This window comes from Prevotella communis (genome assembly GCF_022024175.1).
Classification (GTDB): Bacteria; Bacteroidota; Bacteroidia; order Bacteroidales; family Bacteroidaceae; genus Prevotella; species Prevotella communis.
Window position 1 is genome coordinate 1787818 of the sequence record NZ_CP091794.1, and the last position, 115343, is coordinate 1903160.

88 protein-coding genes (2 of these 88 only partly in view) are annotated in these 115343 nt (G+C 49.4%); 38 read left to right on the forward strand and 50 right to left on the reverse strand.

The genetic code is table 11. From position 1 onward, the window contains the following. The 3 genes from htpG to L6466_RS07415 form a co-directional block, all read left to right on the forward strand. A protein-coding gene (htpG, locus tag L6466_RS07405; RefSeq protein ID WP_091818543.1) for a molecular chaperone HtpG crosses the window boundary here: on the forward strand, nucleotides 1-1445 show its 3' portion. It extends 610 nt beyond the left edge of the window; the window shows 1445 of its 2055 coding nt (coding positions 611-2055); its start codon lies beyond the left edge, outside the window; its stop codon occupies nucleotides 1443-1445. Between the two features lie 159 nt (nucleotides 1446-1604). Next, on the forward strand, nucleotides 1605-2306 hold the full coding sequence (locus L6466_RS07410; protein ID WP_027450376.1) for an iron-sulfur cluster assembly scaffold protein: 702 nt from the start codon (nucleotides 1605-1607) through the stop codon (nucleotides 2304-2306). Nucleotides 2307-2320: 14 nt separating this feature from the next. After that, a complete protein-coding gene (locus tag L6466_RS07415; protein ID WP_091818544.1) occupies nucleotides 2321-3334 on the forward strand; it encodes a GGGtGRT protein in 1014 nt (337 codons plus the stop codon). An 88-nt stretch (nucleotides 3335-3422) separates the two neighbouring features. Here L6466_RS07415 and L6466_RS07420 read toward each other — a convergent pair whose 3' ends face one another. From L6466_RS07420 to L6466_RS07440, 5 genes are read right to left on the reverse strand one after another with little or no spacing between them, the layout of a single operon-like run. After that, nucleotides 3423-5717, reverse strand: coding sequence for a pectate lyase family protein (locus L6466_RS07420; RefSeq protein WP_237803315.1), 2295 nt, complete (start codon nucleotides 5715-5717; stop codon nucleotides 3423-3425). Between the two features lie 16 nt (nucleotides 5718-5733). After that, nucleotides 5734-6171 carry a T9SS type A sorting domain-containing protein gene (locus L6466_RS07425; RefSeq protein WP_237803314.1) on the reverse strand — a complete coding sequence of 146 codons (438 nt, stop codon included), beginning with the start codon at nucleotides 6169-6171 and terminating at the stop codon, nucleotides 5734-5736. 32 nt (nucleotides 6172-6203) lie between these two features. Next, the gene (locus L6466_RS07430; RefSeq protein ID WP_237803313.1) at nucleotides 6204-7688 is read right to left on the reverse strand and encodes a DUF5687 family protein; all 1485 of its coding nucleotides are present in this window, start codon (nucleotides 7686-7688) and stop codon (nucleotides 6204-6206) included. Between the two features lies 1 nt (nucleotide 7689). Next, on the reverse strand, nucleotides 7690-8298 hold the full coding sequence (gene lolA1, locus L6466_RS07435; protein ID WP_237803312.1) for an outer membrane lipoprotein periplasmic chaperone LolA1: 609 nt from the start codon (nucleotides 8296-8298) through the stop codon (nucleotides 7690-7692). A gap of 22 nt (nucleotides 8299-8320) precedes the next feature. Then, the gene (locus tag L6466_RS07440; protein ID WP_237803310.1) at nucleotides 8321-10816 is read right to left on the reverse strand and encodes an FtsK/SpoIIIE family DNA translocase; all 2496 of its coding nucleotides are present in this window, start codon (nucleotides 10814-10816) and stop codon (nucleotides 8321-8323) included. Between the two features lie 107 nt (nucleotides 10817-10923). Between L6466_RS07440 and L6466_RS07445 the strand changes: the two genes are divergently transcribed. The 3 genes from L6466_RS07445 to tilS are packed head-to-tail and all read left to right on the forward strand — an operon-like array spanning nucleotide 10924 to nucleotide 14024. Further along, entirely contained in the window at nucleotides 10924-11577 is a 654-nt protein-coding gene (locus tag L6466_RS07445) for a 3'-5' exonuclease (protein WP_091818600.1), read from the forward strand. Further along, nucleotides 11549-12718, forward strand: coding sequence for a class I SAM-dependent rRNA methyltransferase (locus L6466_RS07450; protein ID WP_237803308.1), 1170 nt, complete (start codon nucleotides 11549-11551; stop codon nucleotides 12716-12718). The genes L6466_RS07445 and L6466_RS07450 overlap by 29 nt, the downstream gene beginning before the upstream one ends. Then, the gene (gene tilS / locus L6466_RS07455) at nucleotides 12708-14024 is read left to right on the forward strand and encodes a tRNA lysidine(34) synthetase TilS (protein WP_237803306.1); all 1317 of its coding nucleotides are present in this window, start codon (nucleotides 12708-12710) and stop codon (nucleotides 14022-14024) included. The genes L6466_RS07450 and tilS overlap by 11 nt, the downstream gene beginning before the upstream one ends. A 19-nt stretch (nucleotides 14025-14043) precedes the next feature. Here tilS and L6466_RS07460 read toward each other — a convergent pair whose 3' ends face one another. The 4 genes from L6466_RS07460 to ligA are packed head-to-tail and all read right to left on the reverse strand — an operon-like array spanning nucleotide 14044 to nucleotide 18357. Then, complete coding sequence (locus L6466_RS07460) at nucleotides 14044-14961, reverse strand: DMT family transporter (protein WP_091854676.1); 918 nt, start codon at nucleotides 14959-14961, stop codon at nucleotides 14044-14046. Between the two features lie 2 nt (nucleotides 14962-14963). Further along, nucleotides 14964-15692 (reverse strand): tRNA pseudouridine(38-40) synthase TruA, encoded by a 729-nt coding sequence (gene truA, locus L6466_RS07465; RefSeq protein WP_091818553.1) that lies wholly within the window; start codon nucleotides 15690-15692, stop codon nucleotides 14964-14966. Continuing rightward, entirely contained in the window at nucleotides 15689-16363 is a 675-nt protein-coding gene (locus tag L6466_RS07470) for a B3/B4 domain-containing protein (RefSeq protein ID WP_091818554.1), read from the reverse strand. Before L6466_RS07470 ends, truA begins: the two co-directional genes overlap by 4 nt. Then, entirely contained in the window at nucleotides 16360-18357 is a 1998-nt protein-coding gene (gene ligA / locus L6466_RS07475) for an NAD-dependent DNA ligase LigA (RefSeq protein ID WP_237796609.1), read from the reverse strand. The genes L6466_RS07470 and ligA overlap by 4 nt, the downstream gene beginning before the upstream one ends. A 105-nt stretch (nucleotides 18358-18462) precedes the next feature. Here ligA and L6466_RS07480 point away from each other — a divergent pair, with 105 nt between their 5' ends. After that, nucleotides 18463-19062, forward strand: coding sequence for a hypothetical protein (locus L6466_RS07480; RefSeq protein WP_237803304.1), 600 nt, complete (start codon nucleotides 18463-18465; stop codon nucleotides 19060-19062). 14 nt (nucleotides 19063-19076) lie between these two features. Continuing rightward, a complete protein-coding gene (gene trmD / locus L6466_RS07485; RefSeq protein WP_091818557.1) occupies nucleotides 19077-19754 on the forward strand; it encodes a tRNA (guanosine(37)-N1)-methyltransferase TrmD in 678 nt (225 codons plus the stop codon). Nucleotides 19755-19849: 95 nt separating this feature from the next. Here trmD and rplI read toward each other — a convergent pair whose 3' ends face one another. The 18 genes from rplI to L6466_RS07575 all read right to left on the reverse strand — a co-directional run bounded on the left by rplI (nucleotide 19850) and on the right by L6466_RS07575 (nucleotide 37925). Further along, nucleotides 19850-20368 carry a 50S ribosomal protein L9 gene (rplI, locus tag L6466_RS07490; RefSeq protein ID WP_091818558.1) on the reverse strand — a complete coding sequence of 173 codons (519 nt, stop codon included), beginning with the start codon at nucleotides 20366-20368 and terminating at the stop codon, nucleotides 19850-19852. Between the two features lie 18 nt (nucleotides 20369-20386). Continuing rightward, nucleotides 20387-20653: a 30S ribosomal protein S18 gene (gene rpsR / locus L6466_RS07495; RefSeq protein WP_013064765.1), complete on the reverse strand. Its 267-nt coding sequence runs from the start codon at nucleotides 20651-20653 to the stop codon at nucleotides 20387-20389. 3 nt (nucleotides 20654-20656) lie between these two features. Beyond that, complete coding sequence (rpsF, locus tag L6466_RS07500; RefSeq protein ID WP_091818559.1) at nucleotides 20657-21001, reverse strand: 30S ribosomal protein S6; 345 nt, start codon at nucleotides 20999-21001, stop codon at nucleotides 20657-20659. Nucleotides 21002-21130: 129 nt separating this feature from the next. After that, nucleotides 21131-23059 (reverse strand): NAD(+) synthase, encoded by a 1929-nt coding sequence (locus L6466_RS07505; RefSeq protein ID WP_237803302.1) that lies wholly within the window; start codon nucleotides 23057-23059, stop codon nucleotides 21131-21133. Nucleotides 23060-23070: 11 nt separating this feature from the next. Beyond that, the gene (locus L6466_RS07510) at nucleotides 23071-24324 is read right to left on the reverse strand and encodes an S-adenosylmethionine:tRNA ribosyltransferase-isomerase (protein ID WP_091854671.1); all 1254 of its coding nucleotides are present in this window, start codon (nucleotides 24322-24324) and stop codon (nucleotides 23071-23073) included. Nucleotides 24325-24333: 9 nt separating this feature from the next. Continuing rightward, nucleotides 24334-25029 carry a phosphatase PAP2 family protein gene (locus tag L6466_RS07515; RefSeq protein ID WP_091854669.1) on the reverse strand — a complete coding sequence of 232 codons (696 nt, stop codon included), beginning with the start codon at nucleotides 25027-25029 and terminating at the stop codon, nucleotides 24334-24336. A gap of 26 nt (nucleotides 25030-25055) precedes the next feature. Beyond that, nucleotides 25056-27620, reverse strand: coding sequence for a BatD family protein (locus L6466_RS07520; RefSeq protein WP_237803301.1), 2565 nt, complete (start codon nucleotides 27618-27620; stop codon nucleotides 25056-25058). Between the two features lie 85 nt (nucleotides 27621-27705). After that, the gene (locus tag L6466_RS07525) at nucleotides 27706-28422 is read right to left on the reverse strand and encodes a tetratricopeptide repeat protein (RefSeq protein ID WP_091818563.1); all 717 of its coding nucleotides are present in this window, start codon (nucleotides 28420-28422) and stop codon (nucleotides 27706-27708) included. After that, entirely contained in the window at nucleotides 28422-29438 is a 1017-nt protein-coding gene (locus tag L6466_RS07530) for a vWA domain-containing protein (protein WP_237796603.1), read from the reverse strand. Before L6466_RS07530 ends, L6466_RS07525 begins: the two co-directional genes overlap by 1 nt. Continuing rightward, entirely contained in the window at nucleotides 29438-30454 is a 1017-nt protein-coding gene (locus L6466_RS07535) for a vWA domain-containing protein (protein ID WP_091854667.1), read from the reverse strand. Before L6466_RS07535 ends, L6466_RS07530 begins: the two co-directional genes overlap by 1 nt. A gap of 12 nt (nucleotides 30455-30466) precedes the next feature. Beyond that, nucleotides 30467-31534 carry a BatD family protein gene (locus L6466_RS07540; protein WP_237803300.1) on the reverse strand — a complete coding sequence of 356 codons (1068 nt, stop codon included), beginning with the start codon at nucleotides 31532-31534 and terminating at the stop codon, nucleotides 30467-30469. A 1-nt stretch (nucleotide 31535) separates the two neighbouring features. Beyond that, complete coding sequence (locus L6466_RS07545; protein ID WP_237803555.1) at nucleotides 31536-32405, reverse strand: DUF58 domain-containing protein; 870 nt, start codon at nucleotides 32403-32405, stop codon at nucleotides 31536-31538. A 52-nt stretch (nucleotides 32406-32457) separates the two neighbouring features. Further along, complete coding sequence (locus tag L6466_RS07550; RefSeq protein WP_091818567.1) at nucleotides 32458-33453, reverse strand: AAA family ATPase; 996 nt, start codon at nucleotides 33451-33453, stop codon at nucleotides 32458-32460. A gap of 2 nt (nucleotides 33454-33455) precedes the next feature. Continuing rightward, nucleotides 33456-34610 (reverse strand): HU family DNA-binding protein, encoded by a 1155-nt coding sequence (locus L6466_RS07555; RefSeq protein ID WP_237803299.1) that lies wholly within the window; start codon nucleotides 34608-34610, stop codon nucleotides 33456-33458. Next, a complete protein-coding gene (locus L6466_RS07560; protein ID WP_091854661.1) occupies nucleotides 34610-34897 on the reverse strand; it encodes an HU family DNA-binding protein in 288 nt (95 codons plus the stop codon). The genes L6466_RS07555 and L6466_RS07560 overlap by 1 nt, the downstream gene beginning before the upstream one ends. A gap of 14 nt (nucleotides 34898-34911) precedes the next feature. Then, nucleotides 34912-36219 carry a 30S ribosomal protein S12 methylthiotransferase RimO gene (rimO, locus tag L6466_RS07565; RefSeq protein WP_091818570.1) on the reverse strand — a complete coding sequence of 436 codons (1308 nt, stop codon included), beginning with the start codon at nucleotides 36217-36219 and terminating at the stop codon, nucleotides 34912-34914. 12 nt (nucleotides 36220-36231) lie between these two features. Further along, on the reverse strand, nucleotides 36232-37188 hold the full coding sequence (gene ftsY / locus L6466_RS07570; protein ID WP_091818571.1) for a signal recognition particle-docking protein FtsY: 957 nt from the start codon (nucleotides 37186-37188) through the stop codon (nucleotides 36232-36234). A 266-nt stretch (nucleotides 37189-37454) separates the two neighbouring features. Continuing rightward, nucleotides 37455-37925, reverse strand: a complete 471-nt coding sequence (locus L6466_RS07575) for an Lrp/AsnC family transcriptional regulator (RefSeq protein ID WP_091818572.1) — start codon at nucleotides 37923-37925, stop codon at nucleotides 37455-37457. Between the two features lie 151 nt (nucleotides 37926-38076). Between L6466_RS07575 and L6466_RS07580 the strand changes: the two genes are divergently transcribed. Further along, nucleotides 38077-39162 (forward strand): 5-methyltetrahydropteroyltriglutamate--homocysteine S-methyltransferase, encoded by a 1086-nt coding sequence (locus L6466_RS07580; protein WP_237803298.1) that lies wholly within the window; start codon nucleotides 38077-38079, stop codon nucleotides 39160-39162. Between the two features lie 54 nt (nucleotides 39163-39216). On the opposite strand, the gene L6466_RS07585 is transcribed toward L6466_RS07580, so the two are convergent. Continuing rightward, nucleotides 39217-39612 (reverse strand): PaaI family thioesterase, encoded by a 396-nt coding sequence (locus L6466_RS07585; protein WP_091818579.1) that lies wholly within the window; start codon nucleotides 39610-39612, stop codon nucleotides 39217-39219. 68 nt (nucleotides 39613-39680) lie between these two features. Further along, nucleotides 39681-39971: a helix-turn-helix domain-containing protein gene (locus tag L6466_RS07590; protein WP_091818604.1), complete on the reverse strand. Its 291-nt coding sequence runs from the start codon at nucleotides 39969-39971 to the stop codon at nucleotides 39681-39683. Nucleotides 39972-41059: 1088 nt separating this feature from the next. Between L6466_RS07590 and L6466_RS07595 the strand changes: the two genes are divergently transcribed. Beyond that, nucleotides 41060-41602: a hypothetical protein gene (locus L6466_RS07595; protein ID WP_237803297.1), complete on the forward strand. Its 543-nt coding sequence runs from the start codon at nucleotides 41060-41062 to the stop codon at nucleotides 41600-41602. 13 nt (nucleotides 41603-41615) lie between these two features. After that, the gene (locus L6466_RS07600) at nucleotides 41616-41924 is read left to right on the forward strand and encodes a helix-turn-helix domain-containing protein (protein ID WP_091819317.1); all 309 of its coding nucleotides are present in this window, start codon (nucleotides 41616-41618) and stop codon (nucleotides 41922-41924) included. 370 nt (nucleotides 41925-42294) lie between these two features. Here L6466_RS07600 and L6466_RS07605 read toward each other — a convergent pair whose 3' ends face one another. The 7 genes from L6466_RS07605 to L6466_RS07635 all read right to left on the reverse strand — a co-directional run bounded on the left by L6466_RS07605 (nucleotide 42295) and on the right by L6466_RS07635 (nucleotide 57544). Further along, on the reverse strand, nucleotides 42295-45495 hold the full coding sequence (locus tag L6466_RS07605) for a DEAD/DEAH box helicase family protein (RefSeq protein WP_237803296.1): 3201 nt from the start codon (nucleotides 45493-45495) through the stop codon (nucleotides 42295-42297). Nucleotides 45496-45498: 3 nt separating this feature from the next. Beyond that, nucleotides 45499-48567, reverse strand: coding sequence for a DNA methyltransferase (locus L6466_RS07610; RefSeq protein ID WP_237803295.1), 3069 nt, complete (start codon nucleotides 48565-48567; stop codon nucleotides 45499-45501). 12 nt (nucleotides 48568-48579) lie between these two features. Further along, nucleotides 48580-51423, reverse strand: a complete 2844-nt coding sequence (locus tag L6466_RS07615) for an SNF2-related protein (protein ID WP_237803294.1) — start codon at nucleotides 51421-51423, stop codon at nucleotides 48580-48582. 595 nt (nucleotides 51424-52018) lie between these two features. After that, nucleotides 52019-52648 carry a hypothetical protein gene (locus tag L6466_RS07620; RefSeq protein ID WP_237812908.1) on the reverse strand — a complete coding sequence of 210 codons (630 nt, stop codon included), beginning with the start codon at nucleotides 52646-52648 and terminating at the stop codon, nucleotides 52019-52021. Between the two features lie 215 nt (nucleotides 52649-52863). Next, nucleotides 52864-53178 carry a nucleotidyltransferase domain-containing protein gene (locus L6466_RS07625; RefSeq protein WP_237803292.1) on the reverse strand — a complete coding sequence of 105 codons (315 nt, stop codon included), beginning with the start codon at nucleotides 53176-53178 and terminating at the stop codon, nucleotides 52864-52866. Between the two features lie 571 nt (nucleotides 53179-53749). Continuing rightward, entirely contained in the window at nucleotides 53750-53914 is a 165-nt protein-coding gene (locus L6466_RS07630; protein WP_237803290.1) for a hypothetical protein, read from the reverse strand. A 30-nt stretch (nucleotides 53915-53944) separates the two neighbouring features. Beyond that, on the reverse strand, nucleotides 53945-57544 hold the full coding sequence (locus L6466_RS07635; protein ID WP_237803289.1) for an InlB B-repeat-containing protein: 3600 nt from the start codon (nucleotides 57542-57544) through the stop codon (nucleotides 53945-53947). A 454-nt stretch (nucleotides 57545-57998) separates the two neighbouring features. Between L6466_RS07635 and L6466_RS07640 the strand changes: the two genes are divergently transcribed. The 4 genes from L6466_RS07640 (at nucleotide 57999) to L6466_RS07655 (ending at nucleotide 66851) form a co-directional block, all read left to right on the forward strand. Next, nucleotides 57999-58871: a sigma-70 family RNA polymerase sigma factor gene (locus L6466_RS07640; protein ID WP_091818583.1), complete on the forward strand. Its 873-nt coding sequence runs from the start codon at nucleotides 57999-58001 to the stop codon at nucleotides 58869-58871. Between the two features lie 89 nt (nucleotides 58872-58960). Further along, on the forward strand, nucleotides 58961-61036 hold the full coding sequence (locus L6466_RS07645; RefSeq protein WP_237803287.1) for a DUF5686 family protein: 2076 nt from the start codon (nucleotides 58961-58963) through the stop codon (nucleotides 61034-61036). Next, nucleotides 61030-64143, forward strand: coding sequence for a UvrD-helicase domain-containing protein (locus tag L6466_RS07650; protein WP_237803286.1), 3114 nt, complete (start codon nucleotides 61030-61032; stop codon nucleotides 64141-64143). The genes L6466_RS07645 and L6466_RS07650 overlap by 7 nt, the downstream gene beginning before the upstream one ends. Continuing rightward, complete coding sequence (locus L6466_RS07655; protein WP_237803285.1) at nucleotides 64140-66851, forward strand: PD-(D/E)XK nuclease family protein; 2712 nt, start codon at nucleotides 64140-64142, stop codon at nucleotides 66849-66851. Before L6466_RS07650 ends, L6466_RS07655 begins: the two co-directional genes overlap by 4 nt. On the opposite strand, the gene L6466_RS07660 is transcribed toward L6466_RS07655, so the two are convergent. Further along, nucleotides 66830-68902, reverse strand: coding sequence for a TonB-dependent receptor plug domain-containing protein (locus L6466_RS07660; protein WP_237803284.1), 2073 nt, complete (start codon nucleotides 68900-68902; stop codon nucleotides 66830-66832). The genes L6466_RS07655 and L6466_RS07660 overlap by 22 nt on opposite strands. Nucleotides 68903-69030: 128 nt before the next feature. On the opposite strand from L6466_RS07660, the gene L6466_RS07665 reads away from it, so the two are divergent. From L6466_RS07665 to L6466_RS07710, 10 genes are read left to right on the forward strand one after another with little or no spacing between them, the layout of a single operon-like run. Continuing rightward, entirely contained in the window at nucleotides 69031-69381 is a 351-nt protein-coding gene (locus L6466_RS07665) for an NADH-quinone oxidoreductase subunit A (protein WP_091818588.1), read from the forward strand. Beyond that, nucleotides 69372-70076, forward strand: a complete 705-nt coding sequence (locus tag L6466_RS07670; RefSeq protein ID WP_091818589.1) for an NADH-quinone oxidoreductase subunit B — start codon at nucleotides 69372-69374, stop codon at nucleotides 70074-70076. The genes L6466_RS07665 and L6466_RS07670 overlap by 10 nt, the downstream gene beginning before the upstream one ends. Then, nucleotides 70073-71638: an NADH-quinone oxidoreductase subunit D-related protein gene (locus L6466_RS07675; protein WP_091818590.1), complete on the forward strand. Its 1566-nt coding sequence runs from the start codon at nucleotides 70073-70075 to the stop codon at nucleotides 71636-71638. The genes L6466_RS07670 and L6466_RS07675 overlap by 4 nt, the downstream gene beginning before the upstream one ends. A 17-nt stretch (nucleotides 71639-71655) precedes the next feature. Beyond that, nucleotides 71656-72744 (forward strand): NADH-quinone oxidoreductase subunit NuoH, encoded by a 1089-nt coding sequence (gene nuoH / locus L6466_RS07680; protein ID WP_237803554.1) that lies wholly within the window; start codon nucleotides 71656-71658, stop codon nucleotides 72742-72744. 11 nt (nucleotides 72745-72755) lie between these two features. After that, nucleotides 72756-73301, forward strand: a complete 546-nt coding sequence (locus L6466_RS07685) for a NuoI/complex I 23 kDa subunit family protein (protein WP_091818591.1) — start codon at nucleotides 72756-72758, stop codon at nucleotides 73299-73301. Between the two features lie 8 nt (nucleotides 73302-73309). After that, entirely contained in the window at nucleotides 73310-73819 is a 510-nt protein-coding gene (locus L6466_RS07690; protein ID WP_091818592.1) for an NADH-quinone oxidoreductase subunit J family protein, read from the forward strand. Nucleotides 73820-73822: 3 nt separating this feature from the next. After that, nucleotides 73823-74131 carry an NADH-quinone oxidoreductase subunit NuoK gene (nuoK, locus tag L6466_RS07695; RefSeq protein ID WP_091818593.1) on the forward strand — a complete coding sequence of 103 codons (309 nt, stop codon included), beginning with the start codon at nucleotides 73823-73825 and terminating at the stop codon, nucleotides 74129-74131. A gap of 9 nt (nucleotides 74132-74140) precedes the next feature. Further along, nucleotides 74141-76132 carry an NADH-quinone oxidoreductase subunit L gene (nuoL, locus tag L6466_RS07700; RefSeq protein ID WP_237803283.1) on the forward strand — a complete coding sequence of 664 codons (1992 nt, stop codon included), beginning with the start codon at nucleotides 74141-74143 and terminating at the stop codon, nucleotides 76130-76132. Nucleotides 76133-76172: 40 nt separating this feature from the next. Next, nucleotides 76173-77681, forward strand: a complete 1509-nt coding sequence (locus tag L6466_RS07705; protein WP_091818595.1) for a complex I subunit 4 family protein — start codon at nucleotides 76173-76175, stop codon at nucleotides 77679-77681. Nucleotides 77682-77694: 13 nt separating this feature from the next. Beyond that, nucleotides 77695-79137, forward strand: a complete 1443-nt coding sequence (locus tag L6466_RS07710) for an NADH-quinone oxidoreductase subunit N (protein ID WP_091818596.1) — start codon at nucleotides 77695-77697, stop codon at nucleotides 79135-79137. A gap of 87 nt (nucleotides 79138-79224) precedes the next feature. On the opposite strand, the gene L6466_RS07715 is transcribed toward L6466_RS07710, so the two are convergent. Beyond that, nucleotides 79225-80259, reverse strand: a complete 1035-nt coding sequence (locus L6466_RS07715) for a pectate lyase family protein (protein ID WP_176756911.1) — start codon at nucleotides 80257-80259, stop codon at nucleotides 79225-79227. 278 nt (nucleotides 80260-80537) lie between these two features. After that, on the reverse strand, nucleotides 80538-83540 hold the full coding sequence (locus L6466_RS07720) for a TonB-dependent receptor (protein ID WP_237803280.1): 3003 nt from the start codon (nucleotides 83538-83540) through the stop codon (nucleotides 80538-80540). 178 nt (nucleotides 83541-83718) lie between these two features. On the opposite strand from L6466_RS07720, the gene dnaB reads away from it, so the two are divergent. From dnaB to L6466_RS07760, 8 genes are all read left to right on the forward strand, one after another. Further along, entirely contained in the window at nucleotides 83719-85275 is a 1557-nt protein-coding gene (gene dnaB, locus L6466_RS07725) for a replicative DNA helicase (RefSeq protein ID WP_091819245.1), read from the forward strand. A gap of 91 nt (nucleotides 85276-85366) precedes the next feature. Beyond that, nucleotides 85367-86338, forward strand: a complete 972-nt coding sequence (locus L6466_RS07730; RefSeq protein WP_091819244.1) for a PhoH family protein — start codon at nucleotides 85367-85369, stop codon at nucleotides 86336-86338. After that, the gene (locus tag L6466_RS07735) at nucleotides 86316-87263 is read left to right on the forward strand and encodes a phosphoribosylaminoimidazolesuccinocarboxamide synthase (protein ID WP_091819243.1); all 948 of its coding nucleotides are present in this window, start codon (nucleotides 86316-86318) and stop codon (nucleotides 87261-87263) included. The genes L6466_RS07730 and L6466_RS07735 overlap by 23 nt, the downstream gene beginning before the upstream one ends. Continuing rightward, nucleotides 87263-87994 carry a bifunctional demethylmenaquinone methyltransferase/2-methoxy-6-polyprenyl-1,4-benzoquinol methylase UbiE gene (gene ubiE, locus L6466_RS07740; protein WP_091851790.1) on the forward strand — a complete coding sequence of 244 codons (732 nt, stop codon included), beginning with the start codon at nucleotides 87263-87265 and terminating at the stop codon, nucleotides 87992-87994. Before L6466_RS07735 ends, ubiE begins: the two co-directional genes overlap by 1 nt. A gap of 12 nt (nucleotides 87995-88006) precedes the next feature. Beyond that, nucleotides 88007-88756 (forward strand): shikimate dehydrogenase family protein, encoded by a 750-nt coding sequence (locus L6466_RS07745; RefSeq protein ID WP_091819241.1) that lies wholly within the window; start codon nucleotides 88007-88009, stop codon nucleotides 88754-88756. Nucleotides 88757-88767: 11 nt separating this feature from the next. Next, the gene (locus tag L6466_RS07750; protein ID WP_091819240.1) at nucleotides 88768-90033 is read left to right on the forward strand and encodes a TPM domain-containing protein; all 1266 of its coding nucleotides are present in this window, start codon (nucleotides 88768-88770) and stop codon (nucleotides 90031-90033) included. Nucleotides 90034-90074: 41 nt separating this feature from the next. Beyond that, nucleotides 90075-90650, forward strand: a complete 576-nt coding sequence (locus tag L6466_RS07755; protein ID WP_091851794.1) for a LemA family protein — start codon at nucleotides 90075-90077, stop codon at nucleotides 90648-90650. 62 nt (nucleotides 90651-90712) lie between these two features. After that, nucleotides 90713-91861, forward strand: a complete 1149-nt coding sequence (locus L6466_RS07760; protein WP_091819249.1) for an AIR synthase-related protein — start codon at nucleotides 90713-90715, stop codon at nucleotides 91859-91861. 88 nt (nucleotides 91862-91949) lie between these two features. On the opposite strand, the gene ettA is transcribed toward L6466_RS07760, so the two are convergent. From ettA to L6466_RS07785, 5 genes are all read right to left on the reverse strand, one after another. Beyond that, complete coding sequence (ettA, locus tag L6466_RS07765; protein WP_091819238.1) at nucleotides 91950-93647, reverse strand: energy-dependent translational throttle protein EttA; 1698 nt, start codon at nucleotides 93645-93647, stop codon at nucleotides 91950-91952. Between the two features lie 32 nt (nucleotides 93648-93679). Further along, on the reverse strand, nucleotides 93680-95314 hold the full coding sequence (locus tag L6466_RS07770; RefSeq protein ID WP_091819237.1) for a dipeptidase: 1635 nt from the start codon (nucleotides 95312-95314) through the stop codon (nucleotides 93680-93682). Nucleotides 95315-95317: 3 nt separating this feature from the next. Then, on the reverse strand, nucleotides 95318-96193 hold the full coding sequence (gene nadC / locus L6466_RS07775) for a carboxylating nicotinate-nucleotide diphosphorylase (protein ID WP_237796583.1): 876 nt from the start codon (nucleotides 96191-96193) through the stop codon (nucleotides 95318-95320). An 18-nt stretch (nucleotides 96194-96211) separates the two neighbouring features. Then, a complete protein-coding gene (locus L6466_RS07780; RefSeq protein ID WP_091819235.1) occupies nucleotides 96212-96712 on the reverse strand; it encodes an outer membrane beta-barrel protein in 501 nt (166 codons plus the stop codon). A gap of 73 nt (nucleotides 96713-96785) precedes the next feature. Continuing rightward, nucleotides 96786-98153 (reverse strand): carbon starvation CstA family protein, encoded by a 1368-nt coding sequence (locus L6466_RS07785; protein WP_237803278.1) that lies wholly within the window; start codon nucleotides 98151-98153, stop codon nucleotides 96786-96788. A 109-nt stretch (nucleotides 98154-98262) separates the two neighbouring features. On the opposite strand from L6466_RS07785, the gene L6466_RS07790 reads away from it, so the two are divergent. From L6466_RS07790 to L6466_RS07805, 4 genes are all read left to right on the forward strand, one after another. Continuing rightward, a complete protein-coding gene (locus tag L6466_RS07790; RefSeq protein ID WP_237803277.1) occupies nucleotides 98263-99873 on the forward strand; it encodes a glycoside hydrolase family 10-like protein in 1611 nt (536 codons plus the stop codon). 128 nt (nucleotides 99874-100001) lie between these two features. Continuing rightward, a complete protein-coding gene (carB, locus tag L6466_RS07795; protein WP_237803276.1) occupies nucleotides 100002-103265 on the forward strand; it encodes a carbamoyl-phosphate synthase (glutamine-hydrolyzing) large subunit in 3264 nt (1087 codons plus the stop codon). 320 nt (nucleotides 103266-103585) lie between these two features. Further along, on the forward strand, nucleotides 103586-104644 hold the full coding sequence (gene pheS / locus L6466_RS07800; protein ID WP_091851808.1) for a phenylalanine--tRNA ligase subunit alpha: 1059 nt from the start codon (nucleotides 103586-103588) through the stop codon (nucleotides 104642-104644). A gap of 33 nt (nucleotides 104645-104677) precedes the next feature. Further along, nucleotides 104678-106120, forward strand: coding sequence for a tagaturonate reductase (locus L6466_RS07805; RefSeq protein ID WP_237803275.1), 1443 nt, complete (start codon nucleotides 104678-104680; stop codon nucleotides 106118-106120). A 71-nt stretch (nucleotides 106121-106191) separates the two neighbouring features. Here the strand turns inward: L6466_RS07805 and nqrF are convergent, their stop codons facing one another. The 6 genes from nqrF to L6466_RS07835 are packed head-to-tail and all read right to left on the reverse strand — an operon-like array spanning nucleotide 106192 to nucleotide 111810. Then, a complete protein-coding gene (gene nqrF, locus L6466_RS07810) occupies nucleotides 106192-107454 on the reverse strand; it encodes an NADH:ubiquinone reductase (Na(+)-transporting) subunit F (protein WP_091851815.1) in 1263 nt (420 codons plus the stop codon). A gap of 14 nt (nucleotides 107455-107468) precedes the next feature. Next, nucleotides 107469-108092, reverse strand: a complete 624-nt coding sequence (gene nqrE, locus L6466_RS07815; RefSeq protein ID WP_091819228.1) for an NADH:ubiquinone reductase (Na(+)-transporting) subunit E — start codon at nucleotides 108090-108092, stop codon at nucleotides 107469-107471. Between the two features lie 3 nt (nucleotides 108093-108095). Continuing rightward, nucleotides 108096-108704, reverse strand: coding sequence for an NADH:ubiquinone reductase (Na(+)-transporting) subunit D (locus L6466_RS07820; RefSeq protein WP_091819227.1), 609 nt, complete (start codon nucleotides 108702-108704; stop codon nucleotides 108096-108098). Nucleotides 108705-108710: 6 nt separating this feature from the next. Beyond that, nucleotides 108711-109316, reverse strand: a complete 606-nt coding sequence (locus tag L6466_RS07825) for an FMN-binding protein (protein WP_237803553.1) — start codon at nucleotides 109314-109316, stop codon at nucleotides 108711-108713. A 2-nt stretch (nucleotides 109317-109318) separates the two neighbouring features. After that, nucleotides 109319-110461 carry an NADH:ubiquinone reductase (Na(+)-transporting) subunit B gene (locus L6466_RS07830; RefSeq protein WP_237803274.1) on the reverse strand — a complete coding sequence of 381 codons (1143 nt, stop codon included), beginning with the start codon at nucleotides 110459-110461 and terminating at the stop codon, nucleotides 109319-109321. A 5-nt stretch (nucleotides 110462-110466) separates the two neighbouring features. Beyond that, nucleotides 110467-111810 carry a Na(+)-translocating NADH-quinone reductase subunit A gene (locus tag L6466_RS07835; protein ID WP_091851821.1) on the reverse strand — a complete coding sequence of 448 codons (1344 nt, stop codon included), beginning with the start codon at nucleotides 111808-111810 and terminating at the stop codon, nucleotides 110467-110469. Nucleotides 111811-111977: 167 nt separating this feature from the next. On the opposite strand from L6466_RS07835, the gene L6466_RS07840 reads away from it, so the two are divergent. Further along, a protein-coding gene (locus L6466_RS07840; RefSeq protein WP_237803273.1) for a translocation/assembly module TamB domain-containing protein crosses the window boundary here: on the forward strand, nucleotides 111978-115343 show its 5' portion. 990 nt of this gene lie beyond the right edge of the window; 3366 of the gene's 4356 nt are visible here — the first part of the coding sequence; its start codon is at nucleotides 111978-111980; its stop codon lies off the right edge, out of view.

Genomic DNA, 115343 nt, shown 5'->3' on the forward strand with positions numbered 1-115343 from the left:
AGAAGACTGAGTGGAAAGACGGCAAACAGGTAGAGACAGCCGAGGATAACATTATTAATAATGTGGAGCCGCTGTGGACGAAGACTCCCTCTACGCTGAAGGATGAGGACTACAAGTCGTTCTACCGTACCCTCTACCCCATGCACGATGAACCTCTGTTCTGGATTCACCTGAACGTGGACTATCCATTTAACCTTACGGGTATTCTTTACTTCCCACGCATCAAGAACTCGCTGGAACTGCAGAAGAACAAGATTCAGCTCTACTGCAACCAAGTGTTCGTGACCGATCAGGTAGAGGGTATCGTACCTGAGTTCCTGACCCTACTTCATGGTGTTATCGACTCACCCGACATTCCTCTGAACGTGTCTCGTTCTTACCTCCAGAGCGACCGTGAGGTCAAGAAGATCTCTACCTATATCACCAAGAAGGTATCTGACCGACTGAAGGCTATCTTCAATGAGGACCGCAAGGCCTATGAGGAGAAATGGGACGACCTGAAGCTCTTCATCAACTACGGTATCCTGACCGAGGAGAATTTCTATGACCGTGCCAAGGACTTCTCACTCTTCAAGGATACAGAGGGCAAATACTTCACATTCGACGAGTACAAGACGCTCATCGAGGCTGCCCAGAAGGATAAGGACGGCAATCTGGTTTACCTCTATGCTACAAACAAGGACGACCAGTACTCTTATATCAAGGCTGCCCAGGACAAGGGCTACTCTGTGCTGCTCTTCGACGGACAGCTTGACGTACCCTGTATCCAGACCCTGGAGCAGAAGTTCGAGAAGAGCCATTTCACACGTGTAGACTCTGACACCGTAGATCACCTCATCCAGAAGGAAGACAAGCCCAAGACAGACCTGAGTGACACAGAGCGTGACAATCTGTCAGCCATGTTCCAGACTCAGATGCCTAAACTCGACAAGGCTGAGTTTATCGTTGAGGTGAACGCCCTGGGCAGCGAACAGCGTCCTGTTGTCATCACACAAAACGAGTGGATGCGCCGTATGAAGGAGATGAGCCGTTATCAGAGTGGCATGGGCTTCTACGGACAGATGCCCGACACATTCAACATCGTGCTGAATAGTGATCACGCCCTGATTAAGCGTGTACTTGGCGATGCTCAGGCCCAACTGGGTGAAGAGCTCAAGCCCATCGAGGGTGAAATCAAGGGACAGGAGGCTCGTCTGGCTGCGCTGAACCAGCAGACAGAGGGTAAGAAGCCTGAGGAAATCTCACAGGAAATCAAGGACGACAAGGCCAATACCCAGAAGGCTATCGACGAACAGAAAGAGAAGAAGGAAGGCGTGCTTCGCGGCTTTGCTGAGAAGAACGACGTCATCCATCAGCTCATCGACCTGGCCCTGCTCCAGAACGGTATGCTTAAGGGCGAAGCACTCGATAAGTTCCTGCAGCGTAGCGTTGAACTTATCAAGTAGAGATTACAAAATTACACTTCATAACAAGGGGACGGATATAAATCCGCCCCTTTTCTGTTTTACATAACAATTTTTTTCTACTCATTTTTAGGTATTCTCATTGAAAATTCGTAACTTTGCAGCCACGAAATTAATTTCACTATTTTAAAATAGGTAACAATGATTTATTCTAAGGAAGTTGAAAACATGTGCGTTGTGGCCAAAGGCCCCAACCACGGTCCTGCTCCCATCCCCGAAGAGGGCAAGTGGATTCAGGCCAAAGAGATCAAGGACATTTCGGGCTATACCCATGGTATTGGCTGGTGCGCTCCTCAGCAGGGTGCCTGCAAACTGAGCCTGAACGTAAAGGACGGCGTTATTCAGGAGGCTCTCGTTGAGACTATTGGTTGCACGGGTATGACTCACTCTGCAGCTATGGCTTCTGAGATTCTGCCTGGTAAGACCATTCTCGAGGCTCTGAACACCGACCTCGTTTGTGACGCTATCAACACCGCTATGCGCGAGCTGTTCCTGCAGATCGTTTACGGACGTACACAGAGTGCTTTCTCTGAGGGCGGTCTGGTTATCGGTGCTGGTTTGGAAGACCTGGGTAAGGGTCTGCGCTCACAGACTGGTACACTCTATGGCACCGTTGCCAAGGGTACCCGTTATCTGGAGCTCACCGAGGGTTACATCACCAAGCAGTTCCTGGATAAGGACAATCAGGTTTGCGGTTACGAGTACGTACACCTGGGCAAGATGATGGAAGCTATCAAGGACGGCATGGACGCCAACGAGGCTGTGAAGAAGTTCACAGGTTCTTATGGTCGTACAACTGCTGAGCAGGGAATTGTTAAGGCTATTGACCCACGTAAAGAGTAAGGAGGACAGAAATTATGATTAGAAAAGTATCATTCGAGAGCTACGAGCGTCGCATCAACCAGGTGCTGGCTGCTCTGAAGGAGAACGGCATCAATAGCATTGAAGAGGCTAACGAGATTTGCGAGAAGGCTGGCGTTGATCCCTATCAGATGTGTGAAGAGACCCAGCGTATCTGCTTCGAGAACGCTAAATGGGCATATGTTTGCGGTGCTGCCATCGCTATCAAGAAGGGCGTAAAGAGCGCTGCCGAGGCTGCTGAGGCTATCGGTATCGGTCTGCAGAGCTTCTGTATCCCCGGTTCTGTTGCTGACGACCGTAAGGTTGGTCTGGGTCACGGTAACCTGGCTGCCCGTCTGCTCCGCGAGGAGACCGAGTGCTTCGCATTCCTGGCTGGTCACGAGTCATTCGCTGCTGCCGAGGGTGCTATCAAGATTGCCGAGAAGGCTAACAAGGTGCGTAAAAAGCCCCTCCGCGTTATCCTGAACGGTCTTGGTAAGGACGCTGCTATGATCATCAGCCGTATCAACGGTTTCACATACGTACAGACTCAGTTCGACTACTACACTGGTGAGGTGAAGGTCGTTAAGGAAGTTCCTTATTCTGACGGTCCCCGCGCTAAGGTAAAGTGCTACGGTGCTGACGACGTTCGTGAGGGTGTTGCTATCCTGTGGAAGGAGAACGTTGACGTATCAATTACGGGTAACTCTACCAACCCCACTCGTTTCCAGCACCCCGTTGCTGGTACCTACAAGAAGGAGCGCGTGCTCGCTGGCAAGCCCTACTTCTCAGTAGCTTCAGGTGGTGGTACCGGTCGTACTCTGCACCCCGATAACATGGCTGCAGGTCCTGCTTCATACGGTATGACCGATACTATGGGTCGTATGCACTCAGACGCTCAGTTTGCAGGTTCTTCTTCTGTTCCTGCACACGTAGAGATGATGGGCTTCCTGGGTATTGGTAACAACCCCATGGTAGGTGCTACCGTTTCTATCGCAGTAGAGATTGACCTCGCCCTGAACAAGAAGTAATTCCTACATTACTTGTATATAAAAAGACGGACGTGATAGTTTTCACGTCCGTCTTTCATTTATATACGTCGTTATCCTACAGATAATCTTATTGATGATTAACTTCCACCAGTTTAATCATCATCACGAGTGACTCGGCACTACCCTTGAGTATCGTGTAGGTTGTACCAGATGTCAGGGCGATGGGCTGTAACTCATAGTAGGCACCAGCAGTATTCTCGGTACCACTAACGGTGGTCTTCACGTCGTTGAGTTTGACGTCACGTCCTGACTTTGCCGTAGCCAGGACAAGAATCATGTTGTAATCCTTCTGAGGGGTGAAGCAGATGGCGCCCTTACTGTCGAGTTTAACACCTTTCTTCAGATAAGTACCGTCATAGGTTATCTTACCATCGCCATAAGCGGTGGTAGAACTGACGGTGAACATCGAATTTGAAGGCGACCCGTCAAAAGTACAGATGATGTTACCTTCCTGAGGTTCCGGATCGGGCGTCGGATCGGGTGTGGGGTCAGGGTCGGCCGTAACAGCACCCATGTCACCATAAATTTTCACCAACGAACTGCTATAGGCTTCGAGTTTATTCGAGAGGTCAAGGATGACATCGTAGTTCGCATCCTCCGTCGCATTATTAAAGGTATACTGGAAGTCACCATGTTCACAGCGGCCTGCACCATACCAACCAGTAACAACAGCAGGCACATCCTGAGTGTCTGTAGGCGTGTAGGTATAGAAATCAGCATCGGTATCAAAGTTATTATAGCCCGTACCTCCCTGAAGGGTAACGACTTCCGCAGGCACCTGGTCACCACGGTTCTCCACTACATAGGCATCAAAATGCTTACTGTAAGTTGTATGCCCAGACACATAAGGCTCGAAACTCTTCTGACCGGTCATAAAATTATCGTAGGCCTTGATGATACCACCGTCTTCACTGGAGAATGTGCCTTTCGTATCAGCAGCCGAACCAACGCCATTATGGATGTCAGACCCCTGTTTGGAAATCAGCATGGGATATTTGCAGTTGCGGAAGTAATTCTTCTCCACAAAGATACATGAGCCGGTGGTTGCACCAACGCCATACTTCGCATTACCATCGAAATAGTTGTTGTACACATGCAGATGTTTCGACTTACGTACACGCGGATGACGAGAGTCGGAGTGGTCGTACCAGTTATGGCGATAGGTCACGTAATCCACCTCATCACCATTCGAGTTGAGGTTACACTTACCGCTGTCCCAGAAATGGTTGTCGCTAACCGTGCAATAGAACGTACCCTTTACATCGAAAGAGCCATCGCCCTTAGCCTTGTCGCCACCATGATTCCTGCCATAGAAAATGTCAAGGTTGTGTCCCCATACATGTTCATTATCCGTATCAAAACTGATGCCATCCTCTTCATGCATCATCACGCCGAGATTTCGCAGTTCCACATATCTGCAGGCACGTACCAGGACACCGAAGCCGTGAAAAGTAGCATCGGAACCGACGCCCTCAATAGTGAGGTTCATATTCTGTCCTTTGCCTTTCACCTGCAAACCGATACTGCTGCTACCCAGCGTAGGCATATCGTCCATCTTCAGCAAACCGATGATACGGATGGCCAACGGACGCGTCTCAACACCTTTTTCATAAGCCTGGATGATACTCTGGATACCGGTACGCGTCTCATATTTATTACTTCCGACCTGCATCTCGAGGGTTACCGTCTTGGCATTCGCCTTACTGACATAGAGCACACGTGCATCAGACTTCAGCGTACCATCATTATTGTAGGCACCGATACCTGCCGTTGCCTGATGATGCGCATAACCATCACGGTTGTAATTCCTGACCACAAGTCCGGAAACCACATTAGCACCAGCCTCTACCTCCGTATCATCAATAACAGGTACCACCTTCAAGGCATACTCACCAGCTTTCAGGCCCATGGCATCAGCACGGTTATAGGTGCCGTAACTACGGATTAGCTGGTCATCAATACGGGTAAAATCAGCATACTTTCCTCCCTTCACATAGACATGATAAGTAGTGGCGCCGGCATAATCGGCAAATTTCACGAAAGCCGATTCCAGCCATCCTTGTGCATCGACAATCTGAACACCTTGCGCATTCGAGAGTTTCTTGGTAAAGACGATACCCGACACGGAACCATTGAAGACATCTGTCCCTGTCCCCAAATTCACGGTGATGCATCCTGTAGCCTGATCCAGGTCTATAGCCGACACATCCGTCGTATTATAGTATTTCTTGTCGCCCGATGTCTGAATAATCTGCGCCTGATTCACATTGAAATCCCGTGCCACGGCATGCGTGACAACATCCTGGGCCTGTGCTCCTACCATTGAGAGAAGAGCACATACAGAAAGAAGGAATTTTTTCATCTTGATACTTGTTAGGTTAGCGCTTGATGAATTTCACGACCTGCTTGCCGGCTTTCATCAGATAGACACCCTTCTTCAGGGATGTCATCTTGAGAATGGTCAAATCCTCGGAAGCATGCGTTGTGAGCACCTGTTTGCCATCAGCATTATAGATGAGGATCTCTGTTCCAGGTTCAAGTCCCTCGATAGAGAATGTCTTGTTGACGGCATTCCTGATAGTGCCGATAGCAGTAAGGTCTTCAGGCGTGAACGATAGTATGACGTTTTCCATATCAGCCGTTTGTGCGGTCTGGTCGCTAAACGTCAGAACGACATTATCGCCCTCGAAGGTGATACGGGCAACCACCTTCTCCACCTTCTCACCATTAATCACCAACGTCTGCACATTCCCGGCCTGTGCCGTGAAGGCAACAGACAGCAGACAAGCCATAGTAAATAGTTTTAGTTTTTTCATTTGTTTTTATTCAGTTAGTTATTGGAGTCTATTTATCGGGAGGCATGGAAACCTTCCATATTCTCATATTTCCGTTTCATCAAACGGATATAGATATGACGGAGCCATAACGGATGAGCCAGGGTCAGTATCAGTCCTACGGTTCCCAGCACCAAGTAGGCCGTGGTCTCATTGAACAGCAGCACCAGAACAGCCACCAGCACCAGGGGTGAGAACATGGCAAACATCTGGATAATCATCTGTACACCATTCTCTATATTATTCTTTCCCGTGATTTTCTGGTTCAGGGGAATCGTCTGCTTGTTGTATACAGCCAACTGAAACAACGTGAAATAAAGTAATCCGCTGGACAGCAACAGATAGGCCACCATCATCAGCATCGAGAATTTGCCTGCGACGACTGCCGGTAACATCAGCAGCATTGGCACTATGAGGATAGCCACATGGAAATAATACTTTGCCTTGAGCAGGGAGAGTATATTCTCTTTATGGGTCATCAGAAGGTCGATATAGTTACCCTCCGGTCCCATGATTTTCACCAACGTGGTCATACCATAGAGGCCAAAGCAATAGAAGCACCAGAAGTTGAGCATCATCTTGCCATCATAGATAGATGTATAAGAGATGAGTAATGTCAGGACGATAATCAGCGCCAGACTCATGATGACACGTGAACGGATAGCCTTATTACGGAAGATAGACTTGAGTTCCAGTTTCAGATACTCACCGGTCTGTCCGAAGCGCTCCAGGAAGGTGTACTGATAGACCTTCTTCATGGCAGCCTCCTTCTTGTCCAACTTCATAATCTCTTCACGCACATAACGGAACTGCATCCAACGGTTGAGCATGAACAGACCCGAGAGCAGTACGGCACAGAAGAGGAAGAAATACCAGGTTGAAGTGAAATCGCAGAGGAAATCTATCTGTTTGTCCATCCACTTCTCATTGATAGCAATCGGCAACCAGAAACCGCCATATACCAGGACAGGCAGCACCCACCACAGGATAGAACGGGCTGTCAACGTGCGTACGATGAGATAGAACTGACTATTGGCAAGTGTCAATAAGATGCCACAAAGAATAATCAACAGAGCTGTAGCAAATGAGGCACCGCCACAAAGCACGATGAAAGCGTATGGCAGATAGAGCGCCAGCCACACCCAGTTGTAGCCAGCCAGAAGCGTGTTCACCAGGAATGTCTCAATCACAGAGTGAAACGGCATGGGTTGCAGCAGGTAGGGCTTCACCATCATGGCAGGCGTCTGCTGAACGGCAAAACGCGAACCGAAATCGATAGCCAGCCACAGGGGCGACATGGCCAGGACCATCGTGAACATACGTGCCTCGCTGGCCGGCATGGCCAACATAGTGCCCAGGAATATCAGGTAGATAGTCATCATACCTGCGCCAAGATACATCATGACCTTGGCAACAACATTCTGGTCGAAGGCCGGATTACGACGCAGGGCAAGACTATTCTGCTTACGCAGCAGCAGGAGAAGGCGTAGGCGATTCATATTATCTCAGGTCAATGACCTCGGCAGAGGGGAAATCCTTGGAATTGAAACGGAACTCGGAATCAGGCAGTTTTGAAGTCACCAGATTACTAATCACAAAAGTGGTCCACTTCTGCTTCTGCAACAGTTTCACCTCTGTAGGATGATACGTCTTCTTGTCTACGGTAATAAACATCTCCCTGACACGACGGCTCTGATCCTTAGCCGTGAGATGCACCTTGTACGACTTATCCGTCTGGGTCATGGTGTACTTGAATCCCTTCTTATACATATTCACGAAGTTATAGGGATTGAGCACCTGAAGCTGCGACTCTGAGGGATTTGCCACATTGACCTCTTCAGTCTTTGACATATAGGTCCAGAGTGTCTTTCCGTCAAACCACATCGTTGCGACTGGTGTGGTGGCATGAAACATCTTTCCCTTAACGGCAATCTTTCCGCTGGCATCGCCATATTGGGCACTTGTCATGGAGAAATCAGCTTTCACGCCCTCGCGTGCACTCACCTTTGCCGCACATTTATCAAGCACCTCCTTGGCGCTCTGTGCCTGTACGCTACTAACTGTAAAAAGACTGAATACTATTGATAATGCTAATATATACTTTTTCATATCCTGAACAATTTTTAGTTATTTATCTTAAAGAACTCAATAGATTCTCGAGGCTCATATCATCCTGAATCAATACCTCACGCGGCTTGGAACCATGAGCAGCACCTACGATACCGGCTTTCTCCAACTGGTCCATCAATCGGCCGGCACGGTTATAGCCAATGGCGAACTTACGTTGAATCAGACTGGTAGAACCGCTCTGTTCGTGAACAATCAGACGGGCGGCATCATCAAACATCGGATCCAGATGACTCAGGTCGGCATCATTGCTGCCTGATGACATACCATCACTCTCGCTAACGGGAGGCTCTGGCAACTCATAAGGCTCCAGATAGCCCTGCTGCTGAGCAATAAACTGGTTGATATTATCTACCTCAGGGGTGTCAACAAACGCACATTGCACACGCACTGGATCGTTGCCCTGCAGATACAACATATCACCTCGGCCAATCAACTGCTGGGCACCCATACGGTCGAGGATGGTCTTAGAGTCGATACCCTGACTCACCTTAAAGGCAATACGTGCAGGGAAGTTGGCCTTGATAGTACCCGTAATGATATTCGTCGTAGGACGCTGGGTAGCAATAATCATGTGGATACCTACGGCACGTGCCTTCTGGGCGATACGGGCGATAGGCAACTCAATCTCCTTACCGGCAGTCATGATCAAGTCACCAAACTCATCGATGACCACGACGATATACGGCATATACTTATGTCCCTTCTCAGGATTCAGCTTACGGGCAATGAACTTCTTGTTGTAGTCCTTGATATTTCTCTCGCCTGCTGCCATCAGCAACTCGTAGCGGGCATCCATCTCTACACAGAGGCTCTGCAGCGTGCGGATTACCTTTGACGTATCTGTAATGATGGGCGATGCATTGTCATCGGGGACTTTTGCCAAAAAGTGGTTGGCTATTTTTGCATAGATAGAGAACTCCACCATCTTGGGGTCCACCAGCACAATTTTCATCTCTGCCGGATGCTTCTTATATAATAAAGAGGTGAGGATGGCGTTCAGACCTACTGACTTACCCTGACCAGTAGCACCTGCCACCAGGAGGTGAGGCGCCTTCGCCAGGTCGAACATAAACACCTCATTGGTGATGGTCTTACCCATGGCACAGGGCAACTCCATCGTGGTCTCCTGGAATTTCTTGGAGTTCAGGATGGATTCCATTGACACGATATTGGCTTTCGCATTGGGCACCTCAATACCGATAGTACCTTTGCCAGGGATAGGTGCGATAATACGGATACCCAGAGCCTTCAGACTCAAGGCGATATCATCCTCCAGGTTACGGATCTTAGCGATACGCACACCCTGGGCAGGGGTAATCTCGTACAACGTAATGGTAGGACCTACGGTAGCACGGATAGACGAAATCTCAATGCCGAAATTACGCAGCACCTCAATGATGCGGTTCTTGTTGGCATTCTGCTCATCCATATCGATATAAGGCTTTCCGTCGCTTTCATAAGTCTGCAGGAGGTCGAGCGTTGGATAATGATAATTCTCCAGGTCGCGCTTGGGGTCATAGGGCTCCATATTCTCAAATGCCGTCTCGTTCACGTTCTGTCCGTCGGCTTTCTCTACATCCTCAGCCACTACAATATCCATATCGGTATCATCCTGACCCTTGCTATTGCCGGCAGGCTCCTTGACGTCTGAATCATCGATGACCACAGGCTTTTCATTATAGGCAGGCTCCTGATGGTCAAACACAATCTCTTCTGTCGTGGGGTCGTCAAACACCTCGGGGTCTTCCTCTGTCTGAATCAGGTTCTCGTAAGAACTGGGCTGTTCCCCGTCTTCTTCCTTCGCGGTATTCGTCACAGTAAACTTCACCCTCTCCAGGAATTTCGTGGGATTCAGAATCTTGCGAATCCAGATAATGGTCTGATTGCTCACATAGCCCAGGAAACACAAAGCCACCAAGGCAAGGATGGCAACCAATCCAGGCAAACCAACATAGCGCGAAATGAAATCACCGATATACAAGCCGTGTTCGCCACCCAGACAGAAATGCGACTCGTTGACGATGGGATTTACAAACATGGCAAGAGCCACCGACGACCAAACCGTCAGCAGGGCAATGCAGAAAAACCATTTCAGCAAAGACACTCTGTAGGCGCGCATCAGGGCAAGTGAAAGCATCACCAGGAACAAGGGAATACCGAAGGCAGCCAGGCCGAAACATCTGTTCATGAAGTAATACGACATCCATGCACCTAAGCTACCGATGGCATTCTTGAAGAGTTCGTTCTGGTTCTCCATATCACCAGAACGCAAGTTCTCTATGATACTCTGATCATAAGCTCCTGTAGTAAAAAAGGATACAAACGACCAAGCCATACAGATGGAGATGGCCAATAATATGATGCCGAGAAAGAAATGTACTTTCTCACTCCTTGTAAAATCCAAGATTTTTGAAAAGCCCGTTGCTTCACCCAAGGTTGTAGTATTAGCTTTATTCTGACTTCTTTTAGTCTTTTTCTTGTCTGTATTCCGTGACATTTTCTTTATTATTCGTTAATTCTTTTGCAAAGGTAGAAAATAAATATGAATTAAAGTATAAGATTTATGAAATATTTTGTATTTTTGCACCTCGAAAAGGAAAGAAGATGCTTAAAACAATATACAACAAGTACGATAAGGCATTGATTTCATCGCTTCCCATAGCGCAATTCCAAGGGAAAATCATTGTCGTTCTAACGCCAGGAGAAACAGAAAAAGCTGTGCGTTTCCTATTGTCGCAACCTATACTGGGCTTCGACACAGAGACGCGTCCGTCTTTCAGAAAAGGTCATCAGCATAAAGTTTCCCTCCTGCAGGTGGCCACACCAGACATCTGTTTTCTGTTCAGGCTCAACTATACGGGACTGACAGACTCACTCATCCAGCTCCTGGAAGACGAGAGTGTATTGAAGATTGGTCTCTCGTGGCACGATGACATCAACTCACTCCATAAGCTCAAGGAATTCAAAATGGGCAGATTCATCGACATCCAACATCATGCCAAAGAACTGGGTATCGAGGATTTGAGTCTGCAGAAAATCTATGCCAACCTGTTTGACCAGAAAATCAGCAAACGCCAGCAATTGAGCAACTGGGAAGCCGACATCCTGACAGACAAGCAGAAGTCCTATGCTGCTACCGATGCATGGGCATGCATACAAATATACAACGAGATTATAAGACTCAAAGAGACAAGGGATTACAAACTAATTATTAAAGCAGAAGATAAGAATGAAGCAAGTATATCTGAAAAGGGGTAAAGAAGAAAGTCTGTTACGTTTCCATCCATGGGTTTTCTCAGGTGCCATCCATCATCTTGACGATGGCATTGAGGAGGGCGACGTGGTACGTGTCGTATCAGAAAAGGGCGTTTTCATCGCTGTAGGTCACTATCAGCAAGGCTCTATTTCCGTACGCGTACTCACCTTTAATGATGTAGAAATAGATGACGCTTTCTGGCACTCTCGCATTCAGTCGGCCCTCAACATGCGTCAGGACATCGGGTTGGCCAACAGTAGCAATACCAATGCCTTCCGATTGGTGCATGGTGAAGGTGACTTGCTACCAGGACTGATTATCGACGTCTATGATAAGACCGCCGTGATGCAGGCTCATAGCATTGGCATGCACATGTCGCGCCACGCTATTGCAAAAGCCCTGGCTGAGGTCATGAAGGGTCGTATTGAGAATATCTACTACAAGAGTGAGACCACCCTACCCTTTATGGAGCCCGAGAATGGATTCCTGCTTGGTAATAGTGATGATAACATCGCCATTGAAAACGGCCTGCGTTTCTATGTGGACTGGCTCCGTGGCCAGAAGACCGGTTTCTTCGTGGACCAGCGCGAGAACCGCGCTTTGCTGGAAAAATATGCCAAGGGTAAGCGTGTTCTCAATATGTTCTGCTATACAGGTGGTTTCTCGTTCTACGCCATGCGCGGTGGTGCCCAGCTGGTACACTCTGTCGACAGTTCTGCCAAGGCTTTCGAGCTGACCCGTCGCAATGTAGAACTCAACTTCCCTGGCGACCCACGTCATGAGGCTTTCTGTGAGGATGCCTTCAAGTATTTGGACAGCTCATCACACACTTACGATCTCATTATCCTTGACCCACCAGCTTTTGCAAAGCATCGTGGAGCGCTGCATAATGCTTTGAAGGGATACACCCGTCTGAATGAGAAGGCATTCGAGAAGATTGAGAAAGGTGGCATCCTGTTCACATTCTCCTGCTCTCAGGTGGTCTCCAAGGATCATTTCCGCAATGCCGTATTCACGGCTGCAGCACAGGCCAAGCGCAAGGTGCGCATCCTGCACCAGTTGCACCAGCCTGCTGATCACCCCATCAATATCTACCACCCAGAGGGTGAGTATCTGAAGGGCCTCGTACTCTATGTTGAATAAAGTTAGGCAGTATATCTCCGAACATCGTTTGCTGGATGCAGACAAACGCTATCTGGTGGCCCTCAGTGGTGGCGCCGATAGCGTCTGTCTGCTTCTTGTTTTAAAACAACTGGGTTATCAGGTGGAGGCCGCCCATTGTAATTTCCTGTTGCGTGGCGACGAGAGCCATCGTGACGAAGCCTTTGTCCAGACGCTCTGCAACGAGCACGATATCCCCTTCCATGTCATCCATTTCGACACACGCACTTACGCCCAATTGCATAAGGTCAGCATCGAGATGGCAGCCCGCGACCTGCGTTATCAGTATTTCGAGAATCTCAGACGTGATATTCAGGCAGAGGGTATCTGCGTGGCCCATCACCAGGACGATTCCGTAGAGACCATACTCATGAATCTGATACGTGGAACAGGTATTCACGGACTCTCAGGCATCAAGCCTCGCAATGGTTTTATTCTCCGTCCCCTGCTCTGTGTCAGTCGCAAGGAGATTGAAGCATGGCTGGCCGGGCAACATCTGACTTATGTCACCGACTCCACCAATCTGGAGGCCGATGTGGTACGCAACAAACTGCGTTTGAACGTCATTCCACAACTGCAAGCCATCACGCCGAGTGCCGTCGGCAATATTCTCCAGACGGCCCAACACATTAGCGAGGCTACCACCGTCTATGACCATTATATGCAGGAGGCCATTGGCCGCCTGGTAGATAATGATTCCATCCCTATCGACACTCTGCTTCAGGAGCCATCTCCCGAAAGTATCCTGCACCAGTGGCTCAGTCCCCTCGGCTTCACTTCCGCCTTGATTGAGAACATCTGGCAGTCGGTAGCCACATCACAGTCGGGCGCAGAGTGGTATTCATCCACCCATCAGCTCACCATCTGTCGCGGCAAACTTATCGTGGAACCCAAACAGGCAGAGCGCCCTACCCTACGTATTCCTGAGACTGGAGTATATATCTACGATGACAACACCAAAATACGTTTATCAACGAAAGAAGGTGCCAATATCATCCCAACACCTACTATCGCCTGTCTAGATGCTGAGAAAGTAAAATTTCCTGTTATTTTACGACCTGTTGAAAAAGGTGATCGTTTCACGCCCTATGGCATGAAAGGTTCAAAACTTATCAGCGACTATCTCACCGACCTACATCTCTCCGTCTTCGAGAAACGTCGCACCCTGGTATTATGCCAGTCTGATGGCACCATCCTCTGGCTCGCAGGCTACCGCCCAGATGCCCATTTCTGCGTCACTTCATCTACCCACTCCACCCTTATTATTACACTGGAGATACAAGAATAATTCAAATCTCCAAGAAGCACTAATGACTTCCAATATATAAGAATATCATTCCAAGGAGAACCAATGCCAGGTCAACAGCCTTAGCCTTCAGGTTCTTCTCGCGGAAGAACATCGCCCCACAAAGGAACGACACGATGACCGAACCACGACGTACCATTGACACGATACTGATCATGGCCTCTGGCAAAGAGAGCGAATAGAAATACATGAAGTCGGCCGTGGACAAGAACACGCTGACGCCAATGATAGCCCAGTCCCAGTGGAAAGGCGTTGTCTGATTGTGTTTTGGCCACCACAAGAGCAGTAACATCACCAGCATCATGAAACACTGGTAGATATTATACCACGATTGAACCATCATACGATCCAGTCCTACACCACCCTGACCTGCTGGTGCCATCAGATACTTATCGTACAGGCCGCTGACAGCTCCCAGCGCAGCAGCGCCTACAATCATATATATCCAATGATCATGCTTGAAGTCGATACCTTCCTTCTTTCCGCTACGACTGAGCAACAGGAATGATATGACAGCAAGTGACACACCCACCCATTGCCACACATTCAGTCGCTCGCCAAAGAACAGTAACGCACCTACCAGCACCATCACCGGTCGCGTGGCGTTGATAGGTCCAACGATGGTAAGCGGCAGATGCTTCATACCGAAATAGCCCAGTATCCATGAAGAGAGTACGATAAGTGCTTTCAACACGATAAACTTATGAACCTCCCAACCACCACTGGCCACATGGAAGATGCTGCCATCAAGCATATCCGTCATACCGCTCAATAGGATAAACGGCAGGAATATCAGCGATGAGAACAGCGTGTTAAGAAACAAAATTGGAATGACGGCGTTATCCTTCAATGCCTTTTTCTTCAGGGAATCATAGATACCCAAAAAGGCAGCCGACAAAAATGCTAAGATTAACCACATAATTAATATTTAATATCTACTAGGAAAAGGGCATTGCCCGGCATCGACTCGCCAGCCTCCGTACGGCGTTTGCCCTCTATCACACGACGAAAATCATCTATTGTCATTCTACCCCGGCCAACCTCAATCAACGTACCGACAACGGCACGCACCATATTACGCAGGAATCTGTTGGCCGAAATCTCGAAATACCATGTTGACGGGGATGTCTGATGCCACTCAGCACACGTCACCTTACAGAGCGTAGTCTTCACATCTGCATGACTCTTGCAGAAAGCACCAAAATCTTCATACTCCAGGAGCATCCGTGCTGCCTCGTTCATCTTTTGGAAATCCAGCGGATAATGTAATTCGCAGGAATAATGACGCGCAAAAGGAGACTTTACTGTATGTACATAATAATAATAGGTGCGCGAGGTAGCAGAGAACCGGGCATGCAAGTCATCGCTGACAGGTTCTACTTTCTGCACAGCGATATCCTGTGGCAGCAGTTTGTTCAACTTATATGCCAACTGTTTGCAATCAACAGCAGACTCCGTATCGAAATGAGCCACCATCATCTTGGCATGCACCCCCGCATCCGTACGTCCGGCACCGGTAATCTGTATCTCTTCGCGAAGCAATAGCGACAAGCCCCGCTGCAGTTCACCTTGCACAGAGATACCATTAGGCTGTACCTGCCATCCGTGGAAACGTGTTCCATCGTAACTCAGTGTTATAAAATATCTCATTCCTTCGTACTATAAAGTGTTATGTTACAATCAGAACCTGCAGCATATTTCACAATCAGTTCCTTCAGATATTCCGCATTGGCCATGACACGTTCACGATTACCGTCGTACCCATTGACCAGTACCACCAGGTGGGTCGTCTCCAACGTCATCTTCGTACGCTCATTGTCGCTCGTGGGAGTTCCTACTCCACCCTGAGCATCACGGTATACGGGCAGTCCGGCAATATTAAGCATCCCACGACCGATTCCCTCGTAGGGTTCACCCTCACGACCAATACCAAGTGTCAGCGTGTCACCCACGAACTTATCGGCATCAAAGCCGCCAATGCTGTAACCATAGGCTATCGAAGCCACATTCACCAAGTCCACAAGGGTGTCTATCTGGTAGAGTTCCTTCCCTTGCAACATACGTCGGATCAGTTGCTCACTGGCGGGACGATAACGTGAAGGATCCTTCCCGCATGCCTTGTAAACCCTACGGGTAGCGGCAATAGAAGGAAGTTCCTTAAGCGACTCGGTGGTCAACTCCTGACGACACTTGTCTCCCAGGCGACTGATCTCATCCCATAATTCAGCATGATACGACGTATTCCGTACCTGAGCTTCAACACAAGCACCTACGAATTCAGGACAAACCTGTTCTATTTCTTTTGATACAATAATCTTCATGCCAACATCTCCAGGAATTCATCCTCACTCACAATCCTCACGCCCAACTTCTGGGCTTTCTCCAGCTTCGATGGTCCCATGTTCTCTCCGGCAAGGATGAAAGAGGTCTTACCACTAATCGAACCAACATTCTTACCTCCATTCTGCTCGATAATGAGTTTATACTCATCACGGCTATGATGGGCAAACACACCGCTTATCACGATACTCTGACCTGCCAGCTTATCACTTGCGGGCATCGTCTGCTCTTCCGATAATGCCATCTGCAAACCGTATCCGCGGAGACGTTCTATGATTGTTTGGTTCTCTGGATCATGGAAATAGGAAATGATACTCTTTGCCATCACCTCACCGATACCTTCCACCTCCTGCAGTTCCTCCAGTCCGGCATTCATCAATGCATCCATCGACTTGAAGTGGCGTGCCAGCAAACGAGCCGAGGTCTCACCTACAAAACGGATACCCAGTGCGAAGACAACGCGCTCGAAGGGCACTTCCTTCGATTTCTGTATACCGTTGACGATACGCTGGGCCGATTTCGTACGCGAGCCGTCACCATTAATCTGCTGTACCTCGATATCATACAAGTCAGCAATGTTATGGATAATCCTGCGCTGATAGTATTCATTCACGGTCTCAGGACCAAGAGAATCGATATTCATCGCCTTACGGGCAATGAAATGTTCGATGCGTCCCTTAATCTGCGGCGGACAACCGGCATCGTTGGGACAATACCATGCAGCCTCGCCCTCATAGCGCACCAACGGTGTGCCACATTCCGGACAGCGCTTGATGAACTGTACGGGCTGCGAGATGATAGGACGCTCATCAATGTTCACACCCACAATCTTGGGGATAATCTCACCACCCTTTTCCACATAGACCATATCACCGATGTGGAGGTCGAAACTACGGATAAAATCCTCGTTATTCAGCGTTGCACGCTTCACGACAGTACCTGCCAGCTGTACAGGTTCCATGTTGGCAACAGGCGTCACCGCGCCAGTACGACCTACCTGGTAAGTCACTTCCAGCAGACGCGTGCATTCACGCTCAGCCTTGAATTTATAGGCGATTGCCCAGCGCGGGCTCTTGGCTGTATATCCTAATGAACGTTGCTGTCTTAACGAGTTAACTTTCAGCACAATACCATCCGTAGCAACAGGCAGGTTCTTGCGTTCGGTATCCCAATAGTTAATGAAGTCGATAATCTCTTCTACGGTCTTCACCTTGCGCATACCCTCGGATATCTTGAATCCCCAGTTGCGCGCTGCTTCCAGGTTCTCAAAGTGTCCGTCGGCAGGTAATTCCTCGCCTAGCAAGTAGTAGAGATACGCATCCAGCGAGCGTTGTGCGACAACCCTTGAGTCCAAGCTCTTCAAGGTACCACTGGCCGCATTTCTGGGATTGGCAAAGAGCGGTTCCTCAGCAGCCTCACGTTCAGCATTCAGTCGCTCGAACGAAGCCCACGGCATCAGAATCTCTCCACGAATCTCAAATTCCCTTGGATACCCTTTTCCTGGAAGTATCAGCGGAATGGTGCGAATGGTCTTCACATTCTGCGTCACATCATCACCCTGCACACCATCGCCACGTGTCACGGCCTGCATCAGATGTCCATCGACATAAGTCAACGAGATACTCAGTCCGTCGTATTTCATCTCGCAGCACACTTCGAAATCCTCGCCGGCCAATCCCTTACGCACACTTTCATACCAGTCACGTACGTCCTGCTCATTGTAGGTATTTGCCAGCGAAAGCATCGGATAACGGTGGGCTACCTGACGGAATCCCGTCTGCAAGTCACTGCCCACGCGCTGGGTTGGCGAGTTAGGATCAGCCATTTCAGGATGACGTGCTTCCAAGTCCTGCAACTCATGCATCATCAAATCAAACTCCTGATCACCAATCACCGGCTGATTCAGCACATAATAGCGATAGTTATGCTCATGCAACTCTTGTCGCAGTTGTTCTATTCTTTGTTTTTCGTCCATAGGTTCTTCTTTTCAATCCGCAAAATTACAAAAAATATACCGCTAACAACACAAAACGCGCAAAAAATTTGTATGATTAAAGAAAAAACGGTAAATTTGCAGATTATGAAACCAAATCAAAGAAAAATAAGTACTCAGGATAAGAAAAAACTGATTACATCGGCATGCGTGACATTCATCATTGGCTTTGCCGGTGTGGGCATTATCAGTCTGTTCACCAACACTAACGAGAACGATACCGCACAGGCACAAGCACCTATTGAGACCGTCCAGGAGCCCCAGCCCAAGGAGCAATTCGACGATAGCAAGGTGCAGGAATTCAAGAGCCAGCTGGAAAGCGACAATCTGCTCTACGTCTATGTTGACAACATGTACGAGTGGCTTCAGGACAGTATCAACGCATCCCATTGTGATTCCACCTTTATCAATCTGGTCAATGGCTATCATGATATCGTGACGATGCTGGGCGAAGGAAAACTTGAGGAGGTGATCCAATACCAGAATGAGCATCAGGTGCTCAGCGACAACCATCTGTGGCAGATTCGTGCTGCATACAAAGGCTGGCGTGACGAGTCAGGCGAACACGAATACGATGCCAACAGCAGCAAGGAGGCCAAGGCGCAGTTTGAGCGCGACTACAAGGACATCGTGTCCTTCAATGAGATATACATGATACACGAAGGAAAAACAGAAATAGCAGAGTAAACACACATTTTTATATGCGAATAGACATTATTACCGTACTGCCCGAGATGCTCGAGGGCTTTGTACACGAATCTATATTGGCACGTGCCGAGAAAAAAGGACTGGCCGAAATACGCCTTCATAATCTGCGTGACTATACACTCGACAAATGGCGCCGCGTAGACGACTATCCCTATGGCGGTAGTGCCGGTATGGTGATGCAATGCGAGCCAATTGACCGTTGCATCACAGCCTTGAAAGCAGAACGCGACTACGACGAAGTCATTTTCACCTCACCCGACGGTGAGCGCTTCGACCAACATATGGCCAATGAACTGTCGCTCAAAGGCAACCTTATCATCCTGGCAGGTCATTACAAGGGTATTGACCAGCGCGTGCGCGACCACCTGATTACCCGCGAAATATCTATTGGCGATTTCGTGCTTACGGGTGGAGAACTCGTTGCTGCGATGATTGCCGATGCTGTGGTACGCGTAGTACCAGGCGTCATTGGCGACGAACAAAGTGCCCTCTCCGACTGTTTCCAGGACGACATCCTCGCAGCGCCTATCTACACCCGTCCTGCCGACTATAAAGGCTGGAAAGTGCCCGATATCCTGCTGAGCGGTAACGAAGCAAAGATACGCGACTGGGAAATGGAACAAGCCATGGAGCGTACCAAGCGACTGCGTCCTGACCTGCTGAAAAAATAATCAGATTATTAAAGTTGAAACAATAAAGAATCCCAGCCACCTGACAGTGACTGGGATTTGCGTTGTAATATCAATGATATTGCTTTACAGCGAACTTACTCAGCTACGGGAGCCTCTGCTTCCTGAGCAGGAGCCTCTTCAACAGCAGGAGCTGCTACTTCCTCAGCGGGAGCACCCTCGGCAACAACCTTAACGGGAATCTCAGCGCTTACTTCCTTGTGGAAGCGAACAACAGCAACATAGTCGCCAACCTTCTTAATATCCTTCAGGACGATGATCTTACGATCAACTTCCTTGCCCAGCTTAGCGAGCTCCTCAGCAACGGTCATGTTAGTAACAGAACCATAGAGCTGACCAGTAGCGCTAACCTTAGCAGCGATAGTAAGTGCAACACCCTCGAGAGCGGCAGCCTTCTCTTCAGCGGCAGCCTTCAGAGCAGCCAACTTGTGAGCCTGCTGCTTCAGGTTCTCAGCGAGAATCTTCTTAGCAGAGGGAGAAGCGATAACGGCCTTACCCTGAGGAATCAGGTAGTTACGGCCATAACCCGACTTAACATTTACGATATCGTTCTTGAATCCCAAGCCGATAACATCTTCTTTCAAAATCAATTCCATTCTTGCGTCCTCCTTTGTTTATTTCATCAAATCGGTTACGTAAGGCAGCAATGCAATCTGACGTGCACGCTTAACGGCCTGAGCCACACGGCGCTGGTACTTCAGAGAGGTACCGGTGATGCGACGGGGCAGAATCTTACCCTGCTCGTTCAGGAACTTCTTCAGGAACTCGGGATCTTTGTAGTCGATGTACTTGATACCGCTCTTCTTGAAACGACAGTACTTCTTCTTCTTTGTATCGATAGAAGGAGCAGTCAAATAACGGATTTCACTCTGTTCTGCCATAATTTAAGCCTCCTCTTTTTTACCAAGCTTGCTACGACGCTTCTCAGCATATTCAGCAGCATACTTGTCAAGTTTAACAGTCTGGAAACGGATAACCTTCTCGTCACGACGATAGGCAGTCTCCAATGTCTTAATCACAGCTGGCTCAGCGTTGAATTCGATGAGGAAATAGAAGCCAGAGGTCTTCTTCTCAATCTGGTAAGCCAGTTTCTTCAATCCCCAGGCCTCTTCGTTCACGATCTCAGCGCCTTTGTCGGCGAGAACCTTCTTGAACTTAGCGACCGTTTCCTTTGTCTGTTCGTCAGACAAAACGGGAGTTAAAATGAAAACGGTTTCGTACTTATTCATACGTTTAATTAAAAAGTTAAAATAATATTATTTTGCAAAATGCGGGCGCAAAGGTACGACTTTTTCGTGAATTAACAAAACTTTTCGTACTTTTACGCCCACAATTTAACATATTATATGAGATTTGGGCTATTTTCCCAGTGCTTCACACTCTTTTTGCCATAAAGTACTGAATGCATCACTTGGCATTCGCCAGTCTCCACGGGGTGACAGACTGACACTTCCCACCTTGGGCCCGTCGGGCAGACAAGAGCGTTTGAACTGCTGGTTAAAGAAGCGACGGCAGAACGTCTGCAGCCAATGACAAATGGTGTCATCATCATATTTCCCCTCGAAGGCATGTTGTGCCAGCATGAATATCTTCGAAGGACGGAATCCCCAGCGCAACATATAGTAAAGGAAGAAATCATGAAGCTCATAGGGACCTACGAGGTCTTCCGTCTTCTGCTGGATATTTCCCTGTTCATCGGCAGGTGTCAGTTCTGGCGAGATAGGCGTTTCTATCACATCAATCAGCACATCACGCTGTTCGGCAAATGCGGGCAACTGTGCCAGATAGCGAATCAGATACTGTACCAGCGTCTTGGGAACGCCGCCATTGACGCCATACATAGACATGTGGTCACCATTATACGTACACCAGCCCAAAGCCAGTTCTGAGAGGTCGCCCGTACCGATAACCATACCGCCTACCTGATTGGCTACATCCATTAATATCTGCGTACGCTCGCGCGCCTGCGAGTTCTCATAGGTCACATCATGAACAGCGGCATCATGGCCGATATCCTCAAAATGCTGGGTGACACTCTTGGCAATACTGATTTCCCGCTGGGAGATACCCAGGGAAGTCATCAGACTGACAGCATTATCGTGCGTGCGGTCGGTAGTGCCGAAGCCAGGCATGGTGATACCGATGATACCCTTGCGTGAGAGCCCCAGCTTATCGAAAGCACGTACCACGACGAGCAGTGCCAGCGTAGAGTCGAGACCACCGCTGATACCAATCACCGCCTTGTCGCAATGCGTATGGTGCAACCGGCGACAGAGTCCCATCGTCTGGATATTCAGGATCTCCTCGCACGAAGAAGTCATCTGTCCATCTTCAGGGATAAACGGATGCGGATTGACCGGACGAACCAGTTCGAAGGGACGCGCGTTGACGCTCTTCGCATAGACGACACGTGCCGTAGCACCATCCTGTGCCGTGCGGAACGTCGTGTTATTCTGTCGCTCACCGCGCAGACGCTCCACGTCAATCTGCTGAATCTGCAACTGAGGCTCCAATGAGAAGCGGTCACCCGTAGCCAGCTGTCGTCCATTCTCGAAAATCATAGCGTTACCGCCATACACCACATCCTGCGTGGACTCGCCAAAGCCGCAACTGCTATAGACGTAGCCACACATCATGCGGGCACTCTGCTGAGCCAGCAGTGAACACAGATAGTTGTGCTTGCCCAGCAGTTCATCCGTTGCCGACAGGTTCAGGATGATATCCGCCCCAGCCAGCGCCAGGTTATTACTTGGAGGCAGCGGTGCCCATACATCCTCACAAATCTCAATACCGAAACCAACCCCGTCGCAAGTACGGAAGACGATAGGTTCTGCAGACACATGAATCAGACTGCCAGCCAGATAGATATCCTGCGGCATGAGGTCGGCAGCAGAAGCAAACCAGCGCTTCTCGTAGAACTCACAATAATTGGGCAGATAAGTCTTGGGAACAACACCCAGGATGGTGCCACCCTGTACGACAACGGCACAATTATAAAGCAGTGGACCGATGCGCACAGGCACACCTACCACACTGATGATATCCAGCTTGCGGGTGAAGTCGAGCAACTTGATGATAGCCTCCTCGGCCTTCTCGAGCAACAACTGCTGACGGAACAGATCCTGACAAGTGTAACCCGTGACAGACAGCTCCGGGAACACGATGACCTCAGCACCTTTTCCCTCAGCCTGGGCAATGAGGTTCTCTATCTGTTGAACGTTATAGTCCACATCGGCTACGCGCACACCTGGTATGGCAGCAGCCACTTTGATTAATCCGTACTTCATTGATTTGAGGTTTAAGGAATTATCAACGAACTGTCGCCGTAGCTCAAGAAGCGGAAATCATGAGCAAGGGCGTAGTCGTAAATCTTATGCCAGTCACCCTTTACAAAGGCACTCACCAACAGCAGCAGCGTTGACTGCGGCTGGTGGAAATTCGTGACCAGCATCTTCACTATCTTATATTCATAGCCAGGGGCAATGATAATCTGCGTACTGCTGTGCAGCGATGCCAACCCGTTACGGTCGAGCCAGTCGAGCAAAGCCTGGATAGCAGCACGTGGAGAGACATCCATGGCAGCGGAAGCAGATTCTTCACTCTTCACTCTTCCCTCTTCCCTTTCATACGGTTCCCACTGGTTAACGTGCAACTCATCCTCCTGGATATCAGGATTACGAAGCACCTTCAGGCCCATGTAATACAGGCTCTCCAGCGTACGCACGCTCGTGGTACCCACAGCAATCGCCTGACAGTCGTGCTTCAGCAGTTTCTCGAAAGTCTGACGCTTCACGCAGATATACTCCGTGTGCATCTCGTGACCCTCAATCTCCTCACTCTTCACAGGCTTGAAGGTACCGGCACCCACATGCAGCGTCACCTCCTCACGGTCAATGCCGTGGGCGTCAACCGACTGAAGCACAGCATCCGTGAAATGCAGGCCCGCCGTAGGCGCAGCCACACTACCCTTTATCTTCGAGTAAACCGTCTGGTAGGTTGTCTTGTCACTCTCCTGCGTCTCACGATTCAAGTAAGGCGGGATAGGCAGCTCACCCATCGACTCCAGTATCTCCGCAAAAGACACCGTCTGGTTATCCCATTCAAAGTCTATGCGATGACTCGTGCCGTGCATCTCACCGCGCGTAGCCTTGATCGTCAGTTTTGAGTCACCGACCGACAGTTCCCTGGCCAGTGTTCCCTCCTTCCATTTCTTCAGGTTGCCCACCAGACAGTACCAGGCGCAGTGTCCGCGCGTCTGGAACATCTGTTCGTAGTCGGCAGGGAAAGCCGGTTCCAACAAGAACACCTCGATAAGGGCACCCGTCTCCTTACGGAAATGCAGACGCGCCTGAATCACCCTCGTATTGTTGAAAACCATGAGAGCGCCCTCTGGCAGATGACTGGCCAGATTATAGAAGACGTCCTCTCCCACCTCACCGTGCTTATAGAGTAACAGTTTTGAGTGGTCGCGCTCTGCCAATGGGAATTTCGCAATGCGCTCATCAGGCAGAGGATAATTGTAATCGCTTATATGAATATGTTTTGTATCCATTAATTGTATTTAAATATAAAGTGTATAGCACGACTTCAGGATAGCATAGACGATCGTGAGCAGCAGGATGCAAATCACGATGTCCACGTCAGACTTCTGATAGCCTGTCGCCGTATATTGCGTTGAAACATAAAAATCCTGTGTATTAATCTTTTTGTAGATGTGCTGGTGCAGGAACCACATCCCCGTACCGACGACACCGCCCCAGAGCAGTCCGCAGAGGATGTCACCGGGGAAATGGACGCCCAGATACAGACGTGTCCAACAGTTCAGCAGCGACCACAGTATCATCGCCACCGACAACACCTTGCTCCGTACCAGAAGTGTGAAGAAGATAGCAAGACTGAAGGTGTTGGCAGCATGCGACGAGAAGAAGCCATAGCGCCCGCCGCGATAGCCATTGACCACATCCACCAGCATCGCAATCTCCGGGTCACGGGAAGGACGCCAGCGTGCCACCCAGGGTTTCACGAACAGGTCATTGAGGGAACCGGCCAGGAAGACGCATAATCCTGCACAGCCCAGGACAAGCAACACCTTCTGTACGTTGTCGTTGTTCTTGAGCACCAGGTAAAACAGGCCCAGGTAAAGCGGTATCCACGTGGTGGCCGTCGTCAGTGTCTCGACAAGACCATCAAGGAACAACGAATCACTTCCGTTGAACCAGAGCAGCAACTGTTTGTCTAACTGTATCAATTCTTCCATAATCCTCAATCCTCAAATCTCAAACCTCAAATCACCTCAATCTGCGAAGTCTCTACCCATCCCTGCTTTCCGTCGGGCACACGTACCTCGCGCCAACCGTCCATCGTATCGTCGATGACAGTCACCTTCGTGCCCTCGTGGAGGATAAACAGGTCAGTACCGTTCTGTGCAGGCGTACTCTTCACCGTCACTGCCGACTCCATGATGATGGCGCCGTCACGATGGTCAATCATCTGCTTCTGATGCCAGGCAAAGACATTTCCCATGACAAAGCCCACCAGTAGGAGCAGACCGCCGAAGAAGCCGATCTTACGCAGCCATACAGGTGAACAGAACAGATAGACCAGCATCAGGCAAATGGCGCACATCAGGCAGAACACGGCTACATAAGCCCATCCGTCGACGCTCAGCATGTTGACCACCGAGCGATACCAGGTGGTCAGGAAGAACTCCGACTGCGGCACAATCTTGTCCACCGTCTTGCTGCGGGCCAGCTGCAGGTTGAAACGTATATCCTCATCGCCAGGCGAGAGCAGCAATGCGCGTTCATAGTTCAATACCGCACGCGTGATATTCTCCATACGGTAGTACGAGTTACCCAGATTGTAATACAGTTCTGCACTGGGTCCTACCTTCAACAACTGTTCATACTGCTGAATAGCCTGCTGGTAGTTCTCGTTCACATAACTGCTGTCTGCCTCTGCCTTCGACAGTGCGAAAGCCGATGAAGGCATCAGCATCAGGAGCAGCAGGACAGCCGTAGCCACCCCTTTCTTCGGTTTGCGATTCATACCCTCTTCAATTTTCTCGATGGCAGTCATTGCCGTCTGGTACACCTTATTCATATTACCCTTGGGATCACCGGGCGCGTAGCGTTCAAACTCACACTCATCGATAGCACTCAGGAACTGGTTCACGGCATCGCCATCTACCTGACAGGCCGAGAGACGCTCGCTGATATTCTCGCGCGACAACTGTTCTACGGGGATATTCAGTTTATCGCCTACGTAACCCCACAGACCACGCAGCGCTTCATCATAGAACTCGCCAGGCTTGTTGTCCTTCATCAACTTAGCCGCCTTCTTCAGTCGCTTCGTGGCAATCTTGTTGGCCTTCTTTCCACGCACCTTGCCCAGGTCGGCATTCTCGATGGCACGCTTGCGGAATACGAGGAACAGCATCATGAAGAAGCTCAGCAGAATCACAATCGTCCAGAGGTAACGTTCCGAACCGAAGTAATAATCGCCGTCGGCCTTGATGCTTGCTCCGCCCAACTTGATATGACGGATGTCACTGCCCAGCATCTGGATATCCTCCTGATCCGAGAAGGTCTGTACCTGACTCTCGCCACCTTCACCCTTGGCCACATCGAGGTGATACTCCTCAGATGTCAGCGTCTTATACTGCTTGGCCTGCGTGTCGTAATACACAAACTCCACGGGAGGGATGGTGTACTGTCCCTGATGACGCGGCACGGCCAGGAACTCATAGACCATGCTTCCCTCCAGTCCGCTCATCGTCAGGCGCGACTTATCCGTCGTCTTGGCATCATAGGTATCAAAATCCTTCGGGAAATTCACCACCGGCTGCTTCATCAGCTTCAGGTTACCCGTACCACTGATGGTCACCTTCACCGTGAAGGGGTCGTTGGCCTTCAACGACGTCTTGTCAATCTCCGTCTTCATCGTGAACTTACCTACACCGCCCGAGAAATTGGCCGGACGCGTGGGCAGCGGGTCTACTTCAATCTTGACGCCAGGTGCCTGGATCTGCTTCTTCACCTCCACATAGCCAGAGCCACCGTTGAAGAAAGCCTCAAACGGGTCTATGTTGCGGTTCTGCTGCACCACGACGCCATTGAACGTGATAGGTGGCACCTGCAGTTTACCCGACATCTGCGGGAACATCACATACTGGCTCCACGTCACCGTCTTATAGTTGCGCCCGTTAAACTGCTCTATCTTGAAGCTCTTCTCCTGAGGCAGGGGAATCTCCTGCGTGTGGAAGCCCTTCAGGTCGGGCATTTTTCCCTCCAATTGAGTCAGACTGACCAGCGTATACACCTTGTAGGTCAGCAGCACAGGCTCCTGTTCCACCACACGTTTCTTGGATGCACTCACCCTGATAAACAGGTCAGAACCTGATATCCGCGAACCGGCAGCACGTGTCTCAGGCTGCTGACTGCTGCGACCGCCGTTGGCCTGCGCCGTCCCGCTCACCTGAATCTTCAGCGCGTTAGACGAGATCTGCTTGCCCTCGGCCGTAATCGTGGCGGCAGGAATCGTAAACGTACCATTCTTCAGGGCACATAATATATAGGTATAGGTCACCGTCGACGACTGTGACGTGCGTCCGTTCACCATGCTGAAGCTCGACTGCGTGCTGGTGCTCGGACCCATCAGCACCTCGAAAGCCTCCGACGGAATCTGACCGATACGGAATCCCTTCACATCCTGCGTGTTCACCGTGTAGGTCAGTCGGAACTGCTGGTTCACGGCCACCTGCTGCGGCGCATTGGCAGTCAGCGTCTGCGCCGCCAAGGGGAGAAAGGAGAAATGAGAGATGAGAAATATGATTACTCCTGCAATCATATTCTTTCTCATTGTCCCTTGCTCACTTTTCTTCTGAAAACTATGTCTAATCATATCTTTCATCTGTCATCTATCATCTGTCAGTCTACCAGTTCTTCTCGATTCTGCGACGCTGAGGCTGTTGCTGTGCCTCCTTCATACGTTTCTGCGTCTCCTTCTCACGTTGCATAGCCGCGTTCAACAGCTGTTCGGCATTCTCCTTGCTCATCGGCGGTTCCTGCTGCTGTTGCTGCTGGTCCTGCTTCTTCTGCTTCTTCTGCTGTTGCTGTTGCTGCTGCTTATCCTGCTGGTCCTGCTTATCCTGCTTATCCTGCTGCTGGTTGTTGTTGCCGCCGCCCTGATTCTTCAGCTGACGCTGACACAACACCAGGTTATAGCGCGACTCATCATCATTGGGATTGCAGCGCAGCGCGTTCTTGTAGGCCTCAATAGCCTTACCGAAATCCTTCACGCCCTGATAGGCCACGCCCTCATTATGATAAGCCTTCGCCTTACGCAGCGGATTCGTCTCAGCCTGCGCAGCGCGTTCAAACATCATTGCCATCGTGTCGCAACGTTCCTTCTGCACCAGTTTGTAGTCCTGCGGAAACATCGACGTGGCGAGGTTGTACTGCACGCGCGCATCCGTACTGTCGGCACGGTAGGCCTTCAGGTAGTCCACCTGAGCCTCCTGACGCTTGTCGGCCCTGTAGAGCGCGTTACCCTTACGGATCAGTTTGCGGGCCTGACGGTTATCTGCATACGATGAGACAGATAATGCCGTCAGCAGTAGCAATATAATATAATATCCAGAATGTCTCATTATCGCTTAAAGAGTTTTATTTTCTTGAGTATAGGATTCCTGCGATCCAGGATACATATTTCTATGATTAAGAGCAGCAGGGCAAACGCCGCAGCATACTGGAACTGCTCTGCATAGTCGCTGTAGATGGTGGTCTCACCCTTCTCCAGCTTGTCCAGTTCCTCGTCCAGCAGGCGCTGTGCACTACTGTTGTTGTCCACGTGGATATAGGCGCCGCCACCGGCCTGAGCCACCTCACGGCACATGTCCTCGTTGAGGCACGACATCACCGTGTTGCCCTGGTTGTCAATCATATAGTTACCCGTATCAGGGTCGGGCACTGGTGCACCGTTCGTCGAACCGATACCCAGCACATACACGTTGAAGCCCTGCTCGTGGGCTGCCTTAGCAGCCTCCACGGCATTACCCTCATGGTCCTCACCATCCGTTATCACGATGATGGCCTTGCCCACGTGCTCCTGCTGCGTAAAACTATGACTGGCCATCTCTATGGCACCGGCTATATCCGTGCCCTGGTTCACAATCATCGAGGGGTCGATGGTGCTCAGGAACATCTTCGCCGACACATAGTCGCTGGTGATGGGCAACTGCACAAAGGCGTCACCGGCAAAGACAATCAGTCCTATCTTATCGTTGCTGAAACTCTCCACCAGGTTCTCCACCATCATCTTCGCACGGTCCAGACGTGTAGGAGCCACATCCTCGGCACGCATCGAGTTACTGATATCCAGTGCTATCACCGTCTCTATACCCGAGCGTTTCTCCTGACTGATACCGTTGGCCTGTTGCGGACGTGCCAACATCAGGATGACGAGCACCAGTGCCAGTTCCAGCAGACAGAACTTCACCAGCGGACGCCAGCGCGACACGTCGGGCATCAACTGCTTCATCAGTTTCGGGTCGCCAAACTTACGCAGCCTTTTCTTCTGGTTGAAATATGTGACAAAGCGAATCAGGGCCAGCACAGCCACTGCCACCAACAGCCACAGATATTCAGGGTTTTCAAATCTAAACATTACGGTATCCTCCTAAAGATCGTTATTCTGAGAAGTATCTCCAGCAACAGGGCGCCCAGTGCTATCAGGCCATATTTCTGATAGTCCTCATAGCGGCGGCTGTAGCGCTGCACTTCTATCTTGGATTTCTCCAACTTATCGATTTCGTGATAAATCTCACGCAGTTCCTCTGCATTACGGGCACGGTAGAACTTTCCGTTCGTCGTATTGGCAATATCCGTCAGCGTCTTCGTGTCAATCTCCACCGGCACCTGGATATACTGCACGCCGCCACCTACCGACAACGGATAGCGCGCCGTACCGTTCGTACCCACACCGATAGTATAGACGCGTACGCCCAGGCTCTGGGCTATCTCTGCCGACGTCATGGGCGACAGGTCACCACGGTTGTTACTACCGTCGGTGAGCAGGATCACCACCCTACTCTTCGCCTTCGAGTCCTTCAGTCGGCTCACCGCATTGGCCAGACCCATACCGATAGCCGTACCGTCCTCAATCAGTCCGCGGGCGGCAATATCCGTACGCACGTTGTGCAACAGCGACAGCAGTGAGGCGTGGTCAATCGTCATCGGACACTGCGTAAAGGCCTCACCGGCAAAGATGGTCAGTCCGATGTTATCGTTAGGACGACCGGCGATAAACTCTGCCGCCACCGCCTTTGCAGCCTCCATACGGTTGGTAATGTCACGGGCATCATCACGCAGGTCTTCAGCCAACATAGACGTTGACACGTCCATAGCCAGCATGATGTCGATACCCTCTATATTCTCGTTCTGCATGGAGTCGTGCGTCTGAGGACGCGCCAGCACCACCACCAGCATCGTGAAAGCCAGGATGCGCAGGAAGAGCTGTACGGGCATCAGCATCACCTTCCAACTGCGCCCCGTAAAGCGGAAGGCGTAGGTGTCGGCCATCTGTATCGTAGGCTCGCTCTTCTTCCTGAACATCACATACCACACAATGTAGGGTATGATGAGCAGTAGCAGAAACAGATATTCTTTATTTGCAAATTCCATCACTCAACAGTTTTACAATAACTCATAGATGTAGTACGCGATGGCACCGAAGATAACCACACAGCCGGCAGCGATGACGGCAATCGTGGTCTTCAGCACCAGGCGGCGTTTGCGTGTCTCCTGTTCCTCCTGCGTGTATTGCGGTTTCACAGGCTCCTGACTTACAGGCTGTTCTATCTTCGTCTTGTTGATGAAGTCAACGGCGCTCACCAGGTTGGCATCGTTCTCGTTGATCAGCGTAGAGTACTTGGCAAACTTCACCAGGTCGGCCGTGAGGAAGAGCTGGCGCAATTCTGCGAGCGACTCCTGATCAGCATTCTTCATCAGCTGGTCGATAATCTCGCTGCTGGTCATCTCCATCGCGTTGAAGCCATAGCGCTCCTCTATATACTTACGCAGCGTATCGGTGAGTCGTGTGTAGTACTCCTTCGGGTCTTCCGATGCCACCATCTTGTCGGCCTTAATCTCCTCGATGGCCTTCATGGCCTTCTGGTGAGGCAACAGACGTTTCACGATGCGGATATGGGCAATCACGGGCTTGTTGTCGCGCAAGCGGATATACAGGTAGTACAGCACAGCCAGCAGCACCAGCAGCAGCACGCTCAGCCAGAAAGGCAGGGCCCAGTCGTCGAGCTCCCAGTCAAAGGGATTGTCCTGCACGTCCTTCGGACCGAAGTACTGCTCGTAGTTCGTGGTGTCCACATCTACCGTCAGCACCTTTAGGGCCAACTGATTAGCCGCGTAGTCCTTACCGTCAACCTTCACCGTGAAGGGTGGCAGGTAATAGAGCGTGTCCTGGAAAGACGTCAGCACATAATTCCTGCGGTGACGCACCTGTCCGCCATCCACCTTCTCATCGGGCACCTCCACGAAACCCAGCACCTCGATACCTTCCGGCAGCAAGGCCTCCTTCGGGAACACCACACTGGCATTCTCGTCTGTCGTGGCCGACACCGAGAGCTCCACCTGCTGTCCCACCAGCATCTCCACACTGCTCAGACTGGATTCCACCTTGACCTGAGCCAGCGAGGAAAGGGATGAGAGATAAGAGACGAGAAATATGATTAATACTTTTTTCATGTTATCCTCGTTGTTTAAACAGACCCAGCATCGACTTCACGTAGTCATCGTCGGTAGCAATACTGACGCTGTCCACGTTGCACTTTGCAAAAGTCTCCTTCAGTTCTGCCTGACGGTTCAGCCAGTAGCGGTGATACGTGTCGCGCAGTTTCCTGCTGCTCGTATCCACATACTGCTCGTAGCCCGTCTCGGCATCCACCACCTTCATCAGTCCCACGTCAGGCAGTTCGCAGGCGCGCTTGTCGTACACCTGTATAGCCACCACGTCGTGTTTCCTGTTGGCAATCGTCAGTTGCTGCATGAAGTCCTGACGTGCGTAGAAGTCGCTCAGTATGAACGCCGTACATTTGCGCTTGCTCACACTCGTGAGGAACTCCACCGCCTGTGCCAGGTCCGTACGACGGCTCTCTGCGTGGAAGTCCAGCATCTCGCGAATGATGTACAGGATATGCTTGCGACCCTTCTTTGGTGGGATATATTTTTCTATCTTGTCAGAGAAAAAGATAACGCCGATCTTATCATTGTTCTGGATAGCCGAGAAGGCCAGGGTGGCAGCTATCTCGGTCACCACGTCGCGCTTCAGCTGCTTCTGCGTACCGAAGTCCAGCGAGCCACTCACGTCGATGAGCAGCATCACCGTCAGTTCGCGCTCCTCCTCAAACACCTTCACATAGGGTTTGTTGAAGCGGGCCGTCACGTTCCAGTCGATATCGCGCACATCGTCGCCATACTGGTACTCACGAACCTCCGAGAAGGCCATACCACGACCTTTGAAGGCCGAGTGATACTGGCCTGCAAAGATATTGGCACTCAGTCCGCGCGCCTTGATTTCAATCTTTCTTACCTTTTTTAGTATCTCAGATGTCTCCATCATCTATAGCGGTAGCAAATTATTCACTTTTCACTATACCCTTTTACCTTCCTTAGGGCACTTCTACCTTATTAATAATCTTAGACACGATTTCCTCGCTGGTCACGTTAGATGCCTCGGCCTCGTAGGTCAGTCCGATACGGTGGCGCAGCACGTCGTGAGCCACGGCACGCACATCCTCGGGCACCACGTATCCGCGACGCTTGATGAAGGCGTAGGCGCGTGAAGCCTTGGCCAGGTTGATGCTGGCACGGGGCGAACCGCCAAATGAAATCATGTTCTTCATATCCTTCAGACCGTAGCGGTCGGGGTAACGGGTAGCGAATACGATGTCAGCGATATACTGCTCAATCTTCTCGTCGATATATACCTCGCGCACCACCTCACGGGCTTTCAGGATCTCCTCCTTCGTGGTCACGGGAGTCACCTTGGGCAGACTGCCTGCGATGTTCTCACGGATAATCTGCTTCTCCTCTTCCAGCGTGGGATAGCCGATAACCACCTTCAGCATGAAACGGTCCATCTGTGCCTCGGGCAGCGGATAGGTACCCTCCTGCTCAATAGGGTTCTGCGTAGCCATCACCAGGAATGGCGTGGGCAGGTTGAAGGTCTCGCTGCCAATGGTCACCTGTTTCTCCTGCATGGCTTCCAGCAGTGCACTCTGTACCTTGGCAGGAGCACGGTTTATCTCGTCGGCCAGAACGAAGTTGGCAAACACCGGACCCTGCTTCACCAGGAATTTCTCGTCCTTCTGTGAGTAGATCATCGTACCGGTCACGTCGGCAGGCAACAGGTCGGGGGTAAACTGTATTCTACTGTATTTTGCGTCAATCAGTTGCGACAGTGTCTTGATGGCCAGTGTCTTAGCCAGTCCGGGCACACCTTCCAACAGGATATTGCCGTCGCTCAACAGTCCGATGAGCAGGGAGTCAACCAAGTGTTTCTGTCCAACAATCACACGATCCATACCCGTCACCAGGTTGGTGACGAATGAGCTTTGCTGTTCAATCCGCATGTTCAGTTCGCGGATATCAATATTTTCTGCCATAGTTAATTTTTTTTGTTTGTTTTGTTCTGTCTTAAGAATTTCTTTAGTTTCAGTTTTGGAATCTTCACCTCCTGACCCTCTTTCAGGTCGCTGGTGGTCATATTATTATAAACCTCTATATAACATTCCATCCCTTCGCCCAACGTACGTTTAGCTATACGTTTCATGGTGTCACCGGGACGTACCTTCTCCATGCGGTCTGTACCCACGATGCCATAAGCACCTGTACAAACTCTCACGTCCATTGCGTCGTATTTCTTCCACTCGGGTTCTGGCTCTGGCTGCTTCACCTCGGGTTCGGGCTGCTTCACCTCAGGCTCTTTCACCTTTGCCTCGGGTTTCACCTGCATGGTGTCTACCTTGGCGGTATCCTTCACCTCTACTACAGGTGCTTCCTGTACGGCGGCAGTGTCGGCAGAAGCGTCTTCTGCAAAGAGTTCCTGCATATCCATATGACGGCCGTAGAGATAGCCTCCAGCGAAACTGATGACACAGGCGATAATGGCTATCAGCAGCCACAACCACCAGTAGGAAGCCGACTTTTCCTCTGCTTCCTCTGCCACATCCTCTTCTACAGGAGCGGGGGCTGCCTCAGGCTCGGGCTCGGGCATAGGCTCGGGTTCTGGTTCCGGTTCGGGAACTACAACTGGTTCAGGTTCCGGTTCTGGAACAATCGTTGGTTCTGGCTCCGGCTCGGGAACGACTACAGGCTCGGGCTCCGGCTCAGGAACAATCGTTGGCTCTGGCTCCGGCTCGGGAGTCGGTTCTACAACGGGCTCGGGTGTCTCCTCAGCGATAGTGGGCTCTTCCACCTCGGGCTCATCGTCAAACTCTACGCCGTCGTTAAGCACCACGGTCTCAAACTGCGAGAAGGGCTTGTTCACCAGTTCCTTCATCGCCGCATCGGGCGTAAACGTCAGTTTTTGATGACTGTCGATGGTGACGCGTTCGCCCGTGTTCACGTTGACGCTCTCGCGCGCATCCACGTCAATCACCTTAAACGTGCCCAGTCCCTTGATTTTCACCAGTTTATCATTGTTCACACCGTCCTGGATCGTCTCAACGAAATCCGTCAGGAACTGCTGTGCCTCGCGCTTGCTGATACCAGCTTTCTGAGCCAGCATGTCGGCCAGCTCTGCCATGAATACCTTACCCATTACTCGGCTCCTCCTTTCTTGATCTTATCCTTCCAGGTTGGATTAGGCTTGAAGGCCAGCACCAGTTTTGGTGGCACCAGCATACGCTGTCCGGTGGTGGGGTTCACCATCACACGCTCCAGTTTCTTCTTCACTTCGAAATTGCCGAAATTAGCCATCTGTACGCTGTCGCCCTCCTGAAAACAGTCGCTCATCACTGCTATCAGCGACTCCACCATCTTCTGTGTCTCGGAGGTTTTCTTCTCCGTGCGACCAGCCAGTATGCTTATAAATTCCTTGTTGTTCATCCAATTGTCAATTATCAATTAATCACTTCTCCGTAGAGGTCAAACTCCTCAGAGTCGGTTATCTTCACTTGATATATCTTTCCAATCTCCAGTTTCACGTCCTGACGAATCAGCACCTCGGGATCTACCTCGGGCGAACAGAACTCCGTGCGACCAATGTAGTAGTCGCCCTCCGTGCGGTCTATAATCACGGGCAGCGTCTGCCCCACCTTTTCGGCCTCTATCTCCGCACTGATATTCTGCTGCACGCGCATCAACTTATCCAGTCGGCGCTGCTTCACGTCCTCGGGCACGTCATCCTCGTAGTGGTCGGCAGAATACGTACCGTCTTCCTCGGAATAGGCAAAGGCGCCCATACGCTCAAAGCGCGCCCATTTCACGAAGTCCACCAGCTCCTGGAAGTCCTCGTCGGTCTCGCCGGGGAAGCCCACCATCAGCGTAGTGCGGATATGGATGCCGGGCACCTCACGTCGCATCCGCTCGATGAGTGCCATCGTCTCCGCCTTCGTGGTGTTACGGCGCATACGTGTCAACATATGGTCGCTGATATGCTGCAGGGCGATATCCAGGTAGCGGCACACGTTTTTCTTCTCGCGCATCACATCGAGCAGGCGCCAGGGGAAATGTGTGGGATAGGCGTAATGCAGACGAATCCACTCCACGCCCTCGATATCAGCCATCTGTTCTATGAGTTCGGCAATACGCTGTTCGCCATACAGGTCTATGCCGTAGTAGGTCAGTTCCTGTGCGATGACCTGAAACTCCTTCGTACCCTGACTCACCAGCCAGCGCACCTCGTCCAGGATCTCCTCCATGGGGCGGCTCTGGTGTCTGCCCGTAATCAGCGGGATGGCGCAGTACGCACAGTGGCGGTCACAACCCTCACTAATCTTGATATAGGCGTAGTGTGAAGGGGTAGTCAAGACCCTCTCCCAACCTCTCCCTGCAGGGAGAGGAGTAGATAGTTCTTTCTCTTGAGTGAGTCTTTTTAACAACTCCTTATAATTAAACTTCCCATACCATCCGTCCACTTCAGGAATCTCGGCTTCAAGGTCGGCCAAATAGCGCTCTGAGAGACATCCCATCACATATATTTTTTCCACCTCACCAGCATTCTTGCGAGCCACCTGTTCCAAGATGGTATTAATACTTTCCTCCTTGGCGTCAGCAATAAAACCACAGGTATTCACCACAACGACCTCACCTTGCGGGTCGTCGCTGTCGTGGGTCACATGAATACCATTGGCCTCAAACATGCCCATCAGGTTCTCGCTATCCACCAAGTTCTTAGAACATCCTAAAGAAATAAAGTCAACAGTCATAGCACTTACCCTTTATCCCTTAAACAGACTATCTACAAAATCGCGCTTATTAAATAGCTGCAGGTCTTCCATACCCTCGCCCAGTCCGATGTATTTCACAGGCACCTTCAACTGGTCGCTGATACCGATGACCACACCACCCTTGGCCGTACCGTCCAGTTTGGTGATAGCCAGCGACGTGATCTGCGTCACGGCAGCAAACTGCCTTGCCTGTTCAAAGGCATTCTGACCGGTAGAACCGTCGAGCACCAGCATCACTTCATCAGGTGCCTCGGGCAATACCTTCTTCATCACGTCCTTGATTTTCTTCAGCTCGTTCATCAGGCCCACCTTGTTGTGCAGACGACCGGCAGTATCAATAATCACCACGTCGGCATCATTGGCCTTGGCGCTCTGCAAGGTGTCGAAGGCTACGCTGGCGGGGTCGCTACCCATCTGCTGCTTCACCACGGGCACACCTACGCGCTCGCCCCAGATACACAACTGCTCCACGGCAGCAGCACGGAATGTATCGGCGGCACCCAGATACACCTTCTTGCCGGCCTGCTTAAACTGCCAGGCCAACTTACCTATCGTTGTGGTCTTGCCCACGCCGTTCACGCCAACCACCAGGATGACGTAGGGCTTATGGTCTGCAGGCAAGTCCCAGTTATCATTATCATCTGTGTTGTTCTCAGCCAGCAGCGCCGCAATCTCTTCTCGAAGGATTCCATTCAACTCACTGGTTGATACGTACTTATCGCGAGCCACACGCTCCTCGATACGCTCAATAATCTTCAGCGTGGTATCCACGCCCACATCGCTCGTAATCAGCACTTCCTCCAGGTTGTCGAGTACGTCATCATCGACCTTCGACTTACCTGCCACTGCACGAGCCAGCTTGTCAAACACGGAGGTTTTGGTCTTTTCCAATCCCTTGTCCAGTGTCTCTTCCTTCTTTTTCTTACTAAAAAAATCAAACAATCCCATATTCGAATACGTATTACGAACTGCAAAATTACAAAGAAAAATCCAAAACCTTGCAGCGTCGACAAATTTTTCACTTTTACCTCTTCTCTTTTCACTTTATTTAGTACATTTCACGGATTTTACACCAATTCCACCGATGAAATCGGGCATTTTTACATCTTCCCTCTTACATCATCCCTCTTACATCATCCCTCTTACATCTTCCCTCTTACATCTTCCCTCTTACATCTTACATCTTCCCTCTTACATCATCCATCAGCCCTCCTCTACTTCAGCGGCACACCGTGCGTGTTTTTCACCTCCTTCATCACGAACACGCTGTGGAAATAGCCCACGCTGTCGATATTGCCCAACTTGGTGCGCATAAACTCCTGATACGACTCCATGTCGCGCGTCTGTATCTTCAGCGTGAAGTCATATTCACCACTCGTATTGTAACACTCCGTTATCTCCTCAATGCTCTGGATAGCCTCCATGAAATCGTCCATCAGCACCTGCGAGTGATGCTTCAGGCGCATGTGGCAGAGCACGGTGATGCCATTACCCGCCTTTTTCGCATCAAGGATGGCATGATAGCCCTTGATGAAGCCCTCACGCTCCAGTCGCTTCTGACGGTCGAAGGCTGGCGAGGCCGACAGGTGTACCCTGGCAGCCAGTTCCTTGACGGTAAGCGTAGAGTCGTTTTGCAAGATGCGCAATATCTTGCGGTCGGTGTTGTCCAGTTCGTCGTATGTCATAATTTACCGAATAATATTCTGTTATATCATTGATTCACGGTACAAAGATAGAATATTTTACTGAACTTGCCAAATAAATCACAGAATATCATACCTTTTATCTACTTTTGCACCCGGAAATTCATTAATCACATAAACTTAAATAGCAACAATGAGTAAAGTAATCAAAGGTATCCAGGTTCCACAGCGAGCCGATTTCGTAGGCAGTTTCCTTCGTCCCCAGAACCTGTCAGACAGCACACGCAACCAACTGGTACGCGAGTTGACCGATAAGCAGAAGCAGTTGGGCTATCACGTCATCACCGATGGCGAGTTCAACCGCACCTTCTGGCACCTCGACTTCTTCTGGGGCTTTGGCGGCGTGACCCACGAAGAGGGCGGCGACGTGGTGTTTAATGGCGAGACAGCCCGACTGGACCGCGTATTCCTCACAGGCAAGCTCAAGGCACAGCCCCACCCTTTTATCGATGATTTCCGTCGCGTACAGCAGTTTGAGGACGGGCAGACCATCGCCAAACTCACCATCCCCTCGCCTGCGCAGTTTTTCCAGCAGCTCATCATGCCCGCCAACTACGCCGGCACCATCGCCATCTATCCCCACCTGCAGGAACTGATTCGCGATATAGCCCTGGTATATCAGGACTTCATCCGTCAGTTCTACGACGCAGGAGGCCGTTTCCTGCAACTCGACGACTGCACATGGGGTGCCGTCCTGGGCGAGGCCGCCTCACAGCGCTATGCCAGTCTGAGTGCCAACCTTGACGACGTGAAGGATCTGCTGTTGCAGGTCAACAATCAGGCACTCGAAGGGCGTCCTGCCGACCTGCTTGTAGCATCCCACATCTGTCGCGGCAACTACCACTCTACGTGGTTCAACAGCGGTGCCTACGACCCGGTGGCCGACTGGGTGTTTGCACGCGAGAACGTGGATGTGCTCTACCTGGAGTACGACGACGAGCGCTCAGGCGGTTTCGAGCCTTTGGCCAAGGTGAGCCCCAACAAGCACGTGGTACTTGGACTGATCACCACCAAACGCCCCGAACTCGAGGACAAGGCCGCCATCATCGCCCGCATCCGCGAGGCATCCAAGTACATCCCCCTCGACCGTCTGTCGCTCTCGCCCCAATGTGGCTTCGCCTCCTGTGCCATCGGCAACAAGCTCACCGTCGACGAACAATGGGCCAAGCTCCGTCTGGTCAAGGAGATATCCGACGAAGTATGGGGAAGTAACTCATAAGACCAGAAAACAGCAAAAATCCTGATGCATGAGCACCAGGATTTTTGCTGTATCTTACATCATCACATTTTTACGATATCCCATGCCTGTCACGTGACAGATGAGCCTTCCCTCCTGGTTGGTCACGCGCACCTCTACGGCTGGGATTTTGTGGTGGTCACATATACCGACAGCCTCAGCCCGCAGCACATCACCCTCACGAGCACTCGATACAAACATGATGCTGCTATTGATGCCAAACGTCAGCTGTCCGTTGTAGTTCATCCAGGCAGCAATGGCCAAGTCGGCAAGCGTAAACAGCGCCCCCCCCTGACACACATTACCACCATTCAGGTGCATCGCCGTTACCGTCATCTGCGCCACGGCATGCTGCCCGTCCACCTCCGTAATCCTACAACCAGCATTGGCTGCAAACCTATCCGTCCTATTCAATAATTCCTGTATATCCATTGTCGTTTATGTTTTGCGTATATTATAGAGACAGCCCTGCTGCGTTATCAGACATCATCTCTATAGTATCACACACACGCAGGCTCCAATTCGCGATCTGCCACTTTCACAACATCAGCATTAAGAGCAGCAGATATTTTGCAAATAGTAGCCATTGTCAAGTTGTGAGTACCAGAGAGCCATCGGCTCACCTCTGTCTCTGTCTTTCCCATCAGACGGGCAAAGTCCTTCTGCGACATTCCCTTTTCTTCAAGGATGTCGTAGATGCGGTTAGCAATAGCTACAGACAGTTCCATTTGTAGTTTCATCTCTGGAGAGATAGTACTACGAATATCATCCATAATTCTGTTAGTCTTCATAATATTTCTCGCCATCCTCCAACAGCTCTATAAACAGATTCTTTTCCATATTATTTCTAAATCTGCTGCAAAAATAAACATAAAAGTTGATTATTCCAAATATTTTGGCAAGAAAATCACCTTTTATGTTGATTTTCAATTCAAAAGACAATTAAGGAATCCATCACCAGTCATATCCCTCTTACGTCTCCCGCCATCAGCCCTCAGCCTTCAGACCTCTTCCTTCTTACATCATCCCTCAGCCATACTCTAGCCATACTCTAGCCATACTCTAGCCATACTCTAGCCATACTCTAGCCATACTCTAGCCTGCTTCGTGAGTGCTCCACGGAGCAGCCTAGGAGCAGCCTAGGAGCAGAGTGATTGCTGCCTAAGAGCAGGCTAGAAGCTGAATTAGTGCCTTTTCCTAAACTCACTTGACAGTTTTCACCGGGTTAAACTGAATTACTTGTCAACATCGTTTACATCGTACTGAAAACCTTGTCACTCTCTGCAGGCTAGAAGCTGAATTAGTGAACACACAAAAAAGTTGTGACATGAAATTCATTCCATCAGTATCTGATTCGCATAGCCTATACAGAAGAAATACAAGCCAGACAATGTTCATTAGGAACAGATGTAACAGATCCTTTTAGTAAACCACAGACTTATACATCGTAAACCACAGGTTAACATATCGTAAACCATAGGTTAACAACTTAAAAACCATAGAGTAATGAAGCAATGAGAAGCTGAGCAATAGCAAGAAAGCAGGCTAAGAATTTCCAAACTACAGAGTAGCGAAGAAATTCTCTCGAGAATTTTCTTACTATCATGTAGAAGACGGATAAAAAGTCAGTAATATCGTTTTTGTTTCTAGGTTAATCAGCCCTCGAACATCAGCCTTCAGACATCAGACATCTTCCATCGGAGCGAGACACTCACCCGTCCCCTTCTGTACTGCAGTCCCCTGCCAACCTGCGTCTGTCCCCTGATGTCCTGTTCTGAGTTACAATCTAGTTCCTTGTGTGACAAGAAAAAAAACAACCGAAAAGTTGTATAATAAAAAATAATGTTGTATATTTGCACGCAGATTTGATAATAATGCGATGAAGTTTGAGGAACTAATAAACGGTAAACTATGGGCTGTTCGTGATGATAACGAAGATAGTCATGAGCTAGAGATTCTATTCGACCATTGGAATGATGTTGTATGGCTAAGAGATTTTTTTATAAGAAACCAAGAAGATTTAAACGCCTTCTACCACGTCAGTCTTGAAGATGCCATATGGGACACCATAGAAGATAGTGACAAGATTGAAACAATGCTTCTTGAGTTAGCAGAAAATGACAACCTTGACACATTATTCAGGCCTCTAGACAATAATGAAATATCAGAGTCGTTACTACAAAAAGACAAAGCTAGACTCAAAAAGAGACCTCTACATTCATCTTGGCTTCGAATATATGCAATAAGGCTATCTACAGGAGCCTACATTATTACAGGTGGAGCCATAAAATTGACTTTAAAGATGGAAGAACGAGAACACACAAAGCTCGAACTTAGCAAAATAGATAAAGTAAGGAACTTCCTATTAAGTGAACATATTATTGATGACGATAGCTTTATAGATTACATTGCAGAACTTTAATTTGATGATGACTATGGGTACAATTGAAGAAAGACTACGCAAACATGCGCCTGCAACCCCATCACGATGGAGGGAAAAAGCAGTATGGCGTAAGGAAAACAAATCCTGGTTACGCTATTCACAATTGGTGGCTATGCGAATGCTAGACCAAATGGCCAATGAAGGTCTCACGCAAAAAGCCCTTGCCGAACGGCTTGGTTGTAGCCAACAGTATGTCTCAAAGATTCTTAAGGGGCAGGAAAACCTCTCTATTGAGACTATTTGTAAGATTGAAGAAGCTCTCGCACTTGAGCTCTTACCCAAGGAGCTTGAAGTAGTATAGCATTTACATAATAGGTGACTGATTCATTTAGTCACCTATTATGTTTTACTTTATAAAAGAATCCATCACCAGTCATATTGATTTTCAGCCCTCAGACATCAGCCATCGGCCATCTTACTTCAGCCCTCAGACATCAGCCATCGGCCATCTTACTTCAGCCTTCAGACATCAGCCGAGACGCTCACCCGTCCCCTTTGGACTTATGAGTAAATGGTACACCTCTAGGTGTATTAGGAATACCAAAGATTGCCAGGGGACTGGTACTGCCATCTTTGTATGCAAAAAAGGAAATAATTTGCTTTTTCAATTATTTCTTTAGGAGTAGTTTTTATGGATGTGCCAGGCACCAGGTACCTGGCACATCACAAATCTACCCAAACAGCGTCTTTACATAATCCTCATCGTAATCAAACAGAACATGGTTCTCTAAGAACTTGGGGCGCTCTCCCAAAAGATGAACATCATTATAAGGCGTATTTGATATGATATAGCTGTCGAGTGAAATATCAGGGTCGTTCAGCGTTGGCTCAACTTCTTCCTTCAGTGTCTTGAAAAGTTGAATCTTTGGATGGTCCAAACTCAGCAAGTTGCGGATGCCCTTTGGGTCGATAAATACAACCCTTTGTTTCTGTCCCTCATTTACCCATAGGATAAAGTCTGGATAGAAACCGCTGGCCTCGAAGAAACCAATACCTTTACGACTCTCGTTTCGCAGCAGATAGATTTCCTTGCCTTTCAGCAAATCGTCCTTATGCTTTTCGTAATAATCACGGAGATATTTAACAAATCCTTTCTCGCCAGAATTAAGCGCTACAGGCGATATCTTCACCAATGGTTCGTTTGTATCAGGATCAACCATTACCTTTCTACCACTTGCATCTTTTTCGTTTAAACACAAGATGGGATAAAAAAGATGCTGGTCAAATCGCATTGCCAACCATTGACCATTTATCTGATAATCGCGCTCCAGGTTGCCCGAGATAATCTGCTCGCGCAGTTCCATCAGCTTGTCAATCCATTCCTGTTGGTCGTTACGAACCTCCACAGTATATTCATCAAAAAAGTTGGGGTCGTTTTGGTCGATATATACAGTCTCCATATATTTCGACTCCCATTTACCTTTACTCCGCTTATAGGCTCTTTCGATATAGCCACGCAGTAGCGCAATAGTGATTTCTTCCCAACGTGCCACATCACGACCAAAGTCATGGAATTCCAGATCTGCCTCCTGTATGGTCAGTTCATACCAATCTGGATTTAGCATCAAATTATGCAACACCTCTACACTAATCTCCATATTATGCCAGCTGCGCTCGTTCTTCATCTGCTCGATGGCAAAGAAGATACGGTTCCAATTCAGCAAATTCAGATGCTTTGGATACAACTTTCTCTCAGTCATTTCTGCTGCGGTATCCACTCCAGCCCTCTGACTCCAGATAGCATCTACCTTAGGCGTCCAGTCCACCTTTACCTTCATGCCTTTCATCATGTCCTCAGGCCTAACTACAACACTCTTCTTGAAGTCATAGCCTTTCTTTAGGCGAACAATCTTCAGGCGCTTTTCACCCAGCAAATTGACTGTTGGAATGGCAATAGGAGTATAAGTATACTCATTGTGTGGCAGACCTTCATCTTCCAGATACTTGCGGAAGGTATCCATATAGTCGGCTCTCACGCCAAAGATGTTCAGCGTCTCAATCTCGCGCAGCCCTTTTGGTATTGGACCAGGATTATAGCTACTATCCAATGCACTGCTTCGCTTCAATGAATACTTGAAACCCTTCAGACGTACACCACGGCCAAACAATTGGATAATCTCAGAACCTTCACTGCGACCTACGTTCATGAGTCCCATAGCAGATACACGCCAGCTACTCCAACCTTCGCTGAACTTCTTCGAACCAATCAGGATATTGATAGTTGAATCTTCGTTATTAATCTTAGTAAAGAGTGACGAAGTACCAAATTCACGTGTTTCACAATCAAGTCCTCTTGCTTCGCATAATTTAATCAGCGAATCACTATCACCAACATTGATCACACCAAAATAGTCAGCATTGCCAACACGCAAACCAATCTCCTTATCGCCACCTTTCTGTTTATCTACATGCAAATGAGCATTGGTTGTGGTGGTGTGAAACAACTTCTCTAACACCTTCTTATATACTTGCTGAGCAAAAGCATCTTCTTCACCCAGTTTCAAGCCTTCTTTCGTCAGCATAAAACTATTAGCAAAAAGCGAATAGCCTCGAGGATTCTTGATACCATCATCTGGGTTCAACAAACGCTTGATATAGCCAGTAAATTCCTGTGGCTTATCGACAAAGGCCTGCAGGAACAGTAATATCTGAACTACATCACTAACATCCTGCCCTCTAACCTTTCTGACTGCATTAACAGAACCTCCGACGAAAATACCTAATGGACGAGCTATTAAGAAGGTATTTTTTACTTTTGGAGAGCTTTCATATACCAGCGTCTGCTCATAAAGGCACAACAGGTAGGCCGTCAAGTACATATTCAGCAATTCTTCATCGTCCCACGAAGCCATGTTCATGATGCGATAGTCCTTACCATAGCCATCATTATAGAAATAGCGGTAGCTGTAATCAAACAGTGTGGCCTTGCCATATTCCTTCAGCAGCGCATCCCTGCTGGCTCCTGACTGAGCAGCAATAGCTTGTCCGAAAGTGGCTGAATATTCAAAAGAGAAGCCTTCCTGAGTCAGCGTATTGCGATAGCCTTTCCAAACTTCTCCTCCACTTCCTTTATGTCCTTCATCCACCAACACGAGGTTGTTGCCTTCGAAACTCTCCACAGCAACAGTTTTGTCTCCATCTGTATCGGCCAGTTTGTTGATGTCAATCACTTCAATGGTCTTACCTGTAAACATGCCTCCTCTACCTTGTTTGGAAAAGAGTTCTGCACTGAAGTTTGAGAGATAAAGCTCTTGTAAATGCTGACTTGATAGTCCTTCGTTAGGTGTCAATATCAGAATGCGATTAAGTGGCTTAGCATGATATTTCTCTGCATAGTGTAGATACTGCTTGATATTGATGTGCATCATGAGCGTCTTTCCAGAGCCTGTGGCACACCAATAGGCCAGCTTATTCATGTCGTCTTCATTGAAGTCATCCATTCCGTGCCAGGTTTCTGCACGAAATTTGAAATCATCATTCAGGAAGGTGTTAATGTCCTGGCGCAATTGCTCTTGGCTTGCAAAGAAACGATCTAAATAAACCTCAGTAAACAGCAGTGACAGATACTGATAATACTTCCACTGTATCTTTTCTGGTCTGCGTTCGTTTATTTCGTTGGTATGTCTCACGATGTTTTGGTCATACTCAAACAATTTCTCCTGTGGTATATGCAAGTCGTACTGATGTTGTTTCAGCGCATAGTAAAAGCGTGAAACGCCTTCATCGTCCGCACCTTCCAGTGCAGGGTCTTTCAGGTCACGGCTCAATGCCTCCAGGTCTTTGCAGCCCAAGAGACTCAGAATATATTTGTGAAGCACCAATGCCTCTTGCAATCGTGCTGGCTGAGTATTTTGTCTTCTTCCTCTTGGCATAGCTTAATTCTCCTCAAACATACGTTTTGCGAATTCCTCTTCTGTAAGCACTACCTTCCAGTGGTCTTCATCGCGTTTCAGGTTTGGCAGGGTGTTATCACCATTCACATAGATGAGGTCGAACTCTGTGTCGCGTGTACGGAAGTCCATCTTGTCGAAGAACATACAGAGCTGGTCATTGTTCACCACCTTACAGTTACGCCAAATAACCAGTGTCTTCAACCCTTCACGATGTGTCTTACCCTGCACCACGCAGATATTATCATCCTGAAACCAGTCTTCAGTCTCTACGTTCAGACCTATCAGGTAGTTGAAGGTTTCCACCATATCCACCTTCGTTTCCACCAGTTCATTATCCTTGGTGGTCTTCAGCGTCATCTCGAAAGGATTCTCAAACCACTTCAGATTCAGCAGTGAGTCGCGTGTCTCTGTATCGAGCATATAGCTGAGCATATAACTTTCTTGGAACTCTTCGTTTGTCCAGTCTGTCTGTTGTTCCTTGATTTCAAGATTGTTCAGTGTATCCTCGTATTGCTCCAAGCGGATGTATTTGAAGCATTGAGAAATGCCATTGCGAGAAACGGGTCTTTCGTCCTTCCAACTATCAGAATAGATAACTTTTTCTATCCTTGGTTTTGTTGTATTGTCAAAGATATCCCCAACTTGTGACAAAAGGTATTTTCTTTTTCCATTATCTTTATTCATTTCTATTACAGCATGCCCCGTTGATCCTGATCCAGCGAAGAAATCGGCAATTACGAAATCCTTTCCTTTCTTCACGTTTTGTAGAGAAAGAACGTGGTTCAAAAAAGCAACGGGTTTCTTTCCATTACGGAATGAAATACCGCCTTCATCTGTAGCATCATTAAATGCTTTCTCAAAGTCGACGTAATTGGGATATGGAATTTCAATGACATCTTTTCTGTTTAGAGGCGCGCCTTGGTAATAATCCCCGTTTTTCCTTCCGCTTTCAACAGAAGGTGTCCAAAAGAATCTATACCCAAACTTATCATCTCCCATATTAGGAACCTTGAAAATATATCCGCTATGTGTGGAAGCTAAATTTTCTAGATACGCAACATAGAAACGCCCACTAGAGTTTCCTTCTCGAATAGAACCTCTAACGCTGATAGGCTTCAAATAATCAAAACTAGAATCTTTATGTTTAATTATCTTGTAATGACCAGGAGCGTATGCTTCAACTTCCTTGTTTCCCAAGTCTAATAATTCATCAGGTCTTTCATCAAGCTCAATTGTATAAAGATAATCTGCATCTGAGGAGTTGTCTTTCTGACGTTTCAATGGTTTAAAGTTTTCACCATAGGCATACATTAATAACGACTCATAGACTTCATGGAAGTCTTTATCACCTTTTAGGATTCTGTCTTCATGTCGAACTTTTACGCTAAATGTTGTCAAATACTTTGCAAACATATTATCTAAGAGACACTTAGAATTGAATAGTTCATTTTCGTTTATGCTGATAGCAATACTGCTGTCACTAGTCATAAGTTTTTTTGCTATACTAAGTCTATTTTCCATCATAGATAGCCACGAAGAATCTTTGTAGAGATCCTTGTAAACAAATCCATCGCTACCAGTATTGTAAGGTGGATCAATATAGATTGCATTAACGGAATCATTATATTTGTTGACAAGAAGTGCTAATGCATGGAAATTATCAGACTTCACCAGCAAACCATTCGTCTGCTCATCAATATTCTCCATGCTCTTTACCAACTGATGCTTAAACTTGGCATCGAAGAAAGCCGTATCAAGTACAAGGAATTGGTTCTGTTTCAAGAACTCAACGGTAAGTGGTTCGCTGTAGGCCTCAGTCATCATGTCGCCCTTAATATCGTCAATGGCAAACAATCGCACCCATTCCTTACGTTGAGCATCATTAGCAATAATCTCAGGATAAAGTTTTTCTGGCACACGGTCAAGCGTGATGCAATAATCGCTCTGCACTACAAACTTCTTTTTCAGCCACAATTTCTTCTGGAAGTTCTCTAACTGTGCTAACATCTGAATAATCTTCTGGCCAACCTGCTTGATGGCCTTTACGATAGACAGCTGATTATTGATGTGCTGAGGATCAAGGTCATCGATAAGCAGCACCTCGTTCTTGATGTAGAAATCCAGCTCACGACTCAGGAAACCACCAAGGTCTTTATGAATAAAGTAGTCGAAAGAATTCTTGGCCGTATAATCCGTCAAGTGCTTCTCCAACAAAGTACGATTGGGATTGTCCTTAGTGGGAGCTTTAGCAGTAAGCACTTCTTCAAAGTCAGCAGGCACCAAAGGTGTTATTGTCTCCAACGCAGCAGCCAACAAATCTTTCTGCTTCGTGGCCTTAGGCATCAACTCGTAAGTGAAGTAGATATTCAAATCGCCCTCTGGTGTCACTTCAATCACTTGGTCACCTTCATTTTCAGGTTCCCAGAGTGCAAAGCGACGCTCCATGTTGTTGGCTGCACGGTTGTTGTTCTGCTCTGTGCTGGCATCTTTCAACACAAAGTGGACTTTCTTGCGTGATGTAGGCAATACAAACGTATAATTGCGGAAATACTCTGAGGTTTTAATGTAATATTGGTCGCTATTAGCCCAGTGCAATTTCACCTCCTCACCATTATAAGGAATGGCGTAGGTGTTATCCTTATAACGGCGTTTCGACAGAAAGTCGCCACCATCGTAATAGCGAGAGAAGAAGGTCACTAAGTGAGAGAACACCTCACTCTCCATATCAGCAGCATTGCCACCCTGTGCCAGTTGTGCTTTTAGTTTCTTGTACTCAGCTACGTTAGGATTCGAGTCTGGCAGCGTTTCTATATCCATACCTGCAAACATCTGCTCTATCTCAGCCATACGCTGCTTGGTCTGTTGTGTATTGCCACCATCGCCTTGCAGGGCTGTCTTTACCTGCGGGAGCAAATCCACTTGCAGAAAGTGCTGTATCTCGTCACGTTTCTGGTTCATGATACGATAGATGCCGAAATCCAATTCGGCATGATCCATCATGAAGATTTCTTGTAGTTTAGCGACAAATTTGTCGTAGTAATTCATTGCCATATTTTGTTTCTTTTATGATTTCACTTTGAATTTGATGACAAACAGATTTTGCGTCTCTGTGGCTTTCACCATGCGTTGTTCCAATTCTGTAATCATCCGTTTGCGCTGTAGGCTTACCTCTTCTTCTTTATCCTCTAAGTCGTTGCGCAGGCGGCGGCGCTTGCGTTTCATCTCCTCCACCTTCTTTTCAAGCGCCAGTTTCTCGGCTACTGATTGTGCATTGCGAGCATCACGTTCTGCCACAAGAATATTCTTTTTTAGCGTAGTGATTTCATCCTCTATGCCGTCTATCACGTCATGCTCCCATGCATATATACGCGTCTCTTCTTGTTGGAAGAACTTGAGGTTTCGCGCATCTATCTCTTTCAGTTTGGAAGTGGAGTGCTGGGCCACATCACCTAGCAGACGCTCGCGTATGCTGTCAGCGATGATGTCTGTCTGCACCTCTGAGCCACCGTTCAAAAAAAGCTTTTCGCAATCCTCCTGCGACAAAGATGAGCCATCATTCTGAAAAGCATTAAATAACAGGTATTGTTCATCACTTAGAGCAGAAACTCCTAAGGATGCTAAGACCAAATAGCCTTCACTACCATTCATATATTCAGGCAAAGCCGCATTCATGGGCAAAGCCTGTTGGTCGAAGATGATTTCTGCATTTTCGCTAAGAGATAGTGACAAAGCAGAATTGATGACATGCTGCGCTAAAGGACTACTTAAACGATAAGGAATAGCATCGTCTGTATTCTTCAACATAGCATACTTTCCTGTACGCTGTCCAGCAACGGGAGTACGAAGAACAAAAGTATGTTGCTCGTCATTGAAGACAGCCTCCTTGCTCAACATATATTTGGTGAGTTCCCAGAAGATGTGTTCATAACGATTAAGGAATGTACCTGTGTTGTCTTTCGTCATGCGAAGATGCTCCTGCACATTGATATCAAAGTTCTCAAGCACCTGAGAACGCACTTCCGTCATGCGTTCGTCTATCTGTTGCTGCATTTCGCTTTGCAGCTGTTCAAAAGCCTGATTGATTTCCTCTTCGCTACGACATTGTTGGTATATCTCCCAGATACGCGATTCTATATCAAGCGTATCTGCCTGGCCCAACACTTCATCGCTGGCTCCAAACACATCGTCGAAGAGTTTGAACTTGGTAGAGAGCAGGTTGAAAACACGCACATCTGCATAGTTGCGCATATTGAGGAAATTCACTACCACCACGTCATACTTCTGTCCATAGCGATGGCATCTACCTATTCTTTGTTCTATACGCTGAGGGTTCCACGGCAAATCGTAATTGATGACCAACGAACAGAACTGTAGGTTCAATCCTTCTGCTGCAGCCTCTGTAGCTATCATAATATCTGCCTCGTGCTGAAAGTAATCTACAGCTGCAGCCCTGCGGTCGGCAGCCTTGATGCCACTTACTTTGTCAGGATGCTCTAAGCACCACTTCTTGTATATCTCGTTGGTCTGTGGTTCGCTGGCTTTACCATTAAACAGCACAATGCGACCTGCATAGCCATGCGACTCTAAATAGTCTTTCAAGAAAGCTTGCGTCTTGGTGGATTCTGTGAAAATGAGTGCTTTGCGTTCAGCACCTTGCTCAGCCAGTTTCTTGAAAGCTTCTTCCAAAGCCTTAGTAAGTGCTTTAGATTTCGATTCCGTTTTGATGTTCTTGGCTTTTTCTATAAAGCCAGCTACGGTTGCTATCTCAGCTTTCAGCCTCGGGATGTCAATCTCTTCTGCATCAAAGAGATCCTCATCATCCTCTGAAGACAGTTCTTCGTATTCATCTAAGCTCCAATCGCCATCATCTACAAGGTCGTCCACATCAAGGCGTTCCTGCTTCTCGTTCTTCAGGATTCGCTCCAAACGTTCTTTAATATGCTCCAGTGTGAACACCAAAGCATAGGTTGAAGATGCCAGAATTTTGCGGACAATCATTGTGGTAAGCTTACGCTGGGCAGCAGGTACACTATAGATATCCTTACGACGCAGAAAATCACTGATCTCCTGATAAAGAACCTGTTCCTCGTCCGTTGCCTTGAACTTCTGGGTCAATGGCAGGCGATGAGTATAGTTGATGTATTCGCGAACATCCTTACGAAGGGTGCGCGTATAGAGTTTTTGTATTCGCTGGCGCAGTTCCTGTAAGTTCTCACCCTTACCATACTGTTTACGGAAAGACTTCTCGCTACCAAACAAACGGTCATCGATAATACTGGTCAGACCATATAGTTCCATCAAAGAGTTTTGAAATGGTGTAGCAGTCAGCAAGAGTTTACGAACGCCTGTTAAAGCATCACGTACCTCAGCCGACGTCTTTGCCGAAGAACGATAGACGTTACGCATCTTGTGGGCTTCATCGATGACAGCCAAATCAAAAGCATGAAGCAGAATGTGCTCCTTATGCCTGGCTGCAAAGTTATAGCTACAGATGATGGCTCGCTTGGGACTCAGCGGATTCTTGCCTTCACGCTGATAGGCATTGTAATTCTTGATATCGAGTATCTCGCTGGGGATGCCAAACTTATCAAGCAATTCTGCTTCCCATTGTTTGCGCAGGGAGGCAGGACAGACGATGATGATCTTTCGCTTGCCTGTGGCCCAATACTGGCATATCACCAAACCAGCCTCAATGGTTTTACCAAGACCCACCTCATCAGCCAACACCACACCTTTCGACAGCGGACTGCTAAACGCAAACAAGGCCGCATCAATCTGATGGGGATTGATGTCGACCGTAGAACTCAACAGCGACTGTGACAAAGAGCCAAGGTCGCCATTAGCCTGCTGCTGTGTGAGCAGAGCAGCATAGTAGCGTGCATGAAAACGTGTAATGCCTGTTGCCATATAGTTTTAGTAAGCACCAAAACTATATCTTCAGGTTTGCTTACAGGTATATAACAAAAGACCTCAGGACACAAAAGAAGCGCGAGTCATGGCTCTTCTCTCGTATCGTGAGGTCCTAGGAATTACCTGTACTACAAAGATATAAGTCATGCCCGCGCTATTGCACGGGCACCGGCTGACTTATTCATGTAGTACAATCGTTGAAATTTCCTAGGTTTCACGATACTCTGAATAAATAGCTGATGCTATTATTTTACCCTCAAAAATCATACCGGCTCTCTGCTCTCAGAGACTGATGCTTTGCAGCATGCGCTGTTTCTTGAGACCCTTGCGGGGACAAGCGACCAAAGGTCGAACAACGACAACTGCCGGTAATTGCATGCAAAGGTAGTAAAAAAAAGTAATCTTGTCAAATAGTACAAGAAAAAAAATGAGATTTAGAAAGATTTCCTCTCAAAAATTTGGAATTAACGAAAATACTTTCTATCTTTGCAACGTAAATCAATTCGATTTACTATCCGGGCAGAATCCCGAGAGGGCAAGACTATATCGACACTACCCATTTAAAAGAGCCTCTTCTGAGGCTCTTTTTGTTTTATCTCAAATATCTTTTCATAAACATTTTGATGTAGCAATTACCCTCTACAAAACGACGTGAAACGGATAAGATTCTATTTCCTCTTATAATTAGCACTTCTCGCGCATTCGTATTTGCTTCAAAATAGGATTGTACATCTTTTGCTAGCAGACGAGGAGCATAATCCGTTAGCATATTCAGAACCACATGATTAGTCTGACCAATGGATTCCATAAGTCTATTACTAACGGATGATTTACCGGTAATACTCTTTAGATCGAACAATTTAAAAACTCCTTTGCGTTCGAAAATAAAATCTGCAGTTCTGATTCCTTTGGGATTTGGCAGTATATAGACACGATAACCATGATTCAATAATTTTCGAGCAGCCTTTATCAGATTGTCATAATCCGAACTTTCTTCACCAATGGCACTAAAAATATTAGTCTCACCAGCAATTGGGCGGAATTCGCCACAGTTGACAATAAGTTTTAATTGATTGATAAACTGGGCACCTTTCAGATAGTGTAGATCCTGTAGCTCGTCAGCAAAACCTCTCCATGGAGTCTCTTCTGCTAACAGCACAGAGCCATCTTCTTCACAAGATTCAAAGTCAAATATGTTATCTTCTAAGATTGTCGTTTTCATACGAGATGCAAAGGTACAAAAAAGCATGCAATCTGTTTCCATTTTTGAAGAAAAAACGTAGCGAAACACCCTATATAGCTGAAATCATGAAATCACTCGAGTGATTTCATGATTTGAGCTAGCTAATTCGATGAATTCACTCGAGTGAAGATTTTGGGGGTATTACGTGACAGGAAGGATTGATGTCAATCATGAATTGACTAATAATGTCTCTTTCATAGTTTTATTCCTTCATTCATTACATGAACATAGAATGGGGTCTTGAATGGACGATTTTCCCACTGTTTGCGTAGTATTATCATAGGACTGATCAGAACACCAGTGTTGAGTTCTAAGTCATATAGCGCACCAGATATTTCTTCCTCTCTACGAAGATTCCTCTTATCGCCTTCAAGCAGAATCAGCACGTCAATGTCGCTATCAGCACGGGCATCGCCTCGTGCTTCTGAACCATATAAAATCGTCGTTGCCGTAGGCTCCGTCTTTTCAATGGTTTGCTTGATTTGCTTAACAATCTCTAATCTTCTCATTCTCTTGGAAGTTAATTTCTCCGAGTGCAAAGATAAGAAGTTTTTCTGAACTCCCAAAATAAAAAGGATACTTTTTGAGTAACTCGTCCTTTTGCAACAAGAGAAACGTCGTTTCTCGATGAGCAACACGTCGTTTCTCGGACAGAGATACGACGAAGTGCAGTGAAGGAACAGAGGCGCTACATAAATGACTGTGAATGGACACGCGCTCGGCTCTGCCGCTTGCTACCAAAGGGACGCAAGAATTTTTCATGAATAATATTTATGAGTCATTTATGTATATTTATGGTCATTCGTGTAGCGTCGCAGACAAAAATATCCATGGACAATTCAAGTAAGTAAAAAAGTATACATAATTACGGGCCTTAAAAATGGCCCGTTAACTAATTTAATCGTTTGAGTTAACTCAAATCATCAATCGAGTTAATTCAAATGATGATTTGAGTTAACTCAAATTTTCAGGGGTATTATAAGGGTGAAATATAAGAATTAAAAATACTATACAAAACAAAAAAAACGGCTCCTGAGGCAGATGTGCTTCGGGAGCCGTTGGAGGGGTTGTAAGGAGCTGTTATCTCAGGACATCATCATTATCCAGATCGTCTTTGGGATCATAGTTGAATTCCTCGGCATTACTGCCGCCCAATAACTGCACATCACCACTGGTAGTCATCAGGTGGCCCTGATGCTGCAGCACCACGGTCTGCATCTCCGGTTTCATATATATCTTCTTCATAATACTCTTCAGTATTTTAATGTTTAATGTTTAATGTACCAACACTTTTTTGCCTCCATGGATATACAGGCCCTTCTTTGGCTTCTCTATACGGCGACCCTGCAAGTCATAGATGGCGTCAGCCATTTCCGTGCTTTCTGTGATTTCTGTGTGACCTACTCCTGTCGGTGTGCCCTCTTCCTCGAAGTTCATCACAAAGCTGCGGGCGGTCTGGCTGTCAGAGAAATAGAAGTATGCGCGGCAGGTGCCCAGTGCCTTTCCGTTAGCGATGGTGCGGTCGTTCTTGGCATAGCCCAGCTTGTTGTTGCCAGACAGCAGCAGCACTTTGCTGCGGTTGGTCTCGGTAATCTCCAGCGGAGCGTAGGTGCCCATGAACGAGCCCGAGCCATCCGTGAAGTTCACGTCGCGGTTGCTGTTGTCGATGGTGACGCCGGTGAACACAGGGTTCACGAGGTTTACACCCGTATTGTCCCATTTGATGATGAATGGTGTGCCTGCAGGTATCGTGGCAGGCGCATTGTCGAATTTCAGCGTCAGCGTGCCGCCAACAAGATTAGACGATTCTTTGAGCACCTTTGCCACTACGTTATCACCAGCCAGCGGGCTGCTGGCAATCGTCACATCGAACGGCAGCACCAGCGTGTTCCAGTAGCCGTCCTTGTAGAGGGTGCGGCCAGAGAGCGTCACGTCGGCCACCTGCTTATTGACGATGGCTGCGCTGTTGTCAGCATTGTTGGCAAGGCTCACGTTGGCCTTCACCATATAGAATTTACCATTGTATTTCAGTCCGCTGGCGTAGGCAGTGACGCCGCTCACGTTGTAAGTTGTGCCCGCTGCACCAACGTTTGCAGGTACGAAGCTCTCGGTAGCGGGGGTATAGACGTAGGCCTCGATGCCGTTGTTCCACAAGGCGGGGCTCACATTGCCGTCGTTCAGATAAGGTTTGTAATGGGTGTCGTCGCAGAGGTAGTTGGTGTAGTAGCAATTGTAGGTATCCACCTTGTTGCGGGCGAAGGTGGCACTCTCCGTGTTGAGTACGGTCACCTCAGTGGGTGCGAAGAGTGAGTTGCGGATAGTGGCGGCATTTTTTCTCCAGCCGATGAAGCCGCCGCACTTGGTGGTCTTGTCGCCGAGCAACTTACCGTCGAACACGCAGCCTTCAATGCTGATGGAATGTCCGTCGGTGTTGTGCGTCTGGCCTACGAAGCCGCCGTGCGTACCGTCGCCCTCGATGCTGCTGTTGATGGTGACGCTAGAGCGGCAGTTGCGGATGCTGACGGCGCCGTACTGGTCGGCAATGAAGCCAGCGGCGAACTTGGCCGAGGTCGTAATGGTGCCCTCGACGATGAGGTTCTCAATCGTGCCGCCGTCCACGTATCGGAAAGGTGCAGCGTTGTCGGTCGAGGTCGTGTAGTCAACGGTCAGCGTATTGCCCTGTCCGTTGAAGGTTCCTGTGAACTCGTGATCCTTACTGCCCGCCATGCTGCTGACGCTGAGGTCATGGCCCAGCTTCACGGTCTTTCCGGTGAAGTAGCCCTTGTCGTTGTTGGCCAGCTGGTCGCAGAACTGGTTCCAGCCCGCAGTGGTGTTGATGGTATAGGTGTTGCCATTGACGGCGAGGTCGTTCTCCAGCTGCCACTGTGCGTAGAGCGTGATGTTACCCCCTGGGTTGATATTCTGCTGGTCGGCATAGGATGTGCCAGTTCCGTCGGCCTTGGTGTTCCAGCCCGTAAAGATGTAGCCGTCGCGGGTGAAGGTGCAGGGCGACAGGGTCTTCGACTCCATTTTTCCATACACCTGGGCGGTCATCGTGCCCTCGCCGCCGTTGGCATCGTAGTGGACGGTGTGACTTAAAGAAATAGGATCAGGCATAATATCTTGCCACTGCGCGTAGAGCGTGATGGTCTCGCCCTCCGCTGCAATGTCGGTGACTACCTGTTTGTTGCTGTAGCTGATGCCGCTACCGTCGGCCTTGGTATTCCAGCCAGAGAAAGAAACAGTGACTAGCAATTGATCTGTAAATGCATTTGCCGTCAGGGCTTGCGCCACACCGACAGTGAACATCTGGTCTTCCATCGTGCCCTTGGCCCCGTCGTAGTTTTTATCGAAATGAACGTAGTAGGTGTTGGCGGGAAGGGCAGTCCACTGTGCATAGAGTGTCATGTCCATGCCAAGGATTTTCTCTTTGTCGGCGTAGGCTTTGCCGCTGCCGTCGGCCTTGGTGTTCCAGCCCGTGAAACGATAGCCTGTACGGGTGAAGGTGCAGGGCGACAGGTTTTTTTCGTCGTCGAAATCGAACGTCTGGTCAGCCATCGTGCCTGTACCGCCATTAGCATTGAAGTGGACAGTGTTGTTGTATCCGACATTGGGGACGTCGCCTGGATTAAAGGGGTCGATGATGTGGATGTCACCTGGGTCGTCGCCTGGGTCAATGGGGTCGATGTTGGGGTCGTCGCCTGGATCATGGGGGTCGATGATGTGGATGTCACTCTTCGTCCACTTGGCGTAGAGCGTGATGGTCTGCCCCGCTGCTGCAATGTCGGTAACCTTCTCGCCGTCGGCATAGGATGTGCCGCTACCGTCGGCCTTGGTGTTCCAGCCTGCGAAGTCGAAGCCTATACGGGTGAAGGTGCAGGGCGACAGGGGGTTTTCGTCGCCGAGAGTGAGCGTCTGGTCAGCCATTGTGCCCGTGCCGCCATTAGCATTAAAGTGGACGGTGTAACTGTCTGGGGCAATGGGGTCGATGGCCGTGAAGTTGGCCGAGACAGCAACATTGGCTGTAGGCATGGTGAACGTCCACGTGCCGTCGCCTTGGTCGGTCAGGGCGATGGTCTCGTTAGTCACAAGGTTCGTGGCGCTGAGCGAGCCATCCACGTACTCATAGCCTGCGTCGGGTACCACGGTGAGCGTGACCGTCTCACCACCGTCATACAAGCCATTTTCATCGCCGCCACTCGCGTTCACGTGACCATGGGTTGAGTTGTCGGTGATGGTGAAACTCTCCGTCAGTGTCCCCCATTTAACTGCACCCACCGTGACATCCCTGGCAGGCATGGTGAAGTGGAAGTGATTGGCATCGTCCTGCGTGATGGGGCTGACGTCCAGGGAACTGACCACCCAGTATTCGTTGCCGGCCGGCTCGGAGAGCGTGATGTCCACGCGCTGGCCCTCTTCTGCGGTAGTGACGGTCTGGCCGCCCACGCTGAAGGTCATGGAGGCACCATCGCTGGTAAGGGTATAAAAGCTGGCGGCACCTGGCTCGTCAAAGTAGACGGTGTACTCGTCGGTACCCAAGTCTAGATTCCTGTTGTATGAGCCTCCATTGCGATTGACGGTGATGTTAGTGGTGCTCAAACTAGTCGCACCTTTAAACGTCACCTTATTGACTTCATAGCCGCTCGCTGGCAGAAACTGGATGGTGTAGTTGCCGCTGAATCTGCTACTGGTGCCGTTAGCGCTGAAATTCTCCGTAACGCCGCCGTGCGTCACAGTCACCGTGCCGCTACCGTTGATGTTTACTTTGACATTGCCGCTAAAGTTAAATTGCGCCCACGCACTTGCCGACGTGAGCAGCATCATGAGCAGCGCGAGGGCCGCCCGTGAAAACAATCTAAATGGTTTTTCTTTCATATTCGGATATATTTTTAATGTTTACTTTCTATGGTCGAAGCGCGTCTAAGGACACGAAGCGTCTAAAAAACGGCCGCAAAGGTACACATAATTTTTAAAATAAGGTGTTTAAAATTCCAAGTAGGTGTTAGAAATTCAAGAATTAGGTGTTAAAATTCCGCGAATTTTAACACCTAAACCAATGAAATCGTCTAAAAACCCTCCCCGACTCCCCTACTCCTTAGAATTTAATGTCTACGGACTTCAAGGACTTATAGGACTTGCCGCCAAGGCGGCGCTGGCGCCGTCGGGACATTGTCATGGGGGCTCTTTTCTTTTTTTAACATAAAAAAACGGGTGTCTCGAGAACAACGTATTGATATTTTTCGTAACTTTGCACCCGCAAAATAAAAGAGTTTATACGTATAAGCCTATATATCAGGCAGTTAGTTAAGGAAATCTAAGGAAAATACAGATGAGACAATTAAAGATTCAAAAGAGTATTACAAACCGTTCAAGTGAGGCACTGGATAAATACCTTGTTGAAATCGGTCGTGCTCCTCTTATCAGCATTGATGAAGAGATTGAGCTGGCACAGAAAATTCGCAAGGGTGGTCTTGAGGGTGAGCGTGCAAAGGACAAGCTGGTGACAGCCAATCTGCGCTTCGTCGTTTCTGTGGCCAAACAGTATCAGCATCAGGGTTTGACACTTACCGACTTGATTGACGAAGGCAACATCGGTTTGATTAAGGCAGCCCAGAAGTTTGACGAGACCCGCGGTTTTAAATTCATCTCATACGCCGTATGGTGGATTCGCCAGAGCATCCTCCAGGCTATTGCCGAGCAGAGCCGTATTGTGCGTCTGCCCTTGAATCAGGTTGGCTCTCTGAACAAGATTAACCACGAGATCAACAAGTTTGAGCAGGAGAACCAGCGTCACCCCTCTGTGAGCGAGCTGGCCGAGATGACCGACCTCGACGAGGAGAAGATTGGCCAGAGCATGCAGGCCGACAGTCACCACGTGTCTATCGACGCACCTTTCCAGGATGGTGAGGACAACTGTATGCTGGACGTGATGGCCGGTGGCGACGACACCCGTACAGACCGCCAGGTAGACCACGAGTCAATGGCTCAGGAGCTGAACTCAGTACTGTCGCGCGTATTAAAGGACCGCGAGATTATCATTATCCGCGAGTGCTTCGGCATTGGCTGCCATGAGAAGGGACTCGAGGAGATTGGCGACGAGCTGGGACTGACCCGTGAGCGTGTGCGCCAGATCCGTGAGAAGAGTATTGCCAAGCTCCGTGACTCTGGTAATGCCCGCATCCTGATGAAATATCTGGGATAAATTTTCAGGTAAATAAAAGATAGGAATAGAAAAACCAAAATTTTTTTGGTTTTTCTATTTGTTTATGCTATCTTTGCACCTGAAATATAATGAAACGTCTATTACTTGCGATACTAACAACTTTGGCCATTGTGACCTCCGTATCAGGCGAAACACAGGTTGATTCGCTTGTCATGAATCGCATGTACAGTTTCCTGAAGAACAATGTAGACAAACTCGAAGGCTTTTCCACGAATGTCTACGCCAAACATCTCTATCAGATACACAAGCGAAATGCCACGATGATGGCGGTGCCGTCGATGTACAACTTCTCGTACGGCGAGCGTGTGTATGTATGCGAGGAGTACGACAGGTTCACCTTTCATAATATAGCTCACTACGAGAACAAGCGACAGGCCTACTGCACCACCATACCACGCAACAGAAGTGCTATGTCGGTGCTGTTTATGTATCTGACGCCCAATTTCTATCACGTGACGATATACGACGACCACGTGCTGTCGCCGTTTAACAAGGAGAACAGGATTTACTACCGCTATAAGACCGTGCCCCTGGCCAACCACAAGGTGCGACTCTATTTCCGTCCGCGACTGGTGCGCAACACGCAGCTGGTACGCGGTAAGGCCATCATCGACGCCCTGACGGGACGCATCGAGCAGGTGGAGATGGAGGGCGAGTTTGACATGATACGCTTCCAGACCCTGACGATGATGGGTAAGGAAGGCGCCCATGCCCTGCTGCCACGAATCTGTCAGACCAACATCTCGTTTAAGTTTGGCGGCAACCACGTCACCTCACAGTTTGAGGCCGTGTTTGACTGTCCTATCACCCTGGCCGATTCCGTCAACGTGAAGGGCGACCGCGACCTGATGGACTCCATCCGCCCTATCAGCCTGTCGCCCGCAGAACTGGCCGTATGGGACGATTACGACCGCAGGAACGGACTGGTAGAGGAACCGGAGCCCGAGGTGGACAGCGACACTATCCAGATTACGCAGACATGGGTGAAGGAAGAGGAGCCGGAGCCTGCCCCACGCCGACGCCGCAACTACCTGAAGGAGATTGGCTGGGACCTGATTGGCGAGAACCTGATCCACAGTCTGAAGACCGAGGGCGACAAGGGCTATCTGAAACTGTCGCCTATCCTCGACCCGCAGTATATCAGCTACAGTCAAAGCAAGGGACTGGCCTATCGTATCAAGCTCGGTGCGAAGTATAAGATAAGCGAGACGGCCTACATCAACTTCAACCCCTACGTAGGTTACAACTTCAAGTTCCGCGAGTTCTACTACAAGGCACCGATCCACCTCTATTATAATGACAAGAAGGATGCCGGCGTAGAACTGATATTCGGTAACGACAACCGTATAGGCAGTTCGGTGATACTCGACGAGATCAAGCAGCAATACGGTGAGGACCTGGACCTGGACGGTAAGAACCTGGAGCTCTTTGACGACAACTATATCCGCCTGCGCCATCATATACAGGCCACGAAACGCCTGCGCCTGGAGACGGGTCTGGTGTTCCACAACCGTAAGTCGCTCAATGCCGAGGAGATGCGCAAATACGGCAAGGAGACGCAGTATTTCTCGCTGGCTCCGTCGCTGAGCGTGAAATGGATGCCTTCATCAAAAGCACCGATGATGTCGCTGGACTACGAGCGCGGTGTGAAGGTCAACCACCAGTACATCAGTTATGAGCGCTGGGAGGCCGATGCGTCGTACAAGCAACCGCTGTGCCGCACCCAGCAGCTCAACCTGCGCTTTGGCGGCGGTCTCTATACGGCCAAGGACAACAACTTCTTCATGGACTTCGCCAACTTCCACGATAACAACATACCCGGCGGATGGGACGATGACTTCACGGGAAATTTCCAGTTGCTTAACTCACGCCTCTATAACGAGTCGAAATACTACCTCAGGGGCAACGTCAGTTTCGAGACACCCCTGATGGCCGGCTACCTGGTGCCTATCGTAGGTCGCTACGTAGAGCGCGAGCGCGTGTATGTAAGCAGTCTGAGCATTGATAACACCCGCCTATATTCTGAACTGGGATACGGCTTCACCTGTCGCATCTTCTCGATGGGTATCTTCACCAGTTTCCTGAACTACCAGTACCAGGATATGGGCTGTAAATTCACATTTGAACTATTCAATAGATGGTAAAACCACTGATTGTCTATAAGGCTAGTGCTGGTAGTGGTAAGACCTTCCGCCTCACGGTGGAATATATCAAGCTGCTGGTACAGAATCCCTATGCCTTCCGTCAGATACTGGCTGTGACATTTACCAACAAGGCCACAGCCGAGATGAAATCACGAATCCTGAGCCAGTTGTACGGCATCTGGCGTCAGCAGGAGGAGTCGAAGGGCTATATGAGTAAGGTGTGCGAGGAGCTGGAGGTGTCGCCCCAGATGGCCTCGGAACGGGCGGGCATGGCCCTGCACCTGCTGTTGCACAACTACAGTTATTTCCGTGTGGAGACGATTGACTCGTTCTTCCAGTGCGTGCTGCGCAACCTGGCACGCGAGTTGGACCTGACGGCCAACCTGCGCGTGGGTCTGAACGACGTGCAGGTGGAGGAACAGGCTGTAGACCAGCTCATTGAGAGTCTGCAGGCCACCGACCTGCTGCTGCAGTGGCTCCTGAAATACATCATGGACACCATCCGTGACGACCGCTCGTGGAACGTCATCGGACCTATCAAGAAATTCGGTAAGACCATCTTCCGCGATTTCTATAAGGAGAAGAGCCACCGGCTGGAGGTGCTCAACAACGAGAAAGATTTCTTCGACAAGTACTCGGCCACGCTGCGCCATGAGCGCGACGATGCCAAGGAGAAGATGCTGCAACTGGCGGAGACCTTCTTCGAGATTATCAAGGCCGAGGGGCTCACGGTGGACGACTTTGCGAAGAAAAGCAGTGGAGTTTGTGGTGTATTTCTGAAACTGAAGCGCGGGGATTTTGGTGAAGACATTTTTAATGCAACAGCCAATGCCGCAGCTGCAGACCCTACGAAATGGTATACAAAAACATGCCAGCGGGGACCATTTATTCACGCCCTTGCAGAAGACAAACTAATTCCTCTTCTTAACACAGTTAAGAGTGAGCAGCCCATACAGTACAAGCGGTACAAGTCGGCCGACCTGACCCTGCGCCACTTGAGTCAGTTGCGCCTCCTGGGCAGCATCGAGAGTAAGGTGCACGAACTGAACGACAACGCCAACCGCTTCCTGTTGTCAGACACGCAGCAGTTGCTCCACGAACTGATCAAGGACAGCGACTCCCCCTTTGTGTTTGAGAAGATTGGCACCCACCTGGAACATATCATGATTGACGAGTTTCAGGATACCTCTACCGTGCAGTGGCAGAACTTCAAGATACTGCTGGAGGAAGCGATGAGCCATGAGGGCACGTCGAACCTGATAGTAGGCGACGTGAAGCAGAGCATCTACCGCTGGCGCAGTGGCGACTGGCGCCTGCTGGCCAATATCAGGGAGCAGTTCCAGAATGCCAGTCAGCGATTGGAGGTGCTGCCGATGGATACCAACTACCGTTCTACGCCCAACGTCATTCGTTTCAACAACGCCTTCTTCACAGAGGCAGCCAGTCAGGAGGAAGTGGCGGCCTATGACGACGTGGAGCAGAAATGGCCGGCATCCAAGGCCGACGATGGACGCGTGGATATCCAGTTGCTCACGGGCGAGGACTACCAGCAACAGACATTGGACCTGCTGGTGGAACATATCTCGGACTTGCTGTCGCAGGGCGTCGCACCCAGGCAGATTGCCATCCTGCTGCGCTCGAACGCCAATATCACCGTGATAGCCAACCACCTGATGGCCACGATGCCAGAGGTGAGCGTGATCAGCGACGAGGCCTTCCGCCTGGATGCATCGCCTGCCGTCCAGGTGATTATCCATGCGCTGAGGAGTCTGACGCATCCTGACGACATGATTACACGGGCATTCCTGCAGAAGGCCTACAGCGGAAAGATTGACGGTGCACTGCCTGAGGACTTCGACGCCTCGCTGCTGCTCCTGCCACTCTACGACCTGGTGGAACGCCTTTACGGTATCTTCAACCTGCAAGGGATGAAGGACCAGAGTGCCTATCTCTGCACGTTCTACGACCACGTGCTGAACTATATCGGAGAGAAATCGACGGATGTGAACGGATTCCTGCGCGAATGGGACGCCACGCTGTGCAGCAAGACCATCCAGTGCTCCGACGTCGACGGCATCCGCATCCTGTCCATCCATAAGTCAAAGGGACTGGAGTTCGACCACGTGCTGATTCCGTTCTGCGACTGGCGTATGGAAATGCCCGACGTGTTGTGGTGCGAACCCAAGGAGGACCCGTATATGGCCTTGCCTCTGGCAGCTATCGACTATAGTCAGAAGGGCATGATGGGTACCATCTACGAGGACGACTACAAGACGGAACACCTGCAGAGCGTGGTGGACAACCTGAACCTGCTCTATGTGGCGTTCACACGTGCGGTAGAGAGTCTCTTCGTCATCGGTAAGCGCCAGGGCAAGAACTCACGCTCTGAACGCATCGAACAGGTGTTGCCGGTGCTGGACCTCGAGGGTGCCTGTATATCCGGTCTGGACGACGAGACCCAGCCCATTGTATTCTCCTATGGACACCTCCCTCAGACATCATCCCTCAGCCCTCAGACATCATCCCTCAGCCCTCAGACATCAAATCCCTTCACGCAGCCCAGCACCATCATCCCGGTGGAGATAGAGACTTTCAGCCTGAAGACATCGTTCAGGCAGAGCAACCAGAGTAAGGACTTCGTGAATGCAGAGGATGAGGAGTTTACCCAGCAGTCGAACTATATCAAGATGGGTAACATCCTGCACAATGTGTTTGCACATATCCGTACGGCACAGGACGTAGACAGTGCCCTGCAGCAGATGGAGATGGAGGGTATTATCTATGATGCCCAACTGACGCGTGAGAAGATTGAGGCGATGATTCATAAGCGTCTGGGCGACAAGCGCGTGGCGCAGTGGTTCACGGCGGAATGGTCGCTCTACAACGAGTGCACGATCCTGTTGCCCGATGGCCAGGAGCGCAGGCCCGACCGAGTGATGACGAATGGCGACAAGACGGTGGTCATAGACTTCAAGTTCGGTCATCAACGCGAGGAATACCACGAACAGGTGCGTGAATACATGGACCTGCTCAGGCAGATGGGTCACCAGAACGTGACGGGCTATCTGTGGTTTGTTTACAGCAATCAAATTATCGAGGTGAAATGAGTACTTTCTTAGAATATATAGCAGAGGATATATTACGGAAATACGGCAGCGACCTGTCGCGCGTCGCCGTGGTATTCCCCAACAAGCGTGCGTCGCTATTCCTGAACAGTCAGCTGGCAAGGCTGTCGGACAAGCCCATATGGAGTCCGGCCTACATGACCATCAGCGACTTGTTTCGTGAGTACGGGAAACTGAAGGTGGCCGACCCCATCAAACTGGTATGCGACCTGTACAAGTCGTTTGTCACCATCACCGGGTCCAACGAGTCGCTGGATCATTTCTACAGTTGGGGACAGCTGCTGCTGGCCGATTTCGACGACCTGGACAAGAATATGGCGAATGCCGACAAGGTGTTTGCCAATCTGCGCGATATCCACGAGTACGACGACGTGAGTCACCTCACCGACGAACAGCGTGAGGCTATCAAACGGTTCTTCAGAAATTTCTCGGACGACCAGGACACCATCCTGAAGCAGCGGTTCCTGAATATCTGGTCGAAGATAGGGGCTATCTATCATGATTTCAACGAGCGTCTGGCGAAGCAGGGACTGGCTTACGAGGGTGCCCTGTACAGGCAGGTTGCCGAGAACCTGCATCCGTCGGCCACGACCTACGAGACCTACCTGTTTGTGGGCTTCAACCTGGTGCAGCCCGTAGAACAATGTGTGTTCAGGTATCTGCAGGAGCAGGGAAAGGCTCATTTCTACTGGGATTTTGACAAGTCGTACATGCACGATAATGAGTCGGGGTTCTATATCAAGCGACTGATGGCCGACTTCCCCAATGAGTTTGACGTGGAGGATGATGCCATCTATAACCAATATGCCAAGGCCAAGGAGATTCACTATGTCTCATCGACCACGGAGAATGCGCAGGCACGGTTTGTCAGTCAGTGGTTGCGCGGGAACGGACGCATAGAGGCTGGCAGCAAGACGGCGGTGGTGCTGTGCAACGAGGCGCTGCTGCCGGCTGTGGTCCATTGTATTCCGGATGAGGTGGAGAAGGTGAACATCACCACCGGATATCCGCTGGCACAGTCGCCTGTGGCTTCGCTCATCACCCTGCTCTGCGAACTGCGTCTGCTGGGTTACGACCCGCAGCGCAACTATTTCCGCAAGCGCTATCTGGATGCCGTACTGCGTCATCCCTATATGGCACAACTGGACGAGGACGACGTGCGCGGGTTGCTGGAGGAGAAGACGGCCCTGCTGGAATGGATGCGTACCATCATCCAGCATATAGCCCGCTGCATCCATGATGACGACCCGCTGTTCCAGGAGTGCCTGTTCCGCTGCTACACATTGCTGAACAGGTTGCAGGCGCTGGTGGAGAGCGGGGACCTCACCGTAGACGACAACACCCTGCAGCGACTGATGAACCAACTGATACAGTCGACCAGCGTGCCCTTCCACGGCGAACCGATAGAGGGTATCCAGATTATGGGCGTGCTCGAGACGCGTAACCTGGACTTCGAGCATGTGCTGCTCCTGTCGTGCAACGAGGGCAACATGCCCCGTGGTGTCAACGATACGTCGTTTATCCCCTATACCATCCGTGATGCCAACGGTTTGACGACCATCGACCACAAGGTGGCTATCTACAGCTATTATTTCCACCGGCTGCTGCAGCGTGCGTCGGATATCACGATACTGTATAACAACAGCACGACCGACGGCAAGGCTGGCGAGATGTCGCGCTTCATGTTGCAGATGATGGTGGAGGACAACCAGCATCAGATACATTTCAACGCCATCCAGACGCCAGCTGCCATCATGCGCAGCAATCCACCGGTCATCAGGATGGAGAAGAAAAAGCAGTTGGGCTTCCTCACACCCACGGCTATCAACACCTATATGCGCTGTCAGCTGCGCTATTACTACAAGTATGAGTGCGGACTGCTTGAGCCTGAGGAGGATATGGAGGAGACCATCGACAACCGCGTGTTCGGAAATATCTTCCACGAGGCATCGCAACAGCTCTACGAGCGGATGCTGTCAAGGAGCCACCAGATACAGAAGAGTGATATCGAGGAACTGCTGAAGAACGACAGTGAGATAGAACGGGTAATTGACGAGGCGATACAGAAGGAACTGAAGGTGGCGTCGCTGGATACGAAGCGGCTCAACGGACTGCAGATTATCAACCGTCAGGTGCTGATACACTACCTGCGCCAGCTGCTTCAGTTGGACCACGAGCTGGCACCGTTCAGTATCATCGGACTGGAGACGGATGTGCGCGATACGTTCCAGACACCGCATATCAGCACCGTCATCGGCGGACGCATAGACCGACTGGACCGTATTGTGAAGGATGGCGTGGAGAGGATTCGCGTGATTGACTACAAGACGGGTGGCGGCAACGTGAAATGGCTGGCTGACGTGGATGCTATCTTCAAGCAGGAGAGTCTGGCCAACCACAGCGACTATTACCTGCAGACCTTCCTGTATGCGGCGCTCGTCAAGAAAAAGTACCCCGAAGTACCGGTATCCCCTGCCCTGCTCTTCATCCAGCACTCGGCCGGAAAAGACTATGACCCCACGCTCTGCTTCGGACGTGAGCCTATCACAGATGTGGGGCCAAATATTTCACGGTTCATGGAACTGCTGCGTACAACCGTTGACGATATGTTTAATGCGGATATCCCGTATCAGCCTACCGAACAACGGGAGCGTTGCACGTACTGTCCTTACCGCCTGCTGTGCAAGTAGATTTTGAGGCCTGTGACAACCCATAGGCCGGGCTGCTGCACGTTGCCGAAATCCACATACGAGCGGTTGTCAAACAGGTTGTTGGCTTCGACATAAACCAAATAGCGCTGTGTCTGTTTCTGGATACGGGCATCTACCAGTGCGTAGGGACGGTAGTCGCACAGGGTGCCGTCGAAACTGGTATAGGCGCCCACACGGTCCTGCCAACGGCAGTTGAGACGCATGCTGAAGCCACGCCACTCCTTGGTCTGCAGACCGGCCACCAGTTTATGGCGCAGATACTCCAGGGCATACTGCGACACGATGCCGGGCTCGTTGGCTTTATCCTGATAGATATAGCTATACGACAAGTCGAACTGACCAATCTTCACAGGTACCTGCAGGGCGGCTTCCAGTCCGTAGGCATTGAGCTGGGTGTGGTTCACGCTCTGCCACTGTGCCTGTTCGCCCTGCGTCGTATCCATAATCCAGTCTATCATATTCTTACCGTGGTGGTAATAGGCCGATACCTTCGCGCTGACCACAGGGGTATGGATCTGCGAACCCAGTTCAACGGCCTGCATCTCCTCCGGTTTCAGATGGGGGTCGGCGGCATAGCCCTGCAACTTATAGTACATCTCCGTAAAGGAGGGCAGACGGAGGGAGGAGTTATAGGATGCGAAGAGTTTCACGCGGCCCATCACATAGCTCACGTCAAGACCCGGGTAGATGGTCATGTTCATGTTGCTCCACGAGCTCTTTGCTGCCACGAAGCCAGCGGAAATGGTCAGGTGGTCGAATATCACATTATGCTCCAGGTGGGCACTGATATTCGTACGGTTCACGCCCAGCGTATAGTCGCGGTCGGTACCACTGATATGATGCGTGCGGGATAGCGGCTCGCCCAGGTTACCACTCACCAGGTCTTCGTTGCGTATCTCCGCACCGAGTGCCGTACGTCCGCAGAACCAGTCGAAGTAACTATTTATCTTTAAGCCGTATACGTCACATCGGTTATAATTATACTTCATGATGTTTGGGCGTCCCCGGTAACCTTCATACCTGTCCTGGTAATGGTTCCAGTAGACGGACGGCTGGAAGTGCAAGACACCATCTTTATTTTCTCCCTGCAAGGCGGTATGTACCTTCGTGGTATGCTCATACTGTTCGTCGGCCTGCCAACGGGGAGTAGCATAAAATGTACCTGACCCCCACCCCTTGTCCGACAGTCCGGCGTGCCATGAGAGCTTTATCCGGTCATCATCATAAGCACCCTGATAAAAGGCTTTCGCACCACTGAAGTCGGTGTTCAGCCTACCCGCCCGTGAACGCGAATAGCCATCGGAACGGGCGTACGAACACGACAGACGGGAGGTCAGCGGTACGCTGCCGGGGGCATAACTGCCGGCAGCACCCACTTTGGCATAGCCAAAAGAGCCTGCTTCCAGACTGATATCCGCACTGTTTCCGCTGTCCTTGTGGGCTGAGGTGACGATGTTGATGGCACCAACAAGTGATGACGTGCCATAAACGCGTCCGGCAGGTCCTTCCAGCACTTCTACCCTGATAATGTCGGAAAGGTCACAAGGAAGATCAAAGGTGTTGTGTCCCGTCTGGGGGTCGCAGATATTGATGCCGTTTAATAACACAACGATTTGCTCTTGGGTGCCTCCTCTTATACCGATGTCGGTCTGGGAGCCTAGCGGGCCTCGTTGCCTGACATCTACACCAACGGCCATCTTCAGCAAATCGTTAACACTTTGTACTGGCGCCTGCGCAATATCCTCGCGGCTCAGTACAGTTACCATTCTCGCAGCCTGACTCACGGTCAGGGGTGCCCGGGAGCCTGTAACGCATACATCATCAAGCGTCACCTCGCGGGCCGTCGCCTTGGCAGAATCCACACGGAAAGTCTCATCGCTGATGCTGGCAGCCTTGCTAGCCGACAAGGTAGCTACGCTGAGCACGGAAATGACGACCTCACGACCCAAAGCAGCGAAGAGGGAATAGCCTTTTCGCTGGAATTGGTGGAATACCATTACCTGGCGTTTCTGAAATTGAGGTTTAAACATACTGAGTTATTTAAAAAAAACGGCGCAAAGGTACAAAATATTTATGAATTCCGCATTCATTTTCCGTATTTTTTTTGTACCTTTGCAGCCGCTATTAAGAACAATATTGTTATAACATTAAATAGTTTATGAATTTCACAATGTTAATTACCGTCCTCGTGACGGCTATTACACTGGTGGCAGCTGCCTATGTGATGGCAAAACTATTGGGTCCGCGTTCTTATAACAAGATTAAGGGAGAGCCGTTTGAGTGCGGTATCCCAACGCACGGATCCAGTTGGATTCCCATTAACGTAGGTTATTATTTGTTTGCCATCCTCTTTCTCATGTTCGATGTAGAAACCGTGTTTCTGTATCCGTGGGCTGTGGTTGTGAAGGACTTCGGACCGATGGCTCTGCTGTCAATCGGGTTCTTCCTGGTAGTATTAGTATTTGGCTTGGCTTATGCTTGGCGGAAAGGAGCACTGGAATGGAAGTAAGAAAACCATCAATCAAGTCTCTGCCATACGACGAGTTCAAGGATAACGAGTCGTTGGAGAAAATCGTTGACGAGCTCCATGAGGGCGGTGTCAACGTCGTAACCGGTAACTTGGATTCCCTGATTAACTGGGGACGTTCTAACTCACTGTGGTCACTCACTTTCGCCACTTCATGCTGCGGTATTGAATTCATGGCTTGCGGTTGTTCACGCTATGACTTCTCACGCTTTGGCTTCGAGGTTACACGTAACTCACCACGTCAGGCCGACCTGATTATGTGTGCTGGTACTATCACACACAAGATGGCTCCTGCACTGAAGCGTCTGTACGACGAGATGGCAGAGCCTAAGTATGTGGTTGCCGTTGGTGGCTGCGCCATCAGTGGCGGTCCCTTCAAGCAGAGCTATCACGTAGTAAAGGGTATCGAGGAAATCGTTCCCGTGGACGTATTCATTCCTGGCTGTCCTCCCCGTCCGGAGGCCATCCTCTACGGTATGATGCAGCTGCAGCGTAAGGTGAAGATTGAGAAATTCTTTGGTGGTGCCAACCATAAGCAGACCAAGGAAGAGGCTGCCCTGGGCGTCTCTAACGAGGAACTGACCTACGGACGCGGTGGCAAGAAGCCCATCGTGGTGACTGAGGTACCTGCCGAGTTTACTGAATCACTTAAAAAAGAACAGGAGGAAGCGAAATGAAACTGAATCATCTTGTATTTGATTTTGACAAGTTCGCACAGGAGATGCAGAACTTGAAAGACAAGAAGCACTTCGACTTCCTGGTGACCATCGTTGGCGAGGACTTCGGCGAAGAAGAAGGTCTTGGCTGTGTATATATCCTTGAGAACACGGAGAACCACGAGCGCGTCAGCGTGAAGATGCTGGCAAAGGTGGTGGATGGCGAGAGTGTCATTCCTACCGTGGTGAACATCTGGAAGGGTGCCGACCTGCTGGAGCGTGAGTGCTTCGACTTCCTCGGCATTAAGTTCCTGGGACACCCCGACATGCGTCGCCTGTTCCTGCGCAACGACTTCAAGGGTTATCCCCTGCGCAAGGACTTCAAGGCTACCGACGAGTATACGCTGGAGGATGATAACGAGCCCGACTATGGCCTGGAGTATTCTCTCGACCGCGACGGCCGTCTGCAGAAGAAGGAGAACAAGCTCTTCACTTCCGACGACTACGTCATCAACATCGGTCCTCAGCACCCCTCTACTCACGGTGTGCTCCGTCTGCAGACCGTACTGAACGGTGAGACCGTGAAGCGCATCTATCCCCATCTGGGTTATATCCACCGTGGTATCGAGAAGATGTGGGAGTCAATGACTTATCCTCAGACACTGGCGCTGACCGACCGTCTGAACTATCTCTGCGCCATGCAGCAGCGTCATGCGCTGGTGGGCGTTATCGAGGAGGCTATGGAGGTGGAACTGACCGACCGTATCCACTATATCCGTACCATCATGGACGAGCTGCAGCGTCTGGACAGTCACTTGCTGTTTACTTCTTGCTGCGCTCAGGACCTGGGTGCTCTCACCGCCTTCCTTTACGGTATGCGCGACCGTGAGCATGTGCTGAACGTGATGGAGGAGACAACTGGCGGACGCCTGATCCAGAACTACTACCGCATCGGTGGCCTGCAGGACGATATCGATCCCAACTTCGTGAAGAATGTGAAGGAGCTGTGCAAGTACCTGCGTCCGATGATTAAGGAGTATATGGATGTGTTTGGTGACAATATCATCGCTCACAACCGTCTGGAGAACGTTGGTCCTATGTCACTCGACGACTGTATCAACTATGGTGTGACGGGTCCTGCCGGCCGTGCTTCTGGCTGGAAGAACGACGTGCGTAAGAACCATCCTTATGATATGTATGACAAGGTGAACTTCGAACAGATCACTCTTGACAGCTGCGACTCTATGGGTCGTTACCTCGTGCATATCAACGAGATGTACCAGAGCCTGAACATCATCGAGCAGCTCATCGACAATATTCCTGAGGGCGACTTCTACGTGAAGCAGAAGCCTATCATCAAGGTGCCCGAGGGACAGTGGTACTTCTCTGTAGAGGGTGCTGCAGGTGAGTTTGGCGTATACCTCGATTCTAAGGGCGACAAGAGTCCTTACCGCATGAAGATGCGTCCTATGGGTCTCTCGCTCGTTGGTGCACTCGATCCGATGCTGCGCGGACAGAAGATTGCCGACCTGGTGACTACTGGCGCTGCTATCGATATTGTTATACCTGACATCGACAGATAAAACAAACTATGGAACATATATTTGATTTTTCACAAGTGACCACTTGGTTTCATGAGCTGCTCCTGCAGACACTGGGACTGAGCGAGTTCTTTGCGATTCTGATTGAGTGCGTTCTCGTGGGTTCTGCAATCCTGGGCGCCTACTCTGTAATCGCTATGATACTGATTTTCATGGAGCGTAAGGTCTGCGCCTACTTCCAGTGCCGTATCGGCCCGGTTCGCGTAGGACCCTGGGGCTTGATGCAGGTGCTGGCCGACGTGCTGAAGATGCTCATCAAGGAGATCTTCTTCGTTGACAAGGCCGACAAGCTGCTCTACATCGTAGCTCCCTTCCTGGTTATCATCGGCTCTGTAGGCGCTTTTGCCTTCCTGCCCTGGAACCGTGGTGCCCAAATCCTCGACTTCAACGTAGGTGTTTTCCTGCTTACCGCCATCTCTTCTATTGGCGTGGTGGGTATCTTCCTCGCAGGTTGGGGCTCTAACAACAAGTACTCTGTGGTGTCAGCCATGCGTGCTGCCGTACAGATGATTTCTTACGAGATGTCTCTCTGCCTCTGCCTGATTACGGCTGTCATCCTGACTGGTACGATGCAGGTGAGCGGTATCGTGGAGGCTCAGGCCGGACCTTGGGGATGGCTCATCGTACAGGGTCATGTGCCCGCTATCATCGCTTTCCTCGTATTCCTCGTAGCAGGTAATGCAGAGGCCAACCGCGGCCCGTTCGACATGGCCGAGGCTGAGAGTGAGCTGACAGCTGGTCACCACACTGAGTATTCTGGTATGGGCTTCGGCTTCTTCTACCTGGCCGAGTTCCTGAACCTCTTTATCATTGCAGGTCTTGCTGCCACCGTATTCCTGGGCGGATGGGCACCTATCCAGATTGGTGTCGAGGCGTTCGACGAGGTGATGCAGTATATCCCCGGTATTGTGTGGTTCATGGGTAAGGCCTTCCTGCTGGTATGGTTGCTCATGTGGATCAAGTGGACCTTCCCACGTCTGCGTATCGACCAGATCCTGAAGTTGGAGTGGAAGTACCTCATGCCGCTGGCACTCATCAACCTGGTGCTGATGACGGTCATCGTGGCTTTCGGACTTTATATTAAATAAGGTATAGCAAAATGGAAGATAATAAATCATATTTCGGAGAAATAGGGCACGGCATCAAGACGTTGGCCACCGGTATGAAGGTCACCATCGGTGAGTACTTCAAGGACTACTGGACCAACAAGTGTACTGAGCAGTACCCTGAGAACCGTAAGACCACACTCCACGTGTCAAAGCGTCATCGCGGACGTCTGGTCTTCAAGCGCAACGAAGACGGCGCCTATAAGTGCACAGCCTGCACGCTGTGTGAGAAGGCTTGTCCTAACGGCACTATCAAGATTACTGCCCACATGCAGGAGGATCCTGAGACGGGTAAGAAGAAAAAGGTGCTCGACGATTATCAGTACGACCTGGGCGACTGCATGTTCTGCCAGCTCTGTACTAACGCCTGCAACTTCGACGCTATTGAGTTTACCAACGACTTCGAGAATGCCACGTTCAGTCGTGACTCTCTGGTGCTCCACCTCGACAAGGAGGTTTATCAGGGCGGTTCACTGCCCAACATCCTGGAGGGCGGCGCTGACTGGCAGGTCGGTAAGTTTAACACTAAAAAGAAGTAAACCGCACTATGGCTAGTATAGTAGTATTTTCTATTCTCGCTGTTGTCATCCTGGGTTCTGCCCTGTTGTGCGTGACAACAAAGCGAATCATGAGAGCTGCAACATATATGTTGTTCGTGCTCTTTGGCGTAGCAGGTCTTTACTTCCTGCTCGATTACACCTACCTGGGTGCTGCTCAGATTGCTGTATACGCTGGTGGCGTAACGATGATCTACGTGTTTGTCATCCAGTTGGTTAGCAAGCAGACACTGCAGGGTATAGTAGAGCATATCAAGTGCTCACGCATGCTTCAGGGCTTGCTTCTCTCTGTGGTAGGCCTGGCAACGGTAGTTGTTGTTTTCCTGAAGAACAGCTTTATCAGCGCCGCTACGACCGACGAGTTGCCTATGGACCAGATTGGTACCGCCCTGCTGGGTAGCGACAAGTATCAGTATGTGTTGCCGTTCGAGTTTATCTCAGTATTCCTGCTGGCATGTATCATCGGCGGTTTGGTTGTATCACGTAAAAAGGAGGATTAAGCTATGGTACCTGTAGAATGTTATTTTGTGCTGAGTGCACTGCTGTTCTTCATCGGCGTCTATGGTTTCGTCACCCGTCGCAACCTCATCGCCATGCTCATCTCTATCGAGCTGGTGCTGAATGCCGTTGATATCAACTTCGCAGCGTTCAACCGTCTGCTGTTCCCCGGTGAGCTCGAGGGCTTCTTCATGACTCTCTTCTCAATCGGTGTGAGTGCAGCCGAGAGTGCTGTGGCTATCGCGATTATTATTAATGTGTTCCGCAACTTCAAGAGTGACAGCGTGGACGCTATTTCTAACATGAAAGGATAAAACGACGCTATGATCTACGAATTATCTTATTTGATTCTGCTTCTGCCGCTGCTGTCCTTCATCGTGTTGGGACTGGCTGGCATGAAGATGCAGCACAAGACTGCCGGACTTATCGGTACTTGTTCGCTGTCACTGGTTACAATCCTCTCTTACTGGACGGCTATCACTTATTTCACTGCCGACCGTACTGCTGAGGGTGTGTATCAGACTATCGTGCCCTTCAACTTCACCTGGTTGCCACTGGGTAATCTTCACTTCGACATGGGTATCCTCCTGGATCCTATCTCTGTGATGATGCTTGTGGTCATCTCAACGGTTTCGTTGATGGTTCACATCTACTCATTCGGCTATATGCACGGTGAGAAAGGTTTCCAGCGCTACTACGCTTTCCTGAGCCTCTTCACCATGTCAATGCTGGGTCTTGTACTGGCTACCAACATCTTCCAGATGTACATGTTCTGGGAGCTTGTGGGTGTTTCTTCTTACCTGCTCATCGGTTTCTACTATCCTTTGAAGCCCGCTATCGCAGCATCTAAGAAGGCCTTCATCGTAACCCGTTTTGCTGATATGTTCTTCCTGATTGGTATCCTGACCTTCGGCTACTTCACCGACTCGTTCAGCTTCTCGTTTGCTGGCGACATCGTGATGGGCCAGGGCACTACCCCATTCATCGAGGGCAATATGGCCAAGGCCGTTGCTGCAGGTGGTTTCATCCTGCCTACCGCACTCGTTCTGATGTTCATCGGTGGTGCCGGTAAGAGTGCTATGTTCCCTCTGCACATCTGGCTGCCCGATGCCATGGAGGGTCCTACACCTGTATCCGCCCTGATTCACGCTGCTACGATGGTCGTAGCCGGTGTATTCCAGATTGCACGTATGTTCCCCCTCTGGATTGAGTATGCTCCTCAGGCTATGTCAATCGTGGTATGGGTGGGTGTCATCACCGCTTTCTATGCTGCTGCCGTGGCTTGCGCCCAGAGCGACATCAAGCGTGTGCTCGCCTTCTCAACCATCTCACAGATTGCATTTATGATGGTGGCTCTGGGTGTTTGCCTGCCTGGTCATCATGGTGCGCTGCTCGACAACCACGCTCAGCTGGGTTATATGGCTGGTATGTTCCACCTGTTTACCCACGCTATGTTCAAGGCTTGCCTGTTCCTGGGTGCCGGTTGTATCATCCACGCCGTTCACTCTAACGAGATGGCGCTGATGGGTGGTCTGCGCAAGTATATGCCTATCACGCACATCACCTTCCTCATCAGCTGTCTGGCTATCGCTGGTATCCCCTTCTTCTCGGGCTTCAGCTCAAAGGATGAGATTATCACCGCCTGCATGGCCTACAGTCCTGTGGTTGGCTGGATCATGACTGGTATCGCTGCAATGACGGCTTTCTATATGTTCCGTCTGTACTACGGTATCTTCTGGGGTACAGAGAACAAGGAGGCTCACGAGCATCACACGCCACACGAGGCTCCTCTCACCATGACCTTGCCTCTGATTGTACTCTGCGTCATCACCGTTGGTGTGGGTGTTTACTCTACCCTCGCAGGCTTCCTGGGCTGGGGCGGCAGCTTCGGTTCTTTCGTATCTGCGGCTGGTACTGACTATACGATTCACTTCGACACTCAGATTGCTGCTACCTCAACGGTCATCGCTATCCTGAGTATCTGTCTGGCTACTTATATATACAAAGGTGAGAGTCAGCCTATTGCCGACCGTCTGTATAAGACGTTCCCCAAGCTGCATCGTGCTGCCTACAAGCGTTTCTATCAGGACGAGATCTGGCAGTTTGTCACCCACCGCATCATCTTCCGTTGCGTTTCTACACCTATTGCCTGGTTCGACCGCCACGTTGTTGACGGCACGTTCAACTTCCTGGCATGGGGTGCTAACGAAGGAGGTGAGAGTCTGCGTGCTTGGCAGAGTGGCGACGTGCGCAAGTATGCCGTATGGTTCCTCACAGGTACTGTAGCATTAACGCTCGTATTGCTCGCATTGTAAAGTCGTAATATCGTAATAACGAAATAACGTAATAACGAAAATGAATATATTAAGTCTATTCGTACTGATTCCCGCCCTGATGCTTCTGGGATTGTGGATTGCCCGCAACCTCAATCAGGTGCGTGGTGTGATGGTGGCTGGCTCTTCAATGCTGCTGGCCCTGTCTATATGGCTTTGCTATTATTTCGTAACCGAGCGTAATGCAGGTAACGATGCAGAGATGCTGCTCGTGGCTTCTACGCCTTGGTTCAAGCCCTTGAATATTGCCTACAGCGTTGGTGTTGACGGTATCTCTGTGGTGATGCTGCTCTTGTCAAGCATCATCGTGTTCACTGGTACCTTCGCCTCATGGCAGCTGAAGCCCATGACCAAGGAGTATTTCCTTTGGTTCACCCTCCTTTCTACAGGTGTATATGGATTCTTCATCTGCACCGACATGTTTACCATGTTCATGTTCTATGAGGTGGCCCTGATTCCTATGTACCTGCTGATTGGTGTATGGGGTTCTGGTCGCAAGGAGTACTCAGCCATGAAGCTCACCCTGATGCTGATGGGTGGTTCTGCACTGTTGATTCTCGGCGTACTGGGTATCTACTACTTCAGTGGTCATACCACAATGAACGTCAACGAGATTGCTGCTATGCACAACATCCCTGAGGAGGTTCAGAACGCTTTCTTCCCCTTCATCTTCATCGGTTTCGGTGTGCTGGGTGCTCTGTTCCCCTTCCACACATGGTCTCCTGATGGTCACGCATCTGCGCCTACAGCAGTATCAATGCTCCACGCTGGTGTGCTGATGAAGCTCGGAGGTTACGGCTGTTTCCGTCTGGCCATGTACCTGCTGCCCGACGCTGCACAGAACCTGTCTTGGATCTTCCTGATCCTGACTACTATCTCTGTGGTTTACGGTGCCCTGAGCGCTTGTGTACAGACCGACCTGAAGTATATCAATGCTTATTCTTCAGTATCTCACTGTGGCCTGGTGCTCTTCGCCCTGCTGATGATGCAGCAGACAGCCTGCACCGGTGCTATCCTGCAGATGTTGTCTCACGGTTTGATGACAGCCCTCTTCTTTGCTCTCATTGGTATGATCTATGGTCGTACTCACACTCGTGATATCCGCGAGTTGGCTGGTTTGATGAAGATTATGCCTTTCTTGGCTGTGGGTTATGTCATCGCCGGTCTGGCTAACCTGGGTCTTCCCGGCTTCTCTGGATTTATTGCTGAAATGACCATCTTCGTTGGTTCATTTGGAGCACACGAGCTTGCAGGTGATCCTTCATCATCATTCCGCATGGTAGCTACCATCATCGCATGTACATCTATTGTGGTGACCGCAGTTTACATCCTGCGTGTGGTTGGTAAGATTCTTTATGGCGAAGTTGAGAACAAGCACTTCTTAGAACTCACCGATGCTTCATGGGACGAGCGCGTTGCTGTATGCTGCCTCATTTTCTGTGTGGCTGGTCTGGGATGCGCTCCCTTCTTCTTCAGCGATATGATCTCGCCCTCAGTAGGAAATATCTTAAGTTCAATTGGAGTCATGTAAAGGAGGAAAAGAAATGGATTACAGTCAATTTTTGAATATGATTCCCGAGGCAACTCTGATGTTGGCCTTGATTATAGTTTTCTGTGCAGACTTCGCATTGAGCAAGAGTCCCCGCAAGACCTATGTGCTGAGCATACTCACAGGCGCTCTGCTGCTCTGTCAGCTGGTGCCCTGCTTCTTGGCCGAGCCTGCAACAGCCTTCGGTGGCCTGTATGTATCATCTGCCATCGTTAATGTGATGAAGACCGTGCTCACACTGGGTACGTTCATTGTGGTGGTGATGTCACAGTCATGGTTGAACAATCACGCCACAAAGATTTCTGGCGAGTTCTACCTGCTGGTTATCTCTACCCTGCTGGGTATGTACATGATGATGTCTGCCGGACATTTCCTCATGTTCTTCCTTGGTCTTGAGATGGCTTCTGTACCCATGGCCTGCCTTGTGGCCTTCGATCGCTACAAGCAAAAGTCGGCCGAGGCTGCTGCCAAGTACATCCTCACCGCCACCTTCTCAAGCGGCGTGATGCTTTATGGTATCTCATTCCTCTATGGCGCAGTAGGTACTTTGTATTTCGATGACATGGCCGCTCAGATCCAGCTCACACCGCTTACCATTATGGGTATGGTGTTCTTCTTCAGCGGACTGGGCTTCAAGATCTCCCTGGTTCCCTTCCATTTCTGGACGGCCGACACCTACGAGGGTGCTCCTACCCCAGTAACTGGTTACCTGAGTGTTGTATCCAAGGGTGCCGCCACGCTGACGCTGGCTATCATTCTGATGCATGTATTCGGACGCCTCGTTGAATACTGGCAGCCCCTGCTCTGGATTGTCATCATGCTCACCATCACCGTGGGCAACCTGATGGCTATCCGTCAGAATGAGCTAAAGCGCTTCATGGCCTTCTCTTCTATCTCACAGGCTGGATATATCATGCTGGCAGTAGTAGGTAACAGCGCCGCCAGTCTCACCGCCCTGACATTCTATGTGCTGGTATATGTAGCAGCTAACATGGCTGTCTTCACCGTTATCAGCACCGTAGAGGAGAACAACGGCGGCAAGACTCAGATGAATGCGTACAACGGACTCTATCAGACCAACCCCAAGTTGGCTCTGCTGATGACGCTGGCACTCTTCTCACTGGCAGGCATTCCTCCTTTCGCAGGTATGTTCTCTAAGTTCTTTGTGTTCATGGCAGCAGTTGGTGGGCATGAGAGTGCACCTTTCTGGCCCTACTTTGTGGTGTTCATCGCACTTCTGAATACCGTAGTATCACTTTACTACTACCTGCTCATCGTGAAGGCCATGTATATTACTAAGGAAGAGAATCCGCTGCCCACCTTCAAGAATGGCGCCGCAATCAACTGGAGCCTTGCCATTTGCACCGTGGGTATCCTGCTCTTCGGTATCTGTTCTTGCATCTACGAATGGATTGACAAGGCTGCAGTAGCTATGTAAATTCTATCATATCGATAAATATTAAAACTGGAGGTATGCGTGATGAGCATATCTCCAGTTTTCTTTTCTATATTTTCAAAACAAAAATTATGGGCGTGATATTTTGAGAGTGGCACCAGCGCCATAGTCATCCTTTTTCAGGATAGATTCTACTTTCTCTGCATCGAAGGTCTTATAATCATAGGTAGGTATAAACTGCTTATAATTACCCTGAGACAGTTCTACGTCATCTATACCAAGGCAGTCCACAACCTTGATATTAAAATCCTTGCTGTTACGATAATCTTTCAGGGCATTCTGCTTTGCTTTCTCAGAGACGAAAGCGCATTTCTCTACATAGATATTAGAATAGACACCATAACCTATACAGTATTTATAATTATCACCGTCGTATAAACAGTTTACCACATGTACCTTACCAAAACGAACGCGCGGACAACGTTCAGAACATCCCTCGCCCCACCAGCAACAAATAAACGTACAGTTGAGATGACCTTCATCGATATCAGCTGTATTATTACTATTACCTATCAGGTTACAATTGCGATGATCATCACTTCCACCGCTGCCTCCAGCCATCGGTTCAATAAGATAATGGAAACGTGTCCAACTGACGCAGATACTATCAGAACCTTCCACTATGTCGAAATTACCATCAATGCCATCCTGTATATCACAGTGATCCACCCACACGTTCTTGGCACCTACCAAGCAGATGTTATCACTATAGTTAGCATCAATATCATAGGCACCAGGTCCTTTCAGAGTCAGATTGCGTATAATGACATTCCTACTGCCTTTCAAAAGGAATATTCCAGCTTTTTCGCTACGGTTCAGGTTACTGATGGTGGCACCCTGAAGACCTATAATTGACTTATTGGAACCAACTAAAAGCATTGAGTCGAGACTGATATTACCCTGCACATATACGGTTGCCTGGTTGGTACCACTCACGGCTGATTGCAGTTGTGAAGCAGTTGTTACCACTATAACTTTTTGGTTGTTACCACCAGTAGTGTTCTCACCGAAGCCTATAGGTTTCAGACTGTCGTAGGTTGAAGAGATAATCTTGTTCTCTGACGGACTATCGTCATCAGAACAAGCAGTGATAAAACAAGACATAACAAGCATAACGCTTGCAAACATTAGATTGTAGTGTTGATGATTGTAATTTAAAAACATACGCATTAGATTAAATTATTAATTATTTTCACGACGGCAAAGATACAAATAAAATTGGATAAAGAAAAGAAATATTGAAAAAATTTTAAAACCATGATTATGTATAGCACTGAAGTTAATCTATTGAGAGATTGGCAATCCATATAAAAACAGAGCCCTCGAGGTAATTACCATCGAGAGCCCTTTCTTGTAGTATATTATAATATAAGTGGATGAAATCAGAACATCATTGGTCCACCAAATCCGCCGCGTCCGCCGCCGAAGCCGCCTCCACGATTGCCACCACGGTTACCACCGCGACCGCCACCGAAGCCACCCATTCCGGGACCCATACCGCCCATGCCGTTGCGCATCTGCTGACGAGAAGCCTTTGTGCCGAAAAGGTTCAAGCGATAGTTGACACGAAGCATCACGTAACTGGTGATTGCGTTATACTCGGTATCGTTGCGTGAGAAGGCGCTGACCATACGAGAGAAGTTTGACTGCTGATGCAGGATGTCATAGAACTCGAGGCGTACAGAGAGGGGCTTACCCTGAAGGAAACTCTGCGCAATCTGGGCATTCCAGATGAGCTCGTCGGTATTAGCAGATGCATCGCTGAAACCACGACGGCTGGCCATGCCTACGTTGGTAGTGAACTGTGTACCCCAAGGAGCATTGATGGTAGTATTGAAACCATAGTTGAAGCTCCAGGTGTTCAGGTTGGAATTAGCCTGCAGGGCATTAGAGTTGTGGTTGTAGTTCACACTACCGTTAAGCTCTACCTCTAACCAGTCATTACGATAGCTGAAGCCCAGACGTTCACGCAGGGTTGTAGCCTTGGTGGTAGATTTCGTTGTAGTAAAGTTGGTTCCATCATAGAAGTAACCCACATTATTGTTATAGTTCACGCCTGTCTCAGTATTAACGTTGAAATAACCCAGTGTGTCGAGTGCGACATTGTACATCACGCTACCACCTGCACTCCACTGTCCGTTGATATTCACAGGTTGTGACTTGGTACCACCAGTCTTAGGAATATACTCTGTACGTTGTGCAATGCTGTTGCTGGTGGTTGAGAAGTTCATGTTGGCATTGATAAATTGAGAGTGACTCTCAATGAAGTTGTTGAAGCGGAGGTTGAAACGCTGGGTGAATGAAGGCTTCAAACCAGGATTACCTGTACGAATATTCAGTGGGTCTGTATTATCGACAATATCAATCAAGTTTTCCATTGAGGGCTGACTGCTTGAACCACGATACTCGAAGCGCAACTGACCACGCTCGCCAACACGATAGCGGAAATTAGCTGTTGGACTCCAGTTGACCACAGTACGACTGACATCTTTCAATTCTCCCTGAAAGTTTTGATGATATTTCGACATCTGAGGCACAATCTGCACACCAAAATTGAAGTCGTACTTAGGCTGGATGATACGCAACATCACCTCAGCTGTATGTGTATAATTACGATAGTTAGATTCACGACTCAAAGAATCGTCACGAAATTCTGTGTAACTATGACCACCTAAGTTATTAAAAATAGAATTCCAATCACGATACTCAGGATAAAGATCCGTCATCCCGTATATGCGTGCAGGGTTGTAAATATGATTAGGATCATTTTTCCAGAAATCGTACGTATTACGCTCACTCTTGGTATAGCTATAGTCGAACTGATAGCTGAACTGCAAGAACGTACGGCGTGTAAGAGGCTCACTATAAGTAACCTGAATGCCATAGTTATAATTCTTCTGAGGAGTCACATTATATCGAGTAGTAGAGTCGCCCGTTAATGCAGTATAGAAATATTTAATAAGACTCTGAGAGAACTGTTGTGAGTTTCCATCGCTATAGTTAGCTGTAGCACGCAGGGTGATGTTACGACCTGTGTTACTCAACTTTCGGTTAATCTGCAAAGTACCACCCAATCGCTTAGAGTCACTATAGTTCATACCGCCATTAGATCGGGTGTTTACCTTGATAGAGTCAGGCAACAAGTTGTTGATCATGTCATAGATATTTCTAGTCTCAATATCAAAGCCATAGGGGTCATCTTTGAATGTACCTGAGATAGAACGCGACTGTCCATCGTTAGTGTTGTAGCTCCATGTAGGACGCAGACTGATATTCCATGCGGTATCAGGCGTCCACTCCACACGACCCTGAGCACTCCAGCTATTTGAGCGAGAGAAACTTCTATTCTCCGACTCTGAAAAAGCTGCTGAAGGATTCATAAAGTTCTCTGAAGAAGAATGCGACCATGTATCGCCGTCACGATGGTTCCATGTTACAGATCCGTCGAGCAGCAGAAGGTCTGTCTTCTCATAGTTCAGGTTCACCATAGCCATCTTTGATGACTGCAAGCCGCTACGGCCACCACCACCGAAACGGCCACCGAAGCCACCGCCACCGAAGCCCATGTCATTGACATTGTTAGCATTGAGCATTGACATCACACGGGTGTTTTCACGCATCACAGCACCGAAGGCACGACCTGTATAGCGATCCTTTGTACCCACACCGGCATCGACATTGGCAAACATACCACGATTCATACCAGCTTTCAGGCCAAAGTCAAGCACGGTAGTCTCGTTACCATCATCGATACCTGTGATACGGCTCAGGTCGCTCTTCTCATCGTAGGTCTTGATACGCTCTACGATACTGGTAGGCAGATTCTTCATGGCAGTCTGGGTGTCGCCTGTCATGAACTCCTTACCGTCAACCTTGATTTTCTTCACCTGTTTACCATTGATGGTGATAGTACCATCATCTGACACCTGAGCTCCAGGCAGACGCTTCACGAGTTCCTCAACAACAGAACCCTCGGGAGTCTTGTATGCGCCCGCGTTATAAATAACGGTATCGCCCTTTGAGTAAACACGAGCCTGGTTCTTGACTACAGTTGCACCTTTCAGCATGACGGCATCTACCTTCATAGATGTTGTGCCAAGATTTACAGGCTTGCCTGCCATCGTTACACTACTAACCTGTGTCTTGTAACCTACATACGTTACACGGACCAGGTACTTGCCGTCAGCAGGAGCTGTCAGCGTGTACTGACCATTCATGTTGGTCACGGCATGTGTCACAGAAGTACTGTCTGTTTTCAACAGCGATACAGTGGCTTGAATGACTGCCTCGTTGGCTTCATCAACCACTTTACCTGTAATTGTTCGCTGTGCTTGCATTGATAGGGCCGAAAGAACGACGGCCATCAAAAGTAAGAATCGCTTCATTATATTTTTGTTTTTAATTATTTTTCCAACTGATGATATGACGTAGGTCTGTTATAAAAGTTTAATCTACACTTATATATTTTTCTTACACCATAAAATCTTTATATTCTTTAACGTATCCGAATTATCTCACTTTACAAAAAATTCGTATCTTTGCACTCCAAATTTATCAATAGATATGGCAGAACAAAATACGCCACGACGCAGACAAAGTCGTCAACAACAACCTGTAGACAATACATACGCTCATTTGCAACCGCAAGCTCTTGATGTAGAGCGTGCCGTATTAGGTGCCCTTCTTGTAGACAAGGACGCCTATTCCGTAGTATGTGAGATACTGAAACCTGAGAGTTTCTACGAACCACGCAATAGGATTATCTACGAGGCCATCCAGCATTTGTCAATGAATGAACAGCCAGTCGACGTACTCACCGTAGCCGATCAGCTGGCACACACCGGACAACTGGAGGAAGTCGGCGGACCTGCCTATATTGCCGAGATATCTTCACGTGTTGCTTCTTCGGCCCATGTGGAGTATCATGCACGAATCATTGCCCAAAAATCACTTGCCAGACAGTTAATACAATTTGCCAGCGACATTGAGACGAAGGCATTCGACGAGACGGTCAATGTTGATGACTTGATGCAGCATGCTGAGGGTTCTCTCTTCGAGTTGTCGCAGAAAAACATGAAGAAAGACTACACGCAGATTGACCCTGTTATTGCGCAGGCTGTCAAGGTGATTCAGGATGCTGCCAAGAACAAGGATGGTCTTACGGGTATTCCAACAGGTTATCATGGCCTGGATGACAAAACCAGCGGATGGCAACCTTCAGACTTGGTGATTATTGCCGGACGACCTGCCATGGGTAAGACAGCTTTTGCACTGTCTATGGCTAAGAATATCGCAGCTGACTACCAGGTTCCTCTAGCTTTCTTCTCATTGGAAATGTCGAACCAGCAGCTGGTGAACCGACTGCTGTCTAATGTCTGCGAAGTATCAGGTAAAAAGATTCTGAACGGACAGTTGCAGCCCGACGAGTGGGACCGACTCGATAAGCGAATCAATAATCTGCTGGGTGCACCTATCTATGTTGATGACACACCCGGTCTGTCGGTTTTTGAGTTACGTACAAAAGCCCGGCGTCTGGTACGTGAACACGGCGTAAAGATTATCATGATTGACTACCTGCAGCTGATGAATGCCAACGGTATGCGTTTCTCCAGTCGTCAGGAAGAGGTGTCAACGATCAGTCGTTCTCTGAAAGGTCTGGCAAAGGAGCTGGACATCCCCATCCTGGCACTGTCACAGTTGAACCGTGGTGTAGAGAGCCGTGAAGGTCTTGAAGGTAAACGACCACAGTTGAGCGACTTGCGTGAGTCAGGTGCTATTGAGCAGGATGCCGATATGGTACTTTTCGTACACCGTCCTGAATACTACCATATTTTCCAGGATGATAAGGGACGCGACCTGCACGGTATGGCTGAGATTATCATTGCCAAACACCGTAAAGGTGCTACAGGTGATGTACTTCTGACTTTCCGCGGTGAATATACCCGATTCGAGAATCCTGAGGACGGCCGGTTAGGTCCTATGAGTCCACAGTCAGGTGGCGAGATTCTAAGTTCAAAGGTTAATGGTGACGACAATGGCGCTCCCCTACCCAACGATTTTGACTCCTTTGGCGGAGGAATGCCAATCCCACCACCATCCAACGAGCCAATGCCATTTTAGAAATAAAAAGTGCAGTCATTTACTTTAAGGTTACAAAAAATTGTTGTATCTTTGCACTCGATTTCAGTAAATACATATTCAGATTAGCGTTTTGATAGAGAAGCATATAGTCATAGAAGATGTAGACCCAGTAATGTTTTATGGGGTTGGAAATGCGCACCTGCAGATGTTGCGCGCATTATATCCGAAACTTCGCATCGTGGCTCGTGATAATGTGATACGTATTATGGGCGACGAAGAACAGATGGCTGCTTTCGAGGAAAGCACGGAGAAGATGCGCCAACATATCGTAAAATTCAATTCTATCAGCGAAGAAGACATCCTTGATATAATAAAAGGTAAGCGCACGCGCGATGATGTGCCTGAAGGGGTGATAGTATATTCTATTGCCGGACGTCCCATCAAGGCCCGGAGCGAGAATCAGCAGCGACTTGTAGATGCCTATCAGAATAATGACATGGTGTTTGCCGTAGGTCCTGCCGGAACAGGTAAGACTTATCTGTCCATAGCTTTGGCTGTCAAGGCGCTAAAGGAAAAGACAGCAAAAAAGATTATCTTGAGCAGACCTGCCGTAGAAGCTGGTGAAAAACTGGGATTCCTGCCTGGCGATATGAAGGACAAGATTGACCCCTATCTGCAACCGCTCTACGATGCGCTCGAGGATATGATACCACAGGTAAAGCTTCAGGACATGATGGAGAAGCATGTCATACAGATTGCACCGCTGGCATTCATGCGTGGACGCACGCTGAGTGATGCTGTGGTGATTCTCGATGAAGCACAAAACACAACCCCCGCCCAGATTCGGATGTTCCTGACGCGCATGGGATGGAACACCAAGATGATTATTACGGGCGACATGACTCAAATTGACCTTCCCCACTCACAGAAAAGCGGACTCATAGAAGCCCTGCACATTTTGAATAATGTAGAGGGCATCGGCGTTGTCAACCTGAACGGCAAGGACATTGTACGCCATAAACTGGTGACACGCATCGTCAACGCATACGAGAATTTCGATAAAGAATATAAAAACAACAATGAAAGCATTAACAAAGACTGACTTCAACTTCGAAGGACAGAAGAGTGTTTACCACGGTAAAGTCCGTGACGTGTACAACATCAATGACGATCTGATGGTGATGGTTGCCACAGACCGTATCTCAGCATTCGATGTGGTGCTACCCAAGGGAATCCCCTTCAAGGGACAGGTATTGAACCAAATTGCAGCACAGTTCCTGGATGCAACTACAGACATCTGTCCCAACTGGAAACTGGCTACCCCCGATCCTATGGTTACCGTGGGACTGAAATGCGAGGGCTTTCGTGTTGAAATGATTATCCGTTCAATCCTTACAGGTTCTGCATGGCGCGAATACAAGAACGGATGTCGTGAGTTGTGTGGTGTTAAACTGCCCGATGGCATGCGCGAGAACGAGCGTTTCCCAGAACCAATTATCACACCTACAACGAAAGCTGACGAAGGTCACGACATGAATATCTCCAAGGAAGAGATTATCGCACAGGGTATCGTTTCTGCAGAAGATTATGCAATCATGGAGGACTATACACGTAAGATTTTCGCTCGTGGACAGGAGATTGCAGCTAAACGCGGTCTGATTCTTGTTGATACCAAGTATGAGTTTGGAAAGCGCGACGGAAAGGTATACCTCATTGACGAGATTCATACACCAGATTCATCACGCTACTTCTATGCTGATGGTTATGAGGAGAAACTCGCCAAGGGCGAGCCACAGAAACAGCTCTCTAAGGAGTTTGTTCGCCAGTGGCTTATTGAGCACAACTTCATGAACGAGCCTGGACAAACTATGCCTGAGATTACTGACGAGTATGCAGAGAGCGTATCAGAGCGTTACATTGAACTCTATGAGCACATCACCGGCACCAAGTTCGACAAGGCTGCTGAGGAAGGAGATATCGCCGCACGTATTGAGCGTAACGTCAGCGAATGGCTGAAAACAAGATAATGTATAAACAGGAAGAGATAAAACCCTACCACGAGGGTGAGAAGGCACAGCAGGTGGAGCAGATGTTTGATAACATCGCTCCCACCTACGATGCGCTCAATCACCGGCTTTCTTGGGATATAGACAAGGGATGGCGCAAAAAGGCCATCAAGCAGTTAGCTCCCTTTGCACCCCAGACTATGCTCGACATAGCTACGGGTACAGGGGACTTTGCCATTTTATCGGCTCAGATGTTGCATCCCAGGAAACTGATAGGTGCCGACATCAGCGAGGGTATGATGGAGATTGGCAGGAAAAAAGTGAATATTCTTGGTTTGCAGGACACTATCTCATTTGCAAAGGAGGATTGTCTGCATTTGAGCTATGAAGACAATACTTTTGATGCTGTCACAGCCGCTTTTGGTATTCGCAATTTTGCTGATCTGGACAAGGGACTCAGTGAGATGTGTCGCGTATTAAAACCTGGCGGACATCTCAGCATCGTAGAACTGACCACTCCCGTGTCGTTCCCTATGAAACAACTCTTCCATATCTATTCTCACACGGTGTTACCTGTCTACGGACGCCTTATCTCAAAAGACACCAGCGCCTATTCATATCTGACAAAGACAATTGAAGCATTCCCCCAGGGCGAAAGAATGCAACAGATTCTGTGTCAGGCAGGCTTTAAGGAGGCTACATTCAAACGCCTTACTTTCGGAATATGTACGATGTATTTCGCAACTAAATAATAAACCGACATTATGGACAAGTATGGACTTATAGGTTTTCCATTGGGGCATTCTTTCTCAATCAATTACTTTAACCAAAAGTTTGCTGACGAGGGAATCAATGCCAAGTACATGAACTTTGAGATTCCAACCATCGAAGCGCTTGCAGAAGTGCTTGACCAGAATCCTGAGCTCAAAGGACTAAATGTTACGATTCCCTACAAACAGAAAGTGATGGAGTATTTGGACCAGATCAGTCCAGAAGCTCGTGCTATCGGTGCCGTCAACGTGATAAGGGTGACACATGAAGGTAATGACATCAAGCTGAAAGGTTTTAACTCTGACGTTATCGGATTTACACAGAGCATTGAGCCCATGCTGGAGTCCTACCACAAGAAAGCGTTGGTATTGGGTACCGGTGGTGCCTCAAAAGCCATCTCGTATGGATTACAGTCACTGGGGTTAGAGACTGTCTATGTCAGCCGCTATCAACGTCCGGACACCATCTGCTACGAAGATATCACACCAGAGGTCATCAAAGAATATAATGTCATAGTTAACTGTACACCAGTAGGCATGTTCCCCAAGACTGAAGAATGTCCGAAACTGCCCTATGAATCAATGGATGAAAAGAACATCCTCTATGATCTTATCTATAATCCCGACGAGACCTTATTTATGAAAAAAGGTGCAGAACGAGGCGCTAGCGTTAAAAACGGATTGGAAATGCTTCTTTTGCAGGCTTTTGCCTCTTGGGAGTTCTGGAATGGTAAAGAGAAATAACTGATAGGAAGATGGAAACAGCCTGGACGATTTTTAGCCTCTACGTCATTATCTTCGGTAGCTTGATTGCCGGAGGACTATATGCTGAGCGTTCAAGCAACAATGAACGACAGGCATTAATCAGGAATAAGAAGAATAAACTGAAAGCCTGTGCACAGAAATACAATATTCAGATAAAGTCTTTGGAACAATCCTATAAGGAAGACAAGAAGGCACTCAGAACGAAGCAGAATATCTTTCAGAAACTGACGGGTCAGAACACGACTTCCCTTAGAAGAGAATACCAAAGCAGATATACGCACGAAAAGAAACAATATACCAATGAGGTCCGTCAGATAATACACGAGTGGAACGCTCAGGGTAAAAACAACCGCAAGTGGACTATCTATTGGAAAGGACTTATTGTCATTGGCGCTATCGTTTCTTTGGGTGCATGCACACACGCTTTAGATGAAATCGGAGAAGATGAAGACTATTTATCTTACTCCAACACGACAGAGCATTACTGGCGGGCAGAGGATATTCCGATGCCTCATCTGAAGGACGGAAGACGTTACGTTTCTAATCCGGACAGCATCATCAGTCAGGAAACGGTCAGCCGCCTCGATGCCAAACTCAAGCAGTTGGACGACTCGCTGGGCATTGAATCTGTCGTTGCAGTTGTCAGTCATGTGGAAGGTGCTGATATTGAAGGCTTTGCTCAAAAAATCTTTGATATTTACAAAGTAGGAAAGAAAGACTACGGACTGGTAATGGTACTAGCCTACGATGATCATAAGTTCCGCACTCAGACCGGTAGAGCCCTGGAAGCCGAACTGACCGACGTAGAATGTTTCCGACTGCAGGAGCACTACCTCATACCCAGTATGAAAGCAGAATTACCCGATAGCGGACTCATCTATATGGTTGATGCCATCTATAACACTCTGCAAGGCAAGGAACTGCCAGAGATGGCGGAACTCACGCCAAAGAGTAGTACAAGCAGTGATGACGAGGATGTCCCCCTGTTGCCATTCCTCTATCTCGTTATTCTAATCGGATGGGGTATCATGTATTACGCGATGGCCAGCCGCTTAGGATGGAACCTGATGGCTTACGCCCTTGGTATGTTACGCCCCAACCCGTTTGTTGAGAAGAGCCATTATACCGGCCCCGTTATTATCGGTACTGGCGGCGGTCGCAGTAGCGGCTTTGGAGGTGGCTTTGGAGGAGGCAGTTTCGGAGGTGGCTTCAGCGGCGGTAGCAGTGGTGGCGGTGGTGCCACATCCAGCTGGTAATCAGTCAAGAAGATATTAATCATAAAAAACAAATAGAAGTTATGAAAAAAAGTTATGTTGTTTTAATCGTTGTAGCAGTGATCGCCATTGCTCTCTTTGGATGGGTGAAGAGTACCTACAACGGAATGGTTAGCGTAGAGGAAGAAGCTACAACAGCATTGGCCAACGTACAGTCGGCCTATCAGCGTCGTGCCGATCTGATTCCTAATCTGGTTCAGACAGTAAAGGGCTATGCCTCTCATGAAAAAGAGACTCTGGAAGGCGTTGTCAACGCCCGTTCAAAGGCTACCAGCATCACGCTGAATGCCGAGAATATCAAGGAATATCAGCAGGCTCAGGGCGAGTTATCAAGTGCTCTGGGACGACTCATTGCTATCGGTGAGGCTTATCCTGACCTGAAGGCCAACGAGAATTTCCGTGAACTGCAGGTACAACTGGAGGGCACAGAGAACCGTATCAACGTGGAGCGCAACAACTTCAACAAGGCCGTTCAAACGTATAATGTCGCCATTCGCAAGTTCCCCAGCAACCTGTTGGCTGGCATCTTTGGTTTTGAGAAGATGGATAAGTTCGAGGCTGCCGCAGGTTCTGAGAACGCTCCTAAAGTTGAATTTTAAGCAAGCAAAGTACGCTTCAAAAGAAATTGTACCAATAAGGAATTATGAGTAATAACCGCTATATGCAGCGTGGCGTCAGTGCCGCAAAGGAAGATGTCCACGCAGCCATCAAGAACATTGACAAGGGACTCTATCCACAGGCTTTCTGTAAGATTATCCCTGATATCCTGGGGGGTGACCCTGAGTATTGTAACATCATGCATGCCGACGGTGCAGGAACCAAGTCGTCGTTGGCCTACATGTATTGGAAAGAGACGGGCGACCTCTCTGTATGGAAAGGCATTGCGCAGGATGCCATCGTGATGAATACCGACGACCTGCTCTGTGTAGGTGCTGTGGACAATATCCTGGTATCTTCAACCATCGGACGTAACAAGATGCTGGTACCCGGTGAGGTCATCTCGGCTATCATCAATGGTACAGATGAGTTGCTCAGCGAACTCCGTGAGATGGGTATCGGTATCTATCCTACTGGTGGTGAGACAGCCGATGTTGGCGACCTTGTTCGCACCATTATCGTTGACTCCACCGTTACCTGTCGCATGAAGCGCAGCGATGTCATCAACAATGCCAATATCCGTCCTGGCGATGTTATCGTTGGTCTCTCTTCTACTGGACAGGCCACATACGAGAAACGCTACAATGGCGGTATGGGCAGTAACGGTCTGACTTCAGCCCGCCATGATGTATTCTCAAAATATCTGGCAGAGAAATATCCCGAGAGTTTCGACCACGCTGTTCCTAATGATTTGGTATATAGCGGCAAGTATAAACTTACTGATGCTGTAGAAGGCTCTCCCGTTGATGCTGGTCAGCTGGTTCTCTCTCCCACCCGCACCTACGCACCCGTCATCAAGCGTCTGCTGGATGAGATTCGTCCAGAGATCCACGGTATGGTACACTGTACTGGTGGTGCTCAGACCAAGGTTCTGCATTTTGTCAATGACAACTGTCGTGTCATCAAGGACAATATGTTCCCCGTTCCTCCCCTCTTCCGTGCTATCCACGAATGTTCTGGCACCGATTGGAAGGAGATGTATCAGGTCTTCAATATGGGTCATCGTATGGAAATCTACGTACGTCCTGAGATGGCAGAAAAAGTTATCGAGATATCGAAGTCATTCAATATCGACGCACAGGTAATCGGTCATATCGAAGAAGGACAGCGCTCATTAACGATTAAGAGTGAGTTCGGAACCTTTGAATATTAATAGGTTTGGAACCTTAGAATACCAATAAATTAAAAGCCCTGACTTAGTTGAATTAGTCAGGGCTTTTCTTATCATCTTATTCAAGATATCATTCATCCATCAGCTTACGATAGCGCACACGTTTGGGCTCTTCCAGTCCTAAGCGCTGAGCCTTATTCGTCTCGTATTCGCTGTAGTTACCCTCAAAATAGAAGACATTACCATCGCCCTCGTAAGCAAGGATATGCGTACAGATACGATCCAGGAACCAACGGTCGTGACTGATGATGACAGCACAACCGGCAAAGGCTTCAAGACCTTCCTCCAGCGCACGCAGCGTGTTCACGTCAATATCATTGGTTGGCTCATCGAGAAGCAAGACGTTGCCCTCCTGCTTCAAAGCGATAGCCAGGTGAAGACGGTTACGCTCACCACCAGAGAGCACCCCGCATTTCTTCTCCTGATCAGCACCGCTAAAATTGAAACGACTCAGATAAGCTCGAACATTAATGTCGCGTCCGCCCATGCGTATTGTTTCGTTACCTTGGCTCACAACCTGATAAACACTCTTCTCCGGGTCGATATCCTTATGCTGCTGGTCAACGTATGACAGTTTCACAGTCTCACCAACCTCAAAAGTGCCAGCATCAGCCTGTTCCAAGCCCATGATAAGACGGAACAAAGTAGTCTTACCGGCACCATTAGGTCCGATAACACCAACGATGCCATTAGGTGGCAGACTGAAGTTAAGGTCGCTGAACAGCGTCTTGTCACCATAAGCCTTCGCCACATGGACAGCCTCAATAACCTTATTACCCAGACGTGGTCCGTTGGGGATATAGATCTCCAACTTCTCCTCCTTCTGTTTCTGTTCCTCATTCAACATCTTGTCGTATGAGTTCAGACGAGCCTTTCCCTTTGCCTGACGTGCCTTCGGTGCCATACGCACCCACTCCAGCTCGCGCTCCAACGTCTTGCGACGCTTTGAGGCGGCCTTCTCTTCCAGCGCCAGACGCTGACTTTTCTGTTCCAGCCATGAAGAGTAGTTACCTTTCCAGGGAATACCCTCACCACGATCCAATTCCAGAATCCACTCAGCCACATCGTCCAGGAAGTAACGGTCGTGCGTCACGGCAATCACCGTACCCTCATACTGCTGCAGATGTTGCTCCAACCAGTCAATACTCTCAGCATCCAGATGGTTGGTAGGCTCATCGAGGAGCAGCACATCAGGTTTCTGAAGGAGTAATCGGCAGAGCGCCACACGACGGCGCTCACCACCAGAGAGATTCTTCACGCTCCAATCGCCCGGAGGACAGTTAAGTGCCGCCATGGCTCGGTCCAGTTTAGAGTCCATGTTCCATGCATCGGTAGCATCAATGATGTCCTGCAGTTCAGCCTGACGGTTCATCAGTTTCTCCATCTTATCAGGATCCTCATAGTATTCCGGCAAACCAAACTTTACATTAATCTCATCATATTCAGCCAATGCATCATACACATGCTGAACGCCTTCCATCACGTTCTCCTTGACGGTCTTCTCTTCATTAAGAGGTGGCTCCTGTGGAAGGTAGCCCACGCTATAGCCGGGGCTCCATACCACGTCGCCTTGATATTGTTGGTCCAGTCCGGCAATGATTTTCATCAATGTGGACTTACCTGCACCGTTCAGACCGATGATACCAATCTTGGCACCATAGAAGAAACTGAGGTAAATATTCTTAAGAACTTGTTTCTGATTTTGCTGAATGGTCTTGCTTACGCCAACCATTGAGAAAATCACTTTCTTGTCGTCAACTGTAGCCATATTTCTAAGTGAATAGTGAATAATTTCACTTGTTATTTCTCAAACTTCTTACCTGTTTGCTTAACGATTTCGCGTGCATACTTCTCAGAATAACCAGGACGCTTCACCGTAGCACCAAGTCCGTACTTTGTACGGGTGAACTGACCATTCTCCTCCGGCTTAACTGTCATATCGTTATACTTCACGATAAGATAAGTAGCCAGTTTCTGCCAACGAGCCAACATCTGTTCAGCCTTCTCTGCTGTATAGGCTGTGAGATATTTTGTACGTGCTGCCTCGTCGAGTGTCAGCGCCTTATCCTCAACCTCTTTCTGAGCACGGAAATATGAATTATCCAGCGAGTCGCGAACCTCCTTCAAGGATGGGAAAAGCATAGAGTAACGTGGATAAACCATGTTGCTCACCCAGTTCTGTACCCAGAAAGCATTGTCCATGGAGAAGTTCAGCTCATCAGCACCTGGTGTGTCGTAAGGACGGGGAGCCTTCGTAGCACAGCAATACACAGGTGTGAAAGGTACCATATTACCATCATCATTGGCAAACCAGAAACAGCCACCAATCTGACGTGGCAACCAAGAACGCATCTGACTTACAAACACAAAGCCGGCCTGCTGTGTAGATACGGGACGCTCATTGAAATACTCCTTGCCATCCACCTTATAATAAAGAGGTGTAGGACGATAGGGCATTTCCCAGATACCACCGCCCATGTCGCTATCCAGCGCAAATGGTGTATCCTCGAAATGGTCGCGCATAGCCGTTTCCACATCCTGCACAGAGAGTTTCTTATTGGGCTTCACCCACAGAGGCATCACCTCTGCGTTAGCATCATGACCTTCAGCCCAGGGGATATAACGGTCCATACCATCGGCATAACGGTTGAAGAAACTCCATACACGTGCATCACAGATACGACGACCTGAAAAATCAGGAGCAGCATAGGCAGCATTATAACTGAAGTCCTCATCCTTACCCTTGAACCATCCCATCTTACGGGCGTAAGAGACCACGTTCTTGGAGTAGCGCACATTCTCCTTGTCCTTCATATTAAACTTTGTGATACGACTCTGGTTAGCATGACCGCAAATCATATCATCTGGTATGCGCAGAGCCACCCATACCGTGCGGCCCTTCTCCACCTTTCGGTCGCTGGCGCAACCCATCATTTCCATAATCCAAGCCTCGTTGGGGTCGCAGATTGTGAAGGTCTCACCCTCAGAACAATAGCCGTACTGCTCCACCAGTGACGTCATGATATCAATAGCCTGACGAGCCGTCTTAGCACGCTGCAGGGTGATATAAATCAGTGAGCCGTAGTCGATGATACCTGTGGTATCCACCATTTCCTCACGACCACCAAAGGTTGTCTCACCAATAGTTACCTGCCATTCGTTGATATTGCCGATGACATTATAAGTCTCCTCAGCTTCCAGGATTTCTCCGCCATATTTATTCGTGTCCCAGTCATACACCTGACGCATCGTTCCTTTCGGATGCTTGGCGGCAGGCTGATGCTTCAATCCCTGAAACATGCCATAACTGTCGGCACTATAAGAACAAATCACAGAGCCATCTACAGAGGCCTTTTTACCTACAATAAAATTAGTACAAGCCATTGCTCCCGCCGTAGCAACGAGCATGGCTGATAAAATCAGTTGTCTTTTCATTATTTATTTAATAATCAGTTTATCGCTGCCTGCAGCCTTGAAACTCATGTCCAGTCCTTTCACCGAGTGTGTGAGTGCACCAAACGAGATGAAGTCAACTCCCGCCTTGGCATAGGGAATCATTGTGTCGTAGGTAATACCACCACTTGATTCCGTCTCAGCACGTCCGTTGACAATCTTCACCGCCTTCTCAGTATCCTCAGGTGTGAAATTGTCAAACATGATGCGGTCGCATCCCTCGGCCAGAGCCTCGTCCAGCTCTTTGAAGTTACGCACCTCGCACTCTATCTTCAGGTCTTTGCCGTTATCCTTGCAATACTGCTTAGCACGCGAGATGGCATTATGCACGCCACCACAGAAATCAATATGATTATCCTTCAGCAGGATCATATCAAACAAGCCGATACGATGGTTCATACCGCCACCAATCTTCACAGCCTCCTTCTCAAGCATACGCATACCAGGTGTTGTCTTACGGGTATCGAGTACGCGTGTCTTCGTGCCTGCATCAATCAGCGCCTGCTGATATTTGTGCGTCATTGTGGCAATGCCACTCATACGCTGCAGGATATTCAACATCAGGCGCTCCGTCTGCAACAAACTCTGTTCCTTGCCTTTCACACTCATCACGATGTCACCTGGCTTCACATGCGCACCATCCTCAATATACACCTCTACTTGCAATTCAGGGTCAAAACGACGGAATACCTCCTTGGCAATCTCCACGCCAGCAAAGATACCCTCCTCCTTAATCAGCAGTTTTGACTCACCCATGGCATCCTTAGGGATACAGCACAACGTGGTGTGGTCACCGTCACCAATATCCTCAGCAAAAGCGAGGTCAATCAGTTTATCGTTCAGTTCTTCTACACTTAACATAATTTCTTCACTACTTTATTACTCAAAGTAAATACCAAGTCCCAGACGGATACCGAAGCCGCTATACTCCGTCACATCCTTTGTACTGAGGTTGTAATATACCTCCGGTTCGATGGTCACTGTACGGTTCAGGAAAAAGGCGTAGCCACACTGGGCACTGGGCACAAAATCCTTACGGATAGGACTGTTCACATAATTGGCGCTGGCTCCCAGGTATAAGCCGTTCTGCTCAATATAGTAGCGCAGACCGGCACCAAGTGTAAACGTATCGTCGCCTACCTTATGCCAGTCGTAACCCAATGTACCCGTTATCATCCAGTCATCTTCAAACAGATAACCACACTTGGCATTCAGGTCCATGTGCCAACTCTGATTCTTGCTCCAGTTGAGGTCGAAATTAGACAATCCTGCAGAAGCATAGTATTTATCCTTAGCAAATGGCAGACGATCTTGTGTCTGAGCCTGGCCTGCGACTGAGAACATCAGTCCGCAAAGCATCGTAAACAGTAATTTTTTCATAATCGATATCTTTTAATTAATAATGATTCGTTGTCTCGTTATATCGTTATCACGTTGTTACGTTATCGTGACATTAAAAAATTTGCTCCGTTAGCAGATACACCACACTCACCACCGTCATGAATACGGCAGGAACCAGCGAAATCCAGTAGTTCTTCTTCTGTTGATACAGATAAACCGTGATAGCCCATAGTGTGAAGACAGACAAGGTTTGGTTACTCCAGCCGAACCAGCTCCAGATGACGTCAAAGCCTTCAGGGTTGGCCATCTGCCAAATAAGCAGGGCAATGACAGCCGCAAACATGGGAATGCAGACATACAGACGCTTGCGCATCGTCTTCTGCTCCAGGTGGATGAAATCAGCAATGATGAGTCGTGCTGAGCGTAACGCCGTATCACCACTGGTGATAGGTGCAGCCACTACACCCAGAATGGCCAGAATACTTCCAAAGAGCCCCAGCCAGTTGTCGCACACCATGCTCACAATTGCCGGTGCCTTACTGATGATCTCCTCACCACCAGCCATCTCCTGATATCCAGGTGTTGGCTCATTGTAGAAGAAATACATAGCTACCGTAGCCCAGATAAGAGCTACCAGACCCTCAGTAATCATAGCGCCGTAGAATATAGGACGACCCATCTTCTCACTCTTCACGCAACGCGCCATCAACGGACTCTGCGTGGCGTGGAAGCCACTGATAGCACCACAGGCAATAGTGATGAACAGACAGGGGAAGATGCTCTTCGTTGTGAGCGAGGCCTCTCCAACGCCCTCCCACACCTCAGGGATATCTGGCATCTTCACAAACAACATCGCCATCAGGGCTACAGCCATAAACAACAGGGAGAATGCGAACAAGGGGTAAATCTTTCCGATAATCTTATCGATAGGCATCATCGTGGCAATGACATAATACACGAAGATGACAATAATCCAGAATGTACTGTTACTCAGTATCTCGATGCCTGGCACACTACTCAGGCACAGTTTCTGCAGCAACAAGGCAGGACTGTACACAAACACGGCTCCTACCATCATCAGCAGGAAAACCGAGAAAATCAGCATAATCTGCTTTGTGGCATTACCCAGGTATTTTCCAATAATCTCAGGAAGGTTAGCGCCACCGTTACGAATACTCAGCATACCGCTCAGATAGTCGTGCGTAGCACCTGCAAAGATACATCCGAAGACAATCCAGAGATAGGCAGCCGGTCCGAACTTGGCACCCATGATGGCACCAAAGATAGGTCCAGTACCTGCAATGTTCAGGAACTGTATCATGAAAATCTTCCATGAAGGCAGCACCATGAAATCCACACCGTCGGCCTTGGCAATGGCAGGCGTAGGTCTGTCGTCAGGTCCGAAAACTCTCTCTACAAAACGGCCATAAAGGAAATAGCCCAGAACCAGAGCCGCAAGGCTCAGTACAAAAGTAATCATTTCTGCTTTTCTTTTATCAAATTTGACGATGCAAAGATACAAAATAATTCACAATTCATAATTCATAATTCATAATTATTTTCTACCTTTGCAGGCAAAACATCAAGAAATGAAGAAATTTATCTGTTTTCTTATTCTAGTATGCGCCTTTATCGCAGTTCAGGCGCAATCTTCCAAGTACGAAGTCAGGGCCGTTTGGCTCACAACCATCGGTGGTATAGACTGGCCTCACTCCTATCAGTCGGAAGCTCAGAAACGCGAACTCACCCAAATACTGGACCAGTTACAGAAAGCAGGTATCAATACCGTACTCGTACAGACACGCGTACGCGGTACGACCATTTATCCCTCGGCCATCGAACCATGGGACGGCTGCATCACGGGTACGCCTGGCCGCAAGGCTTCCTACGACCCCTTGCAACTGTGTATCGATGAGTGTCACAAGCGTGGCATGGAGTGCCATGCTTGGGTTGTAACCATCCCCGTTGGAAAATGGAACAAACTGGGTTGCAAGCAGTTGCGTCAGAAATTCCCCAAACTAATCAAGAAGATTGGCGACGATGGTTACATGGATCCCGAACAGGGGCAGACTGGCGACTATATAGCCTCTATCTGCAAGGAGATTGTAACCAACTATGATGTTGACGGCATTCACCTGGACTACATCCGCTATCCTGAGACATGGAAAATCAAAGTAAGTCGTCCGCAAGGCCGCGAGTACATTACCAGCATCGTTCGTAAAATCAACAAGGCAGTTAAGACAGAGAAGCCATGGGTCAAACTGACTTGTTCTCCTATTGGAAAATATGATGACCTTCGCCGCTATCGTGCCGGTGGATGGAATGCCCGGACCACCGTATGCCAGGACGCACAAGCCTGGCTTCGCGACGGACTGATGGACGGACTGTTCCCGATGATGTATTTCCAGGGTAATAACTTTTTCCCCTTCGCAATCGACTGGCAGGAACAGAGTGCCGGACGTCCTGTAGTACCAGGTCTTGGCATCTATTTCCTCGACCCTCGCGAAGGCAAGTGGACACTCGACCAGGTGGTACGTCAGATGAACGTCAGTCGTCAACTGGGCATGGGACATTGCTTCTTCCGTTCCAAGTTCTTTACCGACAACGTGAAAGGCATCTACGACTTCACCGTGCGTTTCAACCAGACGCCAGCACTTGTACCACCCATGACATGGACCGGGCAGCCAGCCCCAACAGAACCCTCTCAACTTGCCCTGCATCATAACACCCTCTCCTGGCAGGCATCTACCGATAAGAGCGATGCTCCCTACATCTATTATAATATATATGCCAGCGAGGACTTCCCCGTAGATATCACAAAGGCTGAGAACCTGGTAGCCGCCAGAATCACCAAGACAAGTCTGCTGGTGCCAAATAATGGAAAGAACTATGCCGTCACAGCGATGAACCGCTATGGCATAGAGAGCACACCCGCCCAACTTCTGCTCAACGTGGGCAAGCGCTATGCAGCTCCCACTATCAGTAAGACCGACGGACGTCCTATCGCCCTGCCCGAAAAAGGTACCATCCTTGATGCAGAATTTGTAATCGTTGAAACCCTCGATGGACGCCAAGTAGCCCTACGCCCCTACTCTGCTTTCTTGTCGGTAGATGGTCTGCCTAACGGCATCTATCAGCTGCGTTCACTGGGCAAAAAAGGACGTAACCATCGCATCGGTTTCTTTAGCATCAAACGCTGATATCCTGCATAAAAATAAACACCCTATCCAAATAGCGTCATATTTTGCAAAAATATTCAAATTTAGACGTGGTATTTCAATAAATATTAGTAAATTTGCAACCAATTTGACTTAAACCCCTAAAATAAATGAACAAAAAGAATCTTAAGAAGGTGCTCGTACTCGGTTCGGGCGCACTTAAAATCGGACAGGCAGGTGAGTTCGACTACTCAGGCTCACAGGCACTGAAAGCCCTGCGTGAAGAGGGCATCAAGAGCGTGTTGGTAAACCCAAACATTGCCACCATCCAGACCTCGGAAGGTATTGCCGACCAAGTGTATTTCCAACCGGTTAATGCGCATTTCGTCACGGAAATCATCAAGAAGGAACGTCCTGATGGCATCCTCTTGGCTTTTGGCGGACAGACAGCCCTGAACTGTGGTACAGAACTATATCTGAACGGTACGCTCAAGGAGTATGGCGTCCAGGTGCTGGGTACCAGCGTTGAGGCTATCATGGATACTGAAGACCGCGACCGTTTTGTGAAGAAACTCGACGAGATCAGTCTGAAGACGCCCGTAAGCCACGCCGTAGAGAATATGGAAGATGCGCTGAAGGCAGCCCACGAGATAGGCTTCCCCATCATGATTCGCTCAGCTTATGCGCTGGGAGGACTGGGTTCTGGTATCTGTCCTGATGAGCAGGCCTTCAAGGAACTGGCTGAGTCGGCCTTCACCTTCGCACCCCAGATCCTGGTTGAAGAGAGCCTGAAGGGCTGGAAGGAGATTGAGTTCGAGTGCATCCGTGATGCCAACGACCGCTGCTTCACCGTGGCCTCTATGGAGAACTTCGACCCCCTGGGTATCCACACGGGCGAAAGTATCGTAGTGGCTCCTACTTGTTCATTGACCGAGGAACAGGTCAAGATGCTGCAGGAAATTACTATCAAGTGTGTGCGTCATCTGGGTATCGTGGGCGAGTGCAACATCCAGTTTGCTTTCAACGCTACGACCAACGACTATCGTATCATTGAGATCAACGCACGTCTGAGCCGTTCTTCAGCCTTGGCTTCAAAAGCTACGGGTTATCCGCTCGCTTTCGTAGCAGCTAAGATTGCGCTGGGCTATACCCTCGACCAGATTGGCGAGATGGGAACTACAAGTTCTGCATATGTTGCTCCCTCGCTCGACTATATGATATGCAAGATTCCCCGTTGGGACCTTACAAAGTTCGCTGGCGTCAGCCGTCAGATTGGCTCTTCAATGAAGTCTGTAGGTGAGATAATGAGTATCGGTCGCTCTTTCGAGGAGATGATACAGAAGGGCTTGCGCATGATTGGTCAGGGCATGCATGGCTTCGTGGGCAACGACCACACCAAGTTCGACGACCTCGACAACGAGTTGGCTAACCCCACCGACCTGCGTATCTTCGCTATTGCCCAGGCTCTGGAAGAGGGCTATACCATTGAGCGCATCGAGGAACTGACCAAGATTGATGTATGGTTCCTTGAAAGACTGAAGCATATTGTAGACCTGAAGCACGAGCTGCAGAAGTTCGATAAGCTGGAGGATCTCTCCGATGAACTGCTGCTTGAGGTGAAGCGTTGTGGCTTCTCAGACTTCCAGATTGCACGCTTTGTTCTGAAGACCAAGTCAACCAATATGGAGAAGGAGAACCTTGAGGTGCGCAAGCTCCGCAAACAGCGTGGCATCATGCCTTCTGTGAAGCGCATCCCCACAGTAGCCAGCGAACATCCTGAGCTCACCAACTATCTCTACTTCACCTATACCCACGTACCTGCCTTTGGCGACACCAAGGGCGAGAAATACAAGGTTGCCCACGACATCAACTATTACAATAACGAGAAATCCGTAGTTGTCTTAGGTTCAGGCGCTTACCGTATCGGTTCGAGTGTAGAGTTCGACTGGTGTTCGGTGAATGCCATCAACACCGCCCGTAAGTTGGGCTATAAGTCTATCATGATCAACTACAATCCCGAGACCGTATCTACCGACTACGATATGTGCGACCGTCTCTACTTCGATGAACTCTCGTTGGAGCGTGTGCTCGACGTGATGGATCTGGAGCAGCCTCGCGGTGTCATAGTCTCTGTAGGTGGTCAGATTCCCAATAACCTCGCGATGAAACTCCACCGTCAGGGTGTTCCCGTACTCGGCACCTCTCCCGTAGATATCGACCGTGCCGAGAACCGCGACAAGTTCTCTGCTATGCTCGATAAGCTTGGTATCGACCAGCCCGCCTGGCGTGCGCTGACGAGCTTCGACGATGTGAAGGAGTTCGTTGACAAAGTGGGCTATCCCGTCCTTGTGCGTCCCTCATATGTGCTCTCTGGTGCTGCGATGAACGTATGCTATGACGAGGAAGAACTGCAACGCTTCCTGAATATGGCTACAGAGGTATCCAAGGAATTCCCCGTGGTGGTGTCTAAGTTCATGACTGAGACCAAGGAGATAGAGTTCGACGCCGTAGCCGACAAGGGCGAAGTGATTGAGTACGCGATCTCTGAGCACGTGGAGTATGCCGGTGTGCACTCTGGCGATGCAACGATGGTGTTCCCTGCACAGCACATCTATTTCTCTACTATCCGTCAGATTAAGAAGATTGCCCATAAGATTGCAGCCGAACTCAACATCTCCGGTCCTTTCAATATCCAGTTCCTGGCAAAGAACCGCGAGGTGAAGGTCATTGAGTGTAACCTGCGTGCCTCCCGTTCGTTCCCCTTTGTTTCTAAGATTCTGAAACGCAACTTCATCGAGACGGCTACAAAGATTATGCTCGACGCCCCCTACCAGAAGCCCGAGAAGAGTGAATTTGATATCGACCGCATCGGTGTCAAAGCTTCTCAGTTCTCGTTTGCCCGCCTGCAGAATGCCGACCCTGTCCTGGGTGTCGACATGAGTTCTACGGGTGAGGTTGGCTGTCTGGGCGACGACCTGAACGAGGCTCTCCTGAACAGTTTGATAGCAACTGGCTATTCTATTCCTAAGGATGCCGTGCTCATCTCTTCTGGTGGTGCCAAAGGCAAGGTTTCCCTTTTGGAACCCGCACAGCAGTTGGCCAAGAAGGGCTATACCATCTACGCCACCGCCGGCACCGCTAAGTTCTTCAACGATAATGGCGTGAAGGCTATCACCGTAGCATGGCCCGATGAGGCTGGCGAGAACAATGTGATGGACCTCATTTCCCAGCACAAGGTGGGTCTGGTCATCAACGTACCCAAGAACCACACCTCACGTGAGCTGACCAACGGTTATAAGATTCGTCGTGGCGCCATTGACCACAACATCCCCTTGATGACCAATGTACGTCTGGCAAAGGCCTTCATCGAAGCCTTCACCGCCATGAGTCTCGACGACATCAAGATAAAGTCTTGGCAGGAGTACAACAATTAACCTATGACATATGTAAGACACATGGTTGACTAATTTGGACAGAGTCGTTGGACACTGGACACTAAAAACAGAGATTTTCAAACTTTCTTTGCGTACATATATGTTCACGGTACGCGTAGAGGTTTGGAAATCTCTGTTTTTTTAGTTTCCCGTGTCCAGCTCTCCATTCTGATTCTGATACTGCTTTTGTTGCATAATAGGAATTTTTTATCAACCGTCTGCACTTTTTGTGTATGCGGCAGTAAATTTTTCAATTATCAATTATCAATTTTCAATTAAATTAGTTACCTTTGCACACAAATTGCAATTTTATATATAAAATGATACTTGAAAAGATAAACGAACTCCTTCAGCAGGTTGACTCGCTGGAGGCAAAGAATGCTGAGGAAGTAGAACAGCTCCGACTGAAGTACCTGAGTAAGAATGGTGAACTGAACGAGCTGATGAAGGACTTCCGCAACGTGCCCGCAGAACAGAAGAAAGAGGTGGGCATGAAAATCAACGAACTGAAACAGCGCATCACAGACCGTATCAACGCCCTGCGCGAGGCATGCACCACACAGGAGTCTGGCGACGAAGCCATCGACCTGACACGCACGCCCTACCCCATCCAGTTGGGTACACGCCACCCCCTGACCATTGTGACCAACGAGATTATCGATATCTTCAGTCGCATGGGATTCGTGCTGGCCGACGGTCCCGAGGTAGAGGACGACCTGCATGTGTTCACCCGTATGAACTTTGCTGCCGATCACCCCGCACGCGATATGCAGGACACCTTCTTCGTATCGCAGCATCCCAATGATGTGACCAAGAATATTCTGCTCCGCTCACACACCAGTAGCGTACAGGCTCGTGTGATGGAGAACATGCATACTGAGGACGGCAAACTGACCGGTCCCATCCGCGTAATCTGTCCGGGTCGCGTTTATCGTAACGAGGCTATCACAGCCCGTGCCCACTGTTTCTTCCATCAGGTAGAGGGTCTGTATATCGACAAGAACGTGTCGTTTACCGACCTGAAGCAGGTACTGCTGTCGTTTGCCCGCGAGATGTTTGGCGCCGACACAAAGATTCGTCTGCGCCCATCTTACTTCCCATTCACTGAGCCCAGCGCAGAGATGGATATCTCTTGCTTCATCTGCGGTGGCGAGGGTTGCGGTTTCTGTAAGCACACCGGATGGGTAGAGATTCTGGGTTGTGGTATGGTGGATCCTAACGTACTGGAGCAATGCGGTATCGACTCTAAGGAGTATAGCGGCTATGCCTTCGGTATGGGTGTAGAGCGTATCACCAACCTGAAATATCGTGTATCAGACCTCCGTATGTTCTCTGAGAACGATACCCGTTTCCTGGAAGAATTCCAAGCAGCTGACTAATTTTAAAAACATAATTCTAAAACAAACAACGCTATGTTAAAACCGTTAAACAAAAAATTCGCTCCTAAGAGCGTGATGCCTGAAAAGGTGATTCAGTTTGGTGAAGGTAACTTCCTTCGTGCTTTTGTAGATTGGATTATCTGGAACATGGACCAGAAGACCAATTTCAATGGTAGTGTCGTAGTCGTTCAGCCCATCGAACGCGGTATGGTAGACTGGCTCAACGGTCAGGACTGTCTGTATCACGTCAATCTGCAGGGCCGTGAGAACGGTAAGCCCGTAAACACCCTGGAGCGCATCGACGTTATCAGTCGTGCCCTGAATCCCTACTCTCAGAACGATGCCTTCATGGCACTGGCTGACCAGCCCGAGATTCGTTTTGTGATTTCTAATACCACGGAGGCCGGTATCGCTTTCGACCCCGCTTGTAAGTTGGACGACAAACCCGCCAGCAGCTATCCCGGTAAACTGGTTCAGCTGTTGTACCGTCGTTACCAGACCTTCAACGGCGACCCCACCAAGGGACTTATCATCTTCCCATGTGAGCTGATTTTCCTGAATGGTCACGTGCTGAAGGATTGCATCGAGAAATACATCGAGTTGTGGCAGTTGCCTGAGGGCTTCAAGAAATGGTTCGAGGAGTCTTGCGGCGTTTACGCTACCCTCGTAGACCGTATAGTTCCAGGCTTCCCCCGCAAGGAGATTGCTGAGATTCAGGAGAAGGTTGGCTATCGTGACAACCTCGTTGTACAGGCCGAGAACTTCCACCTCTGGGTTATCGAGGCTCCAAAGGAAGTAGCTCAGGAGTTCCCTGCAGACAAGGCCGGACTGCACGTGCTGTTCGTTCCTTCAGAAGAGCCCTACCACAAGCGTAAGGTGACCCTGCTGAATGGTCCTCACACCGTATTGAGCCCTGTAGCTTATCTTAGTGGCGTGAACATCGTACGTGATGCTTGCAACCACGAGGTTATCGGAAAATATATCCACAAGGTACAGTTCGAGGAACTGATGCAGACACTCGACCTGCCTATGGACGAGCTGGAGAAGTTTGCCGGCGACGTGCTGGAGCGCTTCGACAACCCATTCGTAGATCATCAGGTTACCAGCATCATGCTGAACTCATTCCCCAAGTTCCAGGCTCGCGACCTTCCCGGAGTAAAGACCTATCTGGCTCGCAAGGGCGAACTGCCTAAGGGCTTGGTATTCGGTCTGGCTGCCATCATCACCTACTATAAGGGTGGCAAGCGTTTCGACGGTGCAGAAATCACACCTAACGACGACCAGAAGATTATGGACCTGCTGAAAGAGCTCTGGGCTACCGGTGATACTCAGAAGGTGACCGACGGTGTGCTGGGTGCAGAGTTCATCTGGCAGGAAGACCTGAACAAGGTTGCTGGTCTGAACGCTATGGTAAAGCAGTTCCTTGACCTCATCCAGGCTAAGGGTATGCTGGAGGCTGTGAAGACAATCCTGTAAACCTGATAAGGATCATAAAACAAATAAGGCGCTTCGTTTTGAAGCGCCTTATTTTTGTGTCTGTATTCTGGTTATCCACCGAAGTTATCGTACATGATACTCTCGGGATCTACGCCAAGCGAGTCGAGCATAGAGACAACGGCCTTTGACATAGGGCCAGGACCGCACATATAGTACTCGATATCCTCGGGAGCCTCGTGGTCCTTCAGATAGGTCTCGTACATCACGTTGTGTACGAAGCCTGGAGTATACTTCACGCCAGCAGCATCGGCAGCAGGATCTGGACGGTCCAGAGCCAGATGGAAGTGGAAGTTGGGGAACTCCTTCTCCAGTCCGAGGAAGTCTTCCAGGTAGAACACCTCATTGAGCGCACGGGCACCATAGAAGTAGTGCATCTCGCGATCGGTGGTGTGCAGCGTCTTCGTCATATGCATGATCTGTGCACGCAGAGGAGCCATACCGGCACCACCACCAACCCAGATCATCTCCTTCTTAGAGTCAAAGTGTGGGTGGAAGTCACCGAAGGGACCGCTCATAATCACCTTGTCGCCGGGTTTCAGCGAGAAGATATAAGATGAAGCGATACCAGGGTTCACATCCATGAAGCCACTACGGTCAGCCTTGAACGGAGGCGTAGCGATACGTACGGTCAACATGAACACGTCGCCCTCAGCAGGATAGTTGGCCATAGAGTAAGCACGGATGGTGTCCTCGGGGTTCTTACACTTGAGTGGGAACAAACCGAACTTCTCCCATGCGGGCAGATACTCGTCGCCAATCAGAGACTTGTCGAAGTCCTTATCGTAGTCGATGCAGTCAAACTTAGGAATACGGATCTGAGCGTAGGAACCAGGCAGGAAGTCCATGTGGGCACCAGCAGGCAGCTGTACCTTGAACTCCTTGATAAAGGTAGCCACGTTCTTGTTAGAGATAACGGTACACTCGTACTCCTTAACACCCAGGATAGACTCGTCAACATGAATCTTCAGGTCGCCCTTCACCTTGCATTGGCAACCCAGGCGCCAGTGGTCCTTAATCTGCTTACGTGTGAAGTGAGGCTTCTCTGAATCCAGGATCTCGCCACCACCTTCAAGCACCTGAACCTTACATTGTCCGCAACTGGCCTTACCACCACAGGCAGAAGGCAGGAAGATGCCGTTCTCGTTGAGTGTAGCCATCAGGTTATTACCCTGAGGCACGTTGAGCACACGGTCACCATTCACGGTGATATTCACATTGCCGCTGGGCGATAGATATTTCTTCGCTACGAGCAGGATGATGACGATAGCGATGATCGTCACCAGGAAAACGATAATACTATTTACTATAAACATAACTGTCGCCCTCCTTAGATTTTAAGTCCACTAAAACACATCATGGCCATAGCCATCAAACCCACAGTAATAAACGTGATGCCGAGGCCCTGCAGAGGCTTGGGCACGTCGCTATACTGCATCTTCTCACGAATGGCACCCATAGCCACGATAGCCAGGGTCCAGCCAATACCGGAACCGAGCGCATAGACCACAGCGTCACCAATGCTGGTGATAGCCTTTGTCTCGCTGGGGTCCAGCAGGATGCGCTGCTGCATGAAGAGCGAGGCACCCATGATGGCGCAGTTTACGGCAATCAGAGGCAGGAAGATACCCAGGGCTGCATAGAGCGATGGTGAGTATTTCTCCACAATCATCTCGACCAACTGCACGATACCGGCGATAACGGCGATAAACAGGATGAACGAAAGATATGAGAGGTCCATACCGAAGATACCATTCTCAGAGAGCACCTTGGTCTGGAGCAGATAGTCAACAGGTACGGTAACAAACAGCACGAAGGTAACTGCCAGTCCCAGTCCCAATGAAGTCTTCACATTCTTCGAAACGGCAAGGAACGAACACATGCCCAGGAAGAAAGCAAAAATCATGTTGTCGACAAAAATCGAACGGAAGAATAATGATATTGCGTGTTCCATAATTTACTTCTCCTTATAAAAATAAGCACGGTGTACCCAGATAACGATTCCCACGAGGATCAGCGCCATGGCAGGCATCGTCATCATGCCGTTGTTAAAGTCCTTGCAATCAATAATCTGAAAGCCCAGCAGCGAACCGCGTCCGAAGAACTCACGAACGGCACCCACGATAATCAGAATCATGGCGTAGCCGATACCGTTGCCCACACCGTCGAGGAATGAAGGCCAGGGCTTGTTCTGCATGGCAAAAGCCTCCAGACGTCCCATCAGGATACAGTTGGTGATAATCAGACCCACATAGACAGAGAGCTGTACGCTGACGTCATAGACAAAAGCCTTCAGAATCTGAGAAACGATAGTCACCAGAGCAGCCACAACAACCAACTGTACCACGATACGGATACGAGTAGGAATGGTGTTACGCAAGATAGAGATAATCACGTTGGCAAAAGCCGTGATAACGGTTACAGCGAGACCCATCACAATGGCAGGCTTCAACTGACTGGTCACAGCAAGTGCCGAGCAGATACCCAACACCTGAACAAGTATCGGGTGGTCGAGGTTCAACGGATTGGTGAAAGCCTCTTTATTTTGCTTACTAAATAATGCCATAGTTCGTTAGTTCTTTAAAAAGTCCATATACTTGGCCAACTGGTCCTGCAGCATCTTGCTCACAGCTGTAGAGGTAACGGTAGCACCTGTCACGGCATCCACCGTTGTCTCGTCGTTGACAGCTTTCACAACGCTCAGGGCAATCGTTGAATCATCGCCATCGGCAAAGATCTTCTTGCCCTGGAACTTTGCCTGCCAATCGGCATTGTCCTTAATCTCAGCACCAAGTCCGGCAGTCTCGCTCTCGTGGTTGAAATAAGCACCATATACGGTGTTCTTGTCACTATCGATAGCCAGGAAGCAGCTGATGCCGCCCCACATGCCCTGACCCTTCAGGGGAAGCACGTATTTCACGTCGCCATTCTCGAGTGTGCAAACATAAACATTCTGTGCCTCGTCGAAAGCCACAATCTTCTCGTAGGTAGCGTGTGCCTCTTCATCGCTCAGGCCACGCAGGTTCAGCGAGTTCAGGATCTGCTTCTCTGTGTCGAGTGCAACGTTAGCATCCTGCATGGGCTTCAGGGTCTGAGAGACGAAAGCCAACAGGAAGGCCACGATGACCACCATGATCGTACTATATATAATAATGTACGTATTGGAATTTGTATTCAGTTTCATTTTGTACCTCCTCTCTTCAAACGTTTTGAGATATTGCGGTCAACCACGAAGTAGTCGATAGCAGGAGCAAACATATTCATCAACAGGATAGCCAGCATCATGCCCTCGGGGAAACCGGGGTTCATCACGCGGACCACGATGGCAACGACACCAATCAGGAAACCGTAGAACCACTTACCACACTCGGTGCGGCATGAGGTAACAGGGTCGGTAGCCATGAATACAGCACCAAAGCAGAAACCACCCAGGGCAATGTGCTCATACCAGTGGATAGGTGTCATATCAAGGCTCTCGAACAGCAGAGCTGTCAGGATTCCACCGGCGAAGACGCTAATCATGGTCTTCCATGAAGCAATACCCGTGCAGAGCAGGATAACGGCGCCAATGGCGATGGCAATTACAGAAGTCTCACCGATTGAACCGGGAATCAGTCCGTAAACGGCATCCATCGTGAAGTTGTAGTCGGCCAGGTTGGCCAGAGGTGTAGCACCAGAGAAGCCATCGGGCACCTGACCACCGAAACCGAAGATAGGACTGTCGGCAATCCAGGCCTGGTCGCCTGTCATCTTCTGGGGATAGGCGAAGAAGAGGAAGGCACGTGCCAAGAGTGCGGGGTTGAAGATGTTCATACCCGTACCACCGAAAATCTCCTTGCCGATAATCACAGCAAAGGCAACAGCAATAGCCAACATCCACAGAGGCAGGTTCACAGGGACAATCAAGGGAATAAGGATACCAGATACGAGGTAACCCTCCTGAATCTCCTCATTTTTCCATTGTGCCCAAGCAAACTCAATGCCCAGACCAACGATATAAGAAACCAGAACCTTTGGCATCACTGCCAGGGCACCAAAGAGGAACATATCCATGAATGAAGCGTTCAGTCCTGATGCGATAGCATTCTGATAACCAACATTATACATACCAAACAGTAAAGCAGGCATCAAAGCGATGACCACCATACTCATAATGCGTTTCGAGTCGATAGCGTCGTGGATATGCACACCCTTCTTCGCTGTTGTATTGGGCACAAAGAGGAAGGTCTCAAAACCATCAAATACGCTACGGAAAGCGTGAAGCTTACCTTCCTTCTCGAAGGCGGGCTTTATCTTATCGAGATAATTTCTTAATGCTTTCATCGTCGTTATGCGTTTTCTTTACGTAAATTATTCAATCCTTCACGAACAATGCGCTGGAGTTCCAACTTAGAAGAGTCAACAAACTCAGCCAGGGCAAAGTCCTCGGGAGACACCTCGTAGATACCCAACTGCTCCATCTTGTCGATGTCGCCGGCGATGATAGCCTTAATGAGGTATTCACCATAGATATCCATAGGCAGCACCTTGTCGTACTCACCACTCATAATCATGTGGCGCTCACCACCCTTCACACGGGCATCCAGCGCATAAGCCTTCTTGCCGAAGAGCCATGAGAAGTAGCTGCGGTTTACAGAGAACTGACCGAAGCGGGGCATGATCCATCCCAGCAGTTCGTTGTTATCGTCACCCTCGGGAATCACGGTAATCTCTGAGGTGTGAGCACCCAGGAAGCCATCCTTCGAAGTGATACGGCCTGTCAGTACGTTACCATTGATAATACGTACGGAGTGATCAGCATCATAGCTGTTGGAAAGCAGCGTAGAGAGTTCCTCACCAACGAGCATATCCACGTAGCAGGGCTTTTTCACCTCACTACCGCAGAGTGCCACCGTACGTGTCAGGTTCACCTTACCCGTGTTAAACAGGCGTCCGATAAAGAGCACCACAGAGGGGTCACCAATGGTCCATACCACCTCACCCTTGTTGACTGGGTCGATGTTGTTGACCTGTACGCCTACGTTACCGGCAGGACACTTGCCCTTGAACACGTTAACCTCCACGTCCTTCATGTTCTCCAGACTAGAGTCAACGCCTACACCCAGATACGTCTTGGCGATCTTTGAGAGTGCGGTAAGACCGGTCTGGAAATCTGCCTCCTGACCCTTTACCTCAAACTCAAAACTGCCAGCCAGGGGCTTGTCGCGCAGGGCTGACACGAAGATAGCCTTCGGCATCACGGACGGGTTCGTAGAGATGGCGTAAGGCAGCTGGTTGATGAAACCAAAGAGACCTGCCTCAAGAAGGGCATCAACAACGGCCTTAGCGTCCATTGCGGCCACATCCTTCTTGCCAAAATCCACATACTGTTGCTGACTGTCGGCCTCTACCTTTACGCAGAGCACCTTACGGCGATCTCCGCGCTCTACTGCAGTAACTTTACCACTTACAGGCGAGGCGAAACGAACTTCGGGATAGAGTTTGTTAACGAACAAAGCATCCCCGGCTCGGACAACGTCACCTTCACGTACAACGACCTTGGGAACGACGCCTTCGAAATCGTCTGGCACCAAAGCGTAGTGCCCGTTCGATTTGAGGTTCATTTTCGTTTCCTCAGCTTTTCCTTGAAGGTGAATGTCTAAGCCTTTACGTAGCCTAATAACATTTGCCATATTCAATAAATTGGTTTGATTGTCTCTTTGGGCTGCAAAATTAATAATTTTTAGGTTAACAGAGAAGAAAAACGTTAGGAAAAACACGGATTTCGGAACTTTTGTATTAAATTTGCACAACGAAAATGACAAGAACACATATAATTGCCAAGTAGAATTTACAGAAAGTGAATAAATTGAAGCACATAACCAACTGGACCGTATGGAGCCTGATGGCTCTCTATGGTTTAATTTTTGTGCTCATTCACCTTCCTTTCATCCAACATTTCCTGGGTCAGCAGATAGCAGATATCCTGTCGGAAAAGATTGGTACCAACGTGAAGATTGAGCGCGTCGAACTGGGATTCCCCAATCGTGTAATATTGGACGACGTGCTGATTCTCGACCAGCAGCAGGAAGAGATGCTGCGTGTAGGACGCCTCACGGCAAAGATTGAGTTCATGCCCCTGACCTATGGACGTATCTCCATCTCGTCAGCCCAAGTTTTCGGTACGCACGCGAACCTTTATAAAACAGATTCGCTGGCGACACCCAACTTTCAGTTCGTTCTCGACTCACTGGCCTCTAAGGACAATGATGAGCCCAGCAATATCAACCTGCGCATCAACTCACTCATCATCCGTCACTCCAGTATCGCGTACAACCAGAGAGACGTGCCTCTGACGCCTCAGGTCTTCAATCCCCGTCACCTGAAGGTCAGCGATATCAGCGCTCATATCATCTTGAAAGAGTTTCAGTCCGACTCGCTCAATGCCAACATCAAGCGACTGACCTTCAAGGAGCAGTCGGGCCTGAAGATCAACCGTCTGTCACTTGCCGTGGAGGCCAATGACCATCAGGCCGAACTCAAGGATTTCCGTTTGCAGATGCCACATTCCGCGGTAACTATCGATGCCATTCATGCCACCTACGACAAGGAACATATCGCAGAAACCATCCAATACGAGACCGTGGTGAATGCATCTGCCTTGACACCAGCAGACATCACCTGTCTGTTGCCGGCGCTCAAGGAATTCCCCCAGACATTCTCCATCCACACGTCATTGAAGGGCATTGGCAGCAACTTCGAGTGTTCCAACCTGACCGTCACCACCAGCGACAAGTCGTTTGAGCTTCAGGGAAATGGTTTTATGCGCAACAATACATGGGCATTCTCTACGCCCGGCCTCCATATCTCACAGGCATTCATCAGCCAATGCAAACAGGCCTTTGACGGGCTGCCCGATGAACTGACGCGTCTTGGCGATATCCATCTGGATGGAAATGTCAGCAAGGACGATGCCGGCACCATCCGTACGAATGCCGACATCCGTTCTGACGTCGGTAATATCGTTCTCGCATTCTCCATGAATAAAGACGAGCAGTTCGACGGTCATCTGGATACTGAGTCCGTCCTGTTGGGCAAGATTCTCGACAACGACGAACTGGGTACGCTTGCCACCAATATCAGTATCAGAGGCTGTAAGGACAGTTTCACGGCCGAAGGCAATATCCCGCTGATAGAATACAAGAGCTATCCCTACCATAATATAAACATAAACGGTACGTATCATCATGGAGATATCGCCGGTTCGCTGAAGGTGGACGATCCCAATGTCCTTGCCGACCTCACGGGCGAACTGCGCAAGGGCAACCGGTATGCCGTCAGACTGGAGGGCTTCATCAAGGACCTGCGTCCCCAGTCGCTCAACCTCTCCGACGAATGGGGCAACACCCGCTTCTCTGCCTGTATCAATGCCGACTTCATCGCCAACAACCTGAATGACGCAGAGGGCAGTTTAACCCTCAGCGATTTCGAGATGCAGGCCGACGACTCCATCGGCAGCTATTATTTCATGAAAAACCTGGAGGTGATGACAGGCTATGATGACCATCTGCATTTCGTGAATGTGAAGGGCGACATGGGCGAGGCTGATATCAAGGGTGATTTCGACTGGAACACCCTACCCCAGAGTTTCATCAACTATATCGCTTCTAAGATGCCCACGCTGCCAAACCTGCCCAAGGCGACGCAGCCTACGAACAATAACTTCACGGTGGAACTCACGATGACGGATACTGACTGGATGCAGAAACTGCTGAACGTACCCCTCAGCATCGAGCGTCCGCTGACGCTGACAGCCTCTGTCGACGATAAGCATAAGCAGTTGGATGTAGAGGGACAACTGCCTATGTTCACCTATAACGGTAATCGTTATATGAACTCCACCATCAGCATCTCTACCAAGGCCGACACCATGAACTATCAGGCGAACCTCACCAAGGTGATGGCGGAGGAAGAGTACATGGATATCGACCTCAATGGTTCGGCGGCCGACAACCATATCTTTGCCTCGCTCCATTGGAACAAGGCCAACCTGCTGGAACCTGTCAACTCCACCAGCGGTACCATCAATACCATTACCGAACTCTATGCCAACGAGCAGGGAAAGGCCGAAGCACATATCCGTGTGCTCCCCTCTGTGATGACGGTACGCGAGAAGCCCTGGAATCTCGAGCCCTGCGACATCTTCTATTCAGCCAAGCACCTCGTGGTGGATCATTTCACGATCAACCATGAGCGCCAGCACCTGATTATCGATGGTGTTGCCTCTGAGTCGCCTGCCGATGCCATCACCATCGACCTCAAGGAACTGGATGTGGCATACATCCTCGACCTGGTGGATTTCGATGCCGTGAGCTTCGATGGTCTGGCCACGGGTACCGCTACCCTCTCTCAGGTCTTTGACGATATCGAGGGCAGCACCGACCTCACCGTCGATCAGTTCCGCTTCCAGTCGGGCCGCATGGGCACGCTGGTTGCCAACGCCAGATGGAATAAGGCCGGGAAACAGATTGACATCGACGCCATTGCCGACAACGGGGCAAAGTCAAAGACCTTCATCAACGGCTATATCTCACCCGTCAGGGAGGATATCAACCTGAATATCCAGGCAGCAGGTACCAGTATCGAGTTCTGCCAGTCCTTCACATCTTCCTTCCTGCACGATGTCAGCGGCAATGCCTATGGTAACGTGGTGCTCTACGGTCCCCTCTCGGAACTCAACCTGACTGGCGACCTCATCGTTGACGGAAAGGCCACCGTGACAGCTCTGAACACCACATACACGCTTCAGAAAGATACTGTCCGACTGATTCCCAACCGCATCCTGCTGAACCAGTGCACCATAGCCGACAAAGAGGGACATCAGGGCACGCTGAATGGCAGCATCAACCACGACCATTTCTCCGACTTCACCTTCGACGTGGATATCACGGCCGAGAACCTGCTGGCCTACGACTTCGACGATTTCAATGGCGGCATCGTCTGCGGTACGGTCTATGCCACGGGTACTGCCGACCTCCACGGACGTCCCGGCGAGGTCGTAATCAACTGTACCGTAACCCCCGAGGCCAAGTCGGTCTTTGCCTACAATGCCACCAACCCCGACGCCATCAGCCAACAGGAGTTTATCACCTGGGTGGATCATTCCGGCATACGTTCTCGTCATAGCGAGGACACCGAGGAGGATCTTGCTTCGTCCACGAATATC

What these genes read in the sequence shown, in the direction of transcription:
- L6466_RS07505 (WP_237803302.1), bottom strand. Translation starts at nt 23,059, where the DNA reads ATGAAGTACGGATTAATCAAAGTGGCTGCTGCCATACCAGGTGTGCGC.
- L6466_RS07640 (WP_091818583.1), top strand. Translation starts at nt 57,999, where the DNA reads ATGAGACAATTAAAGATTCAAAAGAGTATTACAAACCGTTCAAGTGAG.
- L6466_RS07600 (WP_091819317.1), top strand. Translation starts at nt 41,616, where the DNA reads ATGGGTACAATTGAAGAAAGACTACGCAAACATGCGCCTGCAACCCCA.
- L6466_RS07690 (WP_091818592.1), top strand. Translation starts at nt 73,310, where the DNA reads ATGGCTAGTATAGTAGTATTTTCTATTCTCGCTGTTGTCATCCTGGGT.
- nadC (WP_237796583.1), bottom strand. Translation starts at nt 96,193, where the DNA reads ATGTTAAGTGTAGAAGAACTGAACGATAAACTGATTGACCTCGCTTTT.
- L6466_RS07805 (WP_237803275.1), top strand. Translation starts at nt 104,678, where the DNA reads ATGTTAAAACCGTTAAACAAAAAATTCGCTCCTAAGAGCGTGATGCCT.
- L6466_RS07440 (WP_237803310.1), bottom strand. Translation starts at nt 10,816, where the DNA reads ATGTCACGGAATACAGACAAGAAAAAGACTAAAAGAAGTCAGAATAAA.
- L6466_RS07660 (WP_237803284.1), bottom strand. Translation starts at nt 68,902, where the DNA reads ATGTTTAAACCTCAATTTCAGAAACGCCAGGTAATGGTATTCCACCAA.
- rpsR (WP_013064765.1), bottom strand. Translation starts at nt 20,653, where the DNA reads ATGGCAGAACAGAGTGAAATCCGTTATTTGACTGCTCCTTCTATCGAT.
- L6466_RS07770 (WP_091819237.1), bottom strand. Translation starts at nt 95,314, where the DNA reads ATGAAAAGACAACTGATTTTATCAGCCATGCTCGTTGCTACGGCGGGA.
- L6466_RS07445 (WP_091818600.1), top strand. Translation starts at nt 10,924, where the DNA reads ATGCTTAAAACAATATACAACAAGTACGATAAGGCATTGATTTCATCG.
- L6466_RS07555 (WP_237803299.1), bottom strand. Translation starts at nt 34,610, where the DNA reads ATGGGTAAGGTATTCATGGCAGAGCTGGCCGACATGCTGGCTCAGAAA.
- L6466_RS07460 (WP_091854676.1), bottom strand. Translation starts at nt 14,961, where the DNA reads ATGTGGTTAATCTTAGCATTTTTGTCGGCTGCCTTTTTGGGTATCTAT.
- carB (WP_237803276.1), top strand. Translation starts at nt 100,002, where the DNA reads ATGAACAAAAAGAATCTTAAGAAGGTGCTCGTACTCGGTTCGGGCGCA.
- L6466_RS07665 (WP_091818588.1), top strand. Translation starts at nt 69,031, where the DNA reads ATGAATTTCACAATGTTAATTACCGTCCTCGTGACGGCTATTACACTG.
- L6466_RS07655 (WP_237803285.1), top strand. Translation starts at nt 64,140, where the DNA reads ATGAGTACTTTCTTAGAATATATAGCAGAGGATATATTACGGAAATAC.
- L6466_RS07790 (WP_237803277.1), top strand. Translation starts at nt 98,263, where the DNA reads ATGAAGAAATTTATCTGTTTTCTTATTCTAGTATGCGCCTTTATCGCA.
- L6466_RS07635 (WP_237803289.1), bottom strand. Translation starts at nt 57,544, where the DNA reads ATGAAAGAAAAACCATTTAGATTGTTTTCACGGGCGGCCCTCGCGCTG.
- nqrE (WP_091819228.1), bottom strand. Translation starts at nt 108,092, where the DNA reads ATGGAACACGCAATATCATTATTCTTCCGTTCGATTTTTGTCGACAAC.
- L6466_RS07605 (WP_237803296.1), bottom strand. Translation starts at nt 45,495, where the DNA reads ATGCCAAGAGGAAGAAGACAAAATACTCAGCCAGCACGATTGCAAGAG.
- L6466_RS07525 (WP_091818563.1), bottom strand. Translation starts at nt 28,422, where the DNA reads ATGAGACATTCTGGATATTATATTATATTGCTACTGCTGACGGCATTA.
- L6466_RS07720 (WP_237803280.1), bottom strand. Translation starts at nt 83,540, where the DNA reads ATGAAGCGATTCTTACTTTTGATGGCCGTCGTTCTTTCGGCCCTATCA.
- L6466_RS07425 (WP_237803314.1), bottom strand. Translation starts at nt 6,171, where the DNA reads ATGAAAAAACTAAAACTATTTACTATGGCTTGTCTGCTGTCTGTTGCC.
- L6466_RS07630 (WP_237803290.1), bottom strand. Translation starts at nt 53,914, where the DNA reads ATGAAGAAGATATATATGAAACCGGAGATGCAGACCGTGGTGCTGCAG.
- L6466_RS07515 (WP_091854669.1), bottom strand. Translation starts at nt 25,029, where the DNA reads ATGGAAGAATTGATACAGTTAGACAAACAGTTGCTGCTCTGGTTCAAC.
- L6466_RS07415 (WP_091818544.1), top strand. Translation starts at nt 2,321, where the DNA reads ATGATTAGAAAAGTATCATTCGAGAGCTACGAGCGTCGCATCAACCAG.
- L6466_RS07820 (WP_091819227.1), bottom strand. Translation starts at nt 108,704, where the DNA reads ATGGCATTATTTAGTAAGCAAAATAAAGAGGCTTTCACCAATCCGTTG.
- L6466_RS07575 (WP_091818572.1), bottom strand. Translation starts at nt 37,925, where the DNA reads ATGACATACGACGAACTGGACAACACCGACCGCAAGATATTGCGCATC.
- ettA (WP_091819238.1), bottom strand. Translation starts at nt 93,647, where the DNA reads ATGGCTACAGTTGACGACAAGAAAGTGATTTTCTCAATGGTTGGCGTA.
- L6466_RS07645 (WP_237803287.1), top strand. Translation starts at nt 58,961, where the DNA reads ATGAAACGTCTATTACTTGCGATACTAACAACTTTGGCCATTGTGACC.
- L6466_RS07560 (WP_091854661.1), bottom strand. Translation starts at nt 34,897, where the DNA reads ATGAACAACAAGGAATTTATAAGCATACTGGCTGGTCGCACGGAGAAG.
- L6466_RS07480 (WP_237803304.1), top strand. Translation starts at nt 18,463, where the DNA reads ATGAAACCAAATCAAAGAAAAATAAGTACTCAGGATAAGAAAAAACTG.
- L6466_RS07520 (WP_237803301.1), bottom strand. Translation starts at nt 27,620, where the DNA reads ATGATTGCAGGAGTAATCATATTTCTCATCTCTCATTTCTCCTTTCTC.
- L6466_RS07450 (WP_237803308.1), top strand. Translation starts at nt 11,549, where the DNA reads ATGAAGCAAGTATATCTGAAAAGGGGTAAAGAAGAAAGTCTGTTACGT.
- L6466_RS07670 (WP_091818589.1), top strand. Translation starts at nt 69,372, where the DNA reads ATGGAAGTAAGAAAACCATCAATCAAGTCTCTGCCATACGACGAGTTC.
- nqrF (WP_091851815.1), bottom strand. Translation starts at nt 107,454, where the DNA reads ATGTTTATAGTAAATAGTATTATCGTTTTCCTGGTGACGATCATCGCT.
- L6466_RS07545 (WP_237803555.1), bottom strand. Translation starts at nt 32,405, where the DNA reads ATGGAGACATCTGAGATACTAAAAAAGGTAAGAAAGATTGAAATCAAG.
- rimO (WP_091818570.1), bottom strand. Translation starts at nt 36,219, where the DNA reads ATGACTGTTGACTTTATTTCTTTAGGATGTTCTAAGAACTTGGTGGAT.
- L6466_RS07650 (WP_237803286.1), top strand. Translation starts at nt 61,030, where the DNA reads ATGGTAAAACCACTGATTGTCTATAAGGCTAGTGCTGGTAGTGGTAAG.
- L6466_RS07580 (WP_237803298.1), top strand. Translation starts at nt 38,077, where the DNA reads ATGAGTAAAGTAATCAAAGGTATCCAGGTTCCACAGCGAGCCGATTTC.
- ligA (WP_237796609.1), bottom strand. Translation starts at nt 18,357, where the DNA reads ATGGACGAAAAACAAAGAATAGAACAACTGCGACAAGAGTTGCATGAG.
- L6466_RS07470 (WP_091818554.1), bottom strand. Translation starts at nt 16,363, where the DNA reads ATGAAGATTATTGTATCAAAAGAAATAGAACAGGTTTGTCCTGAATTC.
- lolA1 (WP_237803312.1), bottom strand. Translation starts at nt 8,298, where the DNA reads ATGAAAAAGTATATATTAGCATTATCAATAGTATTCAGTCTTTTTACA.
- L6466_RS07745 (WP_091819241.1), top strand. Translation starts at nt 88,007, where the DNA reads ATGGACAAGTATGGACTTATAGGTTTTCCATTGGGGCATTCTTTCTCA.
- L6466_RS07830 (WP_237803274.1), bottom strand. Translation starts at nt 110,461, where the DNA reads ATGAAAGCATTAAGAAATTATCTCGATAAGATAAAGCCCGCCTTCGAG.
- rpsF (WP_091818559.1), bottom strand. Translation starts at nt 21,001, where the DNA reads ATGAATAAGTACGAAACCGTTTTCATTTTAACTCCCGTTTTGTCTGAC.
- L6466_RS07620 (WP_237812908.1), bottom strand. Translation starts at nt 52,648, where the DNA reads ATGAAAACGACAATCTTAGAAGATAACATATTTGACTTTGAATCTTGT.
- L6466_RS07735 (WP_091819243.1), top strand. Translation starts at nt 86,316, where the DNA reads ATGAAAGCATTAACAAAGACTGACTTCAACTTCGAAGGACAGAAGAGT.
- L6466_RS07535 (WP_091854667.1), bottom strand. Translation starts at nt 30,454, where the DNA reads ATGGAATTTGCAAATAAAGAATATCTGTTTCTGCTACTGCTCATCATA.
- nuoK (WP_091818593.1), top strand. Translation starts at nt 73,823, where the DNA reads ATGGTACCTGTAGAATGTTATTTTGTGCTGAGTGCACTGCTGTTCTTC.
- L6466_RS07430 (WP_237803313.1), bottom strand. Translation starts at nt 7,688, where the DNA reads ATGAATCGCCTACGCCTTCTCCTGCTGCTGCGTAAGCAGAATAGTCTT.
- L6466_RS07540 (WP_237803300.1), bottom strand. Translation starts at nt 31,534, where the DNA reads ATGAAAAAAGTATTAATCATATTTCTCGTCTCTTATCTCTCATCCCTT.
- L6466_RS07710 (WP_091818596.1), top strand. Translation starts at nt 77,695, where the DNA reads ATGGATTACAGTCAATTTTTGAATATGATTCCCGAGGCAACTCTGATG.
- L6466_RS07550 (WP_091818567.1), bottom strand. Translation starts at nt 33,453, where the DNA reads ATGGCAGAAAATATTGATATCCGCGAACTGAACATGCGGATTGAACAG.
- L6466_RS07760 (WP_091819249.1), top strand. Translation starts at nt 90,713, where the DNA reads ATGCAGCGTGGCGTCAGTGCCGCAAAGGAAGATGTCCACGCAGCCATC.
- nuoL (WP_237803283.1), top strand. Translation starts at nt 74,141, where the DNA reads ATGATCTACGAATTATCTTATTTGATTCTGCTTCTGCCGCTGCTGTCC.
- L6466_RS07750 (WP_091819240.1), top strand. Translation starts at nt 88,768, where the DNA reads ATGGAAACAGCCTGGACGATTTTTAGCCTCTACGTCATTATCTTCGGT.
- pheS (WP_091851808.1), top strand. Translation starts at nt 103,586, where the DNA reads ATGATACTTGAAAAGATAAACGAACTCCTTCAGCAGGTTGACTCGCTG.
- trmD (WP_091818557.1), top strand. Translation starts at nt 19,077, where the DNA reads ATGCGAATAGACATTATTACCGTACTGCCCGAGATGCTCGAGGGCTTT.
- ubiE (WP_091851790.1), top strand. Translation starts at nt 87,263, where the DNA reads ATGTATAAACAGGAAGAGATAAAACCCTACCACGAGGGTGAGAAGGCA.
- L6466_RS07715 (WP_176756911.1), bottom strand. Translation starts at nt 80,259, where the DNA reads ATGTCTTGTTTTATCACTGCTTGTTCTGATGACGATAGTCCGTCAGAG.
- L6466_RS07590 (WP_091818604.1), bottom strand. Translation starts at nt 39,971, where the DNA reads ATGAAGACTAACAGAATTATGGATGATATTCGTAGTACTATCTCTCCA.
- L6466_RS07615 (WP_237803294.1), bottom strand. Translation starts at nt 51,423, where the DNA reads ATGGCAACAGGCATTACACGTTTTCATGCACGCTACTATGCTGCTCTG.
- L6466_RS07625 (WP_237803292.1), bottom strand. Translation starts at nt 53,178, where the DNA reads ATGAGAAGATTAGAGATTGTTAAGCAAATCAAGCAAACCATTGAAAAG.
- L6466_RS07420 (WP_237803315.1), bottom strand. Translation starts at nt 5,717, where the DNA reads ATGAAAAAATTCCTTCTTTCTGTATGTGCTCTTCTCTCAATGGTAGGA.
- L6466_RS07595 (WP_237803297.1), top strand. Translation starts at nt 41,060, where the DNA reads ATGAAGTTTGAGGAACTAATAAACGGTAAACTATGGGCTGTTCGTGAT.
- ftsY (WP_091818571.1), bottom strand. Translation starts at nt 37,188, where the DNA reads ATGGGATTGTTTGATTTTTTTAGTAAGAAAAAGAAGGAAGAGACACTG.
- L6466_RS07510 (WP_091854671.1), bottom strand. Translation starts at nt 24,324, where the DNA reads ATGGATACAAAACATATTCATATAAGCGATTACAATTATCCTCTGCCT.
- L6466_RS07780 (WP_091819235.1), bottom strand. Translation starts at nt 96,712, where the DNA reads ATGAAAAAATTACTGTTTACGATGCTTTGCGGACTGATGTTCTCAGTC.
- L6466_RS07685 (WP_091818591.1), top strand. Translation starts at nt 72,756, where the DNA reads ATGGAAGATAATAAATCATATTTCGGAGAAATAGGGCACGGCATCAAG.
- L6466_RS07610 (WP_237803295.1), bottom strand. Translation starts at nt 48,567, where the DNA reads ATGGCAATGAATTACTACGACAAATTTGTCGCTAAACTACAAGAAATC.
- L6466_RS07755 (WP_091851794.1), top strand. Translation starts at nt 90,075, where the DNA reads ATGAAAAAAAGTTATGTTGTTTTAATCGTTGTAGCAGTGATCGCCATT.
- L6466_RS07530 (WP_237796603.1), bottom strand. Translation starts at nt 29,438, where the DNA reads ATGTTTAGATTTGAAAACCCTGAATATCTGTGGCTGTTGGTGGCAGTG.
- L6466_RS07410 (WP_027450376.1), top strand. Translation starts at nt 1,605, where the DNA reads ATGATTTATTCTAAGGAAGTTGAAAACATGTGCGTTGTGGCCAAAGGC.
- rplI (WP_091818558.1), bottom strand. Translation starts at nt 20,368, where the DNA reads ATGGAATTGATTTTGAAAGAAGATGTTATCGGCTTGGGATTCAAGAAC.
- tilS (WP_237803306.1), top strand. Translation starts at nt 12,708, where the DNA reads ATGTTGAATAAAGTTAGGCAGTATATCTCCGAACATCGTTTGCTGGAT.
- L6466_RS07675 (WP_091818590.1), top strand. Translation starts at nt 70,073, where the DNA reads ATGAAACTGAATCATCTTGTATTTGATTTTGACAAGTTCGCACAGGAG.
- L6466_RS07785 (WP_237803278.1), bottom strand. Translation starts at nt 98,153, where the DNA reads ATGATTACTTTTGTACTGAGCCTTGCGGCTCTGGTTCTGGGCTATTTC.
- L6466_RS07585 (WP_091818579.1), bottom strand. Translation starts at nt 39,612, where the DNA reads ATGGATATACAGGAATTATTGAATAGGACGGATAGGTTTGCAGCCAAT.
- L6466_RS07705 (WP_091818595.1), top strand. Translation starts at nt 76,173, where the DNA reads ATGAATATATTAAGTCTATTCGTACTGATTCCCGCCCTGATGCTTCTG.
- truA (WP_091818553.1), bottom strand. Translation starts at nt 15,692, where the DNA reads ATGAGATATTTTATAACACTGAGTTACGATGGAACACGTTTCCACGGA.
- dnaB (WP_091819245.1), top strand. Translation starts at nt 83,719, where the DNA reads ATGGCAGAACAAAATACGCCACGACGCAGACAAAGTCGTCAACAACAA.
- L6466_RS07835 (WP_091851821.1), bottom strand. Translation starts at nt 111,810, where the DNA reads ATGGCAAATGTTATTAGGCTACGTAAAGGCTTAGACATTCACCTTCAA.